Origin of the sequence: Pseudomonas sp. B21-047, from assembly GCF_024748775.1 — a bacterium.
Taxonomy (GTDB): Bacteria; Pseudomonadota; Gammaproteobacteria; order Pseudomonadales; family Pseudomonadaceae; genus Aquipseudomonas; species Aquipseudomonas capeferrum.
Genome location: NZ_CP087169.1, coordinates 3,988,492 through 4,103,834 on the forward strand (window position 1 = coordinate 3,988,492; position 115,343 = coordinate 4,103,834).

Consider the following 115,343-nt stretch of genomic DNA (forward strand, 5'->3'; position numbering starts at 1 on the left):
GGATGCCGACTTGATACGTCCCCTCCTGCTGTCACTCAGCCTGGCCTTGAGCTTTCCCGCCGTCGCGATGGTGAGCGAAAGCCACGGATACGCGCAGTTCGGCATGCTCAAGTACCCAGCCACATTCACCCACTTCGACTGGGTCAACCCGCAAGCGCCCAAAGGCGGCACCTTGCGGGCCATGGCATTCGGTACCTTCGACACGCTCAACCCTTACACCTTCAAGGGTTCGAGCCCGATTACCACACCGAACTTCCAGCAGTACGGCATCAGCGAACTGAACGAACCGCTGATGATCGGCACCGGGCAGTACGACCCCTCGGGCGACGAACCCACCTCCAGCTACGGCCTGATCGCGCGCTCGGTGGAGTACAGCGAAGACCGCAGCTGGGTGGTGTTCAACCTGCGCCCGCAGGCACGCTTCCATGACGGCCGCCCGATCACCGCGGCGGACGTGGCGTTCTCCTATCGCACGCTGCTCAAGGATGGCCACCCCATCTACCGCACCAACCTGCAAGAAGTGCAGCGGGTGGACATCCTCGGGCCCCTGCGTATTCGCTTTGTCTTCAAGCGTGCCGGCAACCCGCTGCTGATCCTGCGCCTGGGTGAAATGCCGGTGTTGCCCAAGCACTACTGGCAAGGCCGCGACTTCAAGGCCACCACCTTCGAGCCGCCACTGGGCAGTGGGCCCTATCGCATCACCCAGGTGTTGCCTGGGCGCCGCCTGGTGTTCGAGCGGGTAAAGAACTACTGGGGCAAGGACCTTGCGGTCAACCGCGGCAAGTACAACTTCAACCGGGTCGAGTACGAGTTCTACCGCGACGCCACCGTGGCGTTCGAGGCGTTCAAGGCCGGTGAGTTCGACATCTACATCGAGCACCAGGCAAAGAACTGGGCCAATGGCTACAACTTCCCGGCGGTACGCCGTGGCGATGTGATCAAGGCGCAAATCCCGCACCGCATCCCAACCCAGACCCAAGGCCTGTTCATGAACAGCCGCAGGGTAGCCTTCAGCGACCCCCGAGTGCGCCAGGCGCTGGGGCTGATGCTCGACTTCGAGTGGACCAACCGCGCCCTGTTCAGCAGCGCCTACCGCCGCTCGACCAGCTACTACCCCAACAGCGAATTCGCCGCCACCGGCCTGCCCACCGGCAAGGAGTGGCTGTTGCTGGCACCGTTCCGTGATCAGTTGCCGGAAAAACTGTTCAGCGAACCCTACAAAGTCAGCCAGACCGACGGCCGCGGCATCAACCGCCAGACCCTGCGCCAGGCCCTGAGCCTGCTCGGCGAAGCCGGCTGGAAGCTGAACGGCCAGCGCCTGGTGGACAGCAAAGGCCAGCAACTGCGCCTGGAGTTGCTGCTGGTTAACCCCAACCTCGAACGCATCCTGCAACCTTATGTCGAAAATCTGTCCAGCATCGGTATCGACGCACGCTTGCGTACCGTGGACCGCGCCCAGTACAAACAACGCCTGGACCAGTTCGATTTCGACATGATTCTGATGACCCTGAACCAGACCTTGAGCCCCGGCCTCGAACAGTGGCTGTACTTTCACTCAAGCCAGGCCGCGACCAAAGGCAGCAAGAACTATGCTGGGGTCAAGGACCCGGTGGTCGACCATCTGCTCGACACCTTGCTCGCCGCGCGCACCCGCGATGACCAGGTGGCCGCCGCCCGCGCCCTGGACCGCGTGCTTTCATGGCAGTACTACATGATCCCCAACTGGTACCTCGACAATCACCGCCTGGCCTACCGCAACCGGTTCGCCTTTGTCACCACGCCGCCCTATACCCTCGGGCTGAACAGCTGGTGGATCAAGACTTCGGAGAAAGCCCAATGATGCCAACGCACCGCCTGCGCCGGCTGGCCGGCAGCCTGCTGCTGGCCTGCCTGAGCCTTCCGGCCCTGGCCGCGCCGCAACACGCGCTTACGCTCTACGACGAGGCGCCCAAGTACCCGGCCAACTTCCAGCACTTCGACTACGTCAACCCGGATGCCCCCAAGGGCGGCACCTTCCGCCAGTCCAGCTTCGGTGGCTTCGACAGCCTCAACCCGTTCATCAACAAGGGCGTGTCGGCCGAGAACATCAGCGTCATCTACGACACGTTGATGCGCCAGAGCCTGGACGAGCCGTTCACCGAATACGGCCTGGTCGCCGGCAAGATCGAAAAGGCCCCGGACAACAGCTGGGTACGCTTCTACCTGCGCCCCGAAGCGCGCTTCCATGACGGCCACCCGATGCGCGCTGAGGATGTGGTGTTCACCTTCAACGCCCTGATCAAGGACGGCGCACCGCTGTACCGCCAATACTACGGCGACGTCGCCGAAGTGGTCGCCGAAGACCCGCTACGGGTGCTGTTCAAGTTCAAGCACCAGAACAACCGCGAACTGCCGCTGATTCTGGGCCAACTGCCGGTACTGCCCAAGCACTGGTACGAAAGCCGCGAGTTCAACCGCGGCAACCTGGAAATCCCCCTGGGCAGCGGCCCGTACAAGGTCGCCGAGGTCAAGGCCGGGCGCACCATCCGCTACGAGCGGGTCAAGGACTACTGGGCCAAGGACCTGCCGATCAACCGCGGCCAGTTCAACTTCGATGCCATGACCTTCGACTCCTACCGCGACACGGCCGTCGCACTGGAGGCATTGAAGGCCGGGGCGTTCGACTATGCGCTGGAGGTCAGCGCAAAAAACTGGGCCACCGCCTACAACGTCCCGGCGGTCCGCGATGGCCGCCTGATCAAGGAGGAGCTGCCCAACGGCAACCCCACCGGCATGCAGGGCTTCATTTTCAACCTGCGCAAACCGGTGTTCCAGGACATCCGCGTGCGCCAGGCGCTAAGCCTGCTGCTGGACTTCGAGTGGACCAACAAGCAGCTGTTCAACGGTGCCTACACCCGCACCGGCAGCTACTTCGAAAACTCCGACATGGCCGCCCGGGGCGTGCCCACGCCTGACGAGCTGAAAATTCTCGAACCGCTGCGCGGCAAAGTGCCCGAGCAGGTCTTCAGCGAGGCTTTCCGCAACCCGGTCACCGACGCCAGCGGCATGATCCGCGAACAGCAGCGCCAGGCCTACAAGCTGCTGCAGGACGCCGGCTGGAAGATCGTCGACGACAAGATGGTCGACAAGGACGGCAAGCCGGTGTCCATCGAGTTCCTGCTGGCACAGACCGAGTTCGAGCGCATCCTGCTGCCGTTCAAGCGTAACCTCGCCGACCTGGGCATTGACCTGAACATCCGCCGGGTCGACGTTTCGCAGTACATCACCCGCCTGCGCTCACGCGACTTCGACATGATCGTCGGGGGTTACCCGCAGTCCAATTCGCCGGGCAACGAACAGCGCGAGTTCTGGTCCAGTGCCGCTGCCGACAACCCTGGCAGCCGCAACTTCATCGGCCTGCGCGACCCGGCCATCGACCAGTTGGTAGAGCGGCTGATCAATGCCGAATCACGCCAGAGCCTGATCAACCATGCGCGCGCGCTCGACCGGGTACTGCTGTGGGGCTACTACGTGATCCCCAACTGGCACATCAAGACCTGGCGCGTGGCCTACTGGAACCACATCGGCCACCCCAAGGTGTCGCCCAAGTACGACATCGGCATCGACACCTGGTGGATCAAGCCCGGCGTGACCCCGGCTGTCAGCGACGCCACCCCGGCCGAGGCCAACTGAGATGCTGGCCTATATCCTGCGCCGCCTGCTGCTGATCATCCCGACCCTGTTCGGCATCCTGGTCATCAACTTCATCATCGTCCAGGCCGCGCCTGGCGGCCCGGTCGAGCAGATGATCGCCAAGCTCGAAGGCTTCGAAGGCGCCACCAGCCGCATCGCCGGTGGCGGTGCCGAGGTCTCCGTGGCCGGCTCCAGCTACCGCGGCGCCCAGGGCCTGGACCCGGCATTGGTGGCCGAGATCGAGCGCATGTACGGCTTCGACAAATCGCCGCCCGAACGCCTGTGGATCATGGTCAAGAACTACGCCCAGCTGGACTTCGGCGACAGCTTCTTCCGCGATGCCAAGGTCATCGACCTGATCATCGAGAAGATGCCGGTGTCGATCTCGCTGGGGTTGTGGAGCACGCTGATCATGTACCTGGTGTCTATCCCCCTAGGCATCGCCAAAGCCGTGCGCCACGGCAGCCACTTCGATGTCTGGACCAGCTCGGCGATCATCGTCGGCTATGCCATCCCGGCGTTCCTGTTCGCCATCCTGCTGATCGTGCTGTTCGCCGGCGGCAGTTACTTCGACTGGTTCCCGCTGCGCGGACTGACCTCGAACAACTTCGACGAGCTGTCCACCACCGGCAAGGTGCTGGACTACTTCTGGCACCTGGTACTGCCCATCACCGCGCTGGTCATCGGCAACTTCGCCACCATGACCCTGCTGACCAAAAACAGCTTCCTCGACGAGATCAACAAGCAGTACGTGGTCACCGCCAAGGCCAAGGGCCTGAGCCGCTCCCGGGTGCTGTACGGGCATGTGTTCCGTAACGCCATGCTGCTGGTGATCGCCGGCTTCCCTTCGGCCTTCATCGGTATCTTCTTCACAGGCTCGCTGCTGATCGAGGTGATCTTCTCGCTCGACGGCCTGGGCCTGATGAGCTTCGAGGCGGCGATCAACCGCGACTACCCGGTGGTCTTCGGCACCCTGTTCATCTTCACCCTGCTCGGGCTGGTGGTGAAACTGATCGGCGACCTGACCTACACCCTGGTCGATCCACGTATCGACTTCGCCAGCCGGGAGCACTGACATGGCCTTGTCCCCTCTCAACCGCCGGCGCTTCGAGCGCTTCAAGGCCAACCGCCGAGGTTGGTGGTCGTTGTGGCTGTTCCTCATCCTGTTCGGCCTGAGCCTGGGTGCCGAGCTGATCGCCAACGACAAACCGATTGCCGTGCGCTACGACGGCGAGTGGTACTTCCCCGCCTTCAAGCGCTACCCAGAGACGACCTTCGGCGGCGAATTCCCGCTGGAAGCCAACTACAAAAGCCCGTACATCCGCGAGCTGCTGGCCAACAAGGACAGCTTCGTGCTGTGGGCGCCGATCCCGTTCAGCTACCAGAGCATCAACTACGACCTCAAGGTGCCGGCGCCGGCCCCACCTTCGGCGGACAACTGGCTGGGCACCGACGACCAGGGCCGCGACGTGATGGCGCGAGTGATCTACGGCTTCCGCGTTTCAGTGCTGTTCGCCCTGACGCTGACCATCCTCAGCTCCATCATCGGCGTCATCGCCGGCGCCCTGCAGGGGTTCTACGGGGGTTGGGTGGACCTTGCCGGCCAGCGCTTCCTGGAAATCTGGTCGGGGTTGCCGGTGCTGTACCTGCTGATCATCCTCGCCAGTTTCGTGCAGCCCAACTTCTGGTGGCTGCTGGGGATCATGCTGCTGTTCTCGTGGATGAGCCTGGTGGACGTGGTGCGCGCCGAGTTCCTGCGTGGCCGCAACCTCGAATACGTGCGCGCCGCCCGCGCCCTGGGCATGCGCAACGGCGCGATCATGTACCGGCACATCCTGCCCAACGCGATGATCTCGACCATGACCTTCATGCCGTTCATCCTCACGGGCGCCATCGGCACGCTGACCGCCCTGGACTTCCTCGGCTTCGGCCTGCCCGCCGGCTCGCCGTCGCTGGGCGAGCTGGTCGCCCAGGGCAAATCCAACCTGCAGGCGCCGTGGCTTGGCATCAGTGCTTTCGCCGTGCTGGCGGTGATGCTGAGCTTGCTGGTGTTCATCGGTGAATCCGCCCGCGATGCCTTCGACCCAAGGAAATGACATGAGCGAACACAACCTGATCGAAGTGCGTGATCTTGCGGTGGAGTTCGTCACCGGCGAGCAGGTCAACCGCGTGGTCGACGGCATCAGCTTCGACATCCGCAAGGGCGAGACCCTGGCCCTGGTCGGCGAGAGCGGCTCGGGCAAGTCGGTGACCGCCCACTCGATCCTGCGCCTGCTGCCCTACCCCCTCGCCCGCCACCCCAGCGGCAGCATCCACTACGAGGGCAAGGACCTGCTGCAGCAGAGCGAGAAGGCCCTGCGGCATATTCGTGGCAACCGCATTGCGATGATCTTCCAGGAGCCGATGACCTCGCTGAACCCCTTGCACTGCATCGAGAAGCAGATCAACGAGATCCTCTTGCTGCACAAGGGCCTGACCGGCAAGCAAGCCACCGCACGGACCCTGGAACTGCTCGAGCTGGTGGGTATTCCCGACCCCCACAAACGCCTCAAGGCACTGCCCCATGAACTGTCGGGCGGCCAGCGCCAGCGGGTGATGATCGCCATGGCGCTGGCCAACGAGCCGGAGCTGCTGATTGCCGATGAACCGACCACGGCACTGGATGTGACCGTGCAGTTGAAGATTCTCGACCTGCTCAAGGAACTGCAGGCGCGGCTGGGGATGGCGCTGCTGTTGATCAGCCATGACCTCAACCTGGTGCGGCGGATCGCCCACCGCGTGTGCGTGATGCAACGTGGGCAGATTGTCGAGCAGGCCGATTGCGCGACGCTGTTCAGTGCGCCGCAGCATCACTACACGCAGATGCTGATCAATGCCGAACCAAGCGGCCAGCCTGCCCACAACCCGGTCGGTGCGCCGTTGCTTGAAGTGGATGACCTCAAGGTCTGGTTCCCGATCAAGAAAGGCTTCTTGCGGCGCACGGTCGACCATGTGAAGGCGGTGGACGGCATCAACTTCAGCTTGCCCCAGGGGCAGACGCTGGGGATTGTCGGTGAGAGTGGCTCGGGTAAATCGACGCTCGGGCTGGCCATCTTGCGGTTGATTTCAAGCCAGGGCGGCATTCGCTTTCATGGCCAGCACCTCGAAGGGTTGAACCAGAAGGACGTGCGCCCGTTGCGGCGGCAGATGCAGGTGGTGTTCCAGGACCCGTTCGGCAGCCTGAGCCCACGCATGTGCGTGGCGGACATCGTGGGCGAAGGGCTACGGATTCACCGCATCGGTACGGCTGAAGAGCAAGAGGCGGCGATCATTGCGGCGCTGGAGGAAGTGGGGCTGGACCCGCGCACCCGGCACCGCTACCCCCACGAGTTCTCCGGCGGCCAGCGCCAGCGCATTGCGATTGCACGGGCGCTGGTGTTGAAGCCGGCGTTGATTCTGCTGGATGAACCGACGTCGGCGCTGGACCGGACGGTGCAGCGGCAGGTGGTGGAGTTGCTGCGCAGCCTGCAGCAGAAGTACAACCTGACCTACCTGTTCATCAGCCACGACTTGGCAGTGGTCAAGGCGTTGAGCCATCAGCTGATGGTGATCAAGCAGGGGCAGGTGGTGGAGCAAGGGGATGCGCAGGCCATCTTCCATGCGCCGCAGCATGCGTATACGCGGCAATTGCTGGAAGCGGCGTTTTTGGAAGTTGATACATCAGGCTGAGGTTTCGAGGCGGCGCTGTTCAAGCCTTTGGAGGAGGCCATTGTCTGGCATGGCGGTGAGGCCGAAATAGCCCGGCAACGCTACGTAGCGCTCGGTGCCCAGGCGCGCCAGGCGATTCGTGCGTTTCTTCAATCGCTGTAGGGCAGCGACCCGTTCGTGGAGGGCAAAGACACATTCGTCAGCGGCGCGGCGCTTGCAAAGCAACCACAGGCCGCACGACAATAAGATTCATTACCACTCGCGAACTATTCCATCACCATGTCCGCCAACGATCTATCCCTGCATAGCGCCGTCAACGACCTGTACTGCGAGCACCACGGCTGGCTCAATGGCTGGCTGCGCAAGCGCCTGGGCAATGCGTTCGATGCCGCCGACCTGACGCAAGACACCTTCGTGCGGGTGATCAAGGCACGCAGCGCGCTGGACATTCGCGAGCCGCGCCCCTACCTGTCGAGAATCGCCAAAGGCCTGTTGATCGATCTGATCCGCCGGCGTTCACTGGAGCAAGCCTACCTGGAGGCCTTGGCTACCCTGCCCGAAGCGCTGCAGCCTTCGCTGGAGGAACAGGCAATTTTGTTGCAGGCACTGGTGGAAATCGACCGCCTGCTGCAAGGGCTTGGCACCAAGGTCAAGCAAGTGTTCATGCTGTCGCAGTTCGATGGCCTGACCTACCCGCAGATTGCCGAGCAACTGAACATCAGCGTACGCAGCGTCAACAACTACATGGCCAAGGCCATGGAGCATTGCTGCTTGATGCAGTTGCAACAGGCATGAGCCTTTCGCCTGCCGAGTTGCAAGCCATCAGCGTCGCCGCCCGCTGGTACGCAAGGCTTCATTCGGGCATCGCAACCGATGCCGACCGCCGCGCCTGGAACGACTGGCTGGTTGCCGACCCGGTTCACCGCCAATCCTGGCAACGCATGGCCGCCGTGGGCGAGCAGATGACAAGCGTGCCCGGCGCCCTGGCGGCACCTGCCCTGCGCGGTGCCGAGCGCTCTCGGCGCCAGTTGCTGCGCAGTGTGGTCGTGCTAGTGCCGGCGACGTCGCTGGGCTGGCTGGGTTGGCGCAGCGACACTGCCCAGCAACAGTTTGCCGACTACCGCACCGCCGTCGGTGAACGCCGTACATTTCGCCTGGCCGATGGCAGCTCGCTGCTGCTCAACACCGACACATCGGTGAACCTCAAATACGACGGCCAGCAACGGGTGCTGGAACTGCTGCGCGGTGAGATTCTGGTCACCACTGCTGTGGACCCCGCGCAACGGCCGTTCACGGTGCGCACCCGGCATGGCCAGGTACGCGCGCTGGGCACGCGCTTTATCGTGCGCGCCCAAGCGCTGGGCGGTGAAGTGGCGGTCCTCGAAAAAGCGGTGGAAGTCAGGGCGGCCAGCGGTGCTCTGGCCGTGCGTGTGGAGGCTGGGCAATCCATTGCCTTTTCTGACCGCTCGGTGGGGGCACTACGGCGCAACGACGCGTCTGTGGGGGCTTGGCAGCAAGGCAGCATCATTGCCCTCGATCGCCCCTTGGCCGAACTGCTTGCCGACCTGTCGCGCTATCGCACCGGGGTGCTGCGCTGCGACCCGCGCATTGCGCAATTGAAGGTCTCGGGCGCATTCCCCATCGATGACACCGACCGAGCGCTGGCGGCGCTGGAAAGCGGCTTTGCGCTGCGCGTCACGCGCTTCAGCCGTTTTTGGGTCAACGTGTCACCCCCTGACAGCCCACTGGCGCTGTGAGTTGAAAAAACTTCCGGCGCTTTTGCACTTTTTGTTCGCATCGTTCGGCTCATCCCCCAATGGGATTCATTGATCGTTTTCTGGGGGAGGATTGGCATGTCTGGAGTGTTCAAGCGTGGTCGTCTGGCGACGGCGGTAAAAATCGGGCTGTTGGCGGCAACCACTGCGGGTGCCTGGCCCATGATGACGTTCGCGGCACAGGTGCCGGTGCAGCAGAACGGCGTCAGGACGTTCGACATTGCCGGGGGCAGCCTGACCGAAGTGCTCAGCCGCTATGCCAGTGCAGCGGGGGCTGCGCTGTCGTTCGATGCCAAGCAGACCGACGGCTTGCACAGCGCAGGGCTCAAAGGGGCATTCGGTGTCAGCGAAGGCTTCACCCAGATTCTGGCAGGCAGCGGCCTGCAGGCCGAGCCGCAGTCAAACGGTACCTATGTGCTGCGGGCCGTGCCGTCTTCGGGTTCGGCGATGGAGCTGGGGGCCACCAACATCACCAGCCAGGTGCTGGGCGCGACCACTGAAAACAGCGGCTCGTACACCACCGGCGGGGTGACCATCGGCAAGGGCGAGCACTCGCTGAAAGAGACGCCGCAATCGGTCACGGTGATGACGCGCAAGATGATGGACGACCAGAACCTGTACACCATCGACCAGGTCATGGAGAAGACGCCGGGCATTACCGTGTACGACTCGACCATGGGCGGCAAATACTTCTACTCGCGCGGGTTCCGCATGTCGGGCCAGTACCAGTACGACGGCGTGCCGTTGGACATGGGCAACCTGTATGTCCAGGCCGACAGCTTCAGCAGTGACATGGCGTATTACGACCGGGTCGAAGTGCTGCGCGGCGCTGCAGGCATGATGAAGGGCTCGGGCGGCACCGCAGGCGGGGTGAACTTCGTGCGCAAGCGTGGCCTTGCCGACGCGCATACCGACATCACCTTGTCCGGTGGCAGCTGGGACAACTACCGCGGGCAGATCGACACCGGCGGCCCGCTGAACGCGGCCGGCACCCTGCGTGGCCGGGCGGTGGTGGCCGAGCAGAGCCGGCACTATTTTGTAGACGACGCCAACCGCAAGGACCAGGTGTATTACGGCGCGCTCGACTTCGACCTGAGCCCCGACACGACCCTGGGGCTGGGCATTGCCTATGAAGATGTCGACGCCAACCCGTGCTGGGGTGGCCTGCCGCGCTACAAGGACCGCAGCGACCTCAACCTCAGCCGCTCGACCTGCCTCGACCCCTCGTGGAACACCTGGCGCAGCAAGCGCACGACCGTGTTCAGCGACCTCACCCACCAGGTCAATGAAGACTGGAAGCTCAAAGTTGCCAGTGTTTATACAAAGAACACCCAGGACATCAAGTACGCGTTCGCTTCGGGCGCGGTAACGCCCGGCATCGACACCACCGGCATGCTGGGCAGCATGTATGACTACGACCAGGTCGACTACGGCCTGGACGCCTACCTGGATGGCAAGTTCGACGCGTTCGGCCAGCAACATGAACTGGTGCTGGGCATGAACGCCAGCCGCTCGAACAAGGACGACTTTTACTCGGTGGCGTTTCTGCCGCAGCGCCAGAATGTGTTCAACCCCGACAAGTTCATCCCCGAGCCCGATGACAGTTACTTCATCGAAAACTCGTCGCGCGGCGGGCCGGTCAAGAGCAAGACCACGCAAAAGGGCCTCTACTCGACCCTGCGCTTGAAACTGGCCGACCCGTTGACCGTGGTGGTCGGTGGCCGGGTGAGCTGGTACGACTCCAAGACGGATTCCGTCTTCATCAGAAGCGGTGAATCGCAGCCCTCCAACACCCGTGAGACCGGGCAGGTCACACCATTTGCCGGCGTGCTGCTGGACCTGAACGAGAACCTGACGGCCTACGCCAGCTACTCGGACATCTTCACCCCGCAAGGCAACTACCGGGCAGAAGACGGCTCCACCCTCAAACCACTGGTGGGCCAGAGCTATGAGCTGGGGATCAAGGGTGCCTGGTACGACGGCCGTTTGAACGGCGCCTTCAACCTTTTCCGCACCATTCAGAAAGACCAGGCGCAAACCGACTTCAACTCGTCTTGCCCGTCATCCGATGGTTATTGCTACGTGAACGCCGGCCGGGTGCGTGCCCAAGGGTTCGAAGCCGAGCTCAGCGGTGAAGTGATCGAGCGGCTGCAGTTGCTGGCGGGGTACACCTATACCCAGACCAAGACGCTGGATGATATCGACAGCAGTTTGAATGGCGCAGCGTTCAACAGCTATGTGCCTCGCCATGTGTTGCGCTTGTGGGGTGAGTACACCTTGGGGGGGGCATTGGAGCGGGTCAGCATTGGCGCCGGGGTGAATGCGCAAAGTGACAACTTCCGGCTTTCGCCGGCCAGTGGCGAGAAGATCAGCCAGGCGGGCTATGCGGTGTGGAATGGGCGGATCGGGTACCGGATCGATGAGACCTGGTCGGTGGCGCTTAACGGCAACAACCTGTTCGACAAGCGCTATTACGCCAGCATCGGGACAGAGACCTTTGGCAACTACTATGGGGAACCGCGTAATTTCATGGTGTCGGTGAAGGCCAGCTTTTGAGGTGAGGTGAAGGCTACAAGGGCATGTCGTTAGATTAGCAGCGCCTATGAGATCGAGCGCCGCGCGGGCGGCGCTCGATCTCATAGGCGCTGCTAATTTTTTGACATGCACCTCATCATCAAAAATTCTGACAACAATCGTCTTCCATCATCAACCAAAACGGGCATAAATTCCCTACCGCCTCCCAGCACCAACGGTAGCCCCCAATGCCCAGCCAAAACCCAGCCGCCCCTGCCCTGGCCACCCTGATCCAGCGCTCCGCCATGCCCAGCCCCTCGCTAAGCGAAGCCCAGGCGCACGCCTTGCTGCAGACCCATTACAACCTGGCTGGCAACCTGACGTCGCTGGGCAGCCAGCAGGACCTGAACTTCCGCCTGGATTCCCCCCAAGGCCGTTTCGTACTCAAGGCCTGCCACGGCAGCTACGCCCAGGTCGAACTGGAAGCCCAGCACGCCGCCTTGGCCTACCTGCGTGAACAGGGCTTGCCCGTACCCGCAGTACGCCCCGCACAAACCGGCCAAGCGCTGCTGGCACTGGACATCGCCGGCCAACCACTGCGCGTACGCCTGCTCGACTACATCGACGGCCAGCCGCTGACCCGCCTCAAACACATGCCACCACGCCTGATGGCCGAACTGGGCGGGCTCTGCGCACGGCTGGACAACGCCCTGGCCGACTTTGACCACCCAGGCCTGAGCCGTACCCTGCAGTGGGATCCGCAGCACGCCCAGGCACTCATCCAGCACCTGCTGCCCGTGCTGCAGGACGCAGGCCAACGCGTCCGTGTCGAGCAAGCCACCCAGCTGGCCGCTGCGCACCTGGCGCCGCTGGCCGACCAACTGCCCTGCCAGGCCGTGCACCTGGACGTGACCGACGACAACGCCGTGTGGGCCCGCGATGGCGAGCGCCAGTGGCAGTTGCAGGGCGTGATCGACTTCGGCGACCTGCTGCACACCTGGCGCATCGCCGACCTGTCGGTGACCTGCGCTGCGCTGCTGCACCATGCCGAAGGCGACCCGCTGCGCATTCTGCCGGCGGTGCGTGCCTACCAGGCGCTCAACCCGCTGAGCGAGGCCGAACTGCGCGCCCTGTGGCCGTTGGTACTCAACCGCGCCGCGGTACTGGTGCTGAGCAGCGAGCAACAGCTCGCCATAGCGCCGAACAATCAGTACATCCGCAACAACATCGCGCATGAATGGGAAATCTTCGACACCGCTACCGCCGTGCCTTTCGCGTTGATGGAGGCGGCTATCCTGCAAGCGGCCAATCTTCAACCCGGCAAGCCCGAGCTGGCCGGTTGTGCACCCCTGTTGCCCGAACTGGTCGGCCAGCCGGTCGCACGCCTCGACCTGGGCGTGCTCAGCCCGCACTGCGAAGCGGGCAACTGGGAGCAGCCAGGTTTCGATCAGCACCTGCTGGCCGCACAACCGACCCCGGCGAGCACGCTGCATGGCCAGTATCGCCTGTCACAAACCCATATCGACCGCCCCGAAGAACCTGCCACCTGCGCGCTGGGTGTGGAGTTGCAGGTGCCGAACGGCACCCTGCTGCAGGCACCCGAGGCCGGCACTTGGCAGCGTCATGGCGATGGCCGCGGCTGCCTGCACACGCCGCATTGGGCCTTGTGGCTCACGGGTCTGGAAGATGCCCCGGTGGATGGCCAAGCCGTAGCAAAAGGTCAACCACTGGGTAGCAGCCATGGCGTGCTCAGCGTTCAGCTGTGCCTGGATAACGCTACCCGCCCTCCCTTCTTCGCCACGCCCTCCCAGGCCGCAGCCTGGCTGGCGCTATGCCCGTCGCCTGCCGCGCTGCTGGGCGTTGACTGCGACGCCGAAACGCTGCCCGACCCGCAGGCGCTGCTGGCACGCCGCGACGCAAGCTTCGCCCGCTCGCAGAAGCACTACTACGCGCAACCGCCGCATATCGAACGCGGCTGGCGCAACTACCTGGTCGACATGCAGGGCCGTTCGTACCTGGACATGCTCAACAACGTTGCCGTGCTTGGCCATGGCCACCCACGCATGGTGGCCGAGTCGGCGCGGCAGTGGTCGCTGCTCAACACCAACTCGCGCTTCCATTACGCCGCCATCGCCGAGTTCTCCGAACGCCTGCTCAAACTGGCGCCGGAAGGCTTCGACCGGGTGTTTCTGGTCAACAGCGGCACCGAGGCCAACGACCTGGCCATCCGCCTGGCCTGGGCCTACAGCGGCGGGCGCGACCTGCTCAGCGTGCTGGAGGCCTACCACGGCTGGTCGGTGGCCACCGACGCCATATCAACGTCCATCGCCGATAACCCGCAGGCACTGGAGACCCGGCCAGACTGGGTGCACCCGGTCGAGGCGCCGAACACCTTCCGTGGGCGTTTTCGCGGTGCCGACAGCGCCGCCGACTACCTGCGTGACGTCGATGCCAAGCTGGCCGAGCTCGATGGCCGAGGCCGTCAGCTGGCTGGCATCATTTGCGAGCCGGTGTACGGCAATGCCGGCGGCATCTCGCTGCCTGCAGGCTATCTGGCCGACGCCTATGCCAAGGTGCGCGCCCGGGGCGGCGTGTGCATCGCCGACGAAGTGCAGGTCGGTTATGGCCGGCTGGGCGAGTACTTCTGGGGCTTTGAGGAACAAGGCGTGGTGCCCGACATCATCACCATGGCCAAGGGCATGGGCAACGGCCAGCCGCTGGGCGTGGTGATCACCCGGCGTGAGATAGCCGAGGCGCTGGAGGCGCAGGGCTACTTCTTCTCGTCGGCGGGGGGTAGCCCGGTCAGTTGCCGCATCGGCATGGCGGTGCTGGACGTGATGCAGGAGGAAGGGCTGTGGGACAACGCCCGCGACACCGGGCGCTATTTCAAGGCACGCTTGCAGGCATTGGTCGACAAGCACCCGCTCGCCGGCGCAGCGCATGGCTCGGGCTTCTACCTGGGCCTGGAGCTGGTGCGCGACCGGCAGACGCTGGAGCCGGCGACCGAGGAGACCCTGCTGCTGTGCGATCGCCTGCGCGAGCTGGGCATCTTCATGCAACCGACCGGCGACTACCTGAACATCCTCAAGATCAAACCGCCGATGTGTACCACCCAGGCGAGCGTGGACTACTTTGTCGACAGCGTGGACCGTATCCTGTCGGAAGACTTGTAGCCCGCCAAGGAGGGTTCTGACGATGGCCTTTACCAGCGACTCTCTTGCAGTCTTTCTGGCGGTACTGGAGGCAGGGTCGTTTTCTGCAGCCGCACGCAAGCTGGGGCGCGTGCCTTCGGCCGTGAGCATGGCCATCGCCCAGCTGGAAGCAGAACTGGACCTGGCCCTGTTCGACCGTGCCACACGCAAAGCCTTGCCGACCAGCGCAGCACTGGCGCTCGAACCGCAGGCCAGGCAGGTGATCTGCCAGCTCAACTTGTTGGACGCCCAGGCCCTGCAACTGCACAAGGGGCTGGAAAAACGCCTGACCATCGCCATGGCGCCCGAGCTGCAGACCGGCCGCTGGAGCCAGCCCCTGGAAACCCTCGCGCAGGAATTCCCCAGCCTTGAGATCGAAGTACGTTCGGCCACCCAAGCCGAAGCCATACGCTTGCTGCACGACGGCAGCGTGCAGTTGGCCCTGGTATTCGAACGGCCCGGGATCGATGAGCGCGAGTCGTTTCTTGAAGCCGGCAGCCAACTGCTGGTGGCCGTTGCTTCACCGCGCCACCCCGCCGGGCGCAACAACGGCACGCCGCTGCCGGAAGAGGCATTCGCCGAGCAACGGCAAATCATCGTGGCCTCCGGCAAAGCCACCGGCTCCGACCCGCGCATGGTGCTGTCGCGGCGGATCTGGCTGACCGACAGCTACCTGGCGACGCTGGACCTGGTGCAATCCGGCCTGGGTTGGGCCTACCTGCCGCAGCCGCTGGTTGAGCCGTTGATTGCCTCGGGCGCATTGGCCGAGGTGCGCTTCGACAACATGGCCAGCCGGTTACGCTTGTGGGTTGACATCATCTGGGTCAAACCGCGGCCCTTGGGCCTGGGCGCGCGGCGCTATCTGGAGGTCATGCGCCAGCTGTTCGAAAAAGAGCCGCCCAGGGCCTGATGCCACCTCGCCCTCTCACGGGCCTGGCGCTACCAGCCTGTAGCCTACCCCCGCCTCGGTGATGATGAACCGCGGCGCCATTGGGTCATCCCCAAGCTTCTGGCGCAGATGCCCGACCACGATGCGCAGGTAGTGGGTATCGTCGACATGGGTCGGCCCCCAGATGTCCTTGAGCAACTGCTGCTGGGTAATCACCCGGCCCGGGTGCCCGGCCAACTGGGCCAGCAGCGCATACTCCTTGCGCGTCAACGCGACCTCCACGCCCTCCAGGGTCACCCGGCGGAAGGCGAAGTCCACGGTCAACGGCCCGAAACTGGCGGCCACCTCACCGCCACCGGCCTGCGGCACCTGGCGCAACAGGGCACGCACCCGCGCCAGAAACTCCTGAATGCCAAACGGTTTGGTCACATAGTCATTGGCCCCGCCGTCCAGTGCATCGACCTTCTGCACCTCGCTGGCACGCACCGACAGCACCAGCACCGGCACCGCGCTCCATTCGCGCAACTCACGCAGTACCTGCTGGCCGTCCATGTCCGGCAGGCCGAGATCGAGCACCACCAAGTCGGGTTTACCCAATGCGGCTTGCGCCAGGCCCTCGCTGCCGGTGGCAGCTTCGAGCACCTTGTAGCCTTGGGACATCAGGCTGATACGCAAGAACTTGCGGATCTGCGGCTCGTCGTCGATAACCAAAAGGGTGGCGGGTTGGCTCATGGGGTTTCGCTTTCAGCTTCGGGTTGAGGGGGCAGCGGCAAGCATAGAGTGATGCCGGTGCCCTGGCCATCGATGCCGTCACCCACCAGGATCTGCCCGCCATGGGCGCCAATCATGCCCTGGCAGATGGCCAGGCCCAGGCCGGTGCCCTGCCCGCCTCGATCTCCACGGGCGGCGGTGTAGAACATGTCGAAAATCTTCTCCCGCTCCGCCAGGGGGATGCCGGGGCCCTGGTCGCGCACGGCCATGTGCAATTGCGCGTCCACCACCGACACCTGCAGCTCCAGCCGACCGTTGGCCGGGGAGAAGCGTGCGGCGTTCTCCAGCACATTGACCAGCGCCTGCTCGATCAATGCCGCATGGACAAACAGCAACGGCAACTCGGTCGGCACCAAGGTGTGCACCCGCAATGGCGCCAGCACCACACGCAGGCGGTTGAGCGCGCTGCCGACGATGTCTACGGGGGCTACCCAGTCACGGGCAAGCTTGAGGCCGCCGTGGCCCAGGCGGGTCATGTCGAGCAAGTTCTGGATGTAGCGGTCCAGGCGCTCGGCCTCGTCACGCGTGCCTTCCAGCAGTTCGCGCCGGTCTTGTTCGGGGATCGCCTCGCCCAGCGCCAGCAAGCTGTCGATACTGCCGCGCATAGCGGTCAGCGGCGTGCGCAGGTCGTGGGACACCGACGCGAGCAAGGCGCTGCGCAGCTGTTCGGTTTCGCCGTGCAGGCGCGCGGCCTCCAGTTGTTCGGCCAGCCGCGCGCGGGCCAGCGCCTGGGCCAGCGGCTGGCCCAGGGCCGTGAGCAGGCGCCGGCGCGGGTCGCTGAGCGGGTCGCCAGTGCGCGAGCGCACGCCGAGCAGGGCCAGCGGCTGATCCTCCACCGCCAAGGGCCACCACCACCAGCGGCCATTGGGCAAGGTATCGCTGCCCTGGCCCGCTGCCTGACCGTGTTGCCAGGCCCAGTCGGCAGCGGCCCGTTCGTTGTCGCTCAGTGCGTGGGCTTCGCCACTGGCCACGCGCAACAGGCCCTCGGCATCACGTTCGAGCAGGCATACGTGCAGGTCCTGCCAACCGTCCAGGTGCTGGCCGGCGGCGTTGAACACTGCCTGGCGGTCGGTGGCGACGGTCAGCCGACGCGACAGGTCGAGCAGTTGGCTGGTTTGCGCCTGGGTTTCGCGCAGTGCCTGCAGCTGGCGGCGCTGACGGGCCGCCAGGTTACCCGTGAGGGCGGCCATGAGCAGAAAGAACACCAGGGTTAGCACGTCTTCTTCGCGCTGGATGCTGAAGGAGAAATTCGGCGGGATGAACAAGAAGTCGTACGTCAGGAACGACAACGCCGCACACGCCAGCGCCGGCCCCAGGCTGCTGCGCACCGCCACCAGCAACACTGCAGCAAGAAACACCAAGGAGATATTAGGCAGCGCCAGCACGCTCGACACCGCCCAGGCCAGGCCGGCCGCCATGACGGTGGCCAGCAGGGCCAGCAGATAATGCCGCCACACCCACACACGCTTGACCGCCGAGCGGGCCGGTTGCGGCTGGGCATCGCGGTCGAGCACGTTGATTTCCAGCCCATGGCTTTCGCGCAATAGCCGCGCCGCAACCCCCGCCCCCAACAGGCGTCGACGCAGGCGATCGCGCGACTGCCCCACCAGCACCAGGCTGGCCCGGCGTTCGAGCGCATGCTGAATCAACGTGCGCGCCACTTCGCCGGCCCGCAACAGCACCACTTCGCCCCCCAGGCGCTCGGCCAGTTGCTGCGCAGCCTGCAAGCGCTGACGCGCCGCCTCGTCACGCAGGCGACCGTTGTCCACGTGCACCAGGCTCCAGGGTAAGTGACGGCGCTGAGCCACCCGGCTGGCATGGCGCACCAGGCGTTCGGCCTGGTCGTCGCCATCGACGCCAACCAACAGCCGCCCGCGCAAGGCAGGGGCTTCCTGGCCGCGCTGGCGATAGCCGTGGGCCAGGTCGGCATCGACCTGGGCGGCGGCCGTCTGCATGGCCAGTTCACGCAGGGCGGTCAGGTTGGTCTGCGAGAAGTACGCATCGATGGCCGCCCGCGCCTGCTCCGGCACGTACACCTTGCCTTCGCGCAGGCGTTCGAGCAGCTCGCGGGGCGGCAGGTCGATCAGTACCAGTTCGAAAGCTTCCTGCAGCACCCAGTCCGGCAGGGTTTCACGCACCTGCACGCCGGTGATGTCGCGGACCTTGTCGTTGAGGCTCTCCAGGTGTTGCACGTTGACGGTGGTGTAGACGTCGATGCCGGCGGCGAGCAGTTCCTGCACGTCCTGCCAGCGCTTGGCATGGCGGCTGCCGGGTGCGTTGGTGTGCGCCAGCTCGTCGACCAGGGCCAGGGCTGGCGCCGCGCTGAGCAGGCCGTCCAGGTCCATTTCTTCAAGCGTGACGCCGCGGTAATCGCTGCGCAGCAGTGGCTGCTGGGGCATGCCGCCGAGCAGCGCTTCGGTTTCGGCGCGGCCGTGGGTCTCGACCACCCCGGCCAGCACCTGCACGCCCTGGCGTTGCTGGGTGTGGGCGGCTTGCAGCATGGCGTAGGTCTTGCCCACCCCGGGTGCGGCGCCGAGAAACACCTTCAGCCTGCCGCGCCCAGCGCGCGGCAGGTTGGCCAACAGCGCGTCTGCGCGGGCGGAATCACTCATGTGTCATCCTTCAATAATGCGGCGATCGTTGGGCCTGCGTTGCAGGCCCCCGTCTCAATGCCCCAACGTCTCCAAGGCCTGGTTCAGTGCCAGGACGTTGACCACAGGCGGCCCGATCAATGGGTGGAGGGTGGCCTCTTCAAGCAAGGCTTGCAAGCGCTCCTCCGGCACCTTGCGGGCCGCAGCCACACGCGGAATCTGGTAGGCCACGGCCTGCGGCGGCAAATGCGGGTCCAGGCCGCTGCCCGAGGTCGTCAGCAAGGCTTGAGGCACCGGGCCTTGTTGCGTTCGATACAGCGCGCCGGCATCACTGGCCACCCGCTCGGCCAAGGCCGGATTGCTCTGCGACAGGTTGCTGGCACTGCTGGCAACCGTGGCATAGGCCCCTGCCGAAGGCCGCGAATGGAACCAGCCATCGCCTTGGAAATCCTGGGCGATCAGGGCCGAACCGCGCACCTGGCCCTGGGCGTCGCGCACCAGGCTGCCGCTGGCCTGTTCAGGGAAGGCGACCTGGGCGATACCGGTCACCGCCAACGGATACAGTGCGCCAGTAAGCAACGTCATCAGCAAGGCCAGGCTCAAGGCCGGGCGTACATAAGTGTTCATAGCGGCCTCCTCAGACCAGGTGCAGGGCATTGAGCAGCATGTCGATCAGCTTGATCCCGGCAAACGGCACGATGATGCCGCCCAAGCCGTAGATGAGCAGGTTGCGCCGCAACAGGTGGGCCGCGCTCGCCGCCTGCACCCGCACACCGCGCAAGGCCAACGGAATCAGCGCGATGATGATCAGCGCGTTGAACACGATCGCCGACAAGATCTCGCTCTGCGGGCTGGCCAGGTGCATCAGGTTGAGCACGCCCAGCTGCGGGTAGATGGCGGCGAACAAGGCCGGCAGGATGGCGAAGTACTTGGCCACGTCGTTGGCAATCGAGAAGGTGGTCAAGGCGCCGCGGGTCACCAGCAATTCCTTGCCGACCTGAACCACATCCAGCAACTTGGTCGGGTCGCTGTCCAGGTCGACCATGTTGGCTGCCTCGCGGGCCGCCTGGGTGCCATCGTTCATGGCCATGCCGACGTCGGCCTGGGCCAGCGCCGGGGCGTCGTTGGCGCCGTCGCCGCACATGGCGACCAAGCGGCCGTCGTTCTGCTCCTGGCGGATCCGCGCCAGTTTCTTCTCTGGGGTGGCCTCGGCCAGGACGTCGTCGACCCCCGCCTCGGCGGCAATGGCAGCGGCGGTCAGCGGGTTGTCACCGGTCACCATCACGGTGCGGATGCCCAGCTTGCGCAGCTCGGCAAAGCGCTCGCGAATACCCGGTTTGACCACGTCCTTGAGATGGATTACCCCAAGCAGGCGTTTGTCGACACACACCAGCAGCGGTGTGCCGCCACTCTGGGCAATCCGCTCGACCTCGCGGGCCAGCGCGGCGGGCATTTCCAGGCGCTGCATGCCGACAAAGGCCAGCACCGCATCGACCGCACCCTTGCGGTAGCGATGCTGCTGGAAATCGATGCCTGACAGGCGCGTCTCGGCGCTGAAGGCAATGGCCTCGAACTGCCCGGTGACCGGTTCGACAAAGTCGTGCAACTGACGCAGGTATTCGACGATCGACTTGCCTTCGGCGGTGTCATCGGCCAGCGAAGCGAGCAAGGCGCCCTCGCCCAGCTCTTTGGCGGTTACCCCGGTGGCGGCATGCAGGGCACTGCAACGGCGGTTGCCGAAGGTGATGGTGCCGGTCTTGTCGAGCATCAGTGTATGCACGTCGCCGGCGGCTTCCACCGCGCGGCCGGAGCGGGCGATGACATTGAGCCGGACCAGGCGGTCCATGCCGGCAATGCCAATGGCCGACAGCAGGCCGCCAATGGTGGTGGGGATCAACGTCACCAGCAGCGCGGCGAGGAAGATCAACGGCAGGCTACCGCCGGCGAAGTGGGCGAACGGCTGCAAGGTCACCACCACGACCAGGAAGATCAGGGTCAGGCCGATCAGCAGGGTATCCAGGGCAATCTCGTTAGGCGTCTTCTGCCGCTTGGCCCCCTCGACCAAGGCGATCATGCGGTCCAGGGTCGACTCGCCCGGGTTGCTGGTGATGCGGATCAGCAGCCAGTCGGACACCAGCCGCGTGTTGCCGGTCACCGCCGAGCGGTCGCCGCCGGACTCGCGAATTACCGGGGCAGACTCGCCGGTGATGGCCGCCTCGTTGACGGCGGCGATGCCTTCGAGCACTTCGCCGTCGCCGGGGATCAGCTCACCGGCGACCACCTTGACCACATCGTCCTTGCGCAACGCGTTGGCGGCGACCGTCTGGAATACACCCGCGCTGTCGCGACGCTGGGCGGTGAGCCCCTGGCTCCCCGCCTTGAGGCTGTCGGCGCGGGCCTTGCCTCGGCCTTCGGCCAGGGCTTCGGCGAAGTTGGCGAACAGTACGGTGAACCACAGCCACAGGGCGATCTGCACCGCAACAGCCGTGCTCACGCCACTACCAGGGGCAACGCACAACACGGTGGTGAGCACAGCGGTCAGGGCAACCACCAGCATGACCGGTGAGCGCTTGAGCTGGCGCGGGTCCAACTTGACGAAGGCCTGGACCAGGGCCGGGCGCCAGAGCGCGGCGAAGCGGGTCTGGTCCTTGGCGTTGCGAGGGGCTTTTACATCAGCAATGGGCATGTTCATGGTCGGCTCCTCAGAAGCCCAGGCTCAGGTATTCGGCGATTGGCCCAAGGGCCAAGGTCGGCAGGAAGGTCAGGCCCCCCACCAGCAAGATGGTCACCAGCAACAGGCCGGTGAACAGCGGGCCGTGGGTGGGGAAGCTGTTCAGCCCCTGGGGCGCGCTCTTTTTCGCCGCCAGGCTGCCAGCCAGGGCCAGTATCGGCAGGATGTAACCGAAGCGGCCGATAAGCATGGCCAGGCCGATCATCAGGTTGTGGTACACCGTGTTGGCACCGAAACCGGCAAACGCCGAGCCGTTATTGGCGGTGCCCGAGGTGTAGGCGTACAGCAGTTGGCTGAAGCCATGGGCACCCGGGTTGCTCACCGCAGCCGCCGGGCCCGGCAGGCTGGCAGCGATGGCGCCCAGCACCAGCACGCCAACCGGCATCACCAGCAAGGTCGCCACCAGCAACTGCACTTCACGCGCCTGCAGCTTCTTGCCCAGGTACTCCGGCGTGCGGCCTATCATAAGGCCGGCCAGGAACACGGCGATCAGCACGAACAACAACATGCCGTAGAGCCCCGCGCCCACACCGCCGAAGATCACCTCTCCCACCATCATGTTGACCATCGCGACCATGCCGGTCAGCGGGTTGAGGCTGTCGTGCATGGCATTGACCGAGCCATTGGAGGCGGCGGTGGTGGTCACTGTCCACAACACCGAGCCGGTGGTACCGAAGCGGCTTTCCTTGCCCTCCATCGGCGCGCTCTGTTGAACCTGTGGGCTTTCAAGTGCCGGGTTGGGCTGGTGTTCGGACCACAACGCGGTAGCCCCACCGATGAGGAACAGGCTCAGCATGCAGGCCAGAATCGCCCGGCTCTGGCGCAGGTCCTTCACGTAGTGGCCGAAGGTGAACACCAGCGCCACCGGGATGAGGATGATCGAGGCCACCTCGAACAGGTTGCTCCAGGCGCTGGGGTTTTCGAACGGGTGCGCCGAGTTGACGCCGAAGAAGCCACCACCGTTGGTGCCCAGTTGCTTGATCGCAATCTGGCTGGCCGCCGGGCCAAGCGGGATGGTCTGCTCGCTGCCTTGCAAGGTCAGCGCGTGGGCGTAGTCGGCAAAAGTCTGCGGCACGCCCTGCCAGACCAGCAGCAGCGCCAGCACCAGGCACAGCGGTAGCAGGCCGTAGAGGGTGGCGCGGGTCATGTCGACCCAGAAATTGCCCAGGGTGGCGGTCGAACGACGGGCAATACCGCGGCACAGCGCCACGAGTACCGCCAGGCCAGTGGCGGCGCTGACGAAGTTCTGCACGGTCAGGCCGAGCATCTGGCTCAGGTAGCTGACCGACGCCTCGCCGCTGTAGCCCTGCCAGTTGGTGTTGGTAACGAAGCTCACGGCGGTGTTGAACGCCAGCGACCATTCCTGGCCGGGAAGGTGCTGTGGGTTGAGCGGCAGATACCCCTGCAGCAACAGCACGGCAAACAGCAGCAGGAACCCGACCAGGTTGAAGGCCAGCAAGGCCAGGGTGTATTGCTTCCAGCTCTGCTCCTGGTCGGCGCGAACGCCCGCCAACCGATAGCAGCCCTGCTCCACCGGGCCCAATACCGGTGACAGCCAGGTGCGCTGGCCTTCCATCACTTTGTAGTAGAACCGCCCGAGCCAAGGTGCCGGTAGTAGCACGATGAGGAAAAACGCCAATAACAAGGCAAAGTCGTAACTGTGCATGGCCACTCCCTAGCTGCGATCGGCGCGCAGCAGCGCCACCAGCAGGTAAATAGCCAATGCCACTGCCAGCAGCAGTGACAGCCCGTCGAGCATGTTCATGTGTGAAGCTCCCCGTGGTGCGGCTTGGGCCGCTTTGAGGGAATTGTCCGAGGGAGGGGCGTAAAGGGGCGAGATCGAGGGGTGAGGTAAGGCATAAAGAATGCGTAAAAACGCGAGGTGACGCGCGAAAAACACCAATCAAAACAATTCTCATTTGTGCTATTTTGCCGCCCTCGTTCACACGCCCGCTAAGGTGGTCCCATGTCCGGTTCAGATCTCAAGGCCCTCTACCTTGCCCATCGCGAGGAGATTCAGGAGTACCTGGACCGCCGCCTGCGTTGCAAGGAAACCGCCGCCGACCTGACCCAGGACGCATTCATCCGGCTTTCCGAGCAGATGGGCCGCAGCCGCATCGAGAACTTTCGCGCTTACCTGTTTTCCAGCGCACGCAACCTGTTCATCGACCACACCCGCCGTCAGCAACACCGCAAGAGCGAGCCGCTCGACTCGCAGGAAGTGCACGCGACGGCCCAGCCGAGCGCAACGCTGGAACAGGCCGCCATTGCCAATCAGCAACTGGCCGCGCTGAATACCGTGATCCAGAACATGCCTGCGCCCTGCCGCGAGGTTTTCCTGATGGTACGGGTCGAAGGCATGACCTATGCCGACATCGGTACACGGCTTGGCATCTCCCCCAAGACGGCGTACAGCCGTATGGTGAAGGCACTGGAATTGTTGAAACAGGGCATGTCCCAGTGAAGCCGGAGCCGATGGATCACACCGCTGCCGATGACATCAGCCACCAGGCAAACGCCTGGTTTGCGCTGTTCCACGGCGGTGCGCCCACACCTGAGCAACGGGCGGCATGGTCGGCGTGGATGGCCGCCGATGTGCGCCATGCCCAGGCCTATGCCGAACTCGAAAACCTGTGGGCCGCTTCGGCGCTGCTGCTGCAGCCCTCGCCCGCCGCCGCCCCTGTGGCCCCGGCGCGGCTTTCCCGGCGCCGCTTCGTCGGCCTGGGGCTGGCCGCCAGTGCTGCTGCAGTGACTGCAGGCGCCGGCACGTTGTGGCTGAACGGCGTGGACTCACCATTCGCCGACCTGCGCACCGCCGTCGGTGAGCGCCGCATCGCGTACCTGCCCGACGGCTCGACGGTCGAGATGGCCGGCCACACGGCGATGAACCTGGACTTTTCAGCAACCCGCCGGGCAGTCGAACTGCTTCACGGCCAAGCGTTTTTCAGGGTTCGGCCGAGCGCTGCGGGTGAATTCAGTATCAACACCCAAGCTGGGCGACTGCACACCCGCGAAGGCGAGTTTTGCGTGTCGTGCGAAAACGACGCGGGGCTGGTGGCGGTTAGCCAAGGGCGTGTGCAAGTGCTGACGGCCGGGCAGCAGACAGCGCTGGAAGAAGGCCTTTCGCTCAGTTTCAGCGCCCGTGCGACGGGTGACATACAGCGCGCGGAGCTGGCGCAGATGCTGGCCTGGCGCAAGGGCCGGCTGGTGTTCTTCAATGAGCCGCTGCTGACCGTGGTCGATGCACTGCAGCGTTGGCGCAAGGGCCGGATTTTCATCATGGACAAGCAACTGGCCGCCCGACGCGTGAGCCTGATTCTCAACCTCGACCACCCCGACCAGATGCTCGATGTGCTGTCCCGGGCCCTCGCCGTACGCACCACGCGCTACACCGACCTGGTCACGCTGATCTACCCCGCCTGAAAAATTTCAAAGCGCCATCAGACATTCCGATGCCCCATGCGTCTTAACGGCACTGAGATTTATTCGCATATTCGCACTGCATGGGGCACGCCTGAATGGCCAACCGACACAAACTGCACACCACACTTCATCCTCACTGGCAGCGCAAAGCGCTGGGCGCAGCACTGGCCTGCACGCTGCTGGTCGGTAACCTCCCGGCGCAGGCCGCACCTGGGCAGGCCCCTGCGAGGTCGATGCAGCAACTGTCACTGAACATCCCGGCACAGCCGTTACGCCAGGCGTTGCTGGTGTTCAGCCAACAATCCGGGCAGAACGTGCTGCTCGACGGCAACGTCGATGCAACGCTGCGCAGCCCCGCCGTGGTAGGCCGTTTCTCGGCCGAAGAGGGCCTGGCCAGGTTGCTGCAAGGCAGTGGCTACAACTTCGCCCGCACCGACGCAGCGACGCTCTACCTGGTGCCCAGCGAGACGCAGAGCCAGGGCAACGAAGTGCTGCTGGCGCCCACCCAGGTCCAGTATCAACTGGCCCAGGCTGATGAGCAGCGCCGTGGCTATCAGGGCACACCCGCCTCCAGCACCACGCGCCTGGGCTTGAGCAACCGGGAAACCCCACAGGCGGTGTCGACCGTTACCCGCGAGCAGATCGACGATTTCAAGCTCAACAGTGTGAAAGATGCACTGCGCAACGCCCCCACGGTCACCGTCGAACAGTTCGAGACCGACCGCACCGCCTTCACCTCGCGCGGTTTCACCATCGACAACTTCGAGTACGACGGCATGGGCATGCCCTTCTCATCCGGTGTGCTGCTGGGTGACCAGGACTTGGCCGAATTCGAGCAAATCGATGTACTGCATGGCGCCAACGGTCTGATGAGCGGCGCAGGCAACCCGTCTGCCACGGTCAACTTCGTGCGCAAGCGCCCGACCGACAGCTTCCAGGCCAGGCTCAACACCAGTGTCGGGTCATGGGACAACCGCCGGGTGGACGTCGATGTCAGCGGCCCGCTGAGTGACAGCGGCAAGGTGCGCGGGCGCTTCATCTACGCCCATGACAAGGGCAATTCGTACCTTGATCGCTACAGCCACGAAATCAATGTAACAGCAGGCCTGCTGGCCTTCGACCTGTCAGACGCCGATACCCTGACCGTCGGTTTTTCCGAACAGAAGAGCGATTCCAACGGCAGCACCTGGGGTGCCCTGCCGATGGCCGACTACGCGGGCAATCCCATCCACTACAGCAGCCGCAGCGCCAGCATCGGCCAACCCTGGACCTACTGGAACATCCACACACAACGGGCGTTTGCCGAGCTGGCACACGATTTTGGCGCGGGGTGGAAAGGCAAGGTCACCTTGACCGGGACCAATCAGCATCAGGACACCCAGATGCTCTATGCCATCCCCGCCACCGCCGACGATGTGTTTGCCTACATCAACCGAACCACCAGCACCGAGCATCAGCTCACCGGCGAAGCACAGTTGTCTGGGCCTTTCGCGCTGCTGGGTCGCCAGCATGAACTGACCTTGGGCGCCAACTATGGCCGCAGCCGCCATGATGAGCGTGGCTACTACCGCAACGCCTCCGGCAATGAGATCGTCAGCCTTGCCGACGCACTTGCCGGGGCAGTCGTAAAACCGCCTTTGACGTACACCGACGAGCTCAATACCCAGCATTTCACCGACCGCCAGAAAAGCCTCTATGCCGGCGCGCGCTTCAGCCTGACCGACGACCTGCACTGGATCGCCGGTGCCCGCATGCTCAGCGCCGACGGTGAGGGTATGGGCTATGGTGCGGCGCACGACACCCGGGTGCACGGCAAAGTGACGCCCTATACCGGGCTGGTCTACGACTTGAATGATCAGTGGAGCCTGTATGCAAGCTGGGCCGAGATCTTCAAACCCCAGTACCTGCGCAGCTCGGCCGGGGGCGTGATCGAACCGCTGGAAGGCAAAAGCACTGAAGTGGGCGTGAAGGGCAGCCTGCTCGATCATCGGCTCACCGTCACTGCAGCAGTGTTCAAGACCGAGCAGCAAAACGTGGCGGTGACCACTGGAGAGATCATCAACGGCCAGTACGCTTACCGTGGCGAAGACAACAACAGCCGGGGTGTGGAGCTGGAAGCTTCCGGTGAGGCGATGCCAGGTGTGGAACTGGCCGCTGGTTATACCTACGTGCACATCGAGGATGACGACGGCGAGAAAACCCGTCGATACGTGCCAAGCCACACGCTGCGCGGCAGTGTCACCTACCGCCTGCCCGGCATGCCGCAAGCGCGTGTAGGTAGCCGGGTGCAGTGGCAAAGCGCGACCGAGGCCGATGGTAACAGCCGCGTTCGGCAAAGCGCGTACGCCTTGGTCGATCTGATGGGCAGCTACACGTTTGACGAAAACTGGAGCGCTGCGCTGAACCTAAACAACGTCTTCGACAGGAAGTACCTGTTGTCGCTGTACCAGTCGGCGGGGTCCACCAACTTTGGCGCACCACGCAACCTGACGGCTTCGGTGACGTGGAAGTACTAGCAACTGCTGCAGGCGCGGCCCCTCGCAAGGCCGCGCCTACGGCGTCTGCTGCTCGGCGTTGCGGCTCCAGTCCAGCAGCAGGCTGTATCCTACCGCCAGCAAGGTCGGCCCGATGAACAGGCCAATGAAGCCAAAGGCGATCAACCCGCCGAACACCCCGAGCAGCACGATCACCAGTGGCAGGTTGCCCCCCCGGCTGATCAGGTAGGGCTTGAGCACGTTGTCCACGCCGCTGATGACGAAGGTGCCCCAGATGCCCAGGAAGATCGCCATGCCGTAATCCCCCTTCCACACCAGCCAGGCCGTCGCCGGGATCCACGCAAGCGGCGGCCCCATCGGGATCAGGCTGAGCATGAAAGTCACCAGGCCAAGCACGATCGCCCCCGGCACACCGGCGATCAGGAAGCCGATCAGCGCCAGCACGGCCTGGGCCGCTGCGGTGCCGATCACACCGTTGACCACCCGCTGCACGGTGCCGGCGACCAGCTCCAGGTAATAATCGGCGCGGTCACCCGTCAAGCGCTGCAGCAGGCGCAGCACGAACGCCGACAAACGCGGGCCGTCACGGTAGAAGAAGAACACGAAGACCAGGCTCAGGGTGAGCTCCAGCACGCCGCTGCCGATCTGCGCGCTACGTGCCAGCAACCAGTTGCCCACCTGGCCCAGGTAGGGCTTGATCGACGCGATCAGCGCCGCGCCTTGCTGGTCGAGCGACTGCCACCAGTTGACCATGCGCTCCCCCACCAAGGGGACGCTGCCGAGCCAGGCCGGTGCATCGGGCAGGCCATCGACTTGCACATCACGGACAAACGCCGTGGCATCACGGATATGGTCGGCCAGGTTGAACCCCAGCCACACCAGCGGCAAGGCCACGATGAGGATCCAGGCCGTGGTCAGCAGGCTCGCCGCCAGGGTTTCGCGCCCACCTAGCACGCGCGTCAGCAAGCGCATCAGCGGCCAGCTGGCAAAGGCCAGAATGGCGCCCCACAGCAGTGCCGAGATAAACGGTGCCATGACCCACAGGGCAGCACCCAGTAGCGCCAGCAGCACGATCTGGACCAGCAGGCGATCATTATTGGCCATGGTGACGCTCATTCAACGGATCAGTTCCAGGTGCAGGCCTTCGGTGGCTGCGGTACCGACTTCAAGGCGGCTGCTGCGCACGCCTGCATTGACCAAGGCCTCGCGCCAGGCCTCGGCGTTGGCGCCACTGAGGCTGGCCCGCAGGGTGCTGTCCAGGTTCAAGCTGCGCCCAAGCAGGGCCACCCAGGCCGGTTGCGGCGTACTCAGGTCAGGGTAGTCGAGTTGGCCGGTGTCGCGCATTTCGCGCAGCACCGTGCCGGCGGTCGGCAGCAACTCGCCAAGCGGGCTGGCGGCGACGAACTCCTCGACATGCAGGTAGGCGCGGCGGTTGCCACGGGTGACGCTGTACAGTGCGACCAGGGTGTCGGCCTGTGCGGCCGAGCGACGCAACAGAATGAACGCTTGCTGCTCGTCACCGCCGTTCAAACGGGCATTGGCGAATACATCGTTGGCCCACAGGCTGGCCTCGCCGCAATCTCGGCCCTGGCACCAGAACAGCGGGTAGCCGCCGTCGTGCTGCAACGCTTCACGAGCACTGGTGAACGCTTCGCGGGCGCTGCGCTCGACCGGCAGTTCATAGGTGACCGAACTGACCTGGCCACGGCTTTCGACCTTGTCATCGACCCGCAGGCGGCCGCTGATCTTGCGCAAGGGCCCCATGGGGTAGACGCGCTCCTGCTCCACTGCAGGGCGTTGATCGACTACCTTGGCGTCCACGGGGACGGGCAGGTTGTCGGCCCACAGCAACGGGCTGGCGAGCATCAGGCAGGCGGCGAAGGTGGTGCGGAGGGTTACGGGCGCGCTCATCGGCAGCCCAGTCGGTGCTTGGCACCGAAGTTATGGTCCAGCGTGTCTGGCATTTGCATGGTTGTCTCCCTGTTCAACCCGCCAAGCCTCGGCACTTGTCCGGTGCAAGTCAAGCAAAGCCAAAGAAGCGATTGATACAGTCTGCGACAAGGGCCGCGCCCTGTTCATCGTTCAGGTGCAGATGATGGCCACCAGGCAGCGTCACCTGCTCAAAGGGTAGCTGTTCCAGCAACTCGGTGTGGCGCGCCAGCATGCCATCGGCAGCCACCACCAGGCAGGCAGGGCAACTCACCCGCCTGACATAGGCCATGGCCTGGGCGTGGCTCAGGCGTGTAGGGGATGGCAAGGTCAGGCGGCTGTCACTGCGCCAGCTGTAACCACCCGGCACGGGCATCAGCCCACGCTGGGCCAACAGCTCGGCCGCTTCGCGACTGACCGCGACCATGCCCTTCATGCGCGCCTGCACGCCCTCCTCCAGCGCCGGGTAGACAGACTTACGCTTGCCGTCCAGGCGCAACTGCGCCTGCAATGCCATGCCCAGGCGCTCACCTGCGTCCTGCTCGGCGCCCGTGGGAGGGATGACCCCGTCGATCAGTGCCAGGTGGCTGATGCGCTCCGGCAAGGCGCCCGCCAGTTGCACCGAAATGATTGCCCCCAGCGAATGGCCCAGCAGGGCAAACCGCTGCCACCCCAACTGCTCGGCAACCCGCAGCACATCGTGGGCATAGTCGGCCAGGGCATAACTCGCCCCAGGCGGGCGATGCTCCGAGTAACCATGCCCGGCCAGGTCCAGGGCGACGATGCGCAGGCCCTGCAGCCGCGGCGCCAGGCGGGCGAAGCTGTTGGCGTTGTCCAGCCAGCCGTGCAGGGCGATCACCGGCAGGCCGTCCTCGGGGCCGAACAGGTGAGCAGCCAGCTCGATATGGCCCAGGCTCAGGCGGATTTCCTGCATGTGCGCGCTCATGCCTGGCTCCAGCGGTCGAACAGCCCCTTGATCAAGCTGGCGGTGTCGGTCGGGCGCTCCAGCGGGAACATGTGCCCGCCCGGCACGCTGTGGTACTCACCCTGTGCCATGCCGCGCACCGCCAGCGCGTGATGACGGCGGATCACGTTGCTGCGCTCACCGCAGACCATCGCCAGTGGCACCTGCAATTGCCGGGCAGGCGCAGGGCTTGCGTGGGGGATGCTGCGGTAGATACTGATCTCGGTAGCCGGGTCGAAACGCAGGCGCAAGCCCTCCTGGGCAGGCTCCAGGCCGTGCTCCAGATAGGCTTCGAGGCAATCGGGGTCAAAATGCCGAAACAAGCGCTTGCTGGCGAAGTAGTCCCGTGCGCTGTCGCGATCGGCGAACGCCTCGCGACGCCCCAGGGTGCGGCCTGCCGGGGTGATGCGGTCGATGAAGCCAAAACGCTTGGCGGTGCGCAGCACCCATTGATCGGCGCGGGTCAGCACCGGCGAGTCGAGCATGACCAGCCCGCGGTAGTACTCGGGGCAACGCAAGGCGGCATGCAGGTGCAGCACCCCGCCCAGCGAATGGCCCACCCCCCAAACCGGCGCGTCTTGTTGCGCCAGATGGTGCAGCAGCTCATCGACCAGGTTTTGCCAGTTTTCATTCACCGGGAAGCGCGGGTCATGGGCATGCTGGGCCAGATGGCGGACCTGATAGTCCGGCGCCAGGGCGGCGAACAGCTTGCCGTAGGTGGCAGACGGGAAACCATTGGCATGGGCGAAGAAGATGTGCTGCGACATGGCGCCTGGTCCGGACGGGGGATGATGGCCCATTGTGTGCATCGCGAGGCTGCTCGGCAATGTTTGGAAAGGTCATCGGCGAGGGCTATCAGGTCATCTGCTGCGATCCAGACTGACCAGTGAACGCTGCAGGCAGGCCTGCATGTAGGCCAACTGGCTCTCGAGCACTTCGCGGGCCAGACGCTGGTCATGGTAATCGAGCTGCAGCCTGCGCAATGCCAGGCAACTGGTCTGCAGCAAGTGGGAAACCCGCAGGCAGGCCTCTTGCAGGGCACGCAGGTCTTCCTCGCCCTGTTGCCTGGCGCTGGCTTCCAGCCCGTGATGGCCACGCACCTTGCCCATCAGATGATAGAGCTTGGCGTCGGCCGAATCGCGCAGCAGGCTGTACTGGGCAAAGTCGAGCAACTCGCCTTCCTGCACCTTGTCCACGGTGGGCTGCAAGTCCACGGAGCGTAACAACGCCTGCATCTGCCCTTTCATCAATCGCTCCCTGCCATCCACTCGTCGGATAGGGGCAACGCTAGCAAGCTGCCAAGTGCAGCGGCAACTGACAGTAATGCCAGTTGCCAGGCATCAGGACGGCGCGTTAAGCGCGCGCAAGCTCATCAGGCCGGCCAGCGGCCAGTCCCCCTCCAGCTCCGCCAGGCTGGCGGTACTCATGGCCGCCGGTTGCTGTAGATGACCATGTTCAAGGGCACCGACCAGCGTCCCCACCAGCGGTTGGTGGCTGACCAGCAGCACGTGTTCCAGGCCCAGCCGTTCGATTTCACCGATCACCTGCTGCACGTCGCTTTCCGGCGTCAGCCAGGGCACGGTGCGCACAGGTTCGGCAAAACCCAAGGTGTCGTGCACCAGGGCAGCCGTCTGCTGAGCACGCACGTATGGGCTGGCGATGATCGCCTGCAACGGCTGCCCGAGCAGGCGCGCGGCACTGTGCAGGACCTGCTCGCGGCCATGGCTGGTCAGGCGCCGCTCGGCGTCGGTGTTGGCCCGCGGCTCCGCCTCACCGTGGCGCAGCACCCAAAGCTTCACAGCTTGGGCTCTTCGTCACGCACCGGGTGCGGCGCCGGTGCCACGGCATGCGGTGCTTCGCCTTCTGGCGCACGGGGCGCTGGCCAGTCGGCGAATGGCCAAGGCTTCTGGTCGCTGTGGAAGCTGCCGAAGCGGCCGATCTGCGCCAGGTACTGGCTAAGGCTGTCGCCGAAGTTCATCAGGCTGGCGCTGGGCGCGCCGTACACCAGGCGGTAGATCAACTGCACCAGCACCAGGCCGCCCAGCAGCAGTTCGGCCAATTGCCAGACCACCAGGAACACCAGCATCCACAGTACCCGCAGGATGATCGACTCGCGCTGGGCGCGTTCGGGCGTATCGTTCATGACTCGCTCCTTGCTTTGTGAGGGCCGCGGACGGCTCAATTGAAACCGCTGATGGAAATGAAATCGACGTCGGTCTTCGGCTCGGCGCGCATCAGGTGCTCGATCACCTGGTTCAAGGTACGGCCCTCGAACAGGATGGCATGCAGGCCTGCCACCAGCGGCATGTACACCTGCACTTCCTGGGCCTTGGCCTTGAGCACCTTGAGGGTGTTCACCCCTTCGGCGACCTCGCCCAGCCGATTGACGGCCTGCTCCAAGCTCAAGCCTTGCCCCAGCGCGTGACCTACCTGGTAGTTGCGGCTCTTGGGCGATGAACAGGTGACGATCAGGTCACCGACCCCGGCCAGGCCAAGGAAGGTCATCGGGTTGGCCCCCTGGCTCACGGCAAAGCGGGTCATTTCGGCCAGGGCACGGGTGATCAGCATGCTCTTGGTGTTCTCGCCCATGCCCAGCGCCACGGCCATGCCGGCAATAATGGCGTAGACGTTCTTCAGCGCGCCACCCAGTTCGACGCCGAAGCGGTCGGCACTTGCGTAGACGCGGAAGGTGCGCCCATGCAGCACGGCCTGCACCCGCTGGCAGAGCGCTTCGTCTTCGCTCGCGACTACCGTGGCGGTGAGTGCGTGCTCGGCGATCTCGCGGGCCAGGTTTGGCCCCGACAGCACGCCGATGCGGGCCTCGGGGGCGATTTCTTCGAGGATCTGGCTCATCAGCTTGAAGCTTTGCGCCTCGATGCCCTTGGTCAGGCTGACCAGGCACTTGCCACGCAACAACGCAGCATGCGGCGCCAGCACGCTGCGTAAAGCGCTGGACGGCAAGGCGACGAAGACCAGGTCGCAGGCCTGCAAGGTTGCCAGCAGGTCATTGACCGGCTCGACCCCATCATGCACGCGGATGCCTTTGAGGTAGCGTGGATTCTCGCGGTTCACGCGCATGGCCTCGGCCTGCTCCGGGTCGCGCATCCACTGGCGCACCGGCACACCGTTTTCCGCCAGCAGGTTCGCCACGGCGGTGCCGAAGCTGCCGCCGCCCAGAACTGCAACAGGTTGCTGTTCAGTCATATCCAATCCGTTAAAGCCAAAAGTTAAGTGGCGACCAGGGCATTATACGGCTCGCCTGCCATGCGCCAAGGCTAGCAACGCAGATTGCACAGACAGGGCAACCAGATCCCAGCCAGATCACTGGCAAAAGCCCCACGGTCGGTTAACATGCCTGTTTCATCTCTGAAACAAGGTCGTACCGTGTTGCCTGGCACGCCCCCCTACCCGCGTCTTCTACTATTGACCGCCTTGCTCGGCGGCCCGGCCATGGCCGACGATCTGTTCATCGACAACGCCGACCTGCCGCAGGTTCTGACCGCCACCCGGCTCAAACAATCCCCGGCGGCGGTGCCCGGCAGCATGACCGTGCTCGACAGCGAGCTGATCCGCGCCAGCGGTGCCCGCGACATCCCCGAACTGCTGCGCCTGGTGCCCGGCATGATGATCGGCTACGGCGCCGGCAACCAGCCGACCGTCAACTACCATGGCAGCAACGTCAATGACGCCCGGCGCATGCAGGTGTTGATCGACGGTCGCTCGGTGTACCGCGCAGGCCTGGCGACGGTGGACTGGAGCGACATCCCGCTGGCCATGGAGGACATCGAGCGCATCGAGGTATTCCGTGGCCCCAACACGGTCAGCTATGGCGCCAACGCGCTGATGGCCGTGGTCAATATCCTCACCCGCAACCCCGCAGACAGCCATGGCACGCGCCTCAAGGTCACCCGTGGCCAGGACGGCATCAACGATTTCTACGCCAGCCACGGCTTCGGCTGGGACGGCGGCGACATGCGCCTGTCGGTGTCGGGCCAGCAGGACGATGGTTTCGACAAGGACCAGTACGGCCAGGACTACCGCGACAGCCGCCGCCTCACCCGCTTCAACCTCAGTGCCAGCCACAGCCTGGCCCCCGACCAGACCCTGGAATGGCAACTGGCGGCCAAGGAAGGCAGCAACCAGCGGCCCTACACCTACCAGCCGGTGTTCCCCTATGTGACCGAGCGGGGCGACAACGCCGACGTCAATGCCAAGGACTACGCAGGCTCGGTACGCTGGAACATCGACTTCAACCCCGATCACAGCCTGTACGTGCAGGGCTCGGCCCAGCACTTCGACCGCCAGCAGGTCTGGCGTGCCTGCGACGCGGCCCTGTCGTTCAGTCCGGAGCTGACCCGGCTGTGGCAGCTCAACCCGAACTTTGCCGAGCTGGTGGCGCGCGGCGCCAACACCCCCCCGCGCAGCAGCAACCCCGAGGAACAGGCCTTGGTCGAAGCCATCCAGGCCCAGTGGAACAGCGAGGGCGGGCGCAATGTGGTCTGCGGCGATGTCGACCAGAGCACCCGCGAAACCCGCTACGACCTGGAAATCCAGGACACCCTGAGCCTGACCGACAGCCTGCGCCTGCTCAGCGGCATGAACTTGCGCTATGACCGCGCCGACTCGCAGACCTATTTCAATGGCAGCCTGGACGACCAGACCTGGCGCCTGTTCGGGCAGTTGGAATGGCGCGCCGATGAGCACTGGATCATCCAGGGCGGCGCGATGTTCGAGGACTCGCGCCTGTCTGGCAGCTCGCTGACCCCACGCGTGGCGGTCAACTACCTGATCACCCCACGCCATGGCCTGCGTGCGGTGTATTCCGAGGCAGTGCGTTCACCCGACATGTTCGAGAACAACGTCAACTGGAGCTACACGGTCAAAAACCTCAGCCCCAATGCGTTTGGCCAGCAACACGGTGAGTATTTCGTCAAGACGCGCGGCCCGGGCGACCTCGACCAGGAGCGCATGCGCTCGCGCGAGCTGGGCTACAACGGCTACTTCAGCGACCTCGACCTGAGCATGGATGTGAAGGTGTTCTACGACGAAATCACCGGCATGATCAGCGAGCCGCTGAAGAACAACCAGTACATCGCCAGCAACGCCAACAAGGCCCGCTTCACCGGCAGCGAGGCGCAACTGGACTGGCGCCCTACCCTGCGCGACCGCCTGCGCGTGACCTACGCCTACGTCGATGCCTGGGCCAGCAACCCCGACGACCGACGCCTCAGCGCCCGCAACAGCGGCTCGGCTGGCTGGATGCGCGAATGGGGCGATGGTTGGTCGAGCGCGCTTTTCTACTACGGTGACGATGCCCTCAACCAGTACCGCTACGAGCGTTTGGACCTGCGCGTGGCCAAGCGTTTCCGGGTACAGGGCAGCAACCTGGAACTGGCAGCGCTGTGGCAGCAACGCCTGGACGATGAGCCGACTACCGCACTGCAAAACCGTTACGACAGCCGCCATCGCCTGAGCGTCAGTGCGGAGCTGGAATTCTGATGGCCCGCCTGCTGCGCCTGCTGCTGCTTTGCCTATGGCCCCTGGGGCCGCTGTGGGCCAGTGATATTCTGCTGGTCGGTGGCGAAGACCAGCCCGGCATTCGCAGCTTCGTCGCGGCAGTCGAAAGCCATCGCCCGCAGGATCGAGTGCGCTTCCAGACCACGGCCGATTTGCCGCGCCCAGGTCGACTAAAGGCCGACCAGCGTCTGGTGCTGCTCGACAGTGCCGCACTGGAGTGGCGCCTGAGTGAAAGCGCCGGGCCGCCGGCACTGGCCATGCGGGTAAGCCGGGTACAGGCTGAACAGCGCCTGGGAAAGTCACGCCCCGCCTTCCTCACCCTGCTGTGGAGCGACCCGCCGCTGGCCCGCCAACTGCGCCTGGCGCGCTACCTGCTGCCACAAGCACAACGCATCGGCGTGCTTTACGGTAAGCACAGTGCCTTTCTGCTCGATGAGCTTCGCCATGCCGCCCGCCCCCTGGGCCTGGAGATCATTGCCCAGGACTGGCCCGACCCACGTGACAGCCGGCCCCTGCAATACCTGCTGGGCAACAGCGACGTGCTGCTAGGCCTGGACGACCCCGCCCTTTACAACCCCAAGACCGCAAAAAACCTGCTGCTCAGCAGCTATGGGCGGCAAATGGCGTTGATCGGCCCGAACGCAGGCTTCGTCCGCGCAGGCGCCCTGGCCAGCACCTACAGCGACCAGGACGACTGGTTGGCGGTGCTCGACCACTTGCTCGACCAGCCGCCGGCACGCTGGCCGCGCAGCCTTTACCCCGCGCGCTACGGCGTCAGTGGCAACCAGCAAGTGGCACGCGCCCTGGGCCTTGAACCCATCGATCCGAACGCCGCCGCCAAGGCCCTGGCCGAAGGAGAATCCACCCCATGAGCAGACGCCTGAGCTGGGACATCCACACCCGCACCCAGATCATCAGCCTCGGCCCCGCCTTGCTGCTGACCTTGCTGCTGATCAGCTTCTTCACCTTCGTGCGAATCCAGGACTTGCGCCAGGAGCTCAACCACACCGGCCAGCTGATCGCCAACCAGTTGGCGCCGGCCTCCGAATACGGGGTGATCTCGGGCAACAACGAAGTGCTCGAAGGGCTCATGCGCGCCACCTTGAGCATTCCGCACGTACGTTTTCTGGAGGTGCAGGACAGCCGTAACCACATCCTGGTCTACGTCGAGCAGTCTGACGAAAGCGCCAACCGGGCGCAGCGGGTGGAAGTGTTCCAGGCCCCGATCCGCCTCCAGCAGATCCGCCTGGACACCGACTTCCTGCAGCCGGGCAAGGTTTCTTCCCCAGCCATCGGTGACGACTACCTGGGGCGGGTGATCGTGGGCATGTCCGACGATGCCTTCAGCCAGCGCCAGCAGGAAATCGTCATCAAGGCGGGCATCCTGGCCCTGTTCGCCCTGCTGTTCACCTTCCTGCTGGCACGGCGGCTGGCCGTCAGCCTGGCCAAACCCATCAGCGACATGGGCCATGCGGTCAAGGCTATTCAGCAAGGCGAATACAACACCCCGCTGCCGGTGGTCGATGACAGCGAGCTGGGCCATCTGGCGCGCCACATCAACAACCTGGCCAGCGCCCTTGAGCAAGCCAGTGACGAGCAGAAGCAAGCCATCGCCCAGTTGACCCAGGCGCGTGAAGAGGCCGAACAGGCCAACCGCGCCAAGTCGGACTTCCTGGCGATGATGAGCCATGAGCTGCGCACCCCCATGAATGGCGTGCTGGGCATGCTGCAACTGCTCGAAACCACCCCACTGACCAGCGAACAGGCCGACTACACCGCCGTTGCCACCGAGTCCACCGGGCATTTGCTCAAGGTCATCAACGACATTCTCGACTTCTCGCGCATCGAGCGCACGGCGCTGGAGCTGGAGCGCATCGACTTCAACCTCGGCGACCTGATCGCCAGCAGCGTCCAATCGTTCCAGCACAGCGCCCAGCAACGCGGCCTCGGCCTGCATCTGCACATGCCCGAAGGCATCGAACACTTGAGGGTGAACGGCGACCCGACGCGGATCCGGCAGATTTTGCTGAACCTGGTCGGCAATGCCCTGAAGTTCACCGAGCGAGGCCAGGTGCAGGTCGAGGCGCGTTGCCAGGTACTGGACCGACAACTGCTCTGGTTCACCTGCAGCGTGCGCGACACCGGCATCGGCATCGACAGCGACCGCCTGGAAATGATGTTCGTCGCCTTCCAGCAGGCCGACAGTTCGATTTCCCGGCGCTATGGCGGCACCGGCCTGGGCCTGTCGATCGCACGTACCCTGGCCGAACGCATGGGTGGCAAGCTGCGCGGTGAAAGCCGCGAGGGCCTGGGCTCGACCTTCACCCTGGAAATGCCCTTGGCCCTGGCCGCACCTGCCCCGGTGCAACTGCCCGCAGCGGTGCGCGAGCAGCGGCCGCTGGCCGGTAGCGAGCGGGTGCTGCTGGTGGAGGACAACCTGGTCAATCAGAATGTCATAGAAGCCATGTTGCGCAGCCTGGGGCTTGAAGTCAGCGTGGCGGCAGACGGCCTCCAGGCAGTCGAGCAGGTCAGCCAGCAACGCTTCGACGCCATTTTGATGGACTGCCGCCTGCCAAACCTGGATGGCTATGAAGCCACCCAGCGCATCCGCCTGCTGCCCAACGGCATGCACCTGCCGATCATCGCCTTGACCGCCAACGCCCTGGAGGGTGATCGTGAGCGCTGCATGGCCGCCGGCATGGACGATTACCTGAGCAAACCCTTGCGCCGCACCGAACTGCAACGCGTGCTGCAACGCTGGTTACCCGGTCAGACAACCGCGACTGGCGATAAATGCTAAAGTGCGGCAGTCTTAAGGACTGGACAGGACCTTCTTCGGGCCTGAAAATAGACGTTTCAGTGCACACCTGTACTTCTTTCGTCTGGTGCACTGTGACTTTCACCACAACGCAATAGTCTACCTGTAGGCTGCCGCCCCGGAGTCATCGCTTTTCGGGCCGGCCGGGAAGATTCATCCCCTGCCGCAGGGGGTTATTGAGGAGCTCGCATGACCAAACAACACGCCTTTACTCGGGAAGACCTGCTGCGCTGCAGTCGCGGTGAGCTGTTCGGCCCAGGTAATGCGCAACTGCCCGCGCCGAACATGCTGATGGTCGATCGCATCACCCATATCAGCGAAGAAGGCGGCAAGTACGGCAAAGGTGAATTGGTCGCCGAGCTGGATATCAATCCGGACCTGTGGTTCTTCGCTTGCCACTTCGAAGGCGATCCGGTCATGCCGGGCTGCCTGGGCCTGGACGCCATGTGGCAGCTGGTCGGCTTCTTCCTCGGCTGGCAAGGCCTGCCGGGCCGCGGCCGCGCGCTGGGTTCGGGCGAAGTGAAATTCTTCGGCCAGGTATTGCCTACCGCCAAGAAAGTCACCTACAACATTCAAATCAAGCGCGTCCTGAAGGGCAAGCTGAACATGGCCATCGCCGATGGCTCGGTCAGCGTCGACGGCCGCGAGATCTACACCGCCGAAGGCCTGCGGGTCGGCGTGTTCACCTCCACTGACAATTTCTAAGGGTTATTCGCATGCGCCGCGTCGTTATCACTGGTCTGGGCATCGTATCGTGCCTGGGCAATGACAAAGAGACCGTCACCGAAAACCTGCGTAACAGCCGTCCGGGTATCCGTTTCAACCCGGAATACAAGGAAATGGGGCTGCGCAGCCAGGTTTCCGGGTCCATCGACCTCAACCTCGAAGAACTGATCGACCGCAAGGTCTATCGCTTTGTCGGCCACGCCGCGGCCTACGCCTACCTGGCGATGCAGGACGCAATCAAGGACGCCGGCCTGACCGAAGAGCAGGTTTCCAACCCGCGCACCGGCCTGGTTGCCGGTTCCGGCGGCGCCTCGACCTTGAACCAGATGGAAGCGCTGGATACCCTGCGCGAGAAAGGCGTCAAGCGCGTCGGCCCGTACCGCGTCACCCGCACCATGGGCAGCACCGTTTCGGCGTGCCTGGCCACCCCGTTCAAGATCAAGGGCCTGAACTACTCGATCTCGTCGGCCTGCGCCACCTCGGCACACTGCATCGGCACCGCGCTGGAGCAGATCCAGTGGGGCAAGCAAGACATCGTCTTCGCCGGTGGCGGTGAAGAAGAGCACTGGAGCCAATCGTTCCTGTTCGATGCCATGGGCGCCCTGTCGACCAAGCGCAACGAAACCCCTGAACTGGCCTCGCGCGCCTACGACAACGATCGTGATGGCTTCGTCATCGCCGGCGGTGGTGGCATGGTGGTGGTCGAGGAACTGGAGCACGCACTGGCCCGTGGCGCCAAGATCTACGCCGAAATCGTCGGCTACGGCGCGACCTCCGATGGCTACGACATGGTCGCCCCAAGCGGCGAAGGCGCCATCCGCTGCATGCAGCAGGCGCTGGCCACCGTCGACACCCCGATCGACTACCTGAACACCCACGGCACCTCGACCCCGGTCGGTGACGTTGCCGAGATGAAGGGTGTTCGCGCAGTGTTCGGCGACAAGGCACCGAAGATCAGCTCGACCAAGAGCCTGTCGGGCCACTCGCTGGGCGCCGCAGGTGTGCACGAGGCGATCTACTGCCTGCTGATGATGGAAAACAACTTCATCGCCGGCTCCGCCAACATCGACGAACTGGACCCGGAAGTCGCTGACCTGCCGATCCCGCGCAAGACCGAAGAAAACGCCAAGATCGATACGGTCATGAGCAACAGCTTCGGCTTCGGCGGCACCAACGCCACCCTGGTGCTCAAGCGCTGGGCTGGCAAGTAAGGCCGTGACGCAATAATGAAAACGCCCCGACTGGTTCGGGGCGTTTTCTTTTGTGTTGCCGGTACCGGCTGCTAGCGTGCCCTGGGCAACACCGCGAGGAAGTTATCCCGCGCCACCTGCTTGGCCACCGCTTCGGGCAAGGCATCCAGAAACGGCTTGAAGCCGTGCATCTCCTCCCCCAGGCTGCCAAACCGCCCCACCACATCCGACCCCAGCATGAAGCGCTCCGGGTAGCGCTTGACCAGTTCGACCCAGGCCTTGCGCGGCACGCCCTTGTCGTCCAGCAAATAGGGCTTTAGCACACTCCACGACAAATCCACATACAGGTTCGGGTAGTCCTTCAGCAAACGCGTCAGCACCGGCAACAGAAAGTCCATCTGCGTCTGATGCCGATGAATCTCCATGCTCGTGCCCGCATGCGCCCAGATAAACCGAGTATGCGGATGATTACGCAGCGGCTCTTCGATTTCGGCCAGGTACAGGGGGTTGCGCTCGCGCTTGGAGGTGATATTGGAGTGCAGCAGCACCGGCAGGTCGCGCTCTGCCGCCAGGTGATAGATACGCGTCATGGCTTCGTTGTTGGCACGCGGCGTATCGCCGCTGGTCAGGGCCGTGAGGTCATCATGACGGGTGAACACCTCGCCGATGCCTTGCCAGAGCCCGGGGTACAGCTCGAGCATGCGCTCGATGTGGCTGACAGCGTTCTTGTCCACCGGGTTGAAGCCCGTCAGAAACGGATGAAAGCGCCGCCGCTGCGCCTCTGGCAGCTTCTCAAGGGCTGCGGCGACGTAGGTATCGGTCGCGCTGTACCAATAGGCATCGGCGTCATCACCTGCGTAATAGCGCGGGCGCTTGGGTTCGTCCTCGTGCCATTTCTTGGCCACCGGGATGCCGGAGATCATCGACTGCTCGATGCCCGCCTCATCCATGGCCTTGATCAAGGCCGGCATGCCCTCTGTCTCCTGGAAAAAGTCGACGTAGTGCAGGTGGGCGTCACTGTAGCGGTAGTTGCGCGCCTGTGCCGGCAGGCACAAGCAGCCGGACAACAACGCACAAGCCAGCGCTCTGGCGATCATGGGCAGCTTCCTTCTCCAAGTACGAACAGGGTAGACCGACTGGCCCGCGCCGCAGTTCAGCAAACCCCGGCAAACCGCTATGCTTGGAGCACTTGCAACCTGCCCGGAGCCCACCATGAGCAGCCCCCTGGTCATCCGCCCACGTGCCGAGTCGGTCGAGGGCCAGCCGATCCTACGCCCGCTGCCATCTGCGCAGTGCCGCAGCGTCGGCCCGTTCGTGTTCTTCGACCATATGCTCGAAACGGACTACGCTCCAGGCCGTGGCATGGACATCCGTCAGCACCCGCATATCGGCCTGTCAACGCTGACCTACCTGTTCGAAGGCGAGATCCTGCACAAGGACAGCCTAGGTTCCGCGCAGCATGTGCGACCAGGCGATGTCAGCTGGATGACCGCTGGCAGTGGTGTGGCGCATGTCGAGCGCACACCGGCCGAGGCGCTTGCCCGTGGCTCGCGCCTGCACGGCCTGCAGGTCTGGCTGGCGTCGCCGCGCGCGCTCGAGGAGGGCGCGCCAAGCTATAGCCATCACCCGGCGGCAAGCCTGCCGGTCAGTGATAGCCTGGGGGTACGCATCTGCATGATTGCCGGCCACGGGTTCTGCCTTGAGTCGCCGGTACCGGTGCTCTCCCCTACCCTCTACGCCCATGTACACATGCAGCCGGCGACCACGCTGCAGGTAGCGGATGAACATGCGCAGCGGGCGCTGTATCTGCTTGACGGCGAGCTGGTACTGAACGATGAGGCGGTCGAGCCGTGCAGCCTGGTGGTGCTGCCGGAGGGCGAAGCGGTCACCTTGTACGCAGAGGGTGAATGCCAGCTGGTATTGATCGGCGGCGAACCGCTGGATGGGCCGCGACGGATGAACTGGAACTTCGTGGCAAGTGACCCGGCCTTGATCGAGCGGGCCAGGGTGAGATGGGCTGCGGGGGATTGGCCGACGGTGCCGGGGGAGACTTCGCGGATCGAGTTGCCACGGTGATGGGGGGCCGCTGTGCGGCCCCAGTGCACCCTCAGCGCTGAAACACTTCGCTCAGCAGGTTGTGCATCGAGCGGAACGCGCGCTCCGCGGTACGACGGTCGTACTGCATCTTGCCCGGCACGTTCGCATTCGGGTCGGTAAACGAATGCACCGCGCCGCCATAGCTGAGCAACTGCCAATCGACCTTGGCCGCATTCATCTCGTCTTCGAAGGCTGGCAATTGCTCCTTTGGCACCAGCGGGTCGGACGCACCGTGCAGCACCAGCACCGAGCCCTTGATGTGCTTGGCATCTGCCGGGTTCGGCGTATCCAGGGTACCGTGGAAGGAGACCGCAGCCCTCAGGTCGGCACCCGCACGCGCCAGTTCCAGCGCACAGCAGCCGCCGAAACAGAAGCCGAAGGTGGCCACCTTGCCAGGCTCCAACAACGCCTTGGACTGCGCCAGCAGTTGCGAGAGTGCTTCCTGCATGCGCTTGCGCAGCTCTGCGCGGTCGTTCTTCAATGGCATCATCGCCGCCCCGGCCTCATCGGCATTGGACGGCCGCACCGACTGCCCATAGAGGTCGGCAATCAGCACCACATAGCCCTTCTCGGCCACTTCCCTGGCAATGCGCTCGGCACCTTCGCCAATACCCATCCAGTTCGGCGCCATCACCAGCCCCGGCCGCCGCAACGCACCAGGCTCGTAGACCAGGCGGCTTTCATAGGCCTTGCCAGACAGGTGATAGACCAATGATTCGACGATTACCTTGCTCATCAAGCACTCCTTAGCATTCACCATGAAAAAGCCCGCCGAAGCGGGCTTATCGATGCATCAACTCAAGCAGACAGCTCGACCAACAGCTTGTTCAGGCGACGAACGTAGGCCGCCGGGTCCTTGAGGCTGTCGCCGGCCGCCAGGGCCGCCTGATCGAAGAGGATGTGCGAGAGCTCAGCGAAGCGGTCTTCGCTCTGCTCGTGGTCCAGCTTCTCGATCAACGGGTGGCTCGGGTTGAATTCGAAGATCGGCTTGGAATCCGGCACCTTCTGCCCGCTGGCTTCGAGGATCTGGCGCATCTGCAGGCCCAGGTCCTGTTCGCCAATGGCGAGAATTGCCGGCGAGTCGGTCAGGCGGTGGGAAACACGCACCTCGGCAACGCTGTCACCCAGCGCGCCTTTCAGGCGCTCGACCAGGCCTTCTTTGTCTTTGGCGACTTCTTCCTGGGCCTTCTTGTCTTCCTCGGAATCCAGCTTGCCCAGGTCCAGGTCGCCACGGGCGACGTCGACGAAGCTCTTGCCGTCGAACTCGTTGAGGTAGCTCATCAGCCACTCATCGATACGGTCGGTCAGCAGCAGGACCTCGATGCCCTTCTTGCGGAAGACTTCCAGGTGCGGGCTGTTCTTGACCTGCGCATAGGTTTCGCCGGTGAGGTAGTAGATCTTGTCCTGGCCTTCCTTGGCGCGGGCCAGGTAATCGGCCAGGGCGACACTCTGCTCACCGCTGTCGTCATGGGTGGAAGCGAAGCGCAGCAGGCCTGCGATCTTCTCTTTGTTGGCGAAGTCCTCGGCCGGGCCTTCCTTCAGCACTTGGCCGAAGTTTTTCCAGAAGCCCTTGTACTGCTCTGGCTCGTTTTTCGCCAGCTTCTCCAGCATGTCCAGCACGCGCTTGGTCAGCGCGGTCTTCATCGAGTCGATGATCGGGTCTTTTTGCAGGATTTCGCGAGAAACGTTCAGCGACAGGTCGTTGGAATCGACCACGCCCTTGATGAAGCGCAGGTACAGCGGCAGGAACGACTCGGCCTGGTCCATGATGAACACGCGCTGCACATACAGCTTCAGGCCACGCGGTGCTTCACGTTGGTACAGGTCGAACGGCGCGCGGGCCGGGACGTACAGCAGCGAGTTGTATTCAAGCTTGCCTTCGACCTTGTTGTGGCTCCAGGCCAGCGGGTTCTCGAAGTCATGGCCGATGTGCTTGTAGAACTCCTGGTATTCCTCGTCCTTGATCTCGGTACGCGGACGGGTCCACAGGGCACTGGCACGGTTGACGGTTTCCCACTCAACGGCTGGCTGCTCCTCGCCTTCTGCAGCTTCCTGCTCTTTAGGCAGTTGGATCGGCAGGGCAATGTGATCGGAGTACTTCTTGACCAGGTTGCGCAGGCGCCAGCCATCGGCGAACTCCTGCTCATCCTTCTTCAGGTGCAGCACGATGCGGGTGCCGCGCTCTGGCTTGTCTACGGTAGCAACTTCGAACTCGCCCTCGCCTTTGGACGACCAGTGCACGCCCTCGGCAGCCGGCTGGCCTGCGCGACGGCTGTAGACGTCGACCTTGTCGGCAACGATGAAGGCCGAATAGAAGCCCACGCCGAACTGACCGATCAGGTGCGAGTCCTTCTTCTGGTCACCGGTGAGGTTCTTCATGAAGTCGGCAGTACCGGACTTGGCGATGGTACCCAGGTGGGTGATGACGTCTTCGCGGCTCATGCCAATGCCGTTGTCGTCGAGCGTGATGGTGCCGGCGTCCTTGTCGAAGCTCAGACGAATGCGCAGATCCGCGTCGCCTTCGAGCAGCTCTGGCTTGGCCAGGGCTTCGAAACGCAGCTTGTCAGCCGCGTCAGAGGCGTTGGAAACCAGCTCACGCAGGAAGATTTCCTTGTTCGAGTACAGCGAATGAATCATGAGGTGCAGCAGCTGCTTTACCTCGGTCTGGAAGCCCAGGGTTTCCTTTTGTGTTTCCACACTCATGGTCTTCAAAACTCCGATCTGATGGCAGTGGGCGCCTGCAGCCGATTCGGCCTGCGTTAATGGCGGATGTCATGCAGATGGGGGCTGCCCAGGCGATTTCAAGGGCTTTTCCGGTTCGATCTTGAAATGTGCCCGGGCGGTGGCGATGGGCGACTGCCGATCACCTTGCCAGGCGGTGATGGCGACGTTGGTCACCCGTCGCCCTTGGCGCCACAGCTGGCAATGAGCGTAGGTGTCGCGAAAGTGCCCGGCGCGCAGGTAGTCGATGGAGAAGTCGATGACCTTGGGAATGCTCGCACTCTCGCTGTAGATCAGCAGGTACAACGCCGCAGACAACTCCATGAACCCTGCGATCACGCCACCATGAATCGCTGGCAGCAAAGGGTTACCAATGTTGTCCGGGTTGGCTGGCAGGCGAAAAAGCAGGTCCTCGCCCTGGCGCTCGCATTCGATGCCGATCAGACCGGCATAGGGGATCAATGCCAGCAACGGCCGGTAGTCGCCCACCGCGTGGGCGGCATTGAGTTGCTGGCGTACGTCTGGCGGGATCATGCGCCACCCTCCTTGAGTCTGTTGCCGAAGCGAATGCCGCCCTTGATCTGCGGCCCCAGGCGCATGAACGTTCCCACCACCTGGCAGATGGGCTGGCTGGGGTCGTCCTGGTAGGCGCTGCCTCGGGTGAAGATCACATCGCGCGTCACCCGGTAGCATTGGGCATGGCCATAGATGTCCTTGCCAGCCTCGGCTGTGTGCATGTAGTCGATGCGCAGGTCCAAGGTCGGGCACACTTCGAACTGTGGCAGCGCACACAGGGTGGCCATGCCGCAGGTAGTGTCCATCAGCGTGGTCAGCGCCCCACCATGCACCGCGCCGGTTTGCGGGTTGCCAACGATTGCCGGCGACCACGGCAAGATCAACGTCATGCCCTGCGTATCGGCATGCGCCACGCGCATCTGCAACAACTGACAATGCTTCAAGGCCGACAGAAAACGCTCGGCCATGGCCATCAAGGTTGAATCGCTCATCGGCAAGTTCCAGGGCTACGGACGCAACGGCATAAAACCGTTAAAAAGTCTATGTAGAACGGGGCGTTATATATCTGTAACCTGCGCGGAACTTATTCCGCGTAGTTGTACTCGAAGGAACAAGTCACTTATTCCACCAAGGAGATACACCCCCATGCGTAAACCTTTTGCTTTTGCTCTGATGCTGGCTGCTGCCATGGGCCTGGCCGCTTGCGATAAAGCGAGCGAAGACAAAGCCCAAGACGCACAGCAACACGCCGAGCAAGCCCAGGAAAAAATGGGCGAAGCTCAGGATAAGATGAACGAAGCCGCCAAGGAAAACGCTGAAGCTGCCAAAGATCAGGCCGAAGCGCAGCAGAAGGCCGCCGAAGAAGCCGCTCCGGCAACTCCGGCTCCGGAAGCCGCCCCGGCCACTCCAGCGCCAGAAACCGCGCCTGCTACTCCAGCCGAACCTGCCAAGCAGTAATCGGCTTGTACAAAAAAACCCGACACTGTCGGGTTTTTTTATGCCTGAAGTTTAACGATTAAACGTTTCAGTTGCCGGAAGCCGAGCCCTCCTTAGCGACATCCACCGGCGCACTTTCCGTGGGTGTGAACACCATCACATCCAGCACATCGGAATGGAACTCACGGCGATAGAGAATCAATACAACCCCGACACTCATCACCATGAACAACCAGGGGCTGATAAACCAGCTCAACAGGGCCATGCCAAAGTAATACGCGCGCAACCCCAAGTTGAACTGGTTGGCCGCCAGCGACAACACCCGCGCGGCGCGCGAGGCAAATGCCTTGCGCTCCAGCTCATTGACCAGGCGCTCGCCAATCATCGGCGCCGACCCTACCAGCACCGCCGCGAAGTTGTACTGACGCATGCACCAGCTGAAGGTGAAGAAGGCATAAACGAAGACCGTCGCCAGGCACAGCAACTTGATTTCCGACATACCTTGGGACGTCTGCTGCACCAAGGGCAGGTCGGCCAGCAGCGACAGCGCCCTGTCCGAGGCACCAAGTACAGTGAGAATACCCGCAAGAATGATCAAGGTACTTGAGGCGAAAAACGAAGCGTTGCGCTCCAGGTTGCCGATCACGCTGGCATCGGCGATGCGGTTGTCGCGCATCAACATGCGCCGCATCCAGTCTTCGCGGTACAGGTGCAGCACGCTGGCCAGGCAAGCGGTGTCGCGGCCCTTCCAGATGGCATAACGGGTGTAGCCGCCCCAGCAGGCTGCGAACCAGCAGATTGCCAGCAGGTTGTTGAAGTTGCTTTGAATGAAGTTCATGCAGGTTTCCCGAAAGCCAGGTGCACAAAGAATAGAGACCGGGTTTCGACGCCCGCAAGCAGCAAAAGGCACACCACCGCAACGAATAATGCCGCTTCGCGCAACCGTCTGCAAAAACGCCCCAGGCAAACAACAAAAAACCCCGCATCCATTCGGAGACGGGGTTTCAGGTGTAAACCGCTGGCTGGCACCCTGTGGCTTGTGGCCGGTGCAGCCCTCAGGCTTCAACCTATCAGGCCAGCGCCTCGCGCGGCTTGCCCAGCATGCGGTCGTAGATCACGGCCGCGGCCAGGGTCACCACCGACGGCACCAGCCAGGCCAGGCCCTGATCACCCAGCGGCAGGTGAGCGACGGCGTCCGGCAGTACATGCGCCAGGCTGCTGCCTTTGATCGCATCGACGACGCCGAACACCAGCGACACCAGCATGACCGGTGCGAGAATGCGCGTTGGCGAGTTCCACAGGTCTTTGACGAAGCTCAGGCCCACCACCACGATGCACGGCGGGTAGATCGCCGTCAGTACCGGGATCGAGAACATGATCAGCTTGGTCAGGCCCAGGTTGGAGATCAGCAACGAGAAGCCCGCCAAGATCACCACCAGTGCGCGATACGACAACGGCAGCATCTGGCTGAAGTACTCGGCACAGGCGCAGGTCAGGCCGACCGCGGTCACCAGGCACGCCAACGCGATCAGCACGGCCAGGAAGCCACTGCCGAGCGAGCCAAAGGTATGCTGCACATAGGCATGCAATACGGCCGCACCGTTGGTGGCGTCAGCCGCGATATCGTGGCTGCCCGCCCCCAGGCGGAACAGGCTGATGTACACCAGGGCCAGGCCGACACCGGCGATCAAGCCGGCGATGATGGCATAGCGGGTAATCAGCTTCGGCGATTCGACGCCTCGCGAGCGGATGGCATTGACGATGACAATACCGAACACCAGCGCGCCCAGGGTATCCATGGTCAGGTAGCCATCGGAGAAGCCCTTGGAGAACGCCGCAGCCGCATAGGCAGGTTGCGCTTCACCGATGGTGCCAGCCGGCAGCGCGAACGCCGCGATACCCAGCACCGCCAAGGCGATGATCTTCAGCGGCGCGAGGAAGCGCCCCACGGTATCGAGCAGCTTGCCCGGATACATGGACACCGCCAGCACCACGATGAAGTACACCAGGCTGTAGAGGAACAGCGCCAACGGGCTTTCGCCGGTCAACGGTGCCACACCGACCTCGAACGACACGGTCGCGGTACGCGGCGTCGCGAACAGCGGGCCGACCGACAAGTAGCACACGGCCGCCAACAGGCCACCGAAGAACTTGCCGATCGGGCTGCTCAGGGCATCCATGCCGCCACCGACCTTGGCCAGCGCGACCACGGTGATGACCGGTAGGCCCACGGCGGTCACCAGGAAGCCCAAGGCAGCCATCCATACGTGCGGGCCAGACTGCAGGCCGACGATAGGCGGGAAGATGATATTGCCGGCGCCTACGAAAAGCGCAAACGTCATAAAGCCAAGCGCCAGGATATCCTGGCCTTTTAAAACTTTCATTTGAGGTAGTACCACACTGCTGAAATCGGGATTCGAGAAGGGATTTCCCCATGGATGAGGGAAATGCTGCCCGGCTTGATGAGCCAGACCCGTTTAGCGTGTCGTTCCCTTTTGGGGGACGGGCACAGAGTGAACGCGTAGATTAACTGTTTTGACAGTCAAACGCACTGGCACAGTGCTGCTTGTCCGATGTGCGTATGTGTTTGTCGTCTGTGCGACCGGGGACGGTGCAATTATCTCAGGGATCGGAAAAACGTCTTTGTGAAAATTCCTATCATACCCATCGAAAATTCCTGGTTGTCTGTTCAGGCCTCTTCGCGGGGCAAAAAACACAATGCTGATAACGACAAAGGCCACCCGAAGGTGGCCTTTGTGCGCGTGGGGGGTAAAGCGTATTACTTCTTGGCTTCCCAGCCAGTCAGCTCGGCCAGGGCCTTGCCGATGTCGGCCAGCGAACGCACGGTTTTAACACCTGCGTCCTGCAGCGCAGCGAACTTCTCGTCCGCAGTGCCTTTGCCGCCAGAGATGATGGCGCCAGCATGGCCCATGCGCTTGCCCGCAGGTGCGGTAACACCGGCGATGTAGGAAACGACAGGCTTGGTGACGTGGGCCTTGATGTAGGCCGCGGCTTCTTCTTCAGCCGAACCGCCGATCTCGCCGATCATGACGATCGCTTCGGTCTTCGGGTCTTCCTGGAACAGCTTCAGGATGTCGATGAAGTTGGAGCCTGGGATCGGGTCACCGCCGATGCCGACGCAGGTCGACTGGCCGAAGCCGGCGTCGGTGGTCTGCTTGACCGCTTCATAGGTCAGGGTGCCGGAACGCGAAACGATACCGACTTTGCCTGGCAGGTGGATGTGGCCTGGCATGATGCCGATCTTGCACTCGCCCGGGGTGATGACACCTGGGCAGTTAGGGCCGATCAGGGTAACGCCCAGCTCGTCGCACTTGACCTTGGCATCCAGCATGTCCAGGGTAGGAATGCCTTCGGTGATGCAGACGATCAGCTTGATGCCGCCGAAGGCAGCTTCCAGGATCGAGTCTTTGCAGAACGGAGCCGGAACGTAGATGACCGAAGCATCAGCGCCGGTCGCTTCCACGGCTTCCTTGACGGTGTTGAACACCGGCAGGCCCAGGTGGGTGGTGCCACCCTTGCCTGGGGTAACGCCGCCGACCATCTTGGTGCCGTAGGCGATGGCTTGTTCGGAGTGGAAAGTACCCTGCGAGCCGGTGAAGCCCTGGCAGATGACTTTGGTGTCTTTATTGATCAGGACGCTCATTACTTGCCCTCCGCAGCTTTGACAACTTGTTGAGCAGCGTCGGTCAGGCTGGTTGCCGCAATGATGTTCAAACCGCTTTCTGCCAGTACTTTAGCGCCCAGTTCGGCGTTGTTGCCTTCGAGGCGAACGACAACCGGAACTTTAACGCCGACTTCTTTCACTGCACCGATGATGCCTTCGGCAATCATGTCGCAGCGAACGATGCCGCCGAAGATGTTGACCAGAACGGCCGCGACATTGCTGTCGGACAGAATGATCTTGAACGCTTCGGTAACGCGCTCTTTGGTAGCACCGCCGCCAACGTCGAGGAAGTTGGCTGGCTTGCCACCATGCAGGTTGACGATGTCCATGGTACCCATGGCCAGGCCAGCACCGTTGACCATGCAGCCGATGTTGCCTTCCAGGGCCACGTAGTTCAGCTCGAAGCTGGCAGCGTGGGCTTCACGAGGATCGTCCTGCGACGGGTCGTGGAAGGTTTTCAGCTTAGGCTGGCGGTACATGGCGTTTGCATCGATGTTGATCTTCGCATCCAGGCAGTGCAGGTCGCCGTCGGCCTTGATGACCAGCGGGTTGACTTCCAGCAGGGCCAGGTCGTGTTCTTTGAACAGCTTGGCCAGGCCTACGAAAATCTTGGCGAACTGTGCAACTTGCTTGCCTTCCAGACCCAGCTGGAATGCCAGTTCACGACCCTGGAACGGCTGTGCGCCGACCAGTGGATCGATAGTAGCCTTGATGATCTTCTCAGGAGTTTCGTGAGCAACTTTCTCGATGTCCACGCCACCTTCGGTGGAGGCCATGAACACGATGCGGCGGCTCGAGCGATCGACTACAGCGCCCAGGTACAGCTCTTTGGCGATGTCAGTGCAGGACTCGACCAGGATCTTGGTCACTGGCTGACCGTTGGCGTCGGTCTGGTAGGTTACCAGGCGCTTGCCCAACCATTGCGCAGCGAACGCCTTGGCGTCTTCCTTGCTGCGAACCAGCTTGACGCCGCCCGCTTTACCGCGACCACCTGCGTGAACCTGGGCTTTTACAACCCACTCGGAACCGCCGATCTTGTCGCAAGCTTCTGCTGCAGCTTCAGGGGTATCGACAGCGAAACCCTTGGATACTGGCAGGCCGTATTCAGCGAACAGCTGCTTACCCTGATACTCGTGAAGATTCATGCTTTTTACCGTCTTCGTTAGGTACTGCGCTTCGGCGCTGCGCCATTACTGGCGCCGCACCACCTGTGACCGTTGACCCCGGGTTATCCCGTGTAGTCCGATCCGGCGAACTTTCCGCGGTGAGTCATGCACGCAAGACTCACGACGGGCAGCCCGCCGTGGTTTCTTATAATTAACGCTTCTTACGGTTGGCTACGTGAATGGCGCCGCCATTCACTGCCAGCGCTGCTTCATGCAACGCTTCGGACAGGGTTGGATGGCTGAAGACCATCATGCCCAGATCCTCGGCACTGGTGCCGAATTCCATTGCGATTGCGCCCTGCTGTACCAGCTCGGCAGCGGATGGGCCAATCACGTGCACACCCAGTACGCGGTCGGTCTTGGCATCGGCGATGACCTTGACGAAACCACCGGTGTCGTTGGCCGCCATCGCACGGCCGCTGGCCGCGAACGGGAAGGTGCCTACGTTAACCTCAACACCCTCGGCCTTCAAGGACTGTTCGGTCTTGCCGACCCACGCGATTTCCGGATGGGTGTAGATAACCGATGGGATCAGGTCGTAGTTCATCTGGGCCTTGTGGCCTTTGATGCGCTCGACAACCATGATGCCCTCTTCCGAGGCCTTGTGCGCCAGCATCATGCCGCGAACCACGTCACCGATGGCGAACACGCCCGGAACGCTGGTAGCGCAGTGATCGTCAACGAAGATGTAGCCACGCTCGTCGATGGTCACGCCGCTGTCCGAAGCCAGCAGATCAGTGGTCACTGGACGGCGGCCGACCGCGACGATCAGCTTGTCGAAGGTGATCTTCTGCTCGCCGTTGGCATCGGTGTAGGTGACTTCGACTTCGTTGCCATTGACTTTCGAGCCAGTGACGCGCGCGCCCAGCTTGATGTCCAGGCCTTGCTTGGTCAGGGTCTTCTGGGCTTCTTTCGACACTGCGGTGTCGGCAGCCATCAGGAAGGTGTCCAGGGCTTCCAGGACGGTGACCTGGGCACCCAGGCGCGACCACACCGAACCCAGCTCCAGGCCGATGACGCCGGCGCCGATCACGCCCAGACGCTGTGGCACGGTCTGGAATTCCAGGGCGCCGGTGGAGTCGACGATGACGTTCTGGTCGACCGGAGCCGGCGGAATGTCGATCGGACGCGAACCGGAGGCCAGGATCACGTTCTCGGCTTCGATGATTTCGGTGGTGCCGTCAGCCTTGGTGACTTCGACTTTCTTGCCAGCCAGCAGTTTGCCGTGGCCCTGGATCGAAGTAACGCCATTGGCCTTGAACAGGGTGGCAACGCCGCCGGTCAGGTTCTTGACGATACCCGCCTTGCGGCCGACCATCGCGGCAACGTCCATCTTCACTTCGCCAGTGGAGATACCGTGGACGTTGAAGCTCTCTTTGGCTTCCTTGTACTTCCAGGAGCTGTCCAGCAGCGCCTTGGACGGAATGCAACCTACGTTCAGGCAGGTGCCGCCCAGGGCCAGTTTGCCCTCGGCGTCGGTGTATTTCTCGATACAGGCAGTCTTCAGACCAAGTTGGGCAGCCTTGATGGCAGCCACATAGCCGCCAGGACCTGCACCAATCACCACTACGTCGAATTTCTGGGTCATAAAAGATTCCTTTTTAGCTTCAAGCGGCAAGCTGCAAGCCGCAAGACCAGCAGGCTTCGGCTTGAAGCTTGCGGCTTGCAGCTTACAGCTGCGCGATTAGATGTCCAGCAGCAGGCGAGACGGATCTTCCAGCAGGTTCTTGATGGTGACCAGGAAGGTTACCGCTTCCTTGCCGTCGATCAGGCGGTGATCGTACGACAGCGCCAAGTACATCATTGGGCGGATGACCACTTGGCCGTTGATGGCCATCGGGCGCTGGATGATGTTGTGCATGCCGAGAATAGCAGCCTGCGGCGGGTTGACGATCGGGGTCGACATCATCGAACCGAAGGTGCCACCGTTGGTGATGGTGAAGGTGCCGCCGGTCATCTCTTCGATCGACAGCTTGCCGTCACGGGCCTTCTTGCCAAAGGTGGCGATGCCGTTCTCGATTTCAGCCAGGCTCATCGACTCGGCGTTACGCAGTACTGGAACCACCAGGCCACGGTCGCTGGAGACGGCAACGCCGACGTCGGCGAAGCCGTGGTAGACGATGTCGTTGCCGTCGATCGAGGCGTTGACAGCCGGGAAGCGCTTCAGGGCTTCGGTGGCGGCCTTGACGAAGAACGACATGAAGCCCAGGCGTACGCCGTTGTGGGTCTTCTCGAACAGGTCCTTGTACTTCGAACGCAGGGCCATGACTTCGGTCATGTCGACTTCGTTGAAGGTGGTCAGCATCGCCATGTTGGACTGGGCTTCGACCAGACGCTCGGCAATCTTGGCACGCAGACGGGTCATCGGCACGCGCTTCTCGGTGCGATCACCAGCGGCGGTCACAACCGGGGCAGCAGCGGCAGGCTTGGCAGCCGGTGCAGCGGCAGGGGCCGACTTCTTGTTGGCGACTGCAGCAACCACGTCTTCCTTGGTAACGCGACCGCCTTTGCCGGTGCCGGCAACGGTAGCCAGGTCGATACCGTTTTCTTCGGCCAGCTTGCGCGCGGCAGGCGCGGCAACCGGGTCGTCTTCGCCAGCATCGGCGGCAGCGGCAGCCGGGGCAGCAGCGGCTGGGGCAGCGGCAGGCGCGGCAGCAGCGCCACCTTCAACGATCGAACCCAGCACTTCGTCGGACAGGACGGTGTCGCCCTCGCCCTTGACGATGTCACCCATCACGCCATCGGCGGTGGCCAGGACTTCCAGGACGACTTTGTCGGTCTCGATGTCGACGATCAGCTCGTCACGTTTGACGGCTTCGCCCGGCTTCTTGTGCCAGGTGGCAACGGTGCCATCGGCAACCGATTCCGGGAAGGTTGGGGCTTTGATCTCGATAGCCATTATCTGTGTTTCCTTAAATTCGGTTTCAGGTGCGCGAAGGCGTTAGACAGTGAAGGCGTCTTGCAGCAGTTTTTCCTGCTGTTCGGCGTGCTTCGAAGCGTAACCACAGGCTGGCGCGGCAGAAGCGTCGCGGCCGGCGTATTCCAGGACCAGTGCCTTGTTGTGGCGGCCCAGGATACGGCGCATGTGGTGCTGGCTGCTGTACCAGGCGCCCTGGTTCATCGGTTCTTCCTGACACCAGACGGCATGCTTGAGGTTGGTGTATGGCGCCAGGATTTCGACCAGGTCGTCTTCCGGGAACGGATACAGCTGCTCGATACGCACGATCGCGATGTCTTCACGGCCTTCGGCACGGCGTTTTTCCAGCAGGTCGTAGTAGACCTTGCCGCTGCACAGGACCAGGCGTTCGACCTTGGCCGGATCGAGGTTGTCGATTTCCGGGATCACGGTTTGGAACGAACCTTCTGCCAGGTCTTCCAGGGTCGAGATGGCCAGCTTGTGGCGCAGCAGCGACTTCGGCGTCAGGACGATCAGCGGCTTGCGCAGCGGACGGATGACCTGGCGACGCAGCAGGTGGTAGATCTGTGCCGGGGTAGTCGGTACGCACACCTGGATGTTGTGCTCGGCGCACAGCTGCAGGTAACGCTCCAGACGCGCGGAGGAGTGCTCCGGCCCCTGCCCTTCGTAGCCGTGCGGCAGCAGCATGGTCAGACCGCACAGGCGGCCCCACTTGTGCTCACCGCTGGTGATGAACTGGTCGATCACCACTTGCGCACCGTTGGCGAAGTCGCCGAACTGGGCTTCCCAGATCACCAGCGCGTTCGGCGTGGTGGTCGAGTAGCCGTATTCGAAGGCCAGTACCGCTTCTTCCGAAAGGAAGGAGTCGTACAGGTCGAAGCGCGGCTGGCCCGGGAACAGGTTCTGCAGCGGTACGTAGGTGCTGGCGTCCTTCTGGTTGTGCAACACCGCGTGGCGGTGCGAGAAGGTGCCACGGCCGATGTCCTGGCCGGTCATGCGGATCGGGTGACCTTCGAATTGCAGGGTGGCGTACGCCATGGTCTCTGCGTAACCCCAGTTGATCGGCAAGCCACCGGCCTGCATCTTCTGGCGATCTTCGTAGATCTTCGACACCTGACGCTGGACGACGAAGCCTTCCGGCAGCTCGAGCAGCTTGGCCGACAGGTCCTGCAGGGTCTTGAGGTCGAAACGGGTGTCGTGACGCGCGGTCCAGGCGTGGCCCAGGTACGGACGCCAGTCGACGAACAGCTCGCGGTTCGGCTCCTTGACCAGGCTCTTGACCACGTGCAGGCCGTTGTCCAGGGCGTTGCGGTACTCGTCGATCTTGGCCTGAGCACGCTCGGCGTCGATGCGACCGGCCTGGATCAGTGCCTCGGCATACAGCTCACGGGTGGTGCGCTGTTTGCTGATCTGCTGATACATCAGCGGCTGGGTACCGTTCGGCTCGTCGGCCTCGTTGTGGCCGCGACGGCGGTAGCAGACCAGGTCGACGACCACGTCACGCTTGAACTGCATGCGGTAATCGATGGCCAGCTGGGTCACGAACAGCACGGCTTCCGGGTCATCCCCGTTGACGTGCAGGATCGGCGCCTGAATCATCTTGGCAACGTCGGTGGCGTACTCGGTGGAGCGCGCATCCAGCGGGTTGCTGATGGTGAAGCCGACCTGGTTGTTGATCACGATGTGCACGGTACCGCCGGTCTTGAAACCGCGGGTCTGCGACATCTGGAAGGTTTCCAGGACCACGCCCTGGCCGGCGAATGCCGCATCACCGTGAATCGAGATCGGCAGTACCTTGTCGCCAACGGTGTCGTTGCGACGGTCCTGACGGGCGCGCACCGAACCCTCGACCACTGGCGAGACGATTTCCAGGTGGGACGGGTTGAACGCCATGGCCAGGTGAACTTCGCCACCGGTGGTCATCACGTTCGAAGAGAAGCCCTGGTGATACTTGACGTCACCGGAGCCCAGCTCGTTCATCTTCTTGCCTTCGAACTCGTCGAACAGCTCGCGCGGGTTCTTGCCGAAGGTGTTGACCAGCACGTTCAGACGGCCACGGTGGGCCATGCCGATCACGACTTCCTTGGTGCCGTAGGAGCCGGAGCGCTGGATCATCTCGTCCAGCATCGGGATCAGGCTTTCGCCACCCTCCAGGCCGAAACGCTTGGTGCCCGGATACTTGGTGCCCAGGTACTTCTCAAGCCCTTCACCGGCGGTCACGCGCTCGAGCAGGTGGGCCTGCACGTCAGCGGAAAACTCCGGACGGCCGCGCACGCTTTCGAGACGCTGCTGGAACCAGCTGCGCTGCTCGGAATCGACGATATGGGTGAACTCGGCGCCAATGGTGCGACAATATGTCTTCTGGAGCGCCTCGAAGATCTCGCGTAGGCTCGCTTCCTCTTTGCCGATGAACAGGTCGCCGGCACGGAAGGTCGTATCAAGATCGGCATTGGTCAAGCCGTAGTGATTGATCGACAGGTCTACGGGCGCAGGGCGCTGCCACAACCCCAACGGGTCGAGCTTGGCAGCCTGATGACCGCGCATACGATAGGCCTGGATCAGTCGCAGAACTTCAACCTGCTTCTTCTCGTGTTCACTGCTCACGCTCCCGGCGGATACCGGTTGGGCGCGGCGCTGGTTCTTTGCCAGCAGTACGAAATGGTCGCGGATTGTAGAGTGCGATACATCGGTAGCGGTGCTGCCGTCGGCTGGCAACTTCTGGAAGTAAGTGCGCCACTCTTCTGGCACAGCGTTAGGGTCGTGCAGGTAGAGTTCGTAGAGCTCTTCCACATATGCAGCGTTACCACCTGAAAGGTGGGCGCTTTCCCACATGCGCTGCATCACGCTTTCTTGCATGCTTGGTCACCCTCGGTTAGGGGACGATCGGCGAGAGCCACAGCAAACCTGGAAAAGTCCGAACACAGCGACTGAACCACGCCACTTGGATCCTGCTGATTTTCCGGGTACCAGCCCGGAAAGCCCCTGCTGGTCTCATATCTTCATAGGTAATGAGCGCGGGCTTTGTGGGCCCTTGCTCGAGTTTTACCTCAGTGCGGGCTCACCACCCGCACCTCGGCTTACTGCAGGTACAACTCGATGAATCAGGTGCCGCTTTGCAGCAGCATGTTACGTACGTGACCGATTGCCTTGGTCGGGTTCAGACCTTTCGGGCAAACGTTTACGCAGTTCATGATCCCGCGGCAGCGGAATACGCTGAACGGGTCATCCAGGGACGCCAGGCGCTCCTGAGTCTTGGTGTCACGGCTGTCGGCCAGGAAGCGATAGGCCTGCAGCAAAGCAGCGGGGCCCAGGAACTTGTCCGGGTTCCACCAGAACGATGGGCAGGAAGTCGAGCAGCAAGCGCACAGAATGCACTCGTACAGACCGTCCAGCTTGTCACGCTCTTCTGGCGACTGCAGACGCTCGATAGCCGGAGGCGGCGTATCGTTCTGCAGGAATGGCTTCACCTTCTCGTACTGCTTGTAGAAGATGCTCATGTCGACGACCAGGTCACGAATGACCGGCAGGCCCGGCAGCGGGCGCAGCACCAGCTTGTTGCCCTTGACCACGCCCGACAGCGGGGTGATGCAGGCCAGGCCATTCTTGCCGTTCATGTTCATGCCATCGGAACCGCACACGCCTTCACGGCACGAGCGACGGTACGAGAAACCCTCGTCCTTTTCCTTGATCAGTGCCAGCACGTCCAGAACCATCAGGTCCTTGCCGCCGGTATCGACGTCGAACGACTCCATCTTGGGCGCCGAGTCGGTGTCGGGGTTGTAACGGTAAACTTCGACTTTCAACATAGCAGCCACCCTTAGTAAGTCCGGATTTTTGGCTCGAAGGCCGGTACGGTCTTCGGCGCAAAGTTGACGCCACGCTTGGCAACGCGCTTCTCACCCGGGTAGTACAGGGTGTGGCACAGCCAGTTCTCGTCGTCACGGTCTTCGAAGTCTTCACGGGCGTGAGCGCCGCGCGACTCTTTACGGGCTTCGGCCGCAATGGCGGTAGCTTCGGCAACTTCCAGCAGGTTCTGCAGCTCCAGCGCTTCGATACGCGCGGTGTTGAAGGCCTGGGACTTGTCGTTGATCTTCACGTTGGCGATGCGGTCACGCAGGCCCGCCAGCTGCTCGATACCCTTCTGCATGTATTCGCCAGTACGGAATACACCGAAGTAGTTCTGCATGCAGCTTTGCAGCTCGCGCTTGAGGCTTGCCACGTCTTCGCCAGTGGTGCGCTCGTTGAGCTTGTTCAGGCGGTTCAGGGCAACGTCGACATCGGTATCGCTGGCATCGCGGTACTCGACGCCTTCGGTCAGCGCCTTCTCCAGGTGCAGGCCGGCAGCACGGCCAAACACTACCAGGTCGAGCAGCGAGTTGCCGCCCAGGCGGTTGGCACCGTGGACCGATACGCACGCCACTTCACCTACGGCGAACAGGCCCGGGATGATGTGGTCCTTGCCTTCGGCGTCCATGGTGATGGCCTGGCCATGAATGTTGGTGGCAACACCACCCATCATGTAGTGGCAGGTCGGTACGACCGGCACCGGCGCGACAACCGGGTCGACGTGGGCGAAGGTCTTGGACAGTTCGCAGATACCTGGCAGACGGCTGTGCAGCACTTCCTCGCCCAGGTGGTCCAGCTTCAGCAGTACGTGGTCCTTGTTCGGGCCCACGCCGTTGCCGGCGATGATCTCTTTGACCATGGAACGGGCAACCACGTCGCGGCCGGCCAGGTCTTTCGCGTTCGGCGCGTAACGCTCCATGAAGCGCTCGCCGTGGGCGTTGATCAGGTAGCCACCTTCACCGCGGCAACCCTCGGTGACCAGTACACCGGCGCCGGCGATGCCGGTTGGGTGGAACTGCCACATTTCGATGTCCTGCACCGGCACGCCGGCACGCAGGGCCATGCCGACACCGTCACCGGTGTTGATCAGGGCGTTGGTGGTCGAGGCGTAGATACGGCCCGCACCGCCAGTAGCCAGAACGGTGGCCTTGGACTTGATGTACAGGGTTTCGCCGGTTTCGATGCAGATCGCGATCACACCGACGAACGCGCCGTCCTGGTTCTTCACCAGGTCAACCGCGTAGTACTCGTTCAGGAAGGTGGTGCCCGCTTTCAGGTTGCCCTGATAGAGGGTGTGCAGCAGTGCGTGACCGGTACGGTCGGACGCTGCACAGGTACGAGCAGCCTGGCCGCCTTTGCCGAAGTCCTTGGACTGGCCACCGAACGGACGCTGGTAGATACGGCCGGTTTCGGTGCGCGAGAACGGCAGGCCCATGTGGTCCAGCTCGAAGACCGCAGCCGGGCCTTCCTGACACATGTATTCGATAGCGTCCTGGTCACCGATGTAGTCGGAACCTTTGACGGTATCGTACATGTGCCAGCGCCAGTCGTCGTTCGGGTCGGCCGAAGCGATGGCGCAGGTGATGCCGCCCTGGGCGGATACAGTGTGCGAACGGGTCGGGAAGACCTTGGTGACCACGGCAGTCTTGTGACCGCCCTGTGCCAGCTGCAGCGCTGCGCGCATGCCGGCGCCGCCGCCACCAATGATGATGGCGTCGAAGGAAATAGTAGGAATGCTAGCCATGGATCAGATACCCCAGAGAATCTGCACACCCCAGACGAAGTAAGCGAACATCGCAACGCCGCATACCGCCTGGAACAGGAAACGAATCGCAGTTGCCGACTTGCCGAACGCCATCGGCGTCAGGTAGTCGGTGGCAATGGTCCACATGCCGACCCAGGCGTGAGCGCCCAGGGCAACGAGGGCCAGCAGACTGAAGATCCGCATCGCGTTGTTGGAGAACAGACCGTGCCACTGGGCATAGTCGATACCTGGGTGGGCTACGACGTAACCGATCAGGAAGAGGAAGTAAGCCGCGAGAACGACCGCAGAGACGCGCTGTGCCATCCAGTCATAGAGGCCCGAACGCGACAGGTTCGTGACATTGGTTACCATACCCAAACTCCCACCAGAACGATCACCACCACGGAGATGACAATCACGATTTTCGAGCCCAGCTTGCCGCCTTCCAGCGTCTCACCGATGCCCATGTCCATGATCAGGTGGCGTACACCTGCCACCAGGTGATACAGCAGGGCGGACAGCAGGGCCCAGGTCACCAGTTTGGCCAGCGGACTGGTCAGACACGCCTTCACCTCACCGAAGCCTTCCTCGGAACCCAGGGACTTGCCCAATGCATAAAGCATGATGGCCAGGCCGAGGAACAGGATGACGCCGGAGATACGGTGCAGAATGGACGTGTACGCGGTGATCGGGAGCTTGATGGTCCTTAGGTCTAGGTTTACAGGTCGTTGGCTTTTCACGGCTTTTTTCACACTGAAGAGCCCCTAGCGAACAGGGCAAAGTTGTTGGTAAGTGTACTGGTCAGGTACCCACCACCCAGGGAACGGCGACCCCCAGCAGTTCGGGCTTGCAAGCCCCTGGCGGTCGGGTGCCGAGTATAGACAGTTAGGCTGCTTATGACAACGTGATGGGGTAGCCCAAATAGCGCATTGCCTTTAGCCAGCAAAAGGCGTAAATGGGCGACAATTTCGAGAAAAATCAGGCCTCGAAGCCCGTTTCAACCAGCCTTTAGGCAAATTGACATCTGAATTTATCCCTCTATAGTGGTGCGGGCCCTGCGTGGGGGGTCTGTCTGATGATTTCAAGCATTAATAGGAGGCCACATGGCTGACAAAAAAGCGCAGTTGGTCATCGAGGGCGCTGCCCCCGTCGAGCTGCCCATTTTAACCGGCACCGTTGGTCCTGATGTAATCGACGTCCGCGGGTTGGGGGCCACAGGTCACTTCACCTTCGACCCTGGTTTCATGGCGACCGCCTCGTGCGAGTCGAAGATCACCTACATCGACGGCGACAAGGGTATTCTGCTGCACCGCGGCTACCCGATCGAACAGCTCGCCGAGCAGTCGGACTACCTCGAAACCTGCTACCTGCTGCTCAACGGCGAATTGCCGAATGCCGAGCAGAAGGCTCAGTTCGTCAGCACCGTGAAGAACCACACCATGGTTCACGAGCAGCTGAAGTCCTTCTTCAACGGTTTCCGCCGCGACGCTCACCCGATGGCGGTGATGTGCGGCGTGGTCGGCGCCCTGTCGGCGTTCTACCACGACTCCCTGGACATCAATAACCCGCAACACCGCGAAATCTCCGCGGTGCGCCTGGTCGCCAAAATGCCGACCCTGGCCGCGATGGTTTACAAGTACTCCATGGGCCAGCCGATGATGTACCCGCGCAACGACCTGTCGTACGCGGAAAACTTCCTGCACATGATGTTCAACACCCCGTGCGAGATCAAACCGATCAGCCCGGTGCTGGCCAAGGCAATGGACCGGATCTTCATCCTCCACGCCGACCACGAGCAGAACGCCTCCACCTCCACCGTGCGCCTGGCCGGCTCGTCGGGCGCCAACCCGTTCGCCTGTATCGCCGCCGGTATCGCTGCACTGTGGGGCCCTGCCCACGGCGGTGCGAACGAAGCCGTACTGACCATGCTCGATGAAATCGGCGATGTCTCGAACATCGACACCTTCATCGCCAAGGCCAAGGACAAGAACGACCCGTTCAAGCTCATGGGCTTCGGTCACCGCGTGTACAAGAACCGCGACCCGCGCGCCACCGTGATGAAGCAGACCTGCGACGAAGTCCTGCGCGAGCTGGGCATCAAGAACGACCCGCAGCTGGAACTGGCCATGCGCCTGGAAGAGATCGCCCTGACCGATCCGTACTTCATCGAGCGCTCGCTGTACCCGAACGTCGACTTCTACTCGGGGATCATCCTCAAGGCGATCGGCATTCCGACCAGCATGTTCACCGTGATCTTCGCCCTGGCACGTACTGTAGGCTGGATCTCGCACTGGAAAGAAATGCTCTCCAGCCCGTACAAGATTGGCCGCCCGCGCCAGCTGTACACCGGCGAGCAGAAGCGCGACATCGCTGCACTGAAAGACCGCAAGTAAGCTCATCGAGCCGAACGCAAAAAGGCTGCCCTCGGGCAGCCTTTTTTATTGCCTAGCAGGCAACCCGACTCATTCAGTTTTTCTCGGCCCGCTCACGCAACCCTTTCAGGGTATTGAACGGCGCATCGACCACGAATTTGTTGGCCACCATCGCCGGCACACTGCCACCCGGCTCGGTGTGCACCTGATAGGTCACTTCCGTGCTGTCCCCCTTGGGTACCAACTTCCAGAAGCCCTCGACCTTCGCCACTCGCACAAAGCCCTTCTCTTCCGGGATATAGGTCGGCTCTTCCTTCAGGTTGCGCGTCAGACTGCCATCCGCACCCTTGACCGTGGTGACATGCAGCACCGAATCGCGCGGCGTCACCGGCCAGGGCGTATTGAACTGGGTGTAGGTCCAGCTCTGGTCGCCTTCGTGCTTGAGCAGCTTCTGCGACTTGCACTCGTGAATCCAGGCACAAGCCCCGACCACGTCTTCTTGCAGCGCCTGGACCTTGGCCAGTGGCGCCTTGATCACGGTGACACCGCGATAGGCCTTGTACTTGGAGCCCGCCACTTCACTGAGGGAGACCTTGATGCCCTCCTCGTCCTTGGCCACCTGCCAGTTCTCGGCCCAGGCGGCGGGCGCCAGCAACACACCCATGCCACACAGCAGTGCAATACGCTTGAACGATCTCATCATCTTTATCCTTGTTGTCGAAGATCCAGCCTGTCACGCCGCCGTCATCTGCTCCCACCAGCCGAGAATCCTGATTGCCTCATCGCGATCACTGCCGCACACCTCGACATCCGCCTTGAAACCGCCGCACACCGCCGGGCGTTCGGGCTTGCCGAACAGGTCGCAGAGGTTGTCGACAGTCAGGTGCAGGCAGCGTTCACCGGCCGGCTTGCCATGCGGCATGCGCGGCATGGCAGAGCTTATGGACGGGGCGATGCAGCAGGCACCACACCCCTCACGGCAATTCATGGCTACTCATCAAAATCAGGTCTCTGTGGAGCAAAATGGGACGAACGTCCCCGGATAGTAACCGCTCAAACGTGCGTTTGAAATTGCTGGCCCGATGAAATCTGCCGTGACCCGGCAGTCAGTTCACTGGCTACTGGCGGTACTCGAATTCGATCGCTGCCCCTTCAACATCGCGGCGGCTTTCATTGCGCAACTGCAGTTGCATTTCATTGCTGATCAATCGGCCATTGAGCTGGAACGGGCTTTCATCGCCCTGGGGTTTTTCGGTAAACATTGCGGGCAGCAAAGGTTTGCGCCGTGTGGCCGAACTGCCGACATTCGGCTCAAGGTCATTGACCATTTCGACAGGCAGGCTCAGGTCGAGCTTGGGCTGGGGCAGCGGCTTGGCCACCGCCTTGCTGACCGGCTTGCGCGCAGACTTTGGCTTTGGCTTTGGCTTTGGCTTGGGCTTGGCCTTGCTGACAGCCTGCTTCGACACAGGCTTGGCAGGGGCCTTCTGCGCAGGCTTGGCCTGGCGAGCCTGTGCCTCGGCGGCAGGCTGAGCAGCCTGCGCCACTGCGCCAAAGTGGCAGAGCGGCACGAGGCAAAAACTAAGGGCGATACAGCGCAACAGTTTCATGGACATCGACAGTCAGGCTGGAAAAATGCATATGCTCCCTGTTCCGCCTGCGCCTGGCAAGCCTACAAAAGTGAACCCGTAGGCTCTCTGCACAATTGCTGAGCCAAAAGGCCAAGGGTGATCACCGCCCGCTCGGCCTCTTTATTCCACGGAATCCCGCAGTTAAGCCGGATGCAGTGGTTGAACTGCTCAGTGTTACTGAAGATCAACCCGGGCGCGATACTGATACCCTGCTCCAGCGCCCGCACATGCAAGTCCTGGGTATTGACCCGCCCCGGCAGGCTCACCCAAAGGATGAAGCCACCGGTAGGCCGGGTCATCTGGGTGCCTTCAGGGAAGTGCTGTTGCACCGCCAACTGGTAGGCACTGAGGTTCTTGCGGTACTCCTGGCGGATGTAGCGCAGATGGCGGTCATAGCCGCCGTTCTCCAGATAGGCGGCCACCCCCATCTGCGTCACGCTGCACGCCGAATGGGTGGTGAACGTCTGCAGCCGCTGGATTTCATCCTGGTAGCGCCCCGCCACCATCCAGCCGACCCGCACACCCGGTGACAACGTCTTGGAAAAACTCGAGCAGTAGATCACCCGGTCGAGCCGATCGAATGCCTTGAGCGCCTTGGTCTTGCCCTGCTCGAACATCAGCTCGCCATAGATGTCGTCTTCGACGATCTGGATATCGAAGTCCGAGGCCAGGCGTAGCAACTGCTTCTGGCGTTCTTCAGGGATGGTGCCACCCAACGGGTTGCTCAGGCGCGAGGTCAGTACCAGCGCCTTGATCGACCACTGGTTGGCGGCCAACTGCAAGGCCTCGAGGCTGATGCCCGTAGACGGGTCGCTGGGGATCTCGATCACCTTCAGGCCAAGCAAATCGGCCAACTGCAGCAGGCCGTAGTAGGTCGGGGACTCGGCGGCGATCAGGTCGCCTGGACGAGTCAGCACCCGCAGCGACATCTGCAGCGCATCGACACAGCCATGGGTCACGATGACTTCACGCGGGTCTACCAACACGCCGGCATCGCGCATGCGAATGGCAATCTGCCGGCGCAACGGCTCAAAGCCCGGGCTGAACATGTAACTGAACGCGCGCGGGCTGTGAAAGCGAGTCACCTTGGCAATCTGCTGATGCAGGGCGCGCACCGGCAGGTAGTCCACATGGGGCACCGCTGCGCCGAACGGAAATACGCCATCGCGGCGCGCCTCGGTCAATACCTGCTGGATGATACTTGCCCGGGTCACTAGGCCCGGGCGCTCCACCCGGGCGATATCCGGCGTTTGCGCAGTGAGGGCCGGGGTCTGGTGAACGTAATAACCCGACTGCGGGCGCGCGCGGATCAGCCCCTGGTCTTCGAGATTGGCATAGGCCTGCAGCACCGTGGCGTGGCTGACATTGAGCTGGGCGCTCATCTTGCGCACCGACGGCACGCGCTCGCCTGGCTGGTAGACACCGCGACGGATGTCATCGGCCAGTTGCTGGGCGATACGCTGATATAGCAGCAGGTTAGTCATGGCGATATCTCGACGCGCGGACGGGCTCGTTATTCTTGTGCGACACACTGACGGCAGAGAATACCGTAACAGTTGCGAAGTGTACGGGGACAGATTGCAGAATAGCCAACAATACAGTTGCGTGACAGCACCCGGCCAATTTCCCAGGATTGCGTGCTTGGTTGTAGGAGCGGCCTTGCGTCGCGAAAGGGCCGCAGCGCGGCCCCAGCGCTTTATGTGTCAGCGCAAAATCCGGAGCCTGCTTCGCCCCCCCCTTTTCGCGACGCAAGGCCGCGCCTACAACTGTTCGTCGATCGTTGAAGGGATCAACGCGCCGGCGCGAGCTTGCCCTTGTCATCAGAGAAGACGATCTCGACCCGGCGATTCTGCGCCCTGCCCCGCTCCGACGCGTTGGCCTCGATCGGGTACTGGTCACCGTAGCCTTCAACCTGCAGACGCTTCTCGTCGATACCCAGGTCCGCCAGCATGTCGGCCACTGCCTGCGCGCGATCACGCGAAAGCTTCAGGTTGTCTTCCGGCGCACCGGTGCTGTCGGTATACCCCTCGATTCGCACCACCCGGCGCGGATTGAGTTGAAGGAACTGCACCAGCTTGAGCACGGTGCGGCTGGCCGAGTTTTTAAGGTCGGCACGCCCGGTGTCGAACAGCACGTCACCCAGGGTCATCACCAGGCCACGGTCCGTCTGCTCCGAAGCCAGCGCGGCAATCTGCGATTCGACCCACTTGCCTTGCTGCTGGACGCTGGCCAGCTTCGCCTCACGCAGCGCCAGCTGCAGACGCTGACGCTCAAGGTCGAGCTTGGCCAGGCGCTCCTGGTTCAGCGCGAGCTTGGCGTGCTCGCTGGCGATTTCGCTGTAGCGCTGACTCAGGTAGGCGTAATGGCGTACATCGGTGCCGGTGCCGATATAACTGGAAAGGCGCTCGGCCCGCGCCAGTGATTCACCTGCGCGGATCACGTCGCGGGGTGCGCTGCGCAGCACGTCGGAATCGTCCTTGACCTTCTGGAAGGTTGCACTGGCCTCATCCAGTGCCGCCTCGCTGCGCTGGCTGGCGCAACCCTGCAAGCCTGCGGTCAACGCCAGCAACACCAGCGCGGCCATGGGTGTAGAACGCATCATGGCTGCACCTCCAGCTGTTTGCGCAGGCGCTTGACCCGCGACTGCAGCAGTTGCAGCTGCTCTTCACTCTTCTGGTTCAACACCTGCGCCTCGGCAAGGCGCGCATCCAGCTCAGCCTGCTCGGCACGCATGCGCGCATCGCGAAAGTCTTCGGTGAGCATGTTGGTCTTGGCCCGGGCAAGCTTGTCTTCGGCCAGCTTCAGCGCTTCGACCTGGTCGGTGGCGCCGACAGCCTTGGCCTGTTCCAGCGCCTGCTCGGAAATGCGCAGTTGCTCGTTCGGCGCCGGGTCGTTGGCGCAACCCGCCAGGCCGAGCACGGCCAGAGCAAGGATCAGTGGTTGGATTCTCACGCAATCTTCCTAGTGTTTGGGGGCGTCCAGCGGCACCTGCATCTGCGCCTTCCAGCGCTCGACATTACGTTGCAGCACAGCCTCGGACGCACCGGAGATCGGCAATTCTGTCAGTTTTTTCGCCAATTGCCCACGCAGCCAGCTGTCATTGCATGCCGAGTTGTGTGACACGGCCAGGTACAACCCAGGGCGATCTACCGGCAGGCCGCGGGCAATCAGGTCGTTGCTCATGCCCAGGCTCTGGATCATGGCCATGCCGGAGTAGCGCCCGGCAAGCACATAGTCCACCTGCCCCAGCACTAGCTTCTGGAACGCCTGGGTCAGGTTCTGCGCCGGCTGCAACTTCAGGTGCGCTTTGGCAAAGGCTTCAAAGGCGGGGGTCAGACGTGCACGCTCGGACAAGCTGCCCTGGTAGTTGGCCAGATCCGCCGGGCCATTGAAGGCCAGCTCAGCGTCATGACGGGTCCAGACCAGGTATTCGTTCAACTGCAAAGGTGGGTGGATATAGTCCAGCGCCGTCAGTTGCCCGACCTGCAGCGGGGTATCGAGCAGCAGGTCCATACGCCCGCTGCGAACCTCCTCAAGGGCCTGGTCGCGCCGACCGGCACTCAGCACGTCCACCTTGACCCCCAGCTCGCTGGCCACCTGCTGCAACAGCTCGACATTGGCGCCAATCAGGTGCTTTGGGTCCTTCGGGTCCTGCCAGGAGTAGGGAGGCGCATCAGGGCTGCCGGTCGCCACCAGGCGCTCGCACTTGCCTGCTGCCATTGTCGCCGACGACAGCAACGCCGCCATGCACGCCAGCACCCCGCCTGCTTTGCCAAACCTCATGCTCACTCCTGGCTGTGACACTGAAATCCATAAAAAAACCCGGCCCTCAGTACGAGGGCCGGGCTTCTTTATAAGTGAAGCAGGCGGATCAGACCAGCTTTTCCAGCTCCGGAACCGCTTCGAACAGGTCAGCGACCAGGCCGTAATCGGCAACCTGGAAGATCGGCGCTTCTTCGTCCTTGTTGATCGCAACGATCACTTTGGAGTCTTTCATGCCCGCCAGGTGCTGGATCGCGCCGGAGATACCGACGGCGATGTACAGCTGCGGTGCGACGATCTTGCCGGTCTGGCCGACCTGCATGTCGTTGGGCACAAAACCTGCGTCGACCGCAGCGCGCGAGGCGCCCACAGCAGCGCCGAGCTTGTCGGCGAGGCTGTACAGGTGCTTGAAGTTGTCGCCGTTGCCCATGCCACGGCCGCCGGAAACGACGATCTTGGCTGCAGTCAGCTCTGGGCGGTCGGACTTGGCCAGCTCTTCACCCACGAAGGACGACTTGCCAGCGTCATGGGCGGCAGCGACGGTTTCAACCGAGGCAGAACCGCCTTCGGCCGCGACTGCGTCGAAACCGGTGGTACGCACGGTGATGACCTTGACCGCAGCGCTGGATTGCACAGTGGCAATGGCGTTACCGGCGTAGATCGGGCGCTTGAAGGTGTCGGCCGATTCGACCGCGATGATCTCGGAGATCTGGTCGACGTCCAGCAGTGCGGCAACGCGCGGCAGGATGTTCTTGCCGTTGGTGGTGGCCGGGGCCAGCACGTGGCTATAGCCCTTGGCCAGCTCGACGATCAGCGGCGCTGCGTTTTCAGGCAGCAGATGGGCATAGGCGGCGTTGTCAGCCACCAGCACCTTGGCAACACCGGCGATCTTGGCAGCGGCTTCGGCGACACCACCGACGTTCTGGCCTGCGACCAGCACGTGCACATCACCACCGATTTTGGCGGCAGCGGCGACAGTGTTCAGGGTGGCCGGGGCCACGGCGCCGTTTTCGTATTCAGCGATAACCAGGATAGTCATTTAGATTACCTTCGCCTCGTTCTTCAGTTTCTCGACCAGTTCTGCCACCGACTTGACCTTGATACCCGCGCTGCGTGCAGCAGGCGCTTCGACCTTGAGGGTCTTGTTGGTGGAGGCCAGGGAAACGCCCAGCGCGTCTGGCGTGACGGTTTCCAGCGGCTTTTTCTTGGCCTTCATGATGTTCGGCAGCGACGCGTAGCGCGGCTCGTTCAGGCGCAGGTCGGTGGTGACGATCGCTGGCAGGTTCAGCGATACGGTCTGCAGGCCGCCATCGATTTCACGGGTGACGTTCAGTTTGTCGCCAGCGACTTCCACCTTGGAGGCGAAGGTACCCTGGGCGTAACCGGTCAGCGCGGCCAGCATCTGGCCGGTCTGGTTGTTGTCGCTGTCGATGGCCTGCTTGCCGAGGATGACCAGCTGTGGCTGCTCTTTGTCGACGATAGCCTTGAGCGCCTTGGCCACGGCCAGGGAGTTCAGTTCGTCAGCGGCTTCTACCAGGATGGCGCGATCGGCACCCAGGGCCAGGGCGGTACGCAGTTGCTCCTGGGCAGTGGTCGGGCCGACGGAAACCACGACGATCTCGGTCGCAATACCCTTTTCTTTCAGGCGTACGGCTTCCTCAACGGCGATTTCGCAGAAGGGGTTCATGGACATCTTGACGTTTGCAAGGTCGACGCCGGAGTTGTCCGCTTTGACGCGAACCTTGACGTTGTAGTCGACCACTCGTTTGACAGCTACAAGAACCTTCATGGATTCCTCGTTACTCTCCGGTGAATAGAAAGTCGCCTGGGGACATGCCCGGCGATGCGCGTGGGTACAAGGGCACCTCTAAAAACGTACCGGGTAGAGCAAACTTCAAGGTGACCGAGCAGTCTTGTCATGACGCTTGCGGCAAATACCCGCGGGTCATTTTCTGTGGTGGCGTGTAAACTCCACTACAAACCGTGAATTGGCCGCAAAGCCTTACTCCACACCTGGTTTTTAGAGGTGTACCTGCGCCCGGCGACAAGCCTACGGCGAACGTAAAACCGCTCGTATCTTGACCGCAACACCCAATCCGGTCAATACGGCAAATCGGTCACCCTCCAGCCGCACTCCTGTGATTTTACTGGCCTGCGGCAAATTCAAACAAACGTTTGTATTGGACCCGCCAAGTGGTGTAGATATAATGCGCGGCCAAGACAAAACGGTGTAGTCCATCCTCTGCGCTGCTACAGCTCCGCGCCCGTGAAGCGCGGTGCGCATGATCACCCCACACCCATAAGACCAAGCAACAGCACGAGCCTTGATGAGTAGGAGAGAACCAGTGGAACGCGAATACATGGAATTCGACGTGGTCATCGTCGGCGCCGGCCCGGCGGGGCTGTCCGCCGCCTGCCGCCTGAAGCAGAAGGCCGCCGAAGCCGGTAGCGAGATCAGCGTCTGCGTGGTCGAGAAAGGCTCTGAAGTCGGTGCCCACATCCTCTCCGGCGCGGTATTCGAACCGCGCGCACTGAACGAGTTGTTCCCCGACTGGAAAGAACTCGGCGCACCGCTCAACACTGCGGTAAAGCGCGACGACATCTACGTGCTCAAGGATGGCGGCAGCTCGATCAAGGTCCCGGACCTGTTCGTGCCCAAGACCATGCACAACGAGGGCAACTACATCATCTCGCTGGGCAACCTGTGCCGCTGGCTGGCCCAGCAGGCCGAGAACCTGGGCGTGGAGATCTACCCAGGTTTCGCTGCCCAGGAAGCGCTATTCGATGAAAACGGCGTGGTGCGCGGTATCGTCACCGGCGACCTGGGTGTCGACCGCGAAGGCAACCCGAAAGACGGCCTGTACACCCCTGGCATGGAACTGCGCGCCAAGTACACGCTGTTCGCCGAAGGCTGCCGTGGGCACATCGGCAAGCAGCTGATCAAGCGCTTCAACCTCGACAGTGAATCCGACGTCCAGCATTACGGCATCGGCCTCAAGGAAATCTGGGAAATCGACCCGAGCAAGCACGAACAGGGCCTGGTGGTACACACTGCCGGCTGGCCGCTGGACGTGGTGAGCACCGAGAACACCGGTGGCTCGTTCCTGTATCACCTGGAAAACAACCAGGTGGTGGTCGGCCTGATCGTCGACCTGTCCTACGCCAACCCGTACCTGTCGCCGTTCGACGAGTTCCAGCGCCTCAAGCACCACCCGGTGATCAGCCAGTACCTCGAAGGCGGCAAGCGCATCAGCTACGGCGCCCGCGCCCTGGCCAAGGGCGGGATCAACTCGCTGCCGAAGATGGTCTTCAACGGTGGCGCGCTGATCGGTTGCGACTTGGGCACCATGAACGTGGCCAAGATCAAGGGCAGCCACACGGCGATGAAGTCTGGCATGCTCGCCGCCGACGCAGTGGCCGACGCATTGATTGCCGGCAGCGAGGGTGGCGACGCACTCACTACCTATGTCGACGCCTTCAAGGCCAGCTGGCTGCATGAAGAGCTGTTCGCCAGCCGCAACTTCGGCCCGGCCATGCACAAGTTCGGCCCGTTGTTCGGCGCAGCCTTCAACTATGTCGACCAGAACTGGTTCGGCGGCAAGCTGCCGTTCACCTTGCACGACACCAAGCCGGACTACGCCTGCCTCAAGCTCGCGGCCGATTCGAAAAAAATCGACTACCCGAAACCAGACGGCAAGCTCAGCTTCGACAAGCTCAGCTCGGTATTCCTCTCCAGCACCAACCATGAAGAGGAACAACCCTGCCACCTGAAGCTGACCGACCCGAACGTGCCGATCGCCAGCAACCTGCCGCTGTACGACGAACCGGCCCAACGCTACTGCCCGGCCGGCGTGTACGAAGTGGTCAGCCAGGAAGACGGCAGCAAGCGCTTCCAGATCAACGCGCAGAACTGCGTGCACTGCAAGACCTGCGACATCAAGGACCCGGCCCAGAACATCACCTGGGTTACCCCTGAAGGCGCCGGCGGGCCGAACTACCCGAACATGTAAGGCCATGCCCCTGCAGCAACAAAAGCCCCTGCCTCCGTGGAGTCAGGGGCTTTTTGTTGCCTGCTCGCATCAGGCTGTACGCACTTCCTCGAACAGTTCGGGGTGGCGATCCAGTAGCTTCAGCAGCTTTACCAGCGCCACGGGTGGCGTGGTCTTGCCATTTTCATAACGGGAGAACGCATTGACCCCGCCACCAAAAATTTCCCCCGCTTGCCGCTGATCGAGGTCGAACTTCCTGCGTATGGAGGCAATGAAAGAAGGGTCCACTACAGTTGCATTGACTTGGCGCTCGAATGCCGTCATCAGATCGCTGACACGCATGGCTTGATCATGGCTCAGCACGCACTCACCGCATGCGGAACAATAATCGCCACTTACGTCCGGGATCAGGGTCGTCTCTCCCTTGTAGCGATAAGGCATGCCCTGAGTGTCAGGTGCAAGCTCGGCACCCCCGCAAATTGGACATCTCATGATTACAACTCCTTGAAGGCACGATAAGCACGTCGTTGACCACGGACACTTTCAGGTAAACGTAGCCAAAAGCTGTAAACGGGCGGTATACGTCCTGCCAAACCCGGTGATCAATATGGCTGGTCATGCTTTTGTAGAAATCAGTGCGCTTCAAGCTAGTGATTACCTCAAGCATTCCCGGAAAATCCATTCCTAGCGCCTTAGCATCTCTTAATGCAGTGCCCGTAGGGCTGACGCGCCTTGCCGCAGTCAGGGCTTTTATCCGCTCCAGCGGGCAATGAGGCGTTCTCTTTTCCATGAGAAATTAACCTTCCAGGTTAAATTTGGCTAATAGGTTATTCCAATAGCCCCCACCTGGAAGTCTGCCCCCCCCCCACCTGCCTCTAATGCCTCATTTGTCACCACACATGATCGGCATCCGCTCCGCCGCAAACGCCAAAGGCTCACGACGCCCGAAATACAGGGCCGTGAGCAGCCCCACCGCGCCCATGATCAGACAAAAGCCGACACACACCCACGGGCTCCACGGCATCAGAGCGATCAGCGCCAAGGGCGTGGTACTCGCCCACAGGGCATAGGCAATGTTGTAGGTGAAGGAGATGCCCGAAACCCGGATCTGCGCCGGGAACAGCCCGACCATCACCGACGGCACCACGCCCACCACGCCGCAGCACAGCCCCGCCAGCGCATAGGCCAGCCAGGTCATGCCCCACTGCCCCACCAGGCTCGCATACAACGCCCCGATACCCAGCGGCAGCAGCAGGCTGTAGATCATCAGCGCACGCCAGGCGCCCAGGCGATCGACCAGCAGCCCGGCCAGCACACAGCCGATATTCAGGAACACGATACCTACACTGCTCAAGGCAAAGGTGTGCGCAGCGGTCATGCCGAAGCGCTGCTGCATCACCGTCGGCGTGATCACCACCAACACCACCACTGCCGACGTCAGCACGCAGGTCAGCAGCGCTGCCGGGAGCAACGCCCCACGATGCTCGCCCAGCACCCGCCGCAGGGGGAACGCCACGGGTTGTTCCTTACGCTCGCGCAAGGCCATGAACACCGGTGTTTCACTTAGCCAGCGGCGCAACCACACGCCGATCACACCAAATACCCCCCCGAGCAGGAAGGGGTAACGCCAGGCGTAATCGAGAATTTCCTGCGCGGTAAACGCCTGGGCCAACAAGGTCGCGGTCAGCGCCCCCAGCAGGTAGCCAAAGGTCAACCCGGCTTGCAGGAAACCCAAGGCATAACCGCGCCGACCTTGCGGCGCGTGCTCGGCAACGAACGTCCAGGCACTTGGCACCTCCCCGCCGACCGCAGCCCCCTGCAGAATGCGCAGTGCCAGCAAAATCAGTGGCGCCGCGTAGCCGATGTCGGCATAGGTTGGCATCACGCCGATCAGCAGGCACGGCAGGGCCATCATCAGGATGCTCAGGCTGAACACCCGCTTGCGCCCCAAGTGATCGGCGAAATGCGCCATGACGATGCCCCCCAGCGGCCGCGCCAGGTAGCCCGTCACGAAGATTCCGAAGCTTTGCAGCAGGCGCAGCCATTCGGGCATTTCGGGCGGGAAGAACAACTTGCTCAGGGTCAGGGCGAAGAACACGAAGATGATGAAATCGTAGATTTCCAGCGCGCCACCCAGCGCCGCCAGGCCCAGGGTCCGGTGGTCGCCACGGCTGAACCGGGGCGGGCGAGCGGTATCGATGGCAGTCATGGCAGGGTCCGCAGATCGGCAAAGGGCAAGAGGATAGCAAATACCTGCCTTGCCCTGCCCGCCTTGGCGCTAGCGGCTGAACACCGTCTGCGCGAAGTTCACCCGCGGGCGCAGCGTGCTGGCCGGAGCTGCCACAGGCAGTGGCAGCTTGCCGACCAGCAGCGGCGCGTCGATGATCGCCATGAACGACTCGAGCGCCTCGTTATCCGGCGCCTGCGGCAGGCTCAGGCTGACGGACTGGCGTTCGGTCTGCGGCACGGCGGGCACTTTCAACTGCGAGGAGTGATAAAGCAGCGCATGCTGGATCTGCGTGCTGACCCGGCAGAAGCGCGCCAGGTCGACGCCAACATGGCTGGCCAGCTCGATGTTGCCCAACAGCAGGTGAAAGGGCTGCAAGGCACACTGCACCAGGCGCTGCAGCTCCTCGAAGCTGTCCACGGGTGCAATCCGGTAATAGCCAAGGCCATTGAGCAGTTTCTCCAGCTGCAAACGCTGGCAAGGATGCTCGTCGGCGATGAGGATGCGCAGGGTCTTGTTTGCCATTGTCGGACCTGGGCAGTAGGTAAAAAGGGACACTCCCTGACCATACTGCGCCAGTAACGGCAATCGCCAAAGCTATGCCTGGCTGGGGTCTCTCTTGATAGTTGTCGGGAAACCCGCAGAAATCAAGTGACGGGGTGACGGAATTTTCATCCGCCTTTCACCCGTTTTTCAGGATTCCCACTCGCGCATGCGCACACGGCAGTGCTTCATGGCATTGACGATGTGCTTTTCAACCACACTGCGGGACACCCCCAGATGCTCGGCAATCTGCTGATGCGACAGGCCATCGAGCTTGCGCAGCAGGAAGCAGTCGCGACAAACCTTGCCCAGTTCATCCAGGGCGCGCTGCATCAGCGCCAGGCGCTGGTCGAGCTGCATGTCGTGGGTGAGTGCCGGGCTGTGCCAGCGCTCGTCGCTGTCGAGCACCTCCAGCGGTTCGGCCTGACGCACCTGGTGGCGCCGGTGACGATCGACCACCAGATTGAGCGCTGTGCGGTAGAGAAAGGCACGCGGATGCTCGATCCGTTCGGCATCGGTACGTTCCAGTACCCGCAGATAGGCATCGTGCGCGACGTCTTCGGCAGCCTGACGACTGCCCAGGCGCGCGGAGAGGAAGCCCACCAGTTCGCGATAGTAATGTTCCACGACGTTACCTGAGGTCGTCCTGCCTGCCTTTGCCAGAAAGCCGTTTCGGGCAGCTACGCGGGACTGAGTGATGTCAACGTGCGATAGTACAAACTATAATTATTCTCAGCAACACGGCATCCTCCCCTCCGATCACGCTAAATCCGTACCGTCAGCCTTCGTCTAACTGGGACCTCAGTGCGCGCCGCTTTCTTGGCTGTGCGTGGCCATCACCCCTGGCTGGAAGTCTGCATGAGACGTTTACCCCACACCCGCCGTCGGATACTGCTCGGTGGCTTGGCCCTGCTAAGCCTGGGCAGCTTGCTGGCCTGGAAGACCCTGCCCTTCGGCGCGCAGCCGTTCAGCACGGTCGCCGTCACCCGCACCGACATCGAAAGCAGCGTCACCGCCTTGGGCACCCTGCAGCCGCGGCGCTACGTCGACGTGGGTGCCCAGGCTTCCGGGCAGATCCATAAATTGCACGTCGAAGCCGGCGACCCGGTGCGCAAAGGCCAGTTGCTGGTCGAGATCGACCCCTCCACCCAGCAAGCCAGGCTCGACGCCGGGCGCTATTCGATCGACAACCTCAAGGCCCAGCTGGCCGAGCAGCGCGCACAGTTTCAACTGGCCCAGCAGCAGCTCAAGCGTCAGCGCGACCTGGCCGCCGCCGGGGCAACCCGCGACGAAGACGTCCAGGCCGCCGATGCCCAACTCAAGGTGACCCAGGCACGCATCGAAATGTTCCAGGCGCAGATCCGCCAGGCCCAGGCCAACCTGCGCAGTGACGAGGCGGAGCTGGGCTATACGCGGATCTATGCGCCCATGGACGGCACCGTGGTGGCGGTCGATGCCCGTGAAGGCCAGACCCTCAACGCGCAACAGCAGACGCCGTTGATCCTGCGCATCGCCAAGCTTTCGCCCATGACCGTCTGGGCCCAGGTATCGGAAGCCGACATCGGCAAGGTCAAACCCGGCATGACCGCCTACTTCACCACCCTGGCCGGCGGCAAACGCCGCTGGACCAGCACGGTGCGGCAGATTCTGCCAATCCCGCCCAAGCCGCTGGACCAGACCAGCCAGGGCGGTGGCAGCCCGGCCAGCGCCGTCAATGGCACCACCGGCAGCCAAGTGGTGCAGTACACCGTGCTGCTGGACGTCGACAACCCGGACGGCGCCCTGATGGCCGAGATGACCACCCAGGTGTTCTTTGTCGCAGGCCAGGCCAGCCAGGTGCTGACCGTGCCACTTGCGGCGCTGGACGACAGCGAAGGCCTGCGCCTCGCCCGGGTACTCAACAGCAAAGGCGAAGTGGAACAGCGCCAGGTGCGTACCGGCCTGAGCGACCGCCTGCGGGTGCAGGTGCTCGACGGCCTCAGCGAAGGCGAACGCCTGGTCATCGGCGCCCCCAGCGTCAGCGGAGGTTGAATGACGACGCCCCTGATCGAACTGATCGACATCCGCAAGTCCTACGGCGGCGTCGATACCCCCAAGGTCGACATCCTCCAGGGCATCAGCCTGAGCATTCACCCTGGCGAATTCGTCGCCATCGTCGGTGCATCCGGTTCAGGCAAATCGACGCTGATGAACATCCTCGGCTGCCTCGACCGGCCAACCGCCGGCAGTTATCACTTTGCCGGCAAGGACGTGGCCGAGCTGGACAGCGACGAGCTGGCCTGGTTGCGCCGCGAAGCCTTTGGCTTCGTGTTCCAGGGCTACCACCTGATCCCCTCGGGCTCGGCGCAGGAGAACGTCGAGATGCCGGCCATTTACGCCGGCATCGCCGCCAGTGAGCGCCACGCGCGCGCAACCGCCCTGCTCACCCGCCTTGGCCTGGCAAGCCGCACCGGCAACCGCCCGCACCAGTTGTCCGGCGGCCAGCAACAACGGGTGTCAATTGCCCGGGCGCTGATGAACGGCGGCCACATCATCCTCGCCGACGAACCCACCGGCGCGCTCGACAGCCACAGCGGCACCGAAGTCATGGCGCTGCTCGACGAACTGGCCAGCCAGGGCCATGTAATCATCCTGATCACCCACGACCGCGAAGTGGCGGCGCGGGCGCAACGGGTCATCGAAATACGTGATGGCCTGATCATCAGCGATTCGGCCGCCGAGCATACCCCCGTCAACACCGACCAAGGGCTGCAGGCCGACGACCTGCGCCAGCGCCTGGACCGCGGCGCGACCCTGCGCGGGGCATGGAAAGGTGAACTGATCGAAGCCCTGCAGGCGGCCTGGCGGGTGATGTGGGTCAACCGCTTTCGCACCGCATTGACGCTGCTCGGCATTGTCATCGGGGTGGCCTCGGTGGTGGTCATGCTGGCCGTCGGCGAAGGCAGCAAGCGTCAGGTCATGGCGCAAATGGCGGCATTCGGCTCGAACATCCTCTACCTCAACGGCAAGCCGGCAACGCTTGGCGAGCAGGCCGGCACCATCACCCTCGACGACGTCGCCGCCATCGGCGAACTGCCCCAGGTCAAACACGTCATGCCTGTGATCGGCGAGAAGATGATGGTGCGCCACGGCAACAACAGCCAGCAGTTCTATGTCGGCGGCAACAACACCTGGTTCCCGGAGATCTTCAACTGGCCAGCGGTCGAGGGCGCCTTCTACACCGAGGCCGACGAAGCCAATGCGGCGGCCGTGGCAGTGATCGGCCAAAAGGTCCGGGAAAAGATGCTCGACCCCGGGCGCGACCCGTTGGGGCAGTACATCCTGATTGGCAACGTGCCGTTCCAGGTCGTCGGCATCCTCGCCGGCAAGGGCGCCAGTTCCGGCGACCAGGACAGCGACGGGCGCATCGCGGTGCCCTACTCCGCCGCGGCGATCCGCCTGTTTGGCCAGCGTGACCCGGACTACATCACCGTTGCCGCCCTCGACTCCACACGGGTCAACGAAGCCGAAGCGGCCATCGATCAGCTGCTGCGCCAGCGCCACCAAGGCCGTCAGGACTTCGAGCTGACCAACGATGCAGCATTGATCCAGGCCGAAGCACGCACGCAGAACAGCCTGTCGCTGATGCTGGGGGCGATCGCCGCAATTTCACTGCTGGTGGGTGGCATCGGAGTGATGAACATCATGCTCATGACCGTGCGCGAACGCACCCGTGAAATTGGCATCCGCATGGCCACCGGCGCGCGTCAGCGCGACATCCTACGGCAGTTTCTGAGCGAGGCCGTGATGCTGTCGATGGTGGGCGGCATTGCCGGCATCGTCCTGGCCCTGGCCATTGGCGGCGGCCTGATGCTGGCCGAGATCGCCGTGGCCTTTGCCCTGCCTGCCATATTCGGCGCGTTCGCCTGCGCTGTCGTCACCGGCATCGTGTTCGGCTTCATGCCGGCCCGCAAGGCCGCCCGACTCGACCCGGTCAAAGCCCTTACCAGCGAATAACCCATGACTCTGCCAAGCCGTATCAGCCTGTTGACCTTGTGCCTGAGCCTCGCCGCTTGCAGCACGCCCCCTACTCCCGAAAGCGGCATCACTGCACCGCAAGCCTGGCAAGGCGAGGTCGAGCCGTCATCTGCCCAACTGCCGTCAGCACAATGGTGGCGTGCCTTCGCCAGTAGCGAGCTGGACCGCCTGGTCGAGCGCGCCCGGCTCAACGCCCACGACCTGGCGGCTGCCACGGCACGGGTGCGCCAAGCCCAGGCCCAGGCTGTTATCGCTGGCGCGCCGTTGCTGCCCGAACTGAACCTGGGCCTGGATGGCAGCCGCCAACGCCTGTTGCATGGCAAAGGCAACGACCAGCTGGACGTCAGCAGCAACGAGCGCACCAGTACCTCCTTCGACCTGAAACTCAGTGCCAGCTACGAGATCGATTTCTGGGGCGGCCTGCGCGCCGCCCGCACCAGCGCGATGCACAGCCTCGACGCCAGCCGCTTCGATCGGCAAACCGTCGAACTGACCCTGGTCAGCGCCGTGGCCGACAGCTATCTGCAAGGCCTTGCCCTGGCAGAACAGTTGAACATCGCCCGGCTCAACCTGCGCAATGCGCGTGATGTACTGGGCCTGGTCGAAGCCCGCCAGCGCGCAGGTTCGGCCACGCGCCTGGAGCTGGCCCAGCAGCGCAGCCTGGTGGCCGCCCAGGAGCGACAGGTGCCGTTGCTTGAACAGAAATGGCAAGACAGCCAGGTCACCTTGGCCACGCTGCTGGGCGACCCGGTCCAGGCCCTGCCGCCCAGCCGTGAAGCGATCGATGCCCTGCAGTGGCCAGCCATCGGCAGTGGCATCCCCAGCGAGCTGCTAAGCCGTCGCCCGGACATCGCCGCAGCCGAAGCACGGCTGGCAGCGGCAAGCGCCGACGTACAGGTGGCCAGGGCCGCCATGCTGCCGAAGCTGACCCTGGGGGCCAATCTGGGCAGCGGCGCCAATACCTTTGCGCGTGTCTTCGACAGCTCGTTCTACACCCTCACTGCGGGGCTGGTCGCGCCGGTCTTCAACAACGGCCGGTTAAGGGCCTCGCGCGACCTGGCGGAAGCCGAACAGGTCGAACTGTTGGAGACTTACCGGGGCAGCATCCTGGCGGGTTTCGCCGATGTCGAAAAAGCGCTCAACGCTATTCATGGCGTGGACCGCCAGCGCCAGTGGCAGGACGAGGAGGTGCAGCAGGCGCGCCTGGCTTTTGACCTGGCCCAGCAGCGTTATGGTGCAGGCGCCGAGACCCTGCTCAGCGTGCTGGAAACCCAGCGCACGTTGTACCTGGCGCAAGATCAGCAGGCGCAGTTACGGCTGGCACGGTTGCAAGGGAGTGTGGCGCTGTACAAGGCGTTGGGGGGTGGGTGGAAGGTTGGGCAGTAGCTGGGCGTAGGGCGCTACAAAATTACCGCCTACGCCCCGAGGCTACCCCCAACCGATATCAACGCCCCCGCACGCCCACCTTCAGATTCCGCGCATACCAAGGCCGCTGTGGCACCTTGGGCCGCAACGTGCCAAACAGGTCCTCATCGCTATAGATAATGCGCAAGGCCAGCTTCATCGTTTCCGGGTCCATCTCCACACTGCGCCCCGGCCGCAACCCCGGCACCGTAGAGCACCCGTGCGTATCAGGCCCCAACCAAGGGTCGGCCACTTCAACCCAGCGCCCTGGCGCAAACCAAGGCACACCATTGATCTCAAGGCGCCGCACCTCACCGGGGTGAACCCGCTCATGGGCCCGAAACCAGTCCTCGATGCGGTCGTCGATCCAGCCATGAAACTGCCAGAACACCGGGTTCACGTGGGATGAAAACGGGTCGCCAAGAAAGTCGTTCTCCGCCGCGAACCAGCGCAAGGCGAAATCGTCAGGCGTGCGCGCCGTCGGCACCGGCATGCCGTTGCCAGGGTCACGCGGCACCGAAGCCCAACGCATGTGCAGCCAGTCATGCAGGCCCAGCTCCACTTCCGAACCGAACTGGCCCAAGGTCAACGTGCTCAGGTATTCAGGGTCACTGTAACGCGACTCCCAGACCTGGAAGTTGCCATGGTAGGTATCCGGGCTCTTGATGTCGCGCACCCACTGGGTGTATTGCGCGTCGCCGCTCGCCAGCCAGGTGGGCGGCAAGGCATTGCCGTCGTGGTTGTCGAAATAGCGGGCGAAGCCTGCGCGGTCGCGCTCAAGCTCCGGCTGTGGCTGCGGAAACCGCGCCCATGAAGGCAGGTCCTGCAAGGCTCGCGCGCTGCCGAGCATATGCCGGTGCATGAAAAAGAAGTCTTCGCCCGAGCCGTTGCGGTCCTTGTGCCGGCCACGCGCGTCACGCTCCCGCTCACGCGGCCCCGGCTGCCAGCCCAAGCCGCGCAGGGCGGCATGTTTGTCCTTGTCCAGCTTGTGCCATTTGTCACGCGAGGCATGCCACAACTGGTGAAACAGACGGTGCTCCGGGGTGATCAGCCAGGCCAGCAACTGCGGGCTCAGTGGCGTGCGCTCACGCGCCTCGGGGAAGGTGTGCTTGAGCGCCAGAAAGTGGTTGTCCTGCACTGGCAACGCCAGCGCACGGTCCAGTTGCGCAATGCGCCCATTGAGGGTTGCTGGCCCGGCATTGCCGAAGCGGCCCCAGACCTCGTCGATGACGATATGGCATTCATAGCGCGCCTGCGTTTCGCCTGGCTGGGTCGAGAACAAGCGCCAGCGCAAGGTGCCTGGTTTGTCTGCCAGCAGGTCGCCCACCACCCGGTAGCGCGGCTGCTCATCACTGCGCAGACGCTCGGGGGTGTCCAGATAACCACGCAGCGCCCGCCCACTGGGTGCAACATCCAGGAACAACTCCAGTTCGCCGTCAGGCAAGCCTTGCAGGCCCGCGTCCTTGCCCTGCAAGGTCCAGCGCCAGATCCCGCGCAAGGTGTCACCCAACTGCTGCAACGGTGTATCGGCCAGTTCGACGACCGCCTCGCCGGGGGTTTCCGGGAACGCTTCGGCGGCCCATTGGCGCTGGGCATACCACGCACCGGGCACCACCGCGCCCGTCAATGCCACACCGGCGATGAACCCACGTCGAGAAATCGTCATTGCAACTACCTGTGCATTGATTGCGGCCATGGAGCACGGCCCGTCCAAGGCTAGAACGTTGTACACAGCGCAAAATTTACCGTTGCTGGCGCAGACGAGCCGCCGTGGCTGGCTAAATTTCCACACGGCAGGCTCGTTCACTCCAGGTAGCGGCGGCCTCTGTGCCCATCCCTCGACGGTGAACCTACTGAGACCAAGATGACGACTCCACGCTGGAAGAAAGCCCTGTTTATCAGCCTGGCCGCGGCCGTGACCGCAGGTGCCGGTTTTGCCGCCTGGCACTACTTCAACACGCCGGCAGGCTACTCCAGAGAAGTGGTGCGCCAGGCCAACGACCTGCAGGAACGCATCATCTCGTTCGACAGCCATGTCACCCTGCCGCTGACCTTCGGCACCGAAGGCAGCGAGGCTGACAAAGACGGCAACGGCCGCTTCGACCTCGCCAAGGCCGCCCGCGGGCGGTTGTCCGGCGCCGCACTGACCATTTTCGCCTGGCCCGAATCCTGGACCGGCGACGATGGCCCGCACCGGCCGACCGCCGGCTTCGTCGAAGCCGCGCGCCACACCCAGGAAGTGCGCTACAACGCCATCGACGCCATGGTCCGCGACTTCCCCGAGCAGGTCGGTATCGCCTACACCCCGCAAGACATGCGGCGCCTGCATGGCGAGGGCAAGTTCGCAGTGTTCCTCAGCATGCTCAATGCCTATGCCCTGGGCGACGACATCGATCAGCTGGACCGCTGGGCCGCACGCGGCGTGCGCATGTTCGGCTTCAGCTATGTGGGCAACAACAGCTGGGCCGACTCTTCGCGCCCGCTGCCGTTCTTCAATGACACCGCCGATGCCCTGGACGGCCTTTCGCCGGTCGGCAAACGTGCCGTGCAGCGGCTCAACGACCTGGGCGTGATCATCGATGTGTCGCAGATGTCGAGCAAGGCGCTGGCCCAGGCCATCAGCCTCAGCCGCGCGCCCGTGGTGGCTTCGCATTCGGCCCCGCGGGCCATGGTCGATATCGCCCGTAACCTGTCCGACAAGGAGATGCAACTGATCAAGGACAGCGGTGGCGTGATCCAACTGGTGGCGTTCTCAACCTATCTCAAGCCGCTGAGCCCCAAGACCCAGGGCAAACTCAACGACCTGCGCGCCCGCTACGACCTGCCGCCACTGGCCAACCTCAACTACGCGTTGATGCCGGGCGACCCGGTCATCGCCGGCTGGCCCGAACAGAAAGTGGGCCAGTACGCCAACGCGCTGTACGGGATCCTCGACGAAGAACCAGCGGCCACGCTCAAGGACTTTGGCGACGCCATCGACTACACGGTGCGCAAGGTGGGCATCGACCATGTGGGCCTGAGCTCGGACTTCAACGAAGGCGGCGGCATCGACGGCTGGCACGACGCCAGCGAAGCGCGCAACGTGACCGCCGAGCTGATCAGCCGCGGTTATTCCGAGGCCGATATCGCCAAGCTCTGGGGCGGCAACTTCCTGCGCGTGTGGGAACAGGTGCAGCACGCCGCACAACCCGCCACCACCTCGTCCCGATAAGCCTGCGAGTGCCTTCATGAACCATCGCCGTACCTTTCTCAAGCAGGCAGGCCTCCTGGCCGCCGCCCTGCCCTTGGCCAGCCAGTGGCTGCCGGGCGCACACGCCGCGTCGCCAGCTGCAGGTGGCGACGCCTGGGCAGGTTTTCGCAGCCTGTTCGAGCTGGACCCGGAGTACGCGCACTTCGCCAACTTCCTGATCACCTCACACCCAAAGCCCGTGCGCGAAGCCATCGAAGCCCTGCGCGCGAGCTTCGACCGGCACCCGGCACGCATGGTCGACTGGGACAGCCAGTCGGAGTGGAAGCACGAAGCCGCCGTGCGCGAGTGGGCGGGCCGCTACCTGGAAGTGAACTCTCGGCAGATCGCCCTGACCGGCAGCACCACAGAAGGCCTGGGCCTGATCTATGGCGGCCTGAAGCTTGCGCCGGGGCAGGAGATCCTCACCACCGTGCACGAGCATTCGGCGGCGCGCCATACCCTTGGCTTTCGCACCGCGCGCGATGGCACGCCGGTGCGCAGGTTGCGCCTGTTCGAAAACCCCGCGTTGGTCAGCACTGACCAGGTACTGGGCACCCTCGCTGCGGCCATCAGCCCCAAGACCCGCGTGCTGGGCATGACCTGGGTGCATTCGGGCAGCGGTGTGAAGCTGCCTGTCGGCGAGATCGGCGCACTGGTGCGCGAGGTCAATCGGCAGCGCGACGAGCGCGATCAAATTATCTATGTGATCGACGGCGTGCATGGCTTCGGCGTCGAGGACATGCGCTTTGCCGACCTGAACTGCGACTACTTCATCGCCGGCACCCACAAGTGGATGTTCGGGCCACGCGGCACCGGGATCATCTGCGCGGCCTCCACCGAGCTCAAGCACCTGAACCCGACCATCGCCACGTTTTCCGAGAATGAAGACTTCGCCACCGTGATGACCCCCGGCGGCTACCATGCCTTCGAGCACCGCTGGGCGCTGGGCAAGGCGTTCGAACTGCACCTGCAGCAGGGTAAGGCGAAGGTCCAGGCGCGTATTCATGGGCTCAACGACTACCTGAAGCAACGCCTTGAGGCGCTTGAGGCGGTCGAGCTGGTGACGCCCCGTAGTGCTCATTACTCGGCAGGTTTCACCTTCTTCAGGGTCAAGGGTCAGGAGGCAGATGACGTGGCTGGGCACCTGAACAGCCAGCGCATTGTCGTCGATGCCGTGTCGCGTGATGCCGGGCCGGTGGTGCGTACCGCGCCTGGGTTGCTCAATACAGAAGCCGAGATCGACCGGCTAGTCGATGTGCTGGGACGGCGGGTGCGCTGAGCTGCAGGAAGGGGCGCAAAGCGCCCCCGGCAATCTCAAGCCTTATCCCCAACCCCCTCCAGCCAACGCCCCACATCCTGGTAGATATCGCCCACCTGCCCAACAATCCCCGACATGCGCAAAAAGTCATGGGTCAGCCCCTCGACCCGGGCAAACGTCACCTCGGTCCCGCCCGCCACCAACCAATCACGGTAGGCAATCCCTTCGTCATGCAACGGATCGTACTCGGCGACGAACAGATAAGCCGGCGCCAACGGCGCGCGCAGCGTCGACAGCAAGGGCGACACGCGCCAGTCCAGGCGCTGCTCTGGCTGCGGCGCATAGTGCTGGTAGAACCACTCCAGGGTAGGCGTTTCCAGCAGGTAGCCCTCGGCATGTTGGCGATGGGACTCGCGCTGGCAGGAAATATCGGTCACCGGGTAGAACAGCAACTGTGCCAGCGGCTTGAACGCCAACGCCTCAGGCTGTTCGACCGCGGTGATGGCCAGTACCGCAGCCAGGCTGGCGCCGACGCTGTCCCCCGCCAGCACCACTCGGCGAGTGTCCAGCCCCAGCGCTGGCGCCTGTTCGGCCAGCCAGTTGGCGGCATCCAGCACATCGTGCAGCGCCACCGGAAACGGCTGTTCCGGTGCCAGTCGGTAGTCCGCCGCCAGCACTGCGAACGCGCCCATGGCTGCCAGACGGCGGCACACCGAATCATGCGAGTCGAGGCTGCCTACAACGTAGCCGCCGCCGTGCAGGTAGAAAATAACCGGCTGCAAAGCACCGCCCGCGTCGTCCGCGCGGTACAGCCGTGCTGGCAGGCTGGCGCCATCACGCGCCGGGACGTTCAGCTCGCTCACCTGCAGGCTGCCGGGCGGGCTGGGGTCGAGCACTTGCGAGCTGCCCTCGAACTCCGCCCGGGCCTGGGCCACGTCCATCGCGTGCATGGGCAGGCTTCTGCCCGTCAACCGGCCAAATTCGACCAGCTCCAGAAAACCCGCCAGATCAGGGTGCAATGCCATGTTGGATCCTTGCTTGAACAATGTGACTCGGCTATCCCTACGGAACGTAGAAGGCCCCGCGAAAATTAGCGGCAGGCACGGCTAAATCGACGACGGACACACTCGTTATCCCTTCACAACGAAACCCCGTCAGAGGCTAACCGTGGACCTTCAGAGCATCCTCAGCAAACTGTTCGCCAACGCCCATGCCGTCGGCATCGAAGGCGTGTTCCAGTTCGTCTTCGGCCAGGACCGGGCCTTCTGGTCGGAAGTGCGCGACACCAGCCGCACGGGCGCGGGCCGGCACAGCACCCCGGATGTCACCATCGAAGTGGCCGAGCGCGACTTCCTCGGCATCATGGGCGGCACGGCCAATGTCGAGGAACTGTTCGCCAGCGCACGCCTGAAAATCACCGGCAACATGGGCCTGGCTACCTTGCTGCCGCAGATCATCAACAACGCCCGCAAGGGTGCGGCGCCGGCCAAGGTGGCGATGAACCAGCGCTACCCCACGCCGGCACGCCTCAGCGAACGGGTTTCGGCGGCGCTGCCAGTGCAGCGCGAGGTGCTGCGCATAGCCCGGGCCGACATGCCGCTGTCGCGCTTTCAAAGCGAGTTTCTGCTGCATGGCACCCCTGTGGTACTCGGCGACGCCCTGCAGGACTGGCCACTGTTCAGCATGGGCCGCGAGGCTTCGCTCGAGCATTTCGCCGAGCTGCAGGGCATTACCCGGCATGGTGACTACGTCAAGAAAACCTTCTCCACCGACCGCGACTTCCGCTCGACCTCCATGGCCGACTTCATCGCTTCGCTGGACAAACCGGCCAAGCCTGGCGAGACACCGGCCTACATGGGCAACAACATCGTCCCGGAAAAACTCCTGACACTGATCCGCTTTCCGGATTACTTCGAGCGCCAGCGCTTCATCTCGCCCCGTATCTGGATCGGCCCCAAGGGCACCCTGACGCCCCTGCATCGCGACGACACCGACAACCTGTTCGCCCAGGTCTGGGGCCAGAAGTCGTTCATCCTCGCCGCACCTCACCATCGGGCAGCGCTGGGCACCTGGTCGACCAGCCCCAAAGGGGGCCTGGACGGCTGTGACTTCAACCCCGACGCGCCAGACTACCAACGCTTCCCGGCGGCGCGCGAGGTGCCCTTCCTGCGCGTGGTGCTGCAGGCCGGTGACCTGTTGTTCCTGCCAGAAGGCTGGTTCCATCAGGTGGAGTCGGTGTCCACCTCGTTGTCGGTGAACTTCTGGGTGAACTCCGGGCGCGGCTGGTAGCCGCCCTTGCGGGGGTTAATTTGCGGTGGCGTCGGCTCGCTTCTAGAGAAACCCGCTTGCAAGAGGACGCCCGCATGGCCACCCCCACCCGCCTGCCCTTTCACGCTGCAGGGTGTCAACGGCCCCACCTTGGCCGGGGCCGCAACGCGGCCCCGGCATGTGTCAGACCGCTGCTTTCAGGGCCTCGGCAAACCGCTGCGCCACCTCGTCGATCTGCTCGCCACTGATAATCAGCGGTGGCAGGAAGCGCACCACTGCACCGTGGCGCCCACCCAACTCCAGGATCAGGCCACGCTTGAGGCATTCACGCTGAACCTTGGGCGCCAACTCGCGGTTGGCCACAGGGTGCCCCAGGGCATCGCGTAGGCCGTGCGGGTCGACCAGCTCTACCCCGAGCATCAGCCCACGGCCCCGGATATCGCCCAACTGCGGATAATCCCGCTGCAGGTGCAGCAAGTGCTGGCGCAGGCGCTGGCCCATGGCCTCGGCGTGCTCGGCCAGGCGATGTTCGACCAGGTAATGGATCACCGCCGAGCCTGCGGCCATGGCCATCTGGTTGCCACGGAAGGTGCCGGCATGGGCGCCTGGCTTCCAGGTGTCCAGCCAGTCGCGGTACACCACCACCGCCAGCGGCAGGCTGCCGCCGATGGCCTTGGACAAGGTCACCACGTCCGGCACGATACCGGCGTGCTCGAAGGCGAACATCCGCCCGGTGCGGGCGAAGCCACTCTGGATCTCGTCGACGATCAGCGCCACGCCGGCTTGCTCGGTGATCCGTCGCACGCCCTTGAGCCACGCGATATCGGCGGGCACCACGCCACCTTCGCCCTGCACCACTTCGAGGATCACCGCTGCCGGCAGAGGCACGCCGCTTTCAGGGTCGAGCAGCAGGTTCTCTAGGTAATGCAGGTTGGCCTTGACCCCGGCTTCGCCCCCCAGGCCGAACGGGCAACGGTAGTCGTAGGGGTACGGCATGAACTGCACCCCGTTGCCCAGCAGGGCACCCAGCGGCTGTTTCGGCCCGTGGCTGCCCATCAGGCTCAGCGCGCCCTGGCTCATGCCATGGTAGGCGCCCTGGAAGGCCAGCACGGTGCTGCGGCCGGTGGCGCCACGCACCAGTTTGAGCGCCGCTTCAACAGCATCGGTGCCGGTCGGGCCGCAGAACTGCACCTTGGCTTCCCGGCGCAGCGCCTCGGGCAGTACGCCGAACAGGTCCTGGACAAAGCGGTCCTTGACCGGCGTGGTCAGGTCGAGGGTGTGCAGCGGCAGTTCGTCGGCCAGCACTTGCTGGATCGCCTCGATTACCACCGGGTGGTTATGGCCCAGGGCCAAAGTGCCGGCGCCGGCCAGGCAGTCGATGAACTGGCGGCCTTCGACATCCTCGACATGGATGCCACGGGCGCGCTTGAGCGCCAGTGGAATGCGCCGTGGGTAGCTGCGGGCGTTGGATTCCTGTTGCTGCTGGCGTTGCAGCAGCGGCGAATCGGTGAACTCGTACAGGGGTTGCGGCGCACTGGCCGGCAAGACCTGGGCAAGGCGGGTAGCGGTCGACATGGTAGATCCTCGCAAGCAAGCGAAAGTGCCCCGCCACGCCCCTGTAAGCAGATGTGTGCGGGTAGTTGTCGCTTGGGAAACGCTTAAGCGCCGGGAGGATTTAGCGGTTGCTGCGGGATTTTTGTACAGGGTTGTGATGCCTGGGGATTGTATCTGGTTCACCAAGCCAGGAAAATCAACGACCCGAGCGCGCCGGCACCTGCAACAGCACACGCAAGCCATCGCTGCGGCTGTCGAAACGCAAGCTACCGGCGCAACGCTGGACAATCGCCTGGACGATCGCCAAGCCCAGCCCACACCCGCCACTCTGGCCATTGCGCCAGAACCGCTCGGTCAGGTGCTGCAAGTCGTCGTCGGCAATCCCCGGCCCGTGGTCACGCACCATGAAGCCCACCTGGCCGTCAGCCATCTGCACTTCCAGCTCCACCGCGCTTTCGCCACCGTGGCGCAAGGCGTTGTCCAGCAGGTTGCGCAAGGCCGCGACCGCCAGCGGCGCGGGCATGCCCAGGTAGATCTGCGTGGCCTGCTCGGGCAGGCGCAGCACGATCCGCCGGTTGTCGCCGCCGCCGGCATCCTGCACCGCCTGCCGGGCGACCTGCTCGGCGCTGCACTGCACGCCATCCTCGAATGACAGGCTGCCCTCGACACGCGCCAGCATCAGCAGTTGCTCGAGCGTGCGGTGCATGCGATCGGCACCTTGTTCGGCATGCTCCAGCGCCTGCTCGCGCACCGCGCCATCGGTCATGCGCGCCACCTGCAGGTGGGTCTTGATCGCCGTCAGCGGGCTGCGCAATTCATGCGCGGCGTCATCGGTCAGGCGCCGCTCGCGTTCGAGGGTCTGGGCAATGCGCAGGAACAACTGGTTCTGGGTTTCCAGCAGCGGTTGCAGCTCGCTGGGCATGCCGGCCACCTGCAACGGCTCGACACTGTCGGCACGCCGCCGACGCAGGGCGTCGCGCATTCTATTGAGCGGCTCCAGGCCCTTGCCCAGGCCGATCCACAACAGGCCGAGGCTGCCGAGCAACGCCATCAGCACCGGTGCCGAGGCTGCCAGCAGGATCGACTGGTTCAGGGCCTCGCGCTCCATGTGGCGGTCGGCGGTGGTGATGCGCACATCACCGTGGTTGTAGGTAAACGTACGCCACAACGCATCGTCGATGGTCTGGTCACGGAAGCCGCTGCGCTGATCATCCATGGCCCCGTCATGCTTGTGGTTGCTGGCCAGGATCTCGCCCCGCAGTGAACTCACCTGGCAGGCCATGCCGTCCGGCACGCTGAACTGGTCGGCGGAAAAATGCGCATCCTCGCCCTTGGCCGCCAAGGGTTGCGGCAACTGGTCGATCAGCCCGGCAACCATGCGCGCCGAAGCCACCAAGCGCTGGTCGAGGGAAAACATCATCTGCTGGCGCAGGTCGCGCAGCATCCATGCGGCAGCCAGTACCCAGATGATCACGAAGGCACTGCCCAGGATCAGGCTCAGGCGTACCCGCAGGCTCATGGCGCGACCTCCTTCGGTGCCTGCGCAGGGCCAAGCCGGTAGCCCAGGCCACGCACGGTTTCGACGATGCTGTTACCGAGCTTGCGGCGCAAATGGTGAATATGCACATTGAGGGCGTTACTCTCGACCTCGTCACTGAAGCCGTACACGCAATCTTTCAACTGTTCGCTGGACAGCACCCGCCCTGGGTTCTGCAGCAGGGCCTGGAGCAGCGCCTGCTCACGGCGGGAAAGGTCGACCGGCTGGCCGGCCAGGGTCGCTTCGCAGCTGCTGGGGTCATAACGCAGCGGGCCGTGCTCGATGGCATTCACCGCCCGCCCGGCCACACGGCGCAGCAAGGTGTGCAGGCGCGCCGCCAGCTCCCGCAGGTCGAACGGCTTGAGCAGGTAGTCGTCGGCGCCGGCCTGCAGGCCATCGACCCGGTCGGTGACCGCATCGCGTGCCGTGAGCACCAGCACCGGCAGGCTCTCGCCCTGCTGACGCAGGCGCCGCAGCAGCTTGAGGCCGTCTTCATCGGGCAGGCCGAGGTCGAGGATCATCACATCGAACTGCGCCGCCTGGAGCATCGCCCGTGCACCCGCAGCATTGGCGACCCGGTCCACGGTCAAGCCCTGGGCGGTGAGGCCGGCGCAGATGCCGCTGGCGATCAGGTCATCGTCCTCGCAGAGCAGAACGTGCATGGTGGGGCTCCGGGTTGGGTGAGGCAGATACTGCACCACGGGTGGATTAAGTGAAGATTATGGACCTGGCGCGTGCGTTTGGGGGATGTAGGACCGGGTTAACCTTGGGTTAATCGACCCAGGCCAGCATGGCCCACTTCAACGTACTGCCAAGGCGAAGACATGCGTGCCCTCTTTCTGTTCCTGACACTGCTGCTGGCCGGCCCCCTGCAAGCCAATCCGTTCGACGTCAAACCCGACTTCCTGCCGGTCAACCAGGCCTTTGTGCTGAGCCATGACCGCCAGGCCGATGGCCAGATGCGTCTGTTCTTCCAGATCAAGCAAGGCTACTACCTCTACCAGAAGCGCCTGAAGTTCGACGGCCTGCCCGCCGAGCAGCAGCCGCAGTTGCCGCCGGCGCTCAACCACCATGACGAATTCTTCGGCGACAGTGCGGTGTACCGCGACCAGCTCGAACTGCTGATCCCTGCCAACGCAAAAGGCCAGTTGCGCCTGGGCTGGCAGGGCTGTGCCGACGCCGGCCTGTGCTACCCGCCGCAGACCACCGCCATCGACCTGGGTGGCAGCGTGGCCCCTGCCGCCGATCAGGCCAGCGACCAGGCCCTGGCCAGCAACCTGCAGCAGGGCAACCTGGCGTGGGGCCTGCTGGCCTTCTTCGGCCTTGGCCTGCTGCTGGCCTTCACCCCCTGCTCGCTGCCGATGCTGCCGATTCTCGCCGGGCTGGTGCTCGGCAATGGCGCCAGCGCCCGACGCGGCTGGTTGCTGGCCGGGGTGTACGTGCTGAGCATGGCCTTGGTATATGCCGCCCTGGGCGTGGTGGCGGCGCTGCTCGGCGCCAGCCTGCAGGCCTGGTTGCAGCAACCCTGGCTGCTGGGCAGCCTGGCGGCATTGTTCGTGGTGCTGGCGCTGCCGATGTTCGGCGCCTTCGAGTTGCAGCTGCCCGCCGCCCTGCGCGACCGTCTCGACCGCGCCGGGCAAGGTACCCGTGGCGGCAACCTGTACGGTGCCGCGCTGCTCGGGGCGCTCTCCGGCCTGCTGCTCGGCCCGTGCATGACCGCACCGCTGGCCGGGGCGCTGCTGTACATCGCCCAGAGCGGCGACGTGCTGCAGGGCGCGCTGGTGCTGTTCAGCCTTGGCCTGGGGATGGGCGTGCCGCTGCTGTTGCTGGTCACGCTGGGCAATCGCTACCTGCCGCGCCCAGGTGCGTGGATGAACCTGGTCAAGGGCGTGTTCGGCTTCGTGTTCCTGGCCATGGCCCTGTATACCCTGCGCAGCCTGCTGCCACAGGCCCTGCTGCTGGCCCTGAGCGGCGCCTGGCTGATCGCCTTGGCCTGGGCCGCGTGGCCGGCCCTGCAGCGTATGCCTGCGCTGCGCGCGCTGCCTTTGCTGGGCGCGCTGTGGGGCGGGCTGTTGCTGGTCGGTGCAGCGGCCGGGGGCGATGACCTCTGGCAACCCTTGCGGCCGTTCGCCGGGGGTAGCGGGCCTGCGGCGGTGCAACCGGCAGAGGATGCATTCGTGACCGTCAGCCGCCCCGAAGACCTGCAACGAGAGCTGGACGCCGCCAAGGCCCGTGGCCAATGGGTGATGCTCGACTACTATGCCGACTGGTGCGTGTCGTGCAAGGTCATGGAAAAAAAGGTCTTCGCCCGTGCCGACGTACACGCCAGCCTGGCGGGCGTGCACCTGCTGCGCCTGGACGTCACTGCCAACACCCCGGCCAGCCAGGCACTGCTGCAACGCTACCAGGTACCCGGCCCGCCCAGCATCATCTGGGTCGGCCCGGAAGGCGACGAACGCCGTGCGCGACGCATCACCGGTGAAGTGGATGCTGCCGCGTTCCTGCAACACTGGACCCAGACCAGGAGCCAAGGCTGATGCTGACCGTAACCCTCGGGCCATTGACCATGGCCCTCAACCACCTGCTGATGCTCACTGCCCTGGTGATCGCCAGTGTGGTCGGCTGGTGGGTCGCCCGCCGCGGCGGCGAAAGCCCGGAGTCGGCACTCTTCAACCTGTTTCTGATTGGCGTGCTGTGCGCGCGCCTGGGCTTCGTCGTGGCCTACTGGCCGATGTACCGCGATGACCTGGTGCAAGTCATCGACATCCGCGACGGCGGCTTCCTGTTCTGGTCCGGCCTTGCCGGCATCGTGCTCGGCGCGCTCTGGCAAGGCTGGCGACACCCGGGCCTGCGCCGTCCTCTGGGTTGGGCCTTGTTCAGCGGTGCGCTGTTCTGGGGCCTCAGCAGTCTGGGCGGCCACCTGTACAGCAAAGGCACCGAGCTGCCTGAGCTGAGCCTGCGCAACGCCGGCGGGCAGCCCGTGGCGCTGCACAGCTACCGTGGCAAGCCACTGGTCATCAACATCTGGGCCACCTGGTGCCCGCCCTGCCGGCGCGAAATGCCGGTGCTGCAACAGGCCCAAGGTGACTACCCCCACGTAACCTTCCTCTTCGTCAACCAGGGTGAGACGCCCGAGAACGTCAGCACTTTCCTCGCCACCACCGGCCTGAGCCTGACCCACGTGCTGTTCGACGGCGCCGGCCAACTGGCCCAGCGGGTCGGCTCGATGGCCCTGCCTACCACGCTGTTCTACGACAGTAACGGGCGGCTGATCGGCAGCCACCTAGGCGAGCTGTCACGGGCCAGCCTGCGCCACGCCCTGGAACCTTTCGACCGGGCCGCCGCGCCCACCCCTGCCGCACAAGGAAACTGACATGCGATTGACTGCACTGCTGCCCCTGTCCCTGGCCCTGCTGGCCGCCCCGCTGCTGCACGCCGAAGAAGCGCTGCCCAAGGCGATCCAGCAACTGCAAGCCAAGGGGGCCGTGATCAAGGGCAGCTTCGATGCCCCCGATGGCCTGCGCGGTTATGCCGCCGAGTACCAGAACAACGGCATCGCCCTGTACCTGACACCTGACGGCAAGCATGTGCTGGTCGGCAGCCTGTTCGACGAACAAGGCCAGGACCTCAGCGCCGCTCCGTTGGACAAGCTGGTCTACGGGCCGATGAGCAAGGCCATCTGGGCGAAGATGGAAAAAACCGCCTGGATCGCCGATGGCAAGGCCGATGCGCCGCGCATCGTCTACCTGTTCAGCGACCCCAACTGCCCGTACTGCAATATGTTCTGGCAGCAGGCGCGGCCATGGGTGGAATCGGGCAAGGTGCAATTGCGCCATATCATGGTCGGCATCATTCGCGAGGACAGCCCGGGCAAGTCGGCGGCGTTGCTGGCGGCCAAGGACCCGGCCAAGGCGCTGGCACAGCACGAGAAGGCCGGCAAGGCCAGTTCGCTCAAGGCGCTGGAGAAGGTGCCAGAGGCGGTGCAGAAGCAGCTGGAAGGGAATATGGCGTTGATGGAGGAAATGGGGTTGCAAGCAACCCCGGCGATCTTCTATCAGGATGAGCAGGGCAACCTGCAGAGCCAGCAAGGGGCGCCAAGGCCGGAGATGCTGGGGAAGATACTCGGCAAGCGGTAGTGCATGCCGTGGGTATTAGGTGGCGGCGCAGATCGAGCGCCGCCCGCGCGGCGCTTCGCGGGGCAAGTCGGATCGCCGCACCGCCGCTCCCACATCTGTTTCGGGCCAGTTATTCCTGAGGCATTGGCGCGCGGCCCCTTGGTGCCCGCCTCAATATCGCGTCGGACAAACAAGGCGGTCGCGCGCCAATAGCACAGGCCTCACTGGCCCGAAACAGATGTGGGAGCGGCGGTGCGGCGATCCGACTTGCCCCGCGAAGCGCCGCGCGGGCGGCGCTCGATCTGCGCCGCCCAACAAAACTCACGGCCTACCCAAAACCCCTACAACCCCTCCAGCTCCGCCATCAGGTCACTAAGCCGGTCAACCTTGTCATCATCCAGCGCACTGCCCTGCAGCCCCTGCACGTACACCGCCAATTCCGCCACGGTGCTGCACTCGAACATCGCCCGCAGCGGCACATTGAGCTGCAATTGCTTCTGCACCCGCGAGGCAATCTGCGTCGCCAGCAATGAATGCCCGCCCAGCTCGAAGAAGTTGTCGTGCACCCCCACCCGTTCGGCCTTGAGCACGTCGGCCCAGATGCCTGCCAGCACCGTTTCCAGCTCGTCACGCGGCGCCTCATAGGCCTGGCTGTGCTGGCCACCGATGTCAATGGCCGGCAGCGCCTTGCGGTCGAGCTTGCCGTTTGCGTTGTGCGGCAGGCTGTCGAACCAGCCCCAGTGCAAGGGCACCATGTACTCCGGCAGCGCAGCGCGCAGGCGCTGCTTGACCTGTTCGAGTAACGCCGCATCGGCGCTGACGCCCTGATGCGCCACCAGGTAGCCGACCAGGTGCTTGCCGTTGACGCCCTCCTGCACGCTCACCGCGGCATCGCGCAACTCTGGCTGCTCGTGCAGGCGCGCTTCGATCTCGCCCAGCTCGATGCGGTAGCCACGGATCTTCACCTGATGATCGATGCGGCCCACGTATTCCAGCACACCGTCCGGACGTTGCCGAGCCAGGTCGCCAGTGCGGTACAGGCGCTCGCCCGGTGCACCATGCGGGTGCGGGATGAAGGCCATGGCCGTCCGCACAGGGTCACCGACATAACCACGGCCCACACCGGTGCCGGCGACACACAGCTCGCCGACCGCGCCCAATGGCACCAAGGTCTGGTCCTCGCCGAACAGGTACAGGCGGTTGTTGTCGGTCGGCGTACCAATCGGCAGGTAGCTGCCGCGGGTCGACTCGACATCGACGCGGAAGAACGCCACATCGTCCGAACACTCCGCCGGGCCGTAGGCATTGACCAGGCCGATCGCCGGGTAACGCTGCAGCCATTGCGCGGCCAGCTCCGGCGGCATCGCCTCGCCGGTCGGCAGCATCCAGCGCAGACCATCGAGGCTTTGATGATCGTTGGCCAGCATGCCCTGGATCAGCGACGGGACGCTCTCCAGCACGGTGATGCCGGTGGCCTGCACATGCGCCAGCAGGCCCTGCGGGTCATGGGCGATGGCATTGGGCACGATCTCCAGCCTGGCGCCGAACAAAGGTGCGGCAAGGAACTGCCAGACCGAAATATCGAAGCTCTGCGACGCGGTCTGGGCAATCACGTCCTGTTCGCTCAGGGCCAGGTAAGGCACCTTGCTCAGCTGGTTGTTGAGCATGCCGCGCTGCTCGACCATCACACCTTTGGGCAACCCGGTGGAGCCCGAGGTGTAGATGACGTAGGCGAGGTTGTCGGGCCCGCTGTGAATACCGGGGTTGTGGCTGGCGATGTTGCTGGCCTGGATGTCTTCCCACACCAGCAGCTTCGGCCGTGCCACGCCACCCAGTTCATCCAGCAATTGGCGACCCTGCTCGGCGCAAGCGGCGCTGCACACCAGCACTGGCGTGCGGCTGAGTTCGACGATGCGCTGCAGGCGTGCGGCCGGCAGGCCCGGATCCAGCGGCAGGTAACCGGCACCGGCCTTGAAGCTGCCGACGATCATGCCCAGCAGCGGCAAGCTGCGCTCTGCCAGCAGCGCAACCGGCTGATCGACGCTGACGCCCGCGCCGATCAAGGCATGGCCCAGGCGGTTGGCCGCCAAGTTCAGGCCGGCGTAGTCATAGGACGCTTCCAGGCAGCGTGCCACGGTGCGCTGCGGGTGGGCGGCGACCTGCGCCTCGAACTGCTCGACATAGCTCTGCTCCAGGGCATAGGCATGCTCGGTGCGGTTACAGTCTTCCAACAGGAAACGCTGCTCTTCGGCACCCAGCAGCGGCAGGTCACTGACCTCCCCTTCAAAACCCTCTACCAGTGCCAGCAACAGGCGCTTGAATTCGGCCAGCAAGCGCTCGACAGTCGGGTAGTCGAAGTAGCGCTGGTCGAATGACAGGTGCAGGCCCAGGTCATCACCCGGATAGCACACCGCCGTCAACGGGAAGTTGGTGTGGGTACGGCCCGAGTCCGAGCTGGCGTTGAGGTGCTGGGCATGGTCGAGCACCGCAGTTTCCACCGGCGCGTTCTCGAACACGAACAGGCTGTTGAACAGCGGCTGGCCCTTGGGCAGCTCGCTGCATTCCTGAATCGCCACCAACGGCAGGTACTCATATTCGCGCACTTGCATGTTGTGCTCGAGCAAGCCTTGCAGCCAGCTGCGTACACTGCGGCGCTCGCCTGCCGCTGGCAGTTGCACGCGCAAGGCGATGCTGTTGATGAACAGCCCGACGGTGCGCTGCATCTGCGGCATGCTCACCGGGCGCCCGGCCACAGTGACCCCAAAGGCCACGTCGCGGTCGCCGCTGTAGCGCGCCAGCACCAGGGCCCAGGCCGCCTGGGCGAAGGTGTTGATGGTCAGCTGATGGGCCTGGGCCAGTTCACGCAAGCGCACCCCGTCACTGACCTGCAGACGGGTGTAGCAGTCGCCGACGACCATCCCGTCACCGGCGTGGTCGTGGCGCAACGGGCGGTCACTGGGGACCGCGGTGGCCCGCTCGAAGCCGGCCAGGTTGGCCTGCCACCACTGGCGTGCCTCGTCCAGGTCCTGGCGTTGCAGCCAGCTGATGTAGTCGCGGTAACGGGGCGGCACCGGCAGCTGGGCCTGGCGGCCTTCGCCAAGGGCCTGGTAGACCTCGAAGAAGTCGTTCATCAGCAACGAGCGGCACCAGGCATCGATCAGGATGTGGTGATTGCTCATCATGAACCAGTAGCGCGCATCGGCAACCCGCACCAGGCGCAGGTGGAAGGGTGCTTCACAGAGCAAGTCAAAACCGGCCTCACGCTCCTGTTTGTGCAGGCTTTGCAGGCGCGCTTCCTGGGCGCTGTCGTCGAGGCCGCGCCAGTCCTGATAATCCACGGCAGTCTTGCCTGGCTTGTGGATGATCTGCAGCATCGCCTCGCCGGCGTTCCAGCTGAACGATGCGCGCAGTGCCTCATGCCGCGCCACCACCGCCTGCCAGGCCTGGGCGAAGCGGTCGGGGTCGAGCGCGCTGTTGATGCGGTAACGGTCCTGCATGTAGTAGATGCCGGTGCCCGGCTCCAGCAGGGTGTGCAGCAGCATGCCTTCCTGCATCGGTGTCAGCGGGTAGACGTCGTCGATCTCGGCGGCGGCGACCGGCAAACTGTCGATCTGCTCCTGGGTCAGGTGCGCCAACGGGAAGTCAGACGGCGTGAAGCTGCCGCTGCCGTCGGCCAGGCAATGGCCGACCAGCGCCAGCAGCTCCTGGCGGTAGCCTTCGGCCAGGGTGGCGATGGTCTGCTCATCGTAGCGTTCGCTGCTGTAGGTCCAGCGCAACTGCAGGGCGCCGGCATAGACCTGGCCGTCGACACTCAGCCAGTTGGGCAGCGCTGCATCGAGGTCATGGGCCAGGCCCGCCGCGGCGTCCAGCGGCTGGAACAGCGCGTCGGCGTCAAACTGCTGGTCGAACTGCCCCAGGTAGTTGAAGGTGATGCGTGCCTGCGGCAGCGCGGCCATGCGTTCACGCCCGGCCTCGTCGACCAGGTAGCGCAGCACGCCATAGCCCTGGCCTTTGTGCGGCACCTGGCGCAGTTGCTCCTTGACCCGTTTGATCGAGCTGGCGCGCGCGGCCTCGTCTTCACCCAGCACCGGGCGCAGGCTCAGCGGGTAGGCATTGGTGAACCAGCCCACGCTGCGGGTCAGGTCCATGTCTTCGAACAGCCCGTCGCGGCCGTGGCCTTCAAGCTGCACCAGCACTTCAGCGTCACCACTCCAGCGGCACAAGGTACGGGCCAGGGCCGTCAGCAGCAGGTCGTTGACCTGGGTGTGGTAGGCCGCCGGCGCCTGTTGCAGCAACTGGCGGGTCTGTTCTGCATCGAGGCCGATGGCCAGGGTTCGGGCGTGGCGGTGCAGGTTGCCACCCTGCGGGTGATCACACGGCAGTTCGTGGCGCACAGCGCCAAGCTGGCCGTGCCACCAGTCCAGCTCGTCGCGCAGCGAGTCGCTGCCGGCATAGCTGGCCAGGCGCGCAGCCCAGTCGCTCATGGCATGGGTCTTGGCCGCCAGCGGCTGGCCACGGTACAGCGCCTGCAAGTCTTCGAGCAGCACACGCCAGGACACACCGTCGACCACCAGGTGATGGATGGCCAGCAGCAGGCGTTGGCTGCCCTGCCCGTCCGCCACCAGCAAGGCGCGCAGCAGCGGGCCTTGTTCCAGGTCGAGGCTGCGCTGCAGGTCGGTGTACAACGCCTGGCAGTCATCGAAGTCGGCGACTGTCGCGGCCCACAGCAACTGCTGAGGGGCAGGCTGGGCGTACTCGGCCTGCCAGCGGCCACTGGCCTGGCTGAAACGCAGGCGCAGGCTGTCATGGTGCTGCACCAACGCGACCAGGGCCTGCTCCAGTGCCGCAGCGTCCAGTGGCTGGCGCGCCTGCAGCAGCACTGCCTGGTTCCAGTGCTGAGGCTGGGCCACCTCGCTGTCGAAGAACCAGTGCTGGATCGGCGTCAGGCCGCTGTCCCCCTGGCGCAGGCCTTGCTCGATGCCAGTTGGCGCGGCGCTCAGGCTGGCCACGGTGGCCAAGGTCTGGATAGTCTGGTGCTGGAACAGATCGCGCGGGGTGAACTGCAGGCCCAACTGGCGGGCACGGCTGACCACCTGGATCGACAGGATCGAGTCGCCACCCAGTTCGAAGAAATTGTCCTGCACACCAACGCGGGGAAGGTTGAGCACATCGCACCACACCTGCGCCAGCTGCGCTTCCACCTCATTGCTCGGCGCCTGGTAATGCTGGCGCGCCTGCTCCAGGTCCGGCAACGGCAGTGCGCGGCGGTCGAGTTTGCCGTTGCCCATCAGCGGCAAGCTGTCGAGCAGGACCAGGTGAGCGGGCACCATGTAGTCCGGCAGGTGCTGGCGGGCATCGGCCTTGACCGCTTCGCGCAGCACGGCCTGAGCCTCACTGCCGGCACCGGCCTGCTTGCACACCAGGTAGCCAACCAGTTGCTTGCCACCCGGCAGGTCGAGGGCCAGCACCACGGCCTCATCGACCTCTGCATGCGCCTGCAGGCGGCTTTCGATTTCGCCCAGCTCGATACGGAAGCCGCGAATCTTCACCTGCTGGTCGGCACGGCCGACGTACTCGACCAAGCCATCGGTGCTCAGGCGGACCAGGTCACCGGTGCGGTACAGCCGGCCACCCTCGGCACAGAACGGGTCGGCGACGAAGCGCTCGGCGCTCAGCCCCGGGCGGTCGTGATACCCCTGGGCCAGGCCGGCACCGCCGACATACAGCTCGCCGATACCGCCTTGTGGCAACAGGGCCAGGTCTTCGTCGAGGATGTAGGCGCTGCGGGCGCCAATCACCCGGCCGATCGGCACGCTGCCCATGTCGGCCGACAGCGTTTGCGGGGCCAGGCAGGCCAGCGGCATGACCACGGTTTCGGTCGGGCCGTAGGCATTGAAGAACTGCTGCGGCGCGAACGCCTGGCGAATGCGCTGCAGGTGCTCGCCGGTCAACGCTTCACCGCCGGTGATCACCAGGCGCACCGGCAACTGCTCGCCCTGCCCTGCCAGGTACTGGGCCAACTGGCTGCCGTAGCTTGGGGTGAAGCCAAGGATACTCACCTGCTGCTCACGCACCAGTTGGCAGATCTCTTCAGCGCCCCACTGGCCTTGGGCGCGGATCACCACGCGGGCACCGCACAGCAGCGGCGTCAGCAGGCGCTCGCTGGCGGCGTCGAAGTTGATCGAATAGAAGTGCAGCTCGCAGTCGTCGCTGCGCATGCCGAAGGCCTCGATCACAGCCTGGCAATGCATGGCGATTTCACCGTGGCTGACCACCACGCCCTTGGGCTTGCCGGTCGAGCCCGAGGTGTAGATCAGATAGGCCTGATGTTGCGGCAGGTTGAGGTTATCCAGCGCGGCATCGCTGAAGGCCGACAAGCTGGACGCATCGTCTTCCAGGCTCCAGCGGGCCACACCTTCAGGCAGCTCGCCAAGGGTTTCTAGCAGCGCGCGCTGGCCGAGCAGCAGGCCAATACGGCTGTCTTCGATCATGTAGCGCAAGCGGTCGAGCGGGTACTCCGGGTCGAGCGGCACATAGGCACCGCCCGCCTTGAGGATGGCCAGCAAGCCGATGACCATTTCCAGCGAACGTTCCAGGGCCAGGCCGACGCGCACCTGCGGGCCGACCCCGCGCTCGCGCAGGGCGCGGGCCAGGCGGTTGGCCTGCTGGTCCAGCTCGGCGTAGCTCAGGTGCTGGCCGGCGAAGGTCAGCGCCAGCGCGTGCGGCGTGCGTGAAGCTTGGGCGGCGAACAGGCCGTGCAAGGTCTGGTCGAGCGCGCCATGCTGCGCGCCCTGCAACTGGCCAACCAGCACCTGTTGCTCGTCGGGGCTCAGCATCGGCAGCTCGCACAGGCGCTGTTGCGGGTCGTCCAACAGGCCGGCCAGCAGTTGCTGCCAGTGTTCAGCCATGCGCGCGATGCGCGGCGCGTCGAACAGGTCACGGCTGTAGGTCAGGCAGCAGCCCAGGCGGCCATCGAGGTCAGTGACTTCCAAGTACAGGTCGAACTTGGTGGCGCTGGCGTCGTTGACCAGGTAGTCGACCTGCATGCCGGCCAGCTCCCGGCTTTGCTGGAACGCCCAGCGCTGGACGTTGCACATCACCTGGAACAGCGGGTTGTAGGCGCTGCTGCGCGGCGGTTGCAGGGCTTCGACCAACTGGTCGAACGGCAGGTCCTGGTGCGACTGGCCTTCGATGGCGGCCTGGCGCATCTGCTCCAGCAGTGCGGCGGCGGTCATGTGGCCGTCCAGCTCGCAACGCAGTACCTGGGTGTTGAGGAAGGCGCCGATCAGCCCCTCGCTTTCCGGGCGGATGCGGTTGGCCACCGGGGCACCGATGCGCAGGTCACGCTGGCCGCTGTAGCGGTGCAGCAAGGCCGCCAGGGTGGCCGTCATGGTCATGAACAGGGTCAGCCCACGCTGGCTGTTGAAGGCATGCACACGGGCCACCAGCGCCGGGTCGAGCTCGAAGCGGTACAGCTCGCCACGGTGGCTCTGCACTGCCGGGCGCGGGCGATCGGTGGGCAATGCCAGCACCGGGTGCTCATCGCCCAGGCGGGCTTTCCAGTAGGCCAACTGGCGCGCGCCTTCGCCGCTTTCCAGCCAGTGCCGCTGCCACACGCTGTAATCCAGGTATTGCACCGGCAGCGGCGCCAGGGGCGACTCGCGATCATCGACGAAGGCTTCGTACAGCTCGCCAAGCTCGCGGGCGAAGATGTCCATGGCCCAGCCTTCGGTGACGATGTGGTGCAAGGTCAGCACAAAGTAGTGCTCACGCTCCTGGGCCTTGACCAGGCAGGCGCGCAGCAGTGGCCCGCGCTCCAGGTCGAACGGCTGGTGCGCCTGGTCGTCTGCCAGCTGTTGCAGGCGTTGCTCGCGGGCCTCGGCGGGCAAGGTGCTGAAGTCGTGCCAGCCAAGCTGCAAGCCGCTGTCTTCGGCCACGCACTGGTACGCTGCGCCGTCGATGCTGGGGAAGGTGGTGCGCAGGGTTTCGTGGCGCACGATCAGGGCCTGCAGCGCACGCTCGAAGGCGTCCACGTGCAGGGTGCCACGCAGGCGCGCCATGCCGCCGACGTTGTAGGCGGGGCTGTCTGGCTCCATCTGCCAGAGGAACCACATGCGCTGTTGCGAGTACGACAACGGCACGGCCTGGCGGCGGTCGACGCGGGCGATCTCGCCTTGCAGGTTACGCTCGCCGGCATCTCGGATGCGCGTGATCTCGGCGCAGAAGGCGCCCAGCTCGCTGGCTTCGAACAGGACTTTGAGCGGCAGTTCGACATCGCACGCCTGGCGGGTTCGCGAAACGATCTGGGTGGCGAGCAGCGAATGGCCGCCGAGGGCGAAGAAGTCGTCCTGCAGGCCGACACGCGGCAGGTTCAAGACCTCACACCAGATCGCCGCCACCTGTTGCTGCAACGCACTCTGCGGCGCCACATGCTCGCGCTGCTGCCACACAGGGGCTGGCAGCGCCTTGCGATCGACCTTGCCGCTCGGGCCCAAGGGCATGTGCGCCAGCGCGATCAGTTGCGCCGGCACCATGTAGGCCGGCAGCTGCTCGGCCAGAGCGGCCAACAGGGTGGCAGGCTCGGCCGCGCCGCTGAAGTAGCCGACCAGCTGTGCACCCAGCGCATCCTTGTGGATCAGCACCAGCGCCTGCTCGACACCAGGCTGCGCCAACAGGCACGCCTGAACCTCTTCAGGCTCGACGCGAAAACCGCGAACCTTCACCTGCTGATCGAGGCGCCCGAGGTATTCCAGCGCCTGGAGCTGGGTTTGCCAGCGGGCACGGTCGCCACTGCGGTACAGGCGCTGGCCGTCACCATCGGCCTGGGGCACGAAGCGCTCGGCGGTGAGGCCCGGGCGGCCCAGGTAGCCACGGGCCAGGCCCGCGCCGCCCAGGTACAACTCACCCGGCACGCCCGGGGCAGTCAGTTCCAGCTCATCGTCCAGCACGCGGCACAGCACGTTGCCCAGCGGGCGGCCAATCGGCGAACGCTCGCCGTCTTCGGCCTGACAGTGCCAGTGGGTGACGTTGATGGCGGTTTCGGTCGGGCCGTAGCGGTTGTGCAACTGCACCTGGGGCAGCACTTGCAGCACACGGTCACGCAGGGTCGCGGACAATGCCTCACCCCCGGAGAACAGCCGGCGCAGGCTGGTGCAGGCTGCGGCCTGCGGCTCCTGCACAAACACTTGCAACAACGGCGGCACGAAGTGCAGCGTGGTCACGCCATGCTGCTGCACCAGCGCAGCGATGCGTTGGGGGTCACGGTGTTCGCCGGGGCCAGCCAGCACCAGCTTGCAGCCGGTGATCAGCGGCCAGAAGCACTCCCACACCGAGACGTCGAAGCTGATAGGCGCTTTTTGCATCAGCACATCAGCGTCGTTCAGCGCATAGGTGGTTTGCATCCACTGCAGGCGTTCGGCCAGGGCGGCATGGGTATTACCCACGCCCTTGGGCTGGCCGGTGGAACCCGAGGTGTAGATCACATAGGCCAGGTTGTCGCCGTGCAGGTGCAGGCCTGGGGCTTGGCTGGGCCAGCTGTCCAGGTGCAGCTGGTCCAGGGCGATGGCGCTGACACCTTCGACCTGCGGCAGCTTGCCCAGCAAGGCGCTGTGGCTCAGCAGCAGGCTGGCGTTGCAGTCGCCGAGCATGTAGGCCAGGCGCTCGGCCGGGTAGTCCACGTCCAGCGGCACGTAGGCGCCGCCGGCCTTGAGGATGGCCAGCAGGCCGACCAGCAACTGCGGCGAGCGCTCGACGGCGATGGCCACGCAGGTGTCGGGGCCAACGCCTTTGTCACGCAGGTAATGGGCAAGGCGGTTGGCCTGCTGGTGCAGCTCGGCATAGTCGAGGCTGCCACCCTGCCAGGCCAGCGCAATGCGCTGTGGGGTCAGCCGAGCCTGCTCGTTGAGCTGTTCGACCAGCAGGCGCTCGGGCGCCGCGGCGGCTGCCTGGCCCCAGCCGAGCACCTGCGCGCGGCTGTGCTCATCGAGCAGTTGCACCTCGCCCAGCGCCAAATGCGGCTGGGCGCAGACCTGCTCCAGCAACGCCAGCAGGTGCGCGGCCAGGCGCTTGACGGTACTGGCCTCGAACAGCTCGGCGGCATAGTCGAAGGCCAGCGTCAGGCGGCCTTGATGGTCCTCTTCGCTATGCAGCTGCAGGTCGAACTTGGCTTCGCGGCTGTGCCAGGGCAGCTCTTCGGCAAGCAGGCCAGGCAAGCGGCGCAAGGCCGAAAGGTCGCGTTGCTGATGGTTGAACATGACCTGGAACAGGCCCTGTTCGCGGGCTTCTGGCAGGGCTTCGAGGAGCTGCTCGAAAGGCAGGTCCTGGTTGGCCTGGGCCTCGAGGGTGGCTTGGCGTGCCTGGGCCAGCAGTTGCTCGAAGGGCAAGCGGCCATGCAGCTGCGCACGCAGCACCTGGCTGTTGATGAAGAAGCCGACCAGGCCCTGGGTTTCCAGGCGCGGGCGGTTGGCATTGGGCACGCCGACACGGATGTCTGCCTGGCCGCTGTAGCGGTGCAGCACACCTTGCCAGCCGGCCAGCAGCACCATGAACAGGCTCGCCTGCTGCTCGCGGGCCAGGCCCTTGAGCGCCTCGGTCAGTTTGGCCGGCACTTTCAGGTTGTAACGTGCCGCACGTTTGTCACGCTGGCTGGCGCGGGGCTGGTCGGTGCACAGGTCGAGCACCGGCAGCGCATCGCCCAGCTTGGCCTTCCAGTAGTGCAACTGGCGTTCGGCTTCACCGTCGGCCAGCCATTGCCGCTGCCAGGTGCCGTAGTCGGCGTAACCCAGCGGCAGGGGCGCCAGGTCGGCTGCATGGCCTTGGCAGTGCGCAGCGTACAGCCTGGCGAATTCGTCGAGCAGAATGTTCAGCGACCAGCCATCGGCGACGATGTGGTGCAGGGTCACCCACAGCTGATGCTCGTCATCGTCCAGGCGCGCCAGGGTCACGCGCAGCAAGGGGCCTCGGCCAAGGTCGAACGGCTGCTGGGCCTCTTCCTCGCGGCATGCTGCAACCTGCGCGGGCGCCTGGCCTTCGAGGTCCAGGCGATGCAGGCTGAACGGCTGCTGTGCCAGGATCCGCTGCCGGGCCTGGCCGTCCTCTTCGCTGAAGACCGTGCGCAAGGATTCATGGCGCGCGACCAGGGCCTGGAAGGTCGCCTCCAGTGCAACGACGTCCAGCTCACCGCGCAGGTGCAGGCCGGCCGGAATGTTGTAGGCCGCCGATTGCGGCTCGAGTTGCCAGAGCAGCCATAGGCGGTTCTGTGCCAGTGATTGCGGCAGCGACTGGTCACGCTCGAGGGTGGCGATGCCGGCCGATTGTGCCCCGCCTTCGGCAACGATCGCCGCCACAGCGGCGCTGTACTCACCCAGCAGCGGGGCTTCGAACAGGGTGCGCAGGCCCAGGTTGATGCCCAGCTCATCGGCCAGGCGCGCCGTGGCTTGGGTGGCCGCGATGGAGTTGCCGCCCAGCAGCAGGAAGTGATCGTCCGCCGCCACGGCTTCGACCTTGAGCACATCACGCCACACAGCGGCGATGCGCGCCTGCAGGTCGTCGGCCGGCGCGCCGCTTGGGTGCTGCTCGCTGGCCTCCGGGAAGCGCGCGTAACAGTCCAGGCTGCCATCGTCCATGCGCTGGCGGCAGGCCGAGCGCTGGAGCTTGCCGCTGGAGGTCTTGGGCAGTGCGCCCGGGTTGAGTAACAGGACCACGGCCGGCGCCTGGCGGCAGGCGTCGGCGATGACCTGGCGCAAGGTCTTGATCAGCGCCTGAGGCTCGACGGCTTTTTGCACATTGCGGCTGACTTCCACCGCCACGCCGATGCCCTCCTCGCCCTGATGGTCCACGGCAAACACCGCTACGCGGCCTTTGCGCAGCACATCGACTTCGCGCTCCAGGGTTTTTTCCAGGTCTTGCGGGTAGAGGTTCTGGCCGCGGACGATGAGCATGTCTTTCAAGCGCCCGGTAACGAACACTTCGCCATCGCGAATGAAACCCAGGTCGCCGGTGCGCAGCCAGGTCTGGCCGTCCATTTCGACGAAAGTGCGGGCGCTGGCCTCGGGGTTGCGCCAGTAGCCCAAGGCGATGCTCGGGCCGCCCGCCCAGACCTCACCGACCAAGTTGTCGCCCAGCACTTCCAGGCGCTGCGGCTCGACAATGCGCACCGCATGCCCTGGCTGCGGGTAGCCACAGCTCATCAGCACACTGCCGCTACCAGGTTCGGCGCGGTTGGCGGCGAAGGCCTCGGCATCCACCTCCAGCGCGCCGATGCCCTGGCCGCGTCGGCTGCCGCTGACGAACAGGGTCGCCTCGGCAAGGCCGTAACTGGCGAAGAAGCTGTGCGGGTCGAAGCCACAGGCCTGGAACTTGTCGGCGAAGGTCGCCAGGCTGTCCTGGCGGATCGGTTCGGAGCCGGAATAGGCCACGCGCCAGCGGCGCAGGTCAAGCCCCGCCAGGGAGGCGTCGCTGACCCGCTCGCTGCACAGGCGGTAGGCGAAGTCGGGGCCGCCGCTGATGGTGCCGCCGTAATCGCTGATTGCCTGCAGCCAGCGCAGTGGCCGGGCGAGGAAGTAGCCAGGCGACATCAGCACGCAGGGCACGCCGCTGAAGATCGGCTGCAGCAGGCCGCCGATCAGGCCCATGTCGTGGTACAGCGGCAGCCAGCTGACGATGACGTCGTCGGGGTTCACATCGATGCCGAAACCGTGACGGATCAACTGCTCGTTGGCCACCAGGTTGCCATGGCTGACCTGCACGCCCTTGGGCAGCGCGGTGGAGCCTGAGGTGTACTGGAGGAAGGCGATGTCATCGCCGGCCAGGGCAGGCTCTTGCCAGGCATCGGCCAGGGCCGGGTCAAGTCCATCCACCGCCAGCAGCGCGGGGGCATTGGCCGCCGCCAGCGCGTCCAAGCCCTGCAAGCTGTCGTGCAGCGCGGCCACGGTCAGCAGCAGGCGCGGCTCGGCATCGTCGATGATCGACAGCAGGCGTTGCTGGTGATGGTGGCGCGTGGACTCTGGGGGATACGCCGGCACGGCGATGACGCCGGCATACAGGCAGCCAAAGAACGCCGCGACATAGTCCGGGCCGCTGGGGAACAGCAGCACCGCACGGTCGCCGAACCCTGCGCGGGCCTGCAAGGCAGCGGCGATGGTGCGCGCGCGGCGGTCCAGGTCCCGGTAGCTGAGCACGGCCTGCTCGCCGGGAGCATCGGCCAGAAAGCGCAGGGCTATCTTGTCCGGGGTCTGCGCGGCGCGTTGCGCCAGGGCCTGGACCAGCGAGAGCGGGAGTTCGAAGGCGTCCGTCATGGGGTGTTCCTGCCAGTGTCTGGTGAAGTCGGGCCGGCTGCTCCGCGAACGTCGGCGGGCAGCGCACGGCGGCCGGATGTACACAGGGGAACGGATGGGCAGGGGAAGAAATTAACCGGATTGCGCGGTGGCAGGCACGGCGAAAGGTGAACTGTTTCACGCGGGCTGCTTAGAACCGAAACTTACAGATACTAATTACGTTTCGTATTTGACAATCATTATCATTCTGAATAGCTTGTCGCACGTCTCAGGAAGCTTCCCAACGTTGGGTGCCTCCCCCCCTCTCTGTGACAAGGTGATTTCCATGGCGGAACAGCTATCCACAAGTAAGTGCGATTCACCATTACTCCAGGCCTTCGTCGACAATCGCAGCATTCTGGTCAAGATTGCTGCGCGCATCACCGGCTGCCGCTCACGCGCGGAAGACGTGGTGCAGGATGCATTCTTCCGGCTCAGTGCCGCCCCGCAGATCACCTCGTCATTCAAGGCGCAGCTGAGCTACCTGTTCCAGATCGTGCGCAACCTGGCCATCGACCACTACCGCAAACAGGCGATGGAGCTGAAGTACTCCGGCAGCGAAGAGGAAGGCCTGAACGTGGTCATCCAGAACGCCTCGCCCGAAGCCACGCACATCAACCTTGCCGCCCTCGATGACATTGCCGAAGCATTGAACGAGCTGCCACAGCGCACCCGTTACGCGTTCGAGATGTACCGTTTGCACGGCGTGCCGCAGAAGGACATCGCCAAGGAACTCGGCGTGTCGCCGACCTTGGTCAACTTCATGATCCGCGACGCCTTGGTGCATTGCCGCAAGACGGCTAACCGTCAGGTTTGAATTTATGAGTGTTGGGGGCGCATTGCCCCCCAGCACTCTCAGACCAGCGTGCACCGATCAAAAAACCGCTCCCGCCCCAGAATCATCAGCGCCGCGCGCTTGTGCGGGAAATCGAATTCCTTCTCGCAATGGAAGCACTGGTCGTGCATGTAGCCGATCATCTTGCCGTTGTCCGCACGCGGCTCGGCCACCACCCGCTGAGTGCGCGGGTCATCGAGGAACAGGTAGTGCACCAGCGCCGATAACCAGCTGGCCACCTTGTGCGGCCCACGGTGCGCCTCCTCCCCCACCAGCATGTGGATGCCGCGGTCGTAATCATCGGCCGCGTAGAACGGCGCAATGCGATCTTCCTTGGCCCAGTACGCTTCGAAGTAGGCGAACGGCTCGTCGTCGAAACAGCCGATCAAGGTGAGGGTATGCGGGTCGGCTTGCAGCTTTGCCAGGTATTCATGGTGCTGCTGCAAGGTGCCGCCCTCCTGCCAGAACTTGTCGACCCGCGGGTTGTTCTGCCAGCGATTGAAGCGTTCCAGGTCCTGATCGATCTCCAGGGTACGCAGCGATACCCAGCTGCCCAGGCGTGCATCGAAACGTCGGTACACTTCGCCACGCGGCTTGGGCGCCCGGCGCGGGTGGCGCTTGCCGTTGCTGATCTGCATCTGCTGGGGGTACACCCCGGCGATCGACTCGCCAAGCCAGGGTTGGGGCAACTGCCAGAACAACGTACGTTCGCACAAGTACACGCCCGCCTGCTCGCCGGGCACCAACAGGCCGCTGACGAGGGCTTCGGGCAGCACTTCGGGCAAGTGCCAGGCCAGGCGCTGGCGGGCGACATCGCGTGCCAGCAGCCAATAGCAGGCAGCCCACAACGCCTGGTAAGGGCGCTCTGGGCAAAGGCTTTCAAGGTGCACCTCAAGCGCCGCGCCCTGGGCCAGGCGCAGCTGGATCAAAGGGCGACCGGCAAGGGTCAGGCTCAGCCAGCTCTCGCCCTCATCGGCGCTGAGGGTGCGCCAGCGTGGCGCTGACAGTGGCTGCGAAGCGGCATCGAACGGCATGGTCTTGGCTCACGAAAATGAAGAGAAGGCACACTGCTAAAAACGTTGTCGCTGCACGGGAATTTAGTCGCGCGGTGCCTGTACCGTGATCCGGTAGGGCTGAAAGATACGCGTCAGCTCACCATTCTCGCGCAGGGCACGCATCAAGGCCGCGAACGATTGCTCGCCGATGGGCGCGCCAGGGCGCAGCAAAGCGTAGTGGTGATAGACCTGATCGATACGCTGCGAGGCAACCAGTTGCGCCTGGCTGCCCGGGTTACGGTCGAGAAAGTCGCTGAGGTAAGAACGGGTGACCAGGGCGATGTCGGCGCGGCCGGCCTGCACCATCAGCAGGTTGCTGTCGTGGGAATAGGTCAGCGTCGCATTGAAGGCTTTGCGCAGGTAGTCCGGGTCGGCGTTGAAGCTGGCGAACGCATAGTGGTAACCGTTGAACAGCGCCAGGCGCTTGCCGCGCAGCTCATCGAAGTAATGCGGGTCGCGACCGTTGGCCTTGGCGGCGACGAACACTTCGGCATCTTCCAGGCCCATGTCCACTGTCTGGTGGGCAATCTGCTGCCAGCCCCACTGTGGGTTCTCGAAGACCGCCATGTCGGTGCGGCCCTGCTGCAAATCACCAAAGCGCCGCTGAATGGAGGTGGGCACCAAGACAAAGTGGTAGCCCTGCTGGGAGCGGTTAAGGGCGTCGATCAATTGTGGCAACAGACCCGTATCGGCCCCCTGTTCGGGGCGAACGGTGTAAGGCGGGAAATGCGCGGCACCAATCTTCACTTCGATCGCGTCGCCAGCCCAGCCTGGTACCGCCAACCAGAAGCCGGCCAGCAACAGCAGAGTGGACAAGGCCTTTGGGCCGGGCGCTGAAGTCAAGACGGACACTCATCACGGTTCGTACCTGGTTGCGCCTAAACTAGGCGTTTTCCGGGCAGGGCACAACAGCTGGTCGCTGGTCTTTGCGCCAAAGCAGGCGGCAAATTGCCAGGGGGTGCCGTAAGGCCCGACATTGGCTACGCTCTAGCAGGATCTGCAAGGGAGCCTGGTATGGGCCATTGGTTGGTGATCGACCTGGAAGCCACCACCGACGATGGTGGGTGGCCGGTCACAGAGATGGAAATCATAGAAATCGGCGCAAGCCTGGTGACCCGCGAAGGCCGCGAAGTCGACCACTTCCAGCGCTTCGTGCGGCCCAGGCGACGGCCGCAACTGACGCCGTTCTGCCGTGAACTGACGCACATCAGCCAGGCCAGCGTCGACAGCGCTGCGGCCTTCCCGGAGGTGTGGGCACGGTTCGAGCGCTGGCTGGGGCACCACCGCGGGCAGTTGCAGGCGTGGGTCAGCTGGGGTGACTACGACCGCCAGCAACTGCTTCAGGAATGGCAGCAGCACGGGCTCGACAGCCTGCTGCGCAGCGTGCCGCACATCAACCTCAAGCAGCGCTTCGCCAAGGCCCGCCACCTGCAGCGGCCGACGGGCCTCAATGGTGCCTTGCAACTGGCTGGCATGCACTTCTGCGGGCAGCAGCACCGGGCCCTGGAAGATGCGCGCAACACGGCGCGGCTGCTGCCCTTGAGCCTGCCGGCCAAGGGCACCTGAAAGCAGATGACGACGGGGATGGCCTTGGGCATACTGGCCAGCGCTTTTTCATCCCCCTCTTTTCAGGAGTCGCCCATGTTCCAGGTCAACGAGTACTTCAACGGCACCGTCAAGTCGATCGCATTCGCGGGCGAAGAAGGCCCGGCCACCGTGGGTGTGATGGCACCGGGCGAATACGAGTTCGGCACTGCCAAGCGCGAAATCATGCATGTGGTTTCCGGCGCATTGACCGTCAAGCTGCCGGGTAGCGACAACTGGGAAACCTTCAACGCGGGCGACAAATTCAATGTTGCCGCTGACAGCAAGTTCCAGCTGAAGGTAGCGGTGGACACTGCTTACCTGTGCGAGTACCGCGACTAAGCGATAGCCTGCATCGACCTCTTCGCGGGGCGAGCCCGCGCCCACAAGTACCCCACTGTACTCAGGCTCAGTCAGGTATCTGTGGGAGCGGGCTTGCCCCGCGAAGAGGCCAGCACTATTTCAACAAGAATTCCGCCACCTGCTCGGCCGCCGCCTGCATATGCTGGGCATGGCTGAACCCCGAAGCCTTCAACGGCTTCAGGTCATGATCCCCCGCCACCCGCCAGCTCACCTCGATCGCTGGTGACAGCGCATACCCCGCCACCGCCTCACGATTACCCAACGCATCGCGCTCGCCCTGCACGATCAAGGTCGGCGTCTTCAGCCCCGCCAGGTGCTCGACCCTGGGTTTCTCCGGCTTGCCCACCGCATAGAACGGATACCCCAGGCAAACCAGTGCATCCACCCCAAGCTCGTCCGCCACCAGGCTGGCCATGCGCCCGCCCATGGACTTGCCGCCAATGGCCAATGTGCCCGCGACCAAAGGTCGCACCTGCCGGTATACCTCGCGCCAGCACTCCAGCAGAACCTTCTGCGGATTGGGCGGCCGCTTGCCACCGTTCACGCGGCGTTCGGCCATGTACGGGAACTCGAAGCGAATCACCCCCACCCCAAGCGCCGCAAGCCTTTGCGCCATCTCGTTCATGAACCCGCTGTCCATCGGCGCACCGGCGCCGTGGGCCAGGATCAGGCAGCCTTTGTAGCCCTCATCCCCTTGAATTTGCGGAGGATCGCAGCGCAAGCCTGGGACATTTCCGACCTTCGCCCATTGATCCCCGTCAATACCGGCACTTTGCCCATTAATCATGCTTGCCTCGCTCTATAGCCTGCCAATAACCGTGGATGGGAACCCATACATGAACACAACCAGCAGTACCGCCTACAACTACAAGGTGGTCCGCCAATTCGCCATCATGACGGTGGTGTGGGGAATCGTCGGGATGGGGCTCGGCGTCTTCATCGCCGCCCAGCTCGCCTGGCCGTCCCTCAACTTCGACCTCCCCTGGACCAGCTTCGGCCGCCTGCGCCCCCTGCATACCAATGCGGTGATCTTCGCCTTCGGCGGCTGTGCGCTGTTCGCCACCTCGTATTATTCGGTGCAACGCACCTGCCAGACCACCCTGTTCTCACCAAAACTGGCCGCGTTCACCTTCTGGGGCTGGCAACTGGTGATCCTGCTCGCGGCCATCAGCCTGCCGCTGGGCTACACCAGCTCCAAGGAATACGCCGAGCTGGAATGGCCGATCGACATCCTGATCACCATCGTCTGGGTCTGCTACGCCATCGTGTTCTTCGGCACGCTGATGAAGCGCAACACCAAGCATATCTACGTCGGCAACTGGTTCTTCGGGGCATTCATCCTGACCGTGGCGATGCTGCACATCATCAACAACCTCGAGCTGCCGGTCAGCCTGACCAAGTCGTACTCGGTCTATGCCGGCGCCACCGATGCCATGGTCCAGTGGTGGTACGGCCACAACGCGGTGGGCTTCTTCCTGACCGCAGGCTTCCTGGGAATGATGTACTACTACGTGCCCAAGCAAGCCGAGCGCCCGGTGTATTCCTATCGCCTGTCGATCGTGCACTTCTGGGCACTGATCACCCTGTACATCTGGGCCGGCCCGCACCACCTGCACTACACCGCGCTGCCCGACTGGGCGCAGTCGCTGGGCATGGTGATGTCGCTGATCCTCCTGGCACCGAGCTGGGGCGGCATGATCAACGGCATGATGACCCTCTCCGGCGCTTGGCATAAGTTGCGCAGCGACCCGATCCTGCGCTTCCTGGTGGTGTCGCTGGCGTTCTACGGCATGTCCACCTTCGAAGGCCCGATGATGGCCATCAAGACGGTCAACGCCCTGTCGCACTACACCGACTGGACCATCGGCCACGTCCACGCCGGCGCCCTCGGCTGGGTGGCGATGATCTCGATCGGCGCGCTGTACCACACCATCCCGAAAGTGTTCGGCAAAGAGCAGATGCACAGCATCGGCCTGATCAACGCGCACTTCTGGCTGGCGACCATCGGCACCGTGCTGTACATCGCCTCGATGTGGGTCAACGGCATCGCCCAGGGCCTGATGTGGCGCGCGGTCAACAGCGACGGCACGCTCACCTACTCGTTCGTCGAAACCCTGGTGGCCAGCCACCCTGGCTTCATCGTGCGCTTCGTCGGCGGTGCGATCTTCCTCAGTGGCATGTTCCTGATGGCCTGGAACACCTGGCGCACGGTACGCGCGCCGGCCACTGACGCCGCCCCTGCGAACGCCCAGCTGGCCTGAGGAGACACGCCTGATGAAACACGAAGTCATCGAGAAAAACATCGGCCTGATGGCGCTGCTGATGGTGTTTGCCGTCAGCATCGGCGGGCTGACCCAGATCGTCCCGCTGTTCTTCCAGGACGTTACCAACAAGCCGGTCGAAGGCATGAAGCCCTACACCGCGCTGCAATTGGAAGGCCGCGATATCTATATCCGCGAAGGCTGCGTGGGCTGCCACTCGCAGATGATCCGCCCGTTCCGTGCCGAGACCGAACGCTATGGCCACTACTCGGTAGCCGGTGAAAGCGTGTGGGACCACCCGTTCCTGTGGGGCTCCAAGCGCACCGGCCCGGACCTGGCCCGCGTGGGCGGGCGCTACTCCGACGACTGGCACCGCGCGCACTTGTACAACCCGCGCAACGTGGTGCCTGAGTCGAAGATGCCGTCCTACCCGTGGCTGGTCGCCGAACAGGTCGACAACAGCCACACCGAAACCAAGATGCGCACCCTGCGCACCCTCGGCGTGCCGTACACCGACGAGGACATCGCCGGTGCCCGTGACGCAGTCAAGGGCAAGACCGAGATGGACGCGCTGGTCGCCTACCTGCAGGTGCTCGGCACCGCGATCAAGAACAAGAGGTAACTGCGATGGACATGGACATCGGCATGATCCGTGGCCTGGGTACCCTGGTGGTGATGATCGCCTTCATCGGCCTCTCACTCTGGGTATTCAACCGCCGCCGCGACCGTGATTTCGCCGAAGCGCGCCTGCTGCCCTTCGTCGACGACCACCTGCCCCCTGCCGGGCAGGCACCTGCTGCCAAGAGGAGTTCCGGGCAATGACCACGTTCTGGAGTACGTACATCAGCGTACTGACCATCGGCAGCTTGATCGGCCTCACCTGGCTGTTGCTGTCGACCCGCAAGGGCCAGGCCAACGACACCACCGACCAGACCATGGGGCACAGCTTCGATGGCATCGAGGAATACGACAACCCGCTGCCCAAGTGGTGGTTCTGGCTGTTCGTCGGCACCCTGGTGTTCTCGGTGGGCTACCTGATCCTCTATCCGGGCCTGGGCAACTGGAAAGGCATCCTGCCGGGCTATGACAACGGCTGGACCGGGGTCAATGAGTGGCAGAAGGAAATGGACAAGGCCGACGCCAGGTTCGGCCCGATCTTCGCCAAGTACGCGGCCATGCCAGTGGAAGAAGTGGCCAAGGACCCGCAAGCATTGAAAATGGGCAGCCGCCTGTTTGCCTCCAACTGCTCGGTGTGCCACGGCTCGGACGCCAAGGGCGCCTATGGCTTCCCCAACCTGACCGACCAGGACTGGCGCTGGGGTGGCGAGCCGGAGACCATCAAGGCTTCGATCATGAACGGCCGGCACGGCGTGATGCCAGCCTGGGCCGAGGTGATTGGCGAGCAGGGTGTGGCCGATGTGGCCGCGTTCGTGCTGACCAACCTCGATGGCCGCAGCCTGCCGGAAGGGGTCAAGGCTGACGCGGCCAAGGGCAAGGAGATCTTCGCCGGCAACTGCG

Annotated in this window: 92 protein-coding genes (1 of these 92 running past the window's edge); 39 read left to right on the forward strand and 53 right to left on the reverse strand. The window is 63.9% G+C overall.

What is annotated here, in order from left to right:
- Positions 1-10: 10 nt before the first annotated feature.
- From LOY26_RS18140 to LOY26_RS18190, 11 genes are all read left to right on the forward strand, one after another.
- On the forward strand, positions 11-1,840 hold the full coding sequence (locus LOY26_RS18140; RefSeq protein ID WP_202883658.1) for an extracellular solute-binding protein: 1,830 nt from the start codon (positions 11-13) through the stop codon (positions 1,838-1,840).
- Positions 1,837-3,672, forward strand: coding sequence for an extracellular solute-binding protein (locus tag LOY26_RS18145; protein ID WP_186663238.1), 1,836 nt, complete (start codon positions 1,837-1,839; stop codon positions 3,670-3,672). Before LOY26_RS18140 ends, LOY26_RS18145 begins: the two co-directional genes overlap by 4 nt.
- Before the next feature lies 1 nt (position 3,673).
- Positions 3,674-4,747 carry a microcin C ABC transporter permease YejB gene (locus tag LOY26_RS18150; protein ID WP_033699217.1) on the forward strand — a complete coding sequence of 358 codons (1,074 nt, stop codon included), beginning with the start codon at positions 3,674-3,676 and terminating at the stop codon, positions 4,745-4,747.
- Between the two features lies 1 nt (position 4,748).
- Positions 4,749-5,768 (forward strand): ABC transporter permease, encoded by a 1,020-nt coding sequence (locus LOY26_RS18155; RefSeq protein WP_033699218.1) that lies wholly within the window; start codon positions 4,749-4,751, stop codon positions 5,766-5,768.
- Position 5,769: 1 nt separating this feature from the next.
- Positions 5,770-7,380, forward strand: coding sequence for an ABC transporter ATP-binding protein (locus tag LOY26_RS18160; protein ID WP_047581242.1), 1,611 nt, complete (start codon positions 5,770-5,772; stop codon positions 7,378-7,380).
- Positions 7,381-7,407: 27 nt separating this feature from the next.
- On the forward strand, positions 7,408-7,521 hold the full coding sequence (locus tag LOY26_RS18165; RefSeq protein ID WP_238338610.1) for a di-heme oxidoredictase family protein: 114 nt from the start codon (positions 7,408-7,410) through the stop codon (positions 7,519-7,521).
- A gap of 117 nt (positions 7,522-7,638) precedes the next feature.
- Positions 7,639-8,154, forward strand: a complete 516-nt coding sequence (locus LOY26_RS18170; protein ID WP_156310922.1) for a sigma-70 family RNA polymerase sigma factor — start codon at positions 7,639-7,641, stop codon at positions 8,152-8,154.
- Positions 8,151-9,116, forward strand: coding sequence for a FecR domain-containing protein (locus LOY26_RS18175; RefSeq protein WP_186663248.1), 966 nt, complete (start codon positions 8,151-8,153; stop codon positions 9,114-9,116). The genes LOY26_RS18170 and LOY26_RS18175 overlap by 4 nt, the downstream gene beginning before the upstream one ends.
- Before the next feature lie 96 nt (positions 9,117-9,212).
- Positions 9,213-11,690 carry a TonB-dependent siderophore receptor gene (locus tag LOY26_RS18180; RefSeq protein WP_186657336.1) on the forward strand — a complete coding sequence of 826 codons (2,478 nt, stop codon included), beginning with the start codon at positions 9,213-9,215 and terminating at the stop codon, positions 11,688-11,690.
- A 206-nt stretch (positions 11,691-11,896) separates the two neighbouring features.
- Positions 11,897-14,821, forward strand: a complete 2,925-nt coding sequence (locus LOY26_RS18185) for an aminotransferase (protein WP_258713962.1) — start codon at positions 11,897-11,899, stop codon at positions 14,819-14,821.
- Between the two features lie 22 nt (positions 14,822-14,843).
- On the forward strand, positions 14,844-15,749 hold the full coding sequence (locus tag LOY26_RS18190) for a LysR family transcriptional regulator (RefSeq protein ID WP_033699229.1): 906 nt from the start codon (positions 14,844-14,846) through the stop codon (positions 15,747-15,749).
- A gap of 15 nt (positions 15,750-15,764) precedes the next feature.
- On the opposite strand, the gene LOY26_RS18195 is transcribed toward LOY26_RS18190, so the two are convergent.
- The 6 genes from LOY26_RS18195 to kdpF are packed head-to-tail and all read right to left on the reverse strand — an operon-like array spanning position 15,765 to position 23,586.
- Positions 15,765-16,460 (reverse strand): response regulator, encoded by a 696-nt coding sequence (locus LOY26_RS18195; protein ID WP_186657329.1) that lies wholly within the window; start codon positions 16,458-16,460, stop codon positions 15,765-15,767.
- A complete protein-coding gene (locus tag LOY26_RS18200; RefSeq protein WP_047581254.1) occupies positions 16,457-19,111 on the reverse strand; it encodes a sensor histidine kinase KdpD in 2,655 nt (884 codons plus the stop codon). The genes LOY26_RS18195 and LOY26_RS18200 overlap by 4 nt, the downstream gene beginning before the upstream one ends.
- Before the next feature lie 54 nt (positions 19,112-19,165).
- Positions 19,166-19,717 (reverse strand): potassium-transporting ATPase subunit KdpC, encoded by a 552-nt coding sequence (gene kdpC / locus LOY26_RS18205; RefSeq protein ID WP_258713963.1) that lies wholly within the window; start codon positions 19,715-19,717, stop codon positions 19,166-19,168.
- 10 nt (positions 19,718-19,727) lie between these two features.
- Positions 19,728-21,782 carry a potassium-transporting ATPase subunit KdpB gene (gene kdpB, locus LOY26_RS18210; RefSeq protein ID WP_258713964.1) on the reverse strand — a complete coding sequence of 685 codons (2,055 nt, stop codon included), beginning with the start codon at positions 21,780-21,782 and terminating at the stop codon, positions 19,728-19,730.
- Positions 21,783-21,792: 10 nt separating this feature from the next.
- On the reverse strand, positions 21,793-23,487 hold the full coding sequence (gene kdpA / locus LOY26_RS18215; protein WP_186657321.1) for a potassium-transporting ATPase subunit KdpA: 1,695 nt from the start codon (positions 23,485-23,487) through the stop codon (positions 21,793-21,795).
- A gap of 9 nt (positions 23,488-23,496) precedes the next feature.
- The gene (kdpF, locus tag LOY26_RS18220) at positions 23,497-23,586 is read right to left on the reverse strand and encodes a K(+)-transporting ATPase subunit F (protein ID WP_033699240.1); all 90 of its coding nucleotides are present in this window, start codon (positions 23,584-23,586) and stop codon (positions 23,497-23,499) included.
- Positions 23,587-23,787: 201 nt separating this feature from the next.
- Between kdpF and LOY26_RS18225 the strand changes: the two genes are divergently transcribed.
- The 3 genes from LOY26_RS18225 (at position 23,788) to LOY26_RS18235 (ending at position 27,760) form a co-directional block, all read left to right on the forward strand.
- Complete coding sequence (locus tag LOY26_RS18225) at positions 23,788-24,285, forward strand: RNA polymerase sigma factor (protein ID WP_186657309.1); 498 nt, start codon at positions 23,788-23,790, stop codon at positions 24,283-24,285.
- An 11-nt stretch (positions 24,286-24,296) separates the two neighbouring features.
- The gene (locus tag LOY26_RS18230; protein ID WP_186663258.1) at positions 24,297-25,244 is read left to right on the forward strand and encodes a FecR domain-containing protein; all 948 of its coding nucleotides are present in this window, start codon (positions 24,297-24,299) and stop codon (positions 25,242-25,244) included.
- A gap of 95 nt (positions 25,245-25,339) precedes the next feature.
- Positions 25,340-27,760 carry a TonB-dependent receptor gene (locus tag LOY26_RS18235; RefSeq protein ID WP_258713965.1) on the forward strand — a complete coding sequence of 807 codons (2,421 nt, stop codon included), beginning with the start codon at positions 25,340-25,342 and terminating at the stop codon, positions 27,758-27,760.
- 36 nt (positions 27,761-27,796) lie between these two features.
- On the opposite strand, the gene LOY26_RS18240 is transcribed toward LOY26_RS18235, so the two are convergent.
- The 8 genes from LOY26_RS18240 to LOY26_RS18275 form a co-directional block, all read right to left on the reverse strand.
- Complete coding sequence (locus tag LOY26_RS18240; RefSeq protein WP_186657300.1) at positions 27,797-28,843, reverse strand: AI-2E family transporter; 1,047 nt, start codon at positions 28,841-28,843, stop codon at positions 27,797-27,799.
- Positions 28,844-28,855: 12 nt separating this feature from the next.
- Positions 28,856-29,650: a DUF4892 domain-containing protein gene (locus LOY26_RS18245; protein ID WP_186657281.1), complete on the reverse strand. Its 795-nt coding sequence runs from the start codon at positions 29,648-29,650 to the stop codon at positions 28,856-28,858.
- A gap of 109 nt (positions 29,651-29,759) precedes the next feature.
- Positions 29,760-30,614 carry an alpha/beta hydrolase gene (locus LOY26_RS18250; RefSeq protein WP_186663266.1) on the reverse strand — a complete coding sequence of 285 codons (855 nt, stop codon included), beginning with the start codon at positions 30,612-30,614 and terminating at the stop codon, positions 29,760-29,762.
- Positions 30,611-31,399: an alpha/beta fold hydrolase gene (locus LOY26_RS18255; RefSeq protein WP_186657273.1), complete on the reverse strand. Its 789-nt coding sequence runs from the start codon at positions 31,397-31,399 to the stop codon at positions 30,611-30,613. Before LOY26_RS18255 ends, LOY26_RS18250 begins: the two co-directional genes overlap by 4 nt.
- A 93-nt stretch (positions 31,400-31,492) precedes the next feature.
- On the reverse strand, positions 31,493-31,867 hold the full coding sequence (locus LOY26_RS18260; protein WP_186657494.1) for a hypothetical protein: 375 nt from the start codon (positions 31,865-31,867) through the stop codon (positions 31,493-31,495).
- A gap of 105 nt (positions 31,868-31,972) precedes the next feature.
- Positions 31,973-32,431, reverse strand: coding sequence for a phosphohistidine phosphatase SixA (sixA, locus tag LOY26_RS18265; RefSeq protein ID WP_033699251.1), 459 nt, complete (start codon positions 32,429-32,431; stop codon positions 31,973-31,975).
- Positions 32,428-32,775, reverse strand: coding sequence for a DUF4389 domain-containing protein (locus tag LOY26_RS18270; RefSeq protein ID WP_027592856.1), 348 nt, complete (start codon positions 32,773-32,775; stop codon positions 32,428-32,430). The genes sixA and LOY26_RS18270 overlap by 4 nt, the downstream gene beginning before the upstream one ends.
- A 35-nt stretch (positions 32,776-32,810) precedes the next feature.
- Positions 32,811-33,836, reverse strand: a complete 1,026-nt coding sequence (locus LOY26_RS18275) for an NAD(P)H-dependent glycerol-3-phosphate dehydrogenase (RefSeq protein WP_033699253.1) — start codon at positions 33,834-33,836, stop codon at positions 32,811-32,813.
- A gap of 147 nt (positions 33,837-33,983) precedes the next feature.
- On the opposite strand from LOY26_RS18275, the gene LOY26_RS18280 reads away from it, so the two are divergent.
- The 5 genes from LOY26_RS18280 to fabB all read left to right on the forward strand — a co-directional run bounded on the left by LOY26_RS18280 (position 33,984) and on the right by fabB (position 40,904).
- Positions 33,984-36,131 carry a TonB-dependent siderophore receptor gene (locus tag LOY26_RS18280; protein ID WP_258713966.1) on the forward strand — a complete coding sequence of 716 codons (2,148 nt, stop codon included), beginning with the start codon at positions 33,984-33,986 and terminating at the stop codon, positions 36,129-36,131.
- Positions 36,131-37,021 (forward strand): ABC transporter substrate-binding protein, encoded by an 891-nt coding sequence (locus tag LOY26_RS18285; protein ID WP_095063688.1) that lies wholly within the window; start codon positions 36,131-36,133, stop codon positions 37,019-37,021. The genes LOY26_RS18280 and LOY26_RS18285 overlap by 1 nt, the downstream gene beginning before the upstream one ends.
- On the forward strand, positions 37,018-38,949 hold the full coding sequence (locus tag LOY26_RS18290; protein ID WP_258713967.1) for an ATP-binding protein: 1,932 nt from the start codon (positions 37,018-37,020) through the stop codon (positions 38,947-38,949). Before LOY26_RS18285 ends, LOY26_RS18290 begins: the two co-directional genes overlap by 4 nt.
- A gap of 207 nt (positions 38,950-39,156) precedes the next feature.
- Complete coding sequence (fabA, locus tag LOY26_RS18295; protein ID WP_033699257.1) at positions 39,157-39,672, forward strand: 3-hydroxyacyl-[acyl-carrier-protein] dehydratase FabA; 516 nt, start codon at positions 39,157-39,159, stop codon at positions 39,670-39,672.
- Positions 39,673-39,683: 11 nt separating this feature from the next.
- Complete coding sequence (gene fabB / locus LOY26_RS18300) at positions 39,684-40,904, forward strand: beta-ketoacyl-ACP synthase I (RefSeq protein ID WP_258713968.1); 1,221 nt, start codon at positions 39,684-39,686, stop codon at positions 40,902-40,904.
- A 71-nt stretch (positions 40,905-40,975) separates the two neighbouring features.
- Here the strand turns inward: fabB and LOY26_RS18305 are convergent, their stop codons facing one another.
- On the reverse strand, positions 40,976-41,980 hold the full coding sequence (locus tag LOY26_RS18305; protein WP_258713969.1) for an amidohydrolase family protein: 1,005 nt from the start codon (positions 41,978-41,980) through the stop codon (positions 40,976-40,978).
- Positions 41,981-42,095: 115 nt separating this feature from the next.
- On the opposite strand from LOY26_RS18305, the gene LOY26_RS18310 reads away from it, so the two are divergent.
- The gene (locus LOY26_RS18310; protein WP_186663276.1) at positions 42,096-42,959 is read left to right on the forward strand and encodes a pirin family protein; all 864 of its coding nucleotides are present in this window, start codon (positions 42,096-42,098) and stop codon (positions 42,957-42,959) included.
- Between the two features lie 31 nt (positions 42,960-42,990).
- On the opposite strand, the gene LOY26_RS18315 is transcribed toward LOY26_RS18310, so the two are convergent.
- The 4 genes from LOY26_RS18315 to LOY26_RS18330 form a co-directional block, all read right to left on the reverse strand.
- Positions 42,991-43,716, reverse strand: a complete 726-nt coding sequence (locus LOY26_RS18315) for a dienelactone hydrolase family protein (RefSeq protein WP_186663278.1) — start codon at positions 43,714-43,716, stop codon at positions 42,991-42,993.
- Positions 43,717-43,778: 62 nt separating this feature from the next.
- A complete protein-coding gene (gene htpG / locus LOY26_RS18320) occupies positions 43,779-45,683 on the reverse strand; it encodes a molecular chaperone HtpG (protein ID WP_033699263.1) in 1,905 nt (634 codons plus the stop codon).
- A 69-nt stretch (positions 45,684-45,752) separates the two neighbouring features.
- Positions 45,753-46,235 (reverse strand): PaaI family thioesterase, encoded by a 483-nt coding sequence (locus tag LOY26_RS18325; protein ID WP_186663280.1) that lies wholly within the window; start codon positions 46,233-46,235, stop codon positions 45,753-45,755.
- Positions 46,232-46,708: a PaaI family thioesterase gene (locus tag LOY26_RS18330; RefSeq protein ID WP_258713970.1), complete on the reverse strand. Its 477-nt coding sequence runs from the start codon at positions 46,706-46,708 to the stop codon at positions 46,232-46,234. Before LOY26_RS18330 ends, LOY26_RS18325 begins: the two co-directional genes overlap by 4 nt.
- Positions 46,709-46,862: 154 nt before the next feature.
- On the opposite strand from LOY26_RS18330, the gene LOY26_RS18335 reads away from it, so the two are divergent.
- Entirely contained in the window at positions 46,863-47,174 is a 312-nt protein-coding gene (locus LOY26_RS18335) for a hypothetical protein (RefSeq protein WP_047581273.1), read from the forward strand.
- Positions 47,175-47,241: 67 nt separating this feature from the next.
- On the opposite strand, the gene LOY26_RS18340 is transcribed toward LOY26_RS18335, so the two are convergent.
- The 11 genes from LOY26_RS18340 to sdhC all read right to left on the reverse strand — a co-directional run bounded on the left by LOY26_RS18340 (position 47,242) and on the right by sdhC (position 61,263).
- Positions 47,242-47,991 carry a DUF599 domain-containing protein gene (locus LOY26_RS18340; RefSeq protein ID WP_186663282.1) on the reverse strand — a complete coding sequence of 250 codons (750 nt, stop codon included), beginning with the start codon at positions 47,989-47,991 and terminating at the stop codon, positions 47,242-47,244.
- Between the two features lie 232 nt (positions 47,992-48,223).
- On the reverse strand, positions 48,224-49,537 hold the full coding sequence (gene brnQ / locus LOY26_RS18345; protein WP_186657255.1) for a branched-chain amino acid transport system II carrier protein: 1,314 nt from the start codon (positions 49,535-49,537) through the stop codon (positions 48,224-48,226).
- A gap of 395 nt (positions 49,538-49,932) precedes the next feature.
- Positions 49,933-50,817, reverse strand: coding sequence for a succinate--CoA ligase subunit alpha (gene sucD, locus LOY26_RS18350; protein WP_003254203.1), 885 nt, complete (start codon positions 50,815-50,817; stop codon positions 49,933-49,935).
- Entirely contained in the window at positions 50,817-51,983 is a 1,167-nt protein-coding gene (gene sucC, locus LOY26_RS18355) for an ADP-forming succinate--CoA ligase subunit beta (RefSeq protein WP_008091914.1), read from the reverse strand. Before sucC ends, sucD begins: the two co-directional genes overlap by 1 nt.
- Positions 51,984-52,155: 172 nt before the next feature.
- Positions 52,156-53,592 (reverse strand): dihydrolipoyl dehydrogenase, encoded by a 1,437-nt coding sequence (gene lpdA / locus LOY26_RS18360; protein ID WP_033699271.1) that lies wholly within the window; start codon positions 53,590-53,592, stop codon positions 52,156-52,158.
- A gap of 96 nt (positions 53,593-53,688) precedes the next feature.
- Entirely contained in the window at positions 53,689-54,903 is a 1,215-nt protein-coding gene (odhB, locus tag LOY26_RS18365; RefSeq protein ID WP_033699273.1) for a 2-oxoglutarate dehydrogenase complex dihydrolipoyllysine-residue succinyltransferase, read from the reverse strand.
- A 42-nt stretch (positions 54,904-54,945) separates the two neighbouring features.
- Positions 54,946-57,777: a 2-oxoglutarate dehydrogenase E1 component gene (locus LOY26_RS18370; RefSeq protein WP_033699274.1), complete on the reverse strand. Its 2,832-nt coding sequence runs from the start codon at positions 57,775-57,777 to the stop codon at positions 54,946-54,948.
- Positions 57,778-58,022: 245 nt separating this feature from the next.
- Entirely contained in the window at positions 58,023-58,727 is a 705-nt protein-coding gene (locus tag LOY26_RS18375; protein ID WP_033699275.1) for a succinate dehydrogenase iron-sulfur subunit, read from the reverse strand.
- Between the two features lie 11 nt (positions 58,728-58,738).
- The gene (gene sdhA, locus LOY26_RS18380; RefSeq protein WP_027592875.1) at positions 58,739-60,511 is read right to left on the reverse strand and encodes a succinate dehydrogenase flavoprotein subunit; all 1,773 of its coding nucleotides are present in this window, start codon (positions 60,509-60,511) and stop codon (positions 58,739-58,741) included.
- A gap of 3 nt (positions 60,512-60,514) precedes the next feature.
- A complete protein-coding gene (gene sdhD / locus LOY26_RS18385; RefSeq protein ID WP_027592876.1) occupies positions 60,515-60,883 on the reverse strand; it encodes a succinate dehydrogenase, hydrophobic membrane anchor protein in 369 nt (122 codons plus the stop codon).
- Complete coding sequence (gene sdhC, locus LOY26_RS18390; protein WP_077068487.1) at positions 60,877-61,263, reverse strand: succinate dehydrogenase, cytochrome b556 subunit; 387 nt, start codon at positions 61,261-61,263, stop codon at positions 60,877-60,879. Before sdhC ends, sdhD begins: the two co-directional genes overlap by 7 nt.
- 351 nt (positions 61,264-61,614) lie before the next feature.
- Here sdhC and gltA point away from each other — a divergent pair, with 351 nt between their 5' ends.
- The gene (gene gltA / locus LOY26_RS18395) at positions 61,615-62,904 is read left to right on the forward strand and encodes a citrate synthase (protein WP_019472041.1); all 1,290 of its coding nucleotides are present in this window, start codon (positions 61,615-61,617) and stop codon (positions 62,902-62,904) included.
- Positions 62,905-62,977: 73 nt separating this feature from the next.
- Here gltA and LOY26_RS18400 read toward each other — a convergent pair whose 3' ends face one another.
- The 9 genes from LOY26_RS18400 to LOY26_RS18440 all read right to left on the reverse strand — a co-directional run bounded on the left by LOY26_RS18400 (position 62,978) and on the right by LOY26_RS18440 (position 70,062).
- On the reverse strand, positions 62,978-63,583 hold the full coding sequence (locus LOY26_RS18400) for an START domain-containing protein (protein ID WP_033699277.1): 606 nt from the start codon (positions 63,581-63,583) through the stop codon (positions 62,978-62,980).
- Positions 63,584-63,616: 33 nt separating this feature from the next.
- Positions 63,617-63,871 (reverse strand): YkgJ family cysteine cluster protein, encoded by a 255-nt coding sequence (locus LOY26_RS18405; protein WP_033699278.1) that lies wholly within the window; start codon positions 63,869-63,871, stop codon positions 63,617-63,619.
- Positions 63,872-64,001: 130 nt separating this feature from the next.
- Entirely contained in the window at positions 64,002-64,490 is a 489-nt protein-coding gene (locus tag LOY26_RS18410) for a hypothetical protein (RefSeq protein WP_033699280.1), read from the reverse strand.
- Between the two features lie 62 nt (positions 64,491-64,552).
- Positions 64,553-65,995 carry a PLP-dependent aminotransferase family protein gene (locus LOY26_RS18415; protein ID WP_033699281.1) on the reverse strand — a complete coding sequence of 481 codons (1,443 nt, stop codon included), beginning with the start codon at positions 65,993-65,995 and terminating at the stop codon, positions 64,553-64,555.
- Between the two features lie 305 nt (positions 65,996-66,300).
- Positions 66,301-67,113: an OmpA family protein gene (locus LOY26_RS18420; protein WP_033699283.1), complete on the reverse strand. Its 813-nt coding sequence runs from the start codon at positions 67,111-67,113 to the stop codon at positions 66,301-66,303.
- Entirely contained in the window at positions 67,110-67,463 is a 354-nt protein-coding gene (locus LOY26_RS18425; RefSeq protein ID WP_033699285.1) for a DUF4398 domain-containing protein, read from the reverse strand. Before LOY26_RS18425 ends, LOY26_RS18420 begins: the two co-directional genes overlap by 4 nt.
- A 9-nt stretch (positions 67,464-67,472) precedes the next feature.
- Entirely contained in the window at positions 67,473-68,294 is an 822-nt protein-coding gene (locus LOY26_RS18430) for an ABC transporter substrate-binding protein (protein ID WP_033699287.1), read from the reverse strand.
- Positions 68,295-68,382: 88 nt separating this feature from the next.
- Positions 68,383-69,312 carry an electron transfer flavoprotein subunit alpha/FixB family protein gene (locus tag LOY26_RS18435; RefSeq protein ID WP_033699289.1) on the reverse strand — a complete coding sequence of 310 codons (930 nt, stop codon included), beginning with the start codon at positions 69,310-69,312 and terminating at the stop codon, positions 68,383-68,385.
- The gene (locus tag LOY26_RS18440; protein ID WP_033699291.1) at positions 69,313-70,062 is read right to left on the reverse strand and encodes an electron transfer flavoprotein subunit beta/FixA family protein; all 750 of its coding nucleotides are present in this window, start codon (positions 70,060-70,062) and stop codon (positions 69,313-69,315) included.
- A gap of 538 nt (positions 70,063-70,600) precedes the next feature.
- Here LOY26_RS18440 and LOY26_RS18445 point away from each other — a divergent pair.
- Entirely contained in the window at positions 70,601-72,283 is a 1,683-nt protein-coding gene (locus tag LOY26_RS18445) for an electron transfer flavoprotein-ubiquinone oxidoreductase (RefSeq protein WP_077068488.1), read from the forward strand.
- Between the two features lie 69 nt (positions 72,284-72,352).
- Here LOY26_RS18445 and LOY26_RS18450 read toward each other — a convergent pair whose 3' ends face one another.
- The 5 genes from LOY26_RS18450 to LOY26_RS18470 all read right to left on the reverse strand — a co-directional run bounded on the left by LOY26_RS18450 (position 72,353) and on the right by LOY26_RS18470 (position 75,659).
- Complete coding sequence (locus LOY26_RS18450; protein ID WP_033699296.1) at positions 72,353-72,754, reverse strand: type II TA system antitoxin MqsA family protein; 402 nt, start codon at positions 72,752-72,754, stop codon at positions 72,353-72,355.
- On the reverse strand, positions 72,714-73,052 hold the full coding sequence (locus LOY26_RS18455) for a type II toxin-antitoxin system MqsR family toxin (RefSeq protein ID WP_258713971.1): 339 nt from the start codon (positions 73,050-73,052) through the stop codon (positions 72,714-72,716). Before LOY26_RS18455 ends, LOY26_RS18450 begins: the two co-directional genes overlap by 41 nt.
- 93 nt (positions 73,053-73,145) lie before the next feature.
- Complete coding sequence (locus LOY26_RS18460; protein WP_047581286.1) at positions 73,146-74,471, reverse strand: MFS transporter; 1,326 nt, start codon at positions 74,469-74,471, stop codon at positions 73,146-73,148.
- A gap of 69 nt (positions 74,472-74,540) precedes the next feature.
- The gene (locus tag LOY26_RS18465; protein ID WP_033699301.1) at positions 74,541-75,014 is read right to left on the reverse strand and encodes a response regulator; all 474 of its coding nucleotides are present in this window, start codon (positions 75,012-75,014) and stop codon (positions 74,541-74,543) included.
- Positions 75,015-75,182: 168 nt separating this feature from the next.
- Positions 75,183-75,659 carry a sigma-70 family RNA polymerase sigma factor gene (locus LOY26_RS18470; protein WP_033699303.1) on the reverse strand — a complete coding sequence of 159 codons (477 nt, stop codon included), beginning with the start codon at positions 75,657-75,659 and terminating at the stop codon, positions 75,183-75,185.
- A gap of 231 nt (positions 75,660-75,890) precedes the next feature.
- On the opposite strand from LOY26_RS18470, the gene LOY26_RS18475 reads away from it, so the two are divergent.
- Genes LOY26_RS18475 through LOY26_RS18485 form a run of 3 tightly spaced genes read left to right on the forward strand, consistent with a single transcriptional unit; the run spans position 75,891 to position 80,435 of the window.
- On the forward strand, positions 75,891-77,063 hold the full coding sequence (locus LOY26_RS18475; protein WP_047581288.1) for an efflux RND transporter periplasmic adaptor subunit: 1,173 nt from the start codon (positions 75,891-75,893) through the stop codon (positions 77,061-77,063).
- A complete protein-coding gene (locus tag LOY26_RS18480) occupies positions 77,064-79,028 on the forward strand; it encodes a MacB family efflux pump subunit (RefSeq protein ID WP_033699307.1) in 1,965 nt (654 codons plus the stop codon).
- A 3-nt stretch (positions 79,029-79,031) separates the two neighbouring features.
- Positions 79,032-80,435 (forward strand): efflux transporter outer membrane subunit, encoded by a 1,404-nt coding sequence (locus LOY26_RS18485; protein WP_186663291.1) that lies wholly within the window; start codon positions 79,032-79,034, stop codon positions 80,433-80,435.
- Positions 80,436-80,493: 58 nt separating this feature from the next.
- Here LOY26_RS18485 and LOY26_RS18490 read toward each other — a convergent pair whose 3' ends face one another.
- Entirely contained in the window at positions 80,494-82,119 is a 1,626-nt protein-coding gene (locus tag LOY26_RS18490) for a PvdJ/PvdD/PvdP-like protein (RefSeq protein WP_186663293.1), read from the reverse strand.
- A 198-nt stretch (positions 82,120-82,317) separates the two neighbouring features.
- Here LOY26_RS18490 and LOY26_RS18495 point away from each other — a divergent pair, with 198 nt between their 5' ends.
- Both LOY26_RS18495 and LOY26_RS18500 read left to right on the forward strand, forming a co-directional pair.
- On the forward strand, positions 82,318-83,664 hold the full coding sequence (locus tag LOY26_RS18495) for a dipeptidase (protein ID WP_095063696.1): 1,347 nt from the start codon (positions 82,318-82,320) through the stop codon (positions 83,662-83,664).
- 16 nt (positions 83,665-83,680) lie between these two features.
- Positions 83,681-84,961, forward strand: coding sequence for an aminotransferase class V-fold PLP-dependent enzyme (locus LOY26_RS18500; RefSeq protein WP_258713972.1), 1,281 nt, complete (start codon positions 83,681-83,683; stop codon positions 84,959-84,961).
- A 35-nt stretch (positions 84,962-84,996) separates the two neighbouring features.
- On the opposite strand, the gene LOY26_RS18505 is transcribed toward LOY26_RS18500, so the two are convergent.
- Positions 84,997-85,965 (reverse strand): alpha/beta hydrolase, encoded by a 969-nt coding sequence (locus LOY26_RS18505; RefSeq protein ID WP_186663298.1) that lies wholly within the window; start codon positions 85,963-85,965, stop codon positions 84,997-84,999.
- Between the two features lie 142 nt (positions 85,966-86,107).
- On the opposite strand from LOY26_RS18505, the gene LOY26_RS18510 reads away from it, so the two are divergent.
- Positions 86,108-87,229, forward strand: coding sequence for a cupin-like domain-containing protein (locus LOY26_RS18510; RefSeq protein ID WP_186657206.1), 1,122 nt, complete (start codon positions 86,108-86,110; stop codon positions 87,227-87,229).
- Positions 87,230-87,391: 162 nt separating this feature from the next.
- Here the strand turns inward: LOY26_RS18510 and LOY26_RS18515 are convergent, their stop codons facing one another.
- From LOY26_RS18515 to LOY26_RS18525, 3 genes are all read right to left on the reverse strand, one after another.
- On the reverse strand, positions 87,392-88,783 hold the full coding sequence (locus LOY26_RS18515; RefSeq protein ID WP_033699319.1) for an aspartate aminotransferase family protein: 1,392 nt from the start codon (positions 88,781-88,783) through the stop codon (positions 87,392-87,394).
- 175 nt (positions 88,784-88,958) lie between these two features.
- Positions 88,959-90,281: an ATP-binding protein gene (locus tag LOY26_RS18520; RefSeq protein WP_186657202.1), complete on the reverse strand. Its 1,323-nt coding sequence runs from the start codon at positions 90,279-90,281 to the stop codon at positions 88,959-88,961.
- The gene (locus tag LOY26_RS18525; RefSeq protein WP_033699321.1) at positions 90,278-90,961 is read right to left on the reverse strand and encodes a response regulator transcription factor; all 684 of its coding nucleotides are present in this window, start codon (positions 90,959-90,961) and stop codon (positions 90,278-90,280) included. The genes LOY26_RS18520 and LOY26_RS18525 overlap by 4 nt, the downstream gene beginning before the upstream one ends.
- 162 nt (positions 90,962-91,123) lie before the next feature.
- On the opposite strand from LOY26_RS18525, the gene dsbD reads away from it, so the two are divergent.
- The 3 genes from dsbD to dsbG are packed head-to-tail and all read left to right on the forward strand — an operon-like array spanning position 91,124 to position 94,435.
- Positions 91,124-92,836: a protein-disulfide reductase DsbD gene (gene dsbD, locus LOY26_RS18530; protein WP_258713973.1), complete on the forward strand. Its 1,713-nt coding sequence runs from the start codon at positions 91,124-91,126 to the stop codon at positions 92,834-92,836.
- A complete protein-coding gene (locus tag LOY26_RS18535; RefSeq protein WP_033699325.1) occupies positions 92,836-93,672 on the forward strand; it encodes a TlpA family protein disulfide reductase in 837 nt (278 codons plus the stop codon). The genes dsbD and LOY26_RS18535 overlap by 1 nt, the downstream gene beginning before the upstream one ends.
- A gap of 1 nt (position 93,673) precedes the next feature.
- Positions 93,674-94,435 (forward strand): thiol:disulfide interchange protein DsbG, encoded by a 762-nt coding sequence (gene dsbG, locus LOY26_RS18540; RefSeq protein ID WP_033699327.1) that lies wholly within the window; start codon positions 93,674-93,676, stop codon positions 94,433-94,435.
- A gap of 320 nt (positions 94,436-94,755) precedes the next feature.
- Here dsbG and LOY26_RS18545 read toward each other — a convergent pair whose 3' ends face one another.
- A complete protein-coding gene (locus tag LOY26_RS18545) occupies positions 94,756-107,709 on the reverse strand; it encodes a non-ribosomal peptide synthetase (RefSeq protein ID WP_258713974.1) in 12,954 nt (4,317 codons plus the stop codon).
- Positions 107,710-108,013: 304 nt separating this feature from the next.
- Between LOY26_RS18545 and LOY26_RS18550 the strand changes: the two genes are divergently transcribed.
- Positions 108,014-108,544: an RNA polymerase factor sigma-70 gene (locus LOY26_RS18550; protein WP_033699331.1), complete on the forward strand. Its 531-nt coding sequence runs from the start codon at positions 108,014-108,016 to the stop codon at positions 108,542-108,544.
- Positions 108,545-108,582: 38 nt separating this feature from the next.
- On the opposite strand, the gene LOY26_RS18555 is transcribed toward LOY26_RS18550, so the two are convergent.
- The gene (locus LOY26_RS18555; protein ID WP_258713975.1) at positions 108,583-109,596 is read right to left on the reverse strand and encodes a GNAT family N-acetyltransferase; all 1,014 of its coding nucleotides are present in this window, start codon (positions 109,594-109,596) and stop codon (positions 108,583-108,585) included.
- 63 nt (positions 109,597-109,659) lie between these two features.
- Complete coding sequence (locus tag LOY26_RS18560) at positions 109,660-110,460, reverse strand: ABC transporter substrate-binding protein (protein ID WP_047581306.1); 801 nt, start codon at positions 110,458-110,460, stop codon at positions 109,660-109,662.
- 171 nt (positions 110,461-110,631) lie between these two features.
- On the opposite strand from LOY26_RS18560, the gene LOY26_RS18565 reads away from it, so the two are divergent.
- Positions 110,632-111,183, forward strand: a complete 552-nt coding sequence (locus tag LOY26_RS18565) for an exonuclease domain-containing protein (RefSeq protein WP_033699335.1) — start codon at positions 110,632-110,634, stop codon at positions 111,181-111,183.
- A gap of 75 nt (positions 111,184-111,258) precedes the next feature.
- The gene (locus tag LOY26_RS18570; RefSeq protein ID WP_033699336.1) at positions 111,259-111,543 is read left to right on the forward strand and encodes a pyrimidine/purine nucleoside phosphorylase; all 285 of its coding nucleotides are present in this window, start codon (positions 111,259-111,261) and stop codon (positions 111,541-111,543) included.
- A gap of 115 nt (positions 111,544-111,658) precedes the next feature.
- Here LOY26_RS18570 and LOY26_RS18575 read toward each other — a convergent pair whose 3' ends face one another.
- Entirely contained in the window at positions 111,659-112,351 is a 693-nt protein-coding gene (locus LOY26_RS18575; protein ID WP_047581308.1) for an alpha/beta family hydrolase, read from the reverse strand.
- A 49-nt stretch (positions 112,352-112,400) separates the two neighbouring features.
- On the opposite strand from LOY26_RS18575, the gene ccoN reads away from it, so the two are divergent.
- The 4 genes in view from ccoN to ccoP are tightly spaced (at most 13 nt apart) and all read left to right on the forward strand, a layout consistent with a single transcriptional unit that may run on beyond the window.
- Positions 112,401-113,825, forward strand: a complete 1,425-nt coding sequence (ccoN, locus tag LOY26_RS18580; RefSeq protein ID WP_027592920.1) for a cytochrome-c oxidase, cbb3-type subunit I — start codon at positions 112,401-112,403, stop codon at positions 113,823-113,825.
- Positions 113,826-113,838: 13 nt separating this feature from the next.
- Complete coding sequence (gene ccoO / locus LOY26_RS18585; RefSeq protein WP_033699340.1) at positions 113,839-114,447, forward strand: cytochrome-c oxidase, cbb3-type subunit II; 609 nt, start codon at positions 113,839-113,841, stop codon at positions 114,445-114,447.
- A gap of 5 nt (positions 114,448-114,452) precedes the next feature.
- Complete coding sequence (locus LOY26_RS18590; protein ID WP_033699341.1) at positions 114,453-114,647, forward strand: cbb3-type cytochrome c oxidase subunit 3; 195 nt, start codon at positions 114,453-114,455, stop codon at positions 114,645-114,647.
- Positions 114,644-115,343 carry the 5' portion of a cytochrome-c oxidase, cbb3-type subunit III gene (ccoP, locus tag LOY26_RS18595; RefSeq protein WP_033699343.1) on the forward strand. It continues 242 nt past the right edge of the window, so only the first 700 of its 942 coding nucleotides appear in the window; the start codon lies at positions 114,644-114,646; its stop codon lies beyond the right edge, outside the window. The genes LOY26_RS18590 and ccoP overlap by 4 nt, the downstream gene beginning before the upstream one ends.

Bases quoted from the DNA above. Each gene is read 5' to 3' on its own strand.
- LOY26_RS18190 (WP_033699229.1), top strand. From the start codon at position 14,844: ATGGCCTTTACCAGCGACTCTCTTGCAGTCTTTCTGGCGGTACTGGAG.
- LOY26_RS18520 (WP_186657202.1), bottom strand. From the start codon at position 90,281: ATGAGCCTGCGGGTACGCCTGAGCCTGATCCTGGGCAGTGCCTTCGTG.
- LOY26_RS18570 (WP_033699336.1), top strand. From the start codon at position 111,259: ATGTTCCAGGTCAACGAGTACTTCAACGGCACCGTCAAGTCGATCGCA.
- LOY26_RS18440 (WP_033699291.1), bottom strand. From the start codon at position 70,062: ATGAAGGTTCTTGTAGCTGTCAAACGAGTGGTCGACTACAACGTCAAG.
- LOY26_RS18375 (WP_033699275.1), bottom strand. From the start codon at position 58,727: ATGTTGAAAGTCGAAGTTTACCGTTACAACCCCGACACCGACTCGGCG.
- LOY26_RS18455 (WP_258713971.1), bottom strand. From the start codon at position 73,052: ATGGAAAAGAGAACGCCTCATTGCCCGCTGGAGCGGATAAAAGCCCTG.
- LOY26_RS18370 (WP_033699274.1), bottom strand. From the start codon at position 57,777: ATGCAAGAAAGCGTGATGCAGCGCATGTGGGAAAGCGCCCACCTTTCA.
- LOY26_RS18255 (WP_186657273.1), bottom strand. From the start codon at position 31,399: ATGTCGCAGCACATCTTCTTCGCCCATGCCAATGGTTTCCCGTCTGCC.
- LOY26_RS18150 (WP_033699217.1), top strand. From the start codon at position 3,674: ATGCTGGCCTATATCCTGCGCCGCCTGCTGCTGATCATCCCGACCCTG.
- LOY26_RS18155 (WP_033699218.1), top strand. From the start codon at position 4,749: ATGGCCTTGTCCCCTCTCAACCGCCGGCGCTTCGAGCGCTTCAAGGCC.
- dsbD (WP_258713973.1), top strand. From the start codon at position 91,124: ATGCGTGCCCTCTTTCTGTTCCTGACACTGCTGCTGGCCGGCCCCCTG.
- dsbG (WP_033699327.1), top strand. From the start codon at position 93,674: ATGCGATTGACTGCACTGCTGCCCCTGTCCCTGGCCCTGCTGGCCGCC.
- LOY26_RS18250 (WP_186663266.1), bottom strand. From the start codon at position 30,614: ATGAGCGCGCACATGCAGGAAATCCGCCTGAGCCTGGGCCATATCGAG.
- LOY26_RS18200 (WP_047581254.1), bottom strand. From the start codon at position 19,111: ATGAGTGATTCCGCCCGCGCAGACGCGCTGTTGGCCAACCTGCCGCGC.
- LOY26_RS18495 (WP_095063696.1), top strand. From the start codon at position 82,318: ATGACGACTCCACGCTGGAAGAAAGCCCTGTTTATCAGCCTGGCCGCG.
- sucC (WP_008091914.1), bottom strand. From the start codon at position 51,983: ATGAATCTTCACGAGTATCAGGGTAAGCAGCTGTTCGCTGAATACGGC.
- LOY26_RS18230 (WP_186663258.1), top strand. From the start codon at position 24,297: ATGGATCACACCGCTGCCGATGACATCAGCCACCAGGCAAACGCCTGG.
- LOY26_RS18535 (WP_033699325.1), top strand. From the start codon at position 92,836: ATGCTGACCGTAACCCTCGGGCCATTGACCATGGCCCTCAACCACCTG.
- LOY26_RS18275 (WP_033699253.1), bottom strand. From the start codon at position 33,836: ATGACTGAACAGCAACCTGTTGCAGTTCTGGGCGGCGGCAGCTTCGGC.
- LOY26_RS18465 (WP_033699301.1), bottom strand. From the start codon at position 75,014: ATGGCAAACAAGACCCTGCGCATCCTCATCGCCGACGAGCATCCTTGC.
- sdhA (WP_027592875.1), bottom strand. From the start codon at position 60,511: ATGGCTAGCATTCCTACTATTTCCTTCGACGCCATCATCATTGGTGGC.
- ccoN (WP_027592920.1), top strand. From the start codon at position 112,401: ATGAACACAACCAGCAGTACCGCCTACAACTACAAGGTGGTCCGCCAA.
- LOY26_RS18410 (WP_033699280.1), bottom strand. From the start codon at position 64,490: ATGAAACTGTTGCGCTGTATCGCCCTTAGTTTTTGCCTCGTGCCGCTC.
- LOY26_RS18405 (WP_033699278.1), bottom strand. From the start codon at position 63,871: ATGAATTGCCGTGAGGGGTGTGGTGCCTGCTGCATCGCCCCGTCCATA.
- LOY26_RS18335 (WP_047581273.1), top strand. From the start codon at position 46,863: ATGCGTAAACCTTTTGCTTTTGCTCTGATGCTGGCTGCTGCCATGGGC.
- LOY26_RS18505 (WP_186663298.1), bottom strand. From the start codon at position 85,965: ATGGCATTGCACCCTGATCTGGCGGGTTTTCTGGAGCTGGTCGAATTT.
- LOY26_RS18305 (WP_258713969.1), bottom strand. From the start codon at position 41,980: ATGATCGCCAGAGCGCTGGCTTGTGCGTTGTTGTCCGGCTGCTTGTGC.
- LOY26_RS18550 (WP_033699331.1), top strand. From the start codon at position 108,014: ATGGCGGAACAGCTATCCACAAGTAAGTGCGATTCACCATTACTCCAG.
- kdpB (WP_258713964.1), bottom strand. From the start codon at position 21,782: ATGAACATGCCCATTGCTGATGTAAAAGCCCCTCGCAACGCCAAGGAC.
- LOY26_RS18325 (WP_186663280.1), bottom strand. From the start codon at position 46,235: ATGATCCCGCCAGACGTACGCCAGCAACTCAATGCCGCCCACGCGGTG.
- sdhD (WP_027592876.1), bottom strand. From the start codon at position 60,883: ATGGTAACCAATGTCACGAACCTGTCGCGTTCGGGCCTCTATGACTGG.
- LOY26_RS18180 (WP_186657336.1), top strand. From the start codon at position 9,213: ATGTCTGGAGTGTTCAAGCGTGGTCGTCTGGCGACGGCGGTAAAAATC.
- LOY26_RS18545 (WP_258713974.1), bottom strand. From the start codon at position 107,709: ATGACGGACGCCTTCGAACTCCCGCTCTCGCTGGTCCAGGCCCTGGCG.
- LOY26_RS18450 (WP_033699296.1), bottom strand. From the start codon at position 72,754: ATGAGATGTCCAATTTGCGGGGGTGCCGAGCTTGCACCTGACACTCAG.
- LOY26_RS18515 (WP_033699319.1), bottom strand. From the start codon at position 88,783: ATGTCGACCGCTACCCGCCTTGCCCAGGTCTTGCCGGCCAGTGCGCCG.
- LOY26_RS18310 (WP_186663276.1), top strand. From the start codon at position 42,096: ATGAGCAGCCCCCTGGTCATCCGCCCACGTGCCGAGTCGGTCGAGGGC.
- LOY26_RS18590 (WP_033699341.1), top strand. From the start codon at position 114,453: ATGGACATGGACATCGGCATGATCCGTGGCCTGGGTACCCTGGTGGTG.
- LOY26_RS18235 (WP_258713965.1), top strand. From the start codon at position 25,340: ATGGCCAACCGACACAAACTGCACACCACACTTCATCCTCACTGGCAG.
- LOY26_RS18175 (WP_186663248.1), top strand. From the start codon at position 8,151: ATGAGCCTTTCGCCTGCCGAGTTGCAAGCCATCAGCGTCGCCGCCCGC.
- LOY26_RS18575 (WP_047581308.1), bottom strand. From the start codon at position 112,351: ATGATTAATGGGCAAAGTGCCGGTATTGACGGGGATCAATGGGCGAAG.
- LOY26_RS18490 (WP_186663293.1), bottom strand. From the start codon at position 82,119: ATGACGATTTCTCGACGTGGGTTCATCGCCGGTGTGGCATTGACGGGC.
- odhB (WP_033699273.1), bottom strand. From the start codon at position 54,903: ATGGCTATCGAGATCAAAGCCCCAACCTTCCCGGAATCGGTTGCCGAT.
- LOY26_RS18285 (WP_095063688.1), top strand. From the start codon at position 36,131: ATGGCCCGCCTGCTGCGCCTGCTGCTGCTTTGCCTATGGCCCCTGGGG.
- LOY26_RS18555 (WP_258713975.1), bottom strand. From the start codon at position 109,596: ATGCCGTTCGATGCCGCTTCGCAGCCACTGTCAGCGCCACGCTGGCGC.
- LOY26_RS18480 (WP_033699307.1), top strand. From the start codon at position 77,064: ATGACGACGCCCCTGATCGAACTGATCGACATCCGCAAGTCCTACGGC.
- LOY26_RS18330 (WP_258713970.1), bottom strand. From the start codon at position 46,708: ATGAGCGATTCAACCTTGATGGCCATGGCCGAGCGTTTTCTGTCGGCC.
- LOY26_RS18160 (WP_047581242.1), top strand. From the start codon at position 5,770: ATGAGCGAACACAACCTGATCGAAGTGCGTGATCTTGCGGTGGAGTTC.
- LOY26_RS18445 (WP_077068488.1), top strand. From the start codon at position 70,601: ATGAGTAGGAGAGAACCAGTGGAACGCGAATACATGGAATTCGACGTG.
- LOY26_RS18340 (WP_186663282.1), bottom strand. From the start codon at position 47,991: ATGAACTTCATTCAAAGCAACTTCAACAACCTGCTGGCAATCTGCTGG.
- LOY26_RS18430 (WP_033699287.1), bottom strand. From the start codon at position 68,294: ATGAGGTTTGGCAAAGCAGGCGGGGTGCTGGCGTGCATGGCGGCGTTG.
- LOY26_RS18420 (WP_033699283.1), bottom strand. From the start codon at position 67,113: ATGATGCGTTCTACACCCATGGCCGCGCTGGTGTTGCTGGCGTTGACC.
- LOY26_RS18435 (WP_033699289.1), bottom strand. From the start codon at position 69,312: ATGACTATCCTGGTTATCGCTGAATACGAAAACGGCGCCGTGGCCCCG.
- LOY26_RS18400 (WP_033699277.1), bottom strand. From the start codon at position 63,583: ATGAGATCGTTCAAGCGTATTGCACTGCTGTGTGGCATGGGTGTGTTG.
- LOY26_RS18170 (WP_156310922.1), top strand. From the start codon at position 7,639: ATGTCCGCCAACGATCTATCCCTGCATAGCGCCGTCAACGACCTGTAC.
- LOY26_RS18245 (WP_186657281.1), bottom strand. From the start codon at position 29,650: ATGAGCGCGCCCGTAACCCTCCGCACCACCTTCGCCGCCTGCCTGATG.
- gltA (WP_019472041.1), top strand. From the start codon at position 61,615: ATGGCTGACAAAAAAGCGCAGTTGGTCATCGAGGGCGCTGCCCCCGTC.
- sucD (WP_003254203.1), bottom strand. From the start codon at position 50,817: ATGAGCGTCCTGATCAATAAAGACACCAAAGTCATCTGCCAGGGCTTC.
- kdpF (WP_033699240.1), bottom strand. From the start codon at position 23,586: ATGAACATGCTCGACGGGCTGTCACTGCTGCTGGCAGTGGCATTGGCT.
- LOY26_RS18260 (WP_186657494.1), bottom strand. From the start codon at position 31,867: ATGCAGGCGTTGTTACGCTCCGTGGACTTGCAGCCCACCGTGGACAAG.
- LOY26_RS18475 (WP_047581288.1), top strand. From the start codon at position 75,891: ATGAGACGTTTACCCCACACCCGCCGTCGGATACTGCTCGGTGGCTTG.
- lpdA (WP_033699271.1), bottom strand. From the start codon at position 53,592: ATGACCCAGAAATTCGACGTAGTGGTGATTGGTGCAGGTCCTGGCGGC.
- htpG (WP_033699263.1), bottom strand. From the start codon at position 45,683: ATGAGTGTGGAAACACAAAAGGAAACCCTGGGCTTCCAGACCGAGGTA.
- fabB (WP_258713968.1), top strand. From the start codon at position 39,684: ATGCGCCGCGTCGTTATCACTGGTCTGGGCATCGTATCGTGCCTGGGC.
- LOY26_RS18485 (WP_186663291.1), top strand. From the start codon at position 79,032: ATGACTCTGCCAAGCCGTATCAGCCTGTTGACCTTGTGCCTGAGCCTC.
- fabA (WP_033699257.1), top strand. From the start codon at position 39,157: ATGACCAAACAACACGCCTTTACTCGGGAAGACCTGCTGCGCTGCAGT.
- LOY26_RS18565 (WP_033699335.1), top strand. From the start codon at position 110,632: ATGGGCCATTGGTTGGTGATCGACCTGGAAGCCACCACCGACGATGGT.
- LOY26_RS18290 (WP_258713967.1), top strand. From the start codon at position 37,018: ATGAGCAGACGCCTGAGCTGGGACATCCACACCCGCACCCAGATCATC.
- kdpA (WP_186657321.1), bottom strand. From the start codon at position 23,487: ATGCACAGTTACGACTTTGCCTTGTTATTGGCGTTTTTCCTCATCGTG.
- kdpC (WP_258713963.1), bottom strand. From the start codon at position 19,717: ATGAACACTTATGTACGCCCGGCCTTGAGCCTGGCCTTGCTGATGACG.
- LOY26_RS18225 (WP_186657309.1), top strand. From the start codon at position 23,788: ATGTCCGGTTCAGATCTCAAGGCCCTCTACCTTGCCCATCGCGAGGAG.
- LOY26_RS18270 (WP_027592856.1), bottom strand. From the start codon at position 32,775: ATGAACGATACGCCCGAACGCGCCCAGCGCGAGTCGATCATCCTGCGG.
- LOY26_RS18240 (WP_186657300.1), bottom strand. From the start codon at position 28,843: ATGGCCAATAATGATCGCCTGCTGGTCCAGATCGTGCTGCTGGCGCTA.
- ccoO (WP_033699340.1), top strand. From the start codon at position 113,839: ATGAAACACGAAGTCATCGAGAAAAACATCGGCCTGATGGCGCTGCTG.
- LOY26_RS18500 (WP_258713972.1), top strand. From the start codon at position 83,681: ATGAACCATCGCCGTACCTTTCTCAAGCAGGCAGGCCTCCTGGCCGCC.
- brnQ (WP_186657255.1), bottom strand. From the start codon at position 49,537: ATGAAAGTTTTAAAAGGCCAGGATATCCTGGCGCTTGGCTTTATGACG.
- LOY26_RS18195 (WP_186657329.1), bottom strand. From the start codon at position 16,460: ATGAGCCAACCCGCCACCCTTTTGGTTATCGACGACGAGCCGCAGATC.
- LOY26_RS18280 (WP_258713966.1), top strand. From the start codon at position 33,984: ATGCCTGTTTCATCTCTGAAACAAGGTCGTACCGTGTTGCCTGGCACG.
- LOY26_RS18415 (WP_033699281.1), bottom strand. From the start codon at position 65,995: ATGACTAACCTGCTGCTATATCAGCGTATCGCCCAGCAACTGGCCGAT.
- LOY26_RS18525 (WP_033699321.1), bottom strand. From the start codon at position 90,961: ATGCACGTTCTGCTCTGCGAGGACGATGACCTGATCGCCAGCGGCATC.
- LOY26_RS18145 (WP_186663238.1), top strand. From the start codon at position 1,837: ATGATGCCAACGCACCGCCTGCGCCGGCTGGCCGGCAGCCTGCTGCTG.
- LOY26_RS18185 (WP_258713962.1), top strand. From the start codon at position 11,897: ATGCCCAGCCAAAACCCAGCCGCCCCTGCCCTGGCCACCCTGATCCAG.
- LOY26_RS18315 (WP_186663278.1), bottom strand. From the start codon at position 43,716: ATGAGCAAGGTAATCGTCGAATCATTGGTCTATCACCTGTCTGGCAAG.
- LOY26_RS18460 (WP_047581286.1), bottom strand. From the start codon at position 74,471: ATGACTGCCATCGATACCGCTCGCCCGCCCCGGTTCAGCCGTGGCGAC.